The organism is Solihabitans fulvus, assembly GCF_008386585.1.
Classification (GTDB): Bacteria; Actinomycetota; Actinomycetes; order Mycobacteriales; family Pseudonocardiaceae; genus Solihabitans; species Solihabitans fulvus.
Genome location: NZ_VUOB01000053.1, coordinates 1 through 115,343 on the forward strand (window position 1 = coordinate 1; position 115,343 = coordinate 115,343).

At 71.1% G+C, this 115,343-nt stretch carries 97 protein-coding genes and 1 pseudogene (1 of these 98 running past the window's edge); 36 read left to right on the plus strand and 62 right to left on the minus strand.

Annotation, left to right across the window (positions count from 1 at the left end; translation table 11 throughout):
* Positions 1–22: 22 nt before the first annotated feature.
* The 11 genes from vanX to F0L68_RS26830 form a co-directional block, all read right to left on the minus strand.
* Positions 23–631 carry a D-Ala-D-Ala dipeptidase VanX gene (gene vanX / locus F0L68_RS26780; RefSeq protein WP_149852585.1) on the minus strand — a complete coding sequence of 203 codons (609 nt, stop codon included), beginning with the start codon at positions 629–631 and terminating at the stop codon, positions 23–25.
* Positions 628–1,668, minus strand: a complete 1,041-nt coding sequence (gene vanA / locus F0L68_RS26785) for a D-alanine--(R)-lactate ligase (RefSeq protein WP_149852586.1) — start codon at positions 1,666–1,668, stop codon at positions 628–630. The genes vanX and vanA overlap by 4 nt, the downstream gene beginning before the upstream one ends.
* Positions 1,661–2,701: a D-lactate dehydrogenase VanH gene (gene vanH / locus F0L68_RS26790; protein ID WP_149852587.1), complete on the minus strand. Its 1,041-nt coding sequence runs from the start codon at positions 2,699–2,701 to the stop codon at positions 1,661–1,663. The genes vanA and vanH overlap by 8 nt, the downstream gene beginning before the upstream one ends.
* A gap of 111 nt (positions 2,702–2,812) precedes the next feature.
* Positions 2,813–4,030, minus strand: a complete 1,218-nt coding sequence (locus F0L68_RS26795; RefSeq protein WP_149852588.1) for a cytochrome P450 — start codon at positions 4,028–4,030, stop codon at positions 2,813–2,815.
* Positions 4,027–6,021, minus strand: coding sequence for a type I polyketide synthase (locus tag F0L68_RS26800; protein ID WP_149852589.1), 1,995 nt, complete (start codon positions 6,019–6,021; stop codon positions 4,027–4,029). Before F0L68_RS26800 ends, F0L68_RS26795 begins: the two co-directional genes overlap by 4 nt.
* Complete coding sequence (locus F0L68_RS26805) at positions 6,018–9,239, minus strand: non-ribosomal peptide synthetase (protein ID WP_149852590.1); 3,222 nt, start codon at positions 9,237–9,239, stop codon at positions 6,018–6,020. Before F0L68_RS26805 ends, F0L68_RS26800 begins: the two co-directional genes overlap by 4 nt.
* A 1-nt stretch (position 9,240) precedes the next feature.
* Positions 9,241–13,026 carry a non-ribosomal peptide synthetase gene (locus F0L68_RS26810; RefSeq protein WP_188316851.1) on the minus strand — a complete coding sequence of 1,262 codons (3,786 nt, stop codon included), beginning with the start codon at positions 13,024–13,026 and terminating at the stop codon, positions 9,241–9,243.
* Between the two features lie 103 nt (positions 13,027–13,129).
* Complete coding sequence (locus tag F0L68_RS26815; RefSeq protein ID WP_149852592.1) at positions 13,130–17,716, minus strand: non-ribosomal peptide synthetase; 4,587 nt, start codon at positions 17,714–17,716, stop codon at positions 13,130–13,132.
* Positions 17,716–18,759: a MupA/Atu3671 family FMN-dependent luciferase-like monooxygenase gene (locus F0L68_RS26820; RefSeq protein ID WP_149852593.1), complete on the minus strand. Its 1,044-nt coding sequence runs from the start codon at positions 18,757–18,759 to the stop codon at positions 17,716–17,718. Before F0L68_RS26820 ends, F0L68_RS26815 begins: the two co-directional genes overlap by 1 nt.
* Positions 18,744–22,196, minus strand: coding sequence for a non-ribosomal peptide synthetase (locus F0L68_RS26825; RefSeq protein ID WP_149852594.1), 3,453 nt, complete (start codon positions 22,194–22,196; stop codon positions 18,744–18,746). Before F0L68_RS26825 ends, F0L68_RS26820 begins: the two co-directional genes overlap by 16 nt.
* On the minus strand, positions 22,193–23,560 hold the full coding sequence (locus tag F0L68_RS26830; protein ID WP_149852595.1) for an MFS transporter: 1,368 nt from the start codon (positions 23,558–23,560) through the stop codon (positions 22,193–22,195). Before F0L68_RS26830 ends, F0L68_RS26825 begins: the two co-directional genes overlap by 4 nt.
* Before the next feature lie 561 nt (positions 23,561–24,121).
* On the opposite strand from F0L68_RS26830, the gene F0L68_RS26835 reads away from it, so the two are divergent.
* Positions 24,122–24,340 carry an MbtH family protein gene (locus F0L68_RS26835; protein ID WP_149852596.1) on the plus strand — a complete coding sequence of 73 codons (219 nt, stop codon included), beginning with the start codon at positions 24,122–24,124 and terminating at the stop codon, positions 24,338–24,340.
* A 293-nt stretch (positions 24,341–24,633) separates the two neighbouring features.
* Here F0L68_RS26835 and F0L68_RS26840 read toward each other — a convergent pair whose 3' ends face one another.
* From F0L68_RS26840 to F0L68_RS26850, 3 genes are all read right to left on the minus strand, one after another.
* Positions 24,634–24,969 (minus strand): SGNH/GDSL hydrolase family protein, encoded by a 336-nt coding sequence (locus F0L68_RS26840; protein ID WP_149852597.1) that lies wholly within the window; start codon positions 24,967–24,969, stop codon positions 24,634–24,636.
* A complete protein-coding gene (locus tag F0L68_RS42680; protein WP_188316852.1) occupies positions 24,966–25,214 on the minus strand; it encodes an SGNH/GDSL hydrolase family protein in 249 nt (82 codons plus the stop codon). Before F0L68_RS42680 ends, F0L68_RS26840 begins: the two co-directional genes overlap by 4 nt.
* Before the next feature lie 267 nt (positions 25,215–25,481).
* Positions 25,482–26,258, minus strand: coding sequence for an SDR family NAD(P)-dependent oxidoreductase (locus F0L68_RS26850; RefSeq protein WP_223199161.1), 777 nt, complete (start codon positions 26,256–26,258; stop codon positions 25,482–25,484).
* A 107-nt stretch (positions 26,259–26,365) separates the two neighbouring features.
* On the opposite strand from F0L68_RS26850, the gene F0L68_RS26855 reads away from it, so the two are divergent.
* The 3 genes from F0L68_RS26855 to F0L68_RS26865 all read left to right on the plus strand — a co-directional run bounded on the left by F0L68_RS26855 (position 26,366) and on the right by F0L68_RS26865 (position 28,345).
* The gene (locus F0L68_RS26855; protein WP_188316853.1) at positions 26,366–26,986 is read left to right on the plus strand and encodes a TetR/AcrR family transcriptional regulator; all 621 of its coding nucleotides are present in this window, start codon (positions 26,366–26,368) and stop codon (positions 26,984–26,986) included.
* Between the two features lie 73 nt (positions 26,987–27,059).
* Positions 27,060–27,428 (plus strand): VOC family protein, encoded by a 369-nt coding sequence (locus F0L68_RS26860; protein ID WP_149852600.1) that lies wholly within the window; start codon positions 27,060–27,062, stop codon positions 27,426–27,428.
* Between the two features lie 56 nt (positions 27,429–27,484).
* Complete coding sequence (locus tag F0L68_RS26865; RefSeq protein WP_149852601.1) at positions 27,485–28,345, plus strand: DMT family protein; 861 nt, start codon at positions 27,485–27,487, stop codon at positions 28,343–28,345.
* 25 nt (positions 28,346–28,370) lie between these two features.
* On the opposite strand, the gene F0L68_RS26870 is transcribed toward F0L68_RS26865, so the two are convergent.
* The 3 genes from F0L68_RS26870 to F0L68_RS26880 all read right to left on the minus strand — a co-directional run bounded on the left by F0L68_RS26870 (position 28,371) and on the right by F0L68_RS26880 (position 29,569).
* On the minus strand, positions 28,371–28,847 hold the full coding sequence (locus F0L68_RS26870) for a hypothetical protein (RefSeq protein ID WP_149852602.1): 477 nt from the start codon (positions 28,845–28,847) through the stop codon (positions 28,371–28,373).
* 50 nt (positions 28,848–28,897) lie between these two features.
* Entirely contained in the window at positions 28,898–29,149 is a 252-nt protein-coding gene (locus F0L68_RS26875; protein WP_149852603.1) for a hypothetical protein, read from the minus strand.
* Between the two features lie 99 nt (positions 29,150–29,248).
* The gene (locus F0L68_RS26880) at positions 29,249–29,569 is read right to left on the minus strand and encodes an antibiotic biosynthesis monooxygenase family protein (protein WP_223199162.1); all 321 of its coding nucleotides are present in this window, start codon (positions 29,567–29,569) and stop codon (positions 29,249–29,251) included.
* A gap of 98 nt (positions 29,570–29,667) precedes the next feature.
* On the opposite strand from F0L68_RS26880, the gene F0L68_RS26885 reads away from it, so the two are divergent.
* Positions 29,668–30,252 (plus strand): TetR/AcrR family transcriptional regulator, encoded by a 585-nt coding sequence (locus tag F0L68_RS26885; RefSeq protein ID WP_149852604.1) that lies wholly within the window; start codon positions 29,668–29,670, stop codon positions 30,250–30,252.
* A 13-nt stretch (positions 30,253–30,265) separates the two neighbouring features.
* Here F0L68_RS26885 and F0L68_RS26890 read toward each other — a convergent pair whose 3' ends face one another.
* From F0L68_RS26890 to uraH, 9 genes are all read right to left on the minus strand, one after another.
* Entirely contained in the window at positions 30,266–30,640 is a 375-nt protein-coding gene (locus F0L68_RS26890) for an allophanate hydrolase-related protein (protein ID WP_149852605.1), read from the minus strand.
* Between the two features lie 33 nt (positions 30,641–30,673).
* Positions 30,674–31,807 (minus strand): XdhC family protein, encoded by a 1,134-nt coding sequence (locus F0L68_RS26895; protein ID WP_149852606.1) that lies wholly within the window; start codon positions 31,805–31,807, stop codon positions 30,674–30,676.
* Positions 31,808–31,865: 58 nt separating this feature from the next.
* Positions 31,866–33,323: an NCS2 family permease gene (locus F0L68_RS26900; RefSeq protein WP_149852607.1), complete on the minus strand. Its 1,458-nt coding sequence runs from the start codon at positions 33,321–33,323 to the stop codon at positions 31,866–31,868.
* A 173-nt stretch (positions 33,324–33,496) separates the two neighbouring features.
* Positions 33,497–33,991: a nucleoside deaminase gene (locus F0L68_RS26905; protein ID WP_149852608.1), complete on the minus strand. Its 495-nt coding sequence runs from the start codon at positions 33,989–33,991 to the stop codon at positions 33,497–33,499.
* Between the two features lie 11 nt (positions 33,992–34,002).
* A complete protein-coding gene (gene pucD, locus F0L68_RS26910) occupies positions 34,003–36,312 on the minus strand; it encodes a xanthine dehydrogenase subunit D (protein ID WP_149852609.1) in 2,310 nt (769 codons plus the stop codon).
* A gap of 79 nt (positions 36,313–36,391) precedes the next feature.
* Positions 36,392–37,765, minus strand: coding sequence for an 8-oxoguanine deaminase (locus F0L68_RS26915; RefSeq protein ID WP_149852610.1), 1,374 nt, complete (start codon positions 37,763–37,765; stop codon positions 36,392–36,394).
* Positions 37,762–38,244 (minus strand): (2Fe-2S)-binding protein, encoded by a 483-nt coding sequence (locus F0L68_RS26920; protein WP_149852611.1) that lies wholly within the window; start codon positions 38,242–38,244, stop codon positions 37,762–37,764. Before F0L68_RS26920 ends, F0L68_RS26915 begins: the two co-directional genes overlap by 4 nt.
* Positions 38,235–39,128: an FAD binding domain-containing protein gene (locus tag F0L68_RS26925; protein ID WP_149852612.1), complete on the minus strand. Its 894-nt coding sequence runs from the start codon at positions 39,126–39,128 to the stop codon at positions 38,235–38,237. Before F0L68_RS26925 ends, F0L68_RS26920 begins: the two co-directional genes overlap by 10 nt.
* 11 nt (positions 39,129–39,139) lie before the next feature.
* Positions 39,140–39,475 (minus strand): hydroxyisourate hydrolase, encoded by a 336-nt coding sequence (gene uraH, locus F0L68_RS26930; RefSeq protein WP_149852613.1) that lies wholly within the window; start codon positions 39,473–39,475, stop codon positions 39,140–39,142.
* Between the two features lie 287 nt (positions 39,476–39,762).
* Between uraH and F0L68_RS26935 the strand changes: the two genes are divergently transcribed.
* Positions 39,763–41,313, plus strand: a complete 1,551-nt coding sequence (locus tag F0L68_RS26935) for a PucR family transcriptional regulator (RefSeq protein WP_149852614.1) — start codon at positions 39,763–39,765, stop codon at positions 41,311–41,313.
* Positions 41,314–41,352: 39 nt separating this feature from the next.
* On the opposite strand, the gene F0L68_RS26940 is transcribed toward F0L68_RS26935, so the two are convergent.
* Complete coding sequence (locus tag F0L68_RS26940; protein WP_188316854.1) at positions 41,353–42,510, minus strand: low temperature requirement protein A; 1,158 nt, start codon at positions 42,508–42,510, stop codon at positions 41,353–41,355.
* A 147-nt stretch (positions 42,511–42,657) separates the two neighbouring features.
* On the opposite strand from F0L68_RS26940, the gene F0L68_RS26945 reads away from it, so the two are divergent.
* The gene (locus F0L68_RS26945; RefSeq protein ID WP_188316855.1) at positions 42,658–44,880 is read left to right on the plus strand and encodes a tetratricopeptide repeat protein; all 2,223 of its coding nucleotides are present in this window, start codon (positions 42,658–42,660) and stop codon (positions 44,878–44,880) included.
* Here the strand turns inward: F0L68_RS26945 and F0L68_RS26950 are convergent.
* Both F0L68_RS26950 and F0L68_RS26955 read right to left on the minus strand, forming a co-directional pair.
* On the minus strand, positions 44,821–45,282 hold the full coding sequence (locus F0L68_RS26950) for a hypothetical protein (protein ID WP_149852617.1): 462 nt from the start codon (positions 45,280–45,282) through the stop codon (positions 44,821–44,823). The two genes, F0L68_RS26945 and F0L68_RS26950, sit on opposite strands and share 60 nt — an antisense overlap.
* Positions 45,283–45,284: 2 nt before the next feature.
* The gene (locus F0L68_RS26955; protein ID WP_149852618.1) at positions 45,285–46,505 is read right to left on the minus strand and encodes a hypothetical protein; all 1,221 of its coding nucleotides are present in this window, start codon (positions 46,503–46,505) and stop codon (positions 45,285–45,287) included.
* Between the two features lie 303 nt (positions 46,506–46,808).
* On the opposite strand from F0L68_RS26955, the gene F0L68_RS26960 reads away from it, so the two are divergent.
* Entirely contained in the window at positions 46,809–49,913 is a 3,105-nt protein-coding gene (locus F0L68_RS26960; RefSeq protein WP_149852619.1) for an AfsR/SARP family transcriptional regulator, read from the plus strand.
* A 685-nt stretch (positions 49,914–50,598) separates the two neighbouring features.
* Here the strand turns inward: F0L68_RS26960 and F0L68_RS26965 are convergent.
* A complete protein-coding gene (locus F0L68_RS26965) occupies positions 50,599–53,718 on the minus strand; it encodes a TIM-barrel domain-containing protein (protein ID WP_149852620.1) in 3,120 nt (1,039 codons plus the stop codon).
* 318 nt (positions 53,719–54,036) lie between these two features.
* Between F0L68_RS26965 and F0L68_RS26970 the strand changes: the two genes are divergently transcribed.
* Genes F0L68_RS26970 through F0L68_RS26985 form a run of 4 tightly spaced genes read left to right on the plus strand, consistent with a single transcriptional unit; the run spans position 54,037 to position 58,061 of the window.
* Entirely contained in the window at positions 54,037–56,619 is a 2,583-nt protein-coding gene (locus tag F0L68_RS26970; RefSeq protein WP_149852621.1) for a sensor histidine kinase, read from the plus strand.
* Between the two features lie 35 nt (positions 56,620–56,654).
* On the plus strand, positions 56,655–57,080 hold the full coding sequence (locus F0L68_RS26975; RefSeq protein ID WP_149852622.1) for a roadblock/LC7 domain-containing protein: 426 nt from the start codon (positions 56,655–56,657) through the stop codon (positions 57,078–57,080).
* Positions 57,080–57,451, plus strand: a complete 372-nt coding sequence (locus F0L68_RS26980) for a DUF742 domain-containing protein (RefSeq protein ID WP_149852623.1) — start codon at positions 57,080–57,082, stop codon at positions 57,449–57,451. The genes F0L68_RS26975 and F0L68_RS26980 overlap by 1 nt, the downstream gene beginning before the upstream one ends.
* The gene (locus F0L68_RS26985; RefSeq protein ID WP_149852624.1) at positions 57,432–58,061 is read left to right on the plus strand and encodes a GTP-binding protein; all 630 of its coding nucleotides are present in this window, start codon (positions 57,432–57,434) and stop codon (positions 58,059–58,061) included. The genes F0L68_RS26980 and F0L68_RS26985 overlap by 20 nt, the downstream gene beginning before the upstream one ends.
* A gap of 57 nt (positions 58,062–58,118) precedes the next feature.
* Here the strand turns inward: F0L68_RS26985 and F0L68_RS26990 are convergent, their stop codons facing one another.
* Positions 58,119–58,979: a 3-hydroxybutyryl-CoA dehydrogenase gene (locus F0L68_RS26990; protein WP_149852625.1), complete on the minus strand. Its 861-nt coding sequence runs from the start codon at positions 58,977–58,979 to the stop codon at positions 58,119–58,121.
* A gap of 319 nt (positions 58,980–59,298) precedes the next feature.
* Here F0L68_RS26990 and F0L68_RS26995 point away from each other — a divergent pair, with 319 nt between their 5' ends.
* The 5 genes from F0L68_RS26995 (at position 59,299) to F0L68_RS27015 (ending at position 64,374) form a co-directional block, all read left to right on the plus strand.
* Complete coding sequence (locus F0L68_RS26995) at positions 59,299–60,645, plus strand: glutamine synthetase family protein (RefSeq protein ID WP_149852675.1); 1,347 nt, start codon at positions 59,299–59,301, stop codon at positions 60,643–60,645.
* A complete protein-coding gene (locus tag F0L68_RS27000) occupies positions 60,626–61,369 on the plus strand; it encodes a gamma-glutamyl-gamma-aminobutyrate hydrolase family protein (RefSeq protein ID WP_149852626.1) in 744 nt (247 codons plus the stop codon). Before F0L68_RS26995 ends, F0L68_RS27000 begins: the two co-directional genes overlap by 20 nt.
* A complete protein-coding gene (locus F0L68_RS27005; RefSeq protein WP_149852627.1) occupies positions 61,366–62,730 on the plus strand; it encodes an aldehyde dehydrogenase family protein in 1,365 nt (454 codons plus the stop codon). The genes F0L68_RS27000 and F0L68_RS27005 overlap by 4 nt, the downstream gene beginning before the upstream one ends.
* Positions 62,731–62,737: 7 nt before the next feature.
* On the plus strand, positions 62,738–63,505 hold the full coding sequence (locus F0L68_RS27010; protein WP_149852628.1) for a 3-oxoacyl-ACP reductase: 768 nt from the start codon (positions 62,738–62,740) through the stop codon (positions 63,503–63,505).
* A gap of 113 nt (positions 63,506–63,618) precedes the next feature.
* Positions 63,619–64,374 carry a FadR/GntR family transcriptional regulator gene (locus F0L68_RS27015; RefSeq protein ID WP_223199163.1) on the plus strand — a complete coding sequence of 252 codons (756 nt, stop codon included), beginning with the start codon at positions 63,619–63,621 and terminating at the stop codon, positions 64,372–64,374.
* A gap of 187 nt (positions 64,375–64,561) precedes the next feature.
* Here F0L68_RS27015 and F0L68_RS27020 read toward each other — a convergent pair whose 3' ends face one another.
* Both F0L68_RS27020 and F0L68_RS27025 read right to left on the minus strand, forming a co-directional pair.
* Positions 64,562–64,888, minus strand: a complete 327-nt coding sequence (locus F0L68_RS27020) for a hypothetical protein (protein ID WP_188316856.1) — start codon at positions 64,886–64,888, stop codon at positions 64,562–64,564.
* A 153-nt stretch (positions 64,889–65,041) separates the two neighbouring features.
* Entirely contained in the window at positions 65,042–65,953 is a 912-nt protein-coding gene (locus F0L68_RS27025) for an AraC family transcriptional regulator (RefSeq protein ID WP_149852630.1), read from the minus strand.
* 153 nt (positions 65,954–66,106) lie between these two features.
* On the opposite strand from F0L68_RS27025, the gene F0L68_RS27030 reads away from it, so the two are divergent.
* Positions 66,107–66,427 carry an EthD family reductase gene (locus F0L68_RS27030; protein ID WP_223199164.1) on the plus strand — a complete coding sequence of 107 codons (321 nt, stop codon included), beginning with the start codon at positions 66,107–66,109 and terminating at the stop codon, positions 66,425–66,427.
* A 79-nt stretch (positions 66,428–66,506) separates the two neighbouring features.
* Here F0L68_RS27030 and F0L68_RS27035 read toward each other — a convergent pair whose 3' ends face one another.
* From F0L68_RS27035 to F0L68_RS27070, 8 genes are all read right to left on the minus strand, one after another.
* Positions 66,507–67,040 carry a hypothetical protein gene (locus F0L68_RS27035; protein WP_149852632.1) on the minus strand — a complete coding sequence of 178 codons (534 nt, stop codon included), beginning with the start codon at positions 67,038–67,040 and terminating at the stop codon, positions 66,507–66,509.
* Between the two features lie 263 nt (positions 67,041–67,303).
* Complete coding sequence (locus F0L68_RS27040; protein WP_149852633.1) at positions 67,304–69,010, minus strand: dipeptide ABC transporter ATP-binding protein; 1,707 nt, start codon at positions 69,008–69,010, stop codon at positions 67,304–67,306.
* Positions 69,007–70,659, minus strand: a complete 1,653-nt coding sequence (locus F0L68_RS27045) for an ABC transporter substrate-binding protein (protein ID WP_497857278.1) — start codon at positions 70,657–70,659, stop codon at positions 69,007–69,009. The genes F0L68_RS27040 and F0L68_RS27045 overlap by 4 nt, the downstream gene beginning before the upstream one ends.
* Positions 70,660–70,765: 106 nt before the next feature.
* Positions 70,766–71,764: an ABC transporter permease gene (locus F0L68_RS27050; RefSeq protein WP_223199165.1), complete on the minus strand. Its 999-nt coding sequence runs from the start codon at positions 71,762–71,764 to the stop codon at positions 70,766–70,768.
* Positions 71,761–72,630: an ABC transporter permease gene (locus F0L68_RS27055; RefSeq protein WP_149852678.1), complete on the minus strand. Its 870-nt coding sequence runs from the start codon at positions 72,628–72,630 to the stop codon at positions 71,761–71,763. Before F0L68_RS27055 ends, F0L68_RS27050 begins: the two co-directional genes overlap by 4 nt.
* Positions 72,631–72,855: 225 nt before the next feature.
* Entirely contained in the window at positions 72,856–73,476 is a 621-nt protein-coding gene (locus tag F0L68_RS27060) for a VOC family protein (RefSeq protein ID WP_149852635.1), read from the minus strand.
* A gap of 365 nt (positions 73,477–73,841) precedes the next feature.
* A complete protein-coding gene (locus tag F0L68_RS27065) occupies positions 73,842–76,607 on the minus strand; it encodes an AfsR/SARP family transcriptional regulator (RefSeq protein WP_223199166.1) in 2,766 nt (921 codons plus the stop codon).
* A gap of 158 nt (positions 76,608–76,765) precedes the next feature.
* Positions 76,766–78,199, minus strand: a complete 1,434-nt coding sequence (locus F0L68_RS27070; RefSeq protein ID WP_149852636.1) for an alpha-amylase — start codon at positions 78,197–78,199, stop codon at positions 76,766–76,768.
* 265 nt (positions 78,200–78,464) lie between these two features.
* Between F0L68_RS27070 and thrS the strand changes: the two genes are divergently transcribed.
* The 3 genes from thrS (at position 78,465) to F0L68_RS27085 (ending at position 82,481) form a co-directional block, all read left to right on the plus strand.
* Entirely contained in the window at positions 78,465–80,525 is a 2,061-nt protein-coding gene (gene thrS / locus F0L68_RS27075) for a threonine--tRNA ligase (protein ID WP_149852637.1), read from the plus strand.
* A gap of 73 nt (positions 80,526–80,598) precedes the next feature.
* Entirely contained in the window at positions 80,599–81,156 is a 558-nt protein-coding gene (locus tag F0L68_RS27080) for an HIT family protein (RefSeq protein WP_223199167.1), read from the plus strand.
* A 26-nt stretch (positions 81,157–81,182) separates the two neighbouring features.
* Positions 81,183–82,481 carry an aspartate aminotransferase type Ic gene (locus tag F0L68_RS27085; protein ID WP_149852638.1) on the plus strand — a complete coding sequence of 433 codons (1,299 nt, stop codon included), beginning with the start codon at positions 81,183–81,185 and terminating at the stop codon, positions 82,479–82,481.
* Positions 82,482–82,550: 69 nt separating this feature from the next.
* Here the strand turns inward: F0L68_RS27085 and F0L68_RS27090 are convergent, their stop codons facing one another.
* Positions 82,551–83,015: a winged helix-turn-helix transcriptional regulator gene (locus F0L68_RS27090; RefSeq protein ID WP_149852639.1), complete on the minus strand. Its 465-nt coding sequence runs from the start codon at positions 83,013–83,015 to the stop codon at positions 82,551–82,553.
* Between the two features lie 86 nt (positions 83,016–83,101).
* Here F0L68_RS27090 and F0L68_RS27095 point away from each other — a divergent pair, with 86 nt between their 5' ends.
* Complete coding sequence (locus tag F0L68_RS27095; RefSeq protein WP_149852640.1) at positions 83,102–84,271, plus strand: thiolase family protein; 1,170 nt, start codon at positions 83,102–83,104, stop codon at positions 84,269–84,271.
* Positions 84,272–84,409: 138 nt separating this feature from the next.
* Here the strand turns inward: F0L68_RS27095 and F0L68_RS27100 are convergent, their stop codons facing one another.
* The 5 genes from F0L68_RS27100 to F0L68_RS27120 all read right to left on the minus strand — a co-directional run bounded on the left by F0L68_RS27100 (position 84,410) and on the right by F0L68_RS27120 (position 88,348).
* Positions 84,410–84,613, minus strand: a complete 204-nt coding sequence (locus F0L68_RS27100; protein ID WP_149852641.1) for a cold-shock protein — start codon at positions 84,611–84,613, stop codon at positions 84,410–84,412.
* Positions 84,614–84,748: 135 nt separating this feature from the next.
* Positions 84,749–85,387 carry a response regulator transcription factor gene (locus tag F0L68_RS27105; RefSeq protein ID WP_149852642.1) on the minus strand — a complete coding sequence of 213 codons (639 nt, stop codon included), beginning with the start codon at positions 85,385–85,387 and terminating at the stop codon, positions 84,749–84,751.
* Positions 85,388–85,422: 35 nt separating this feature from the next.
* Positions 85,423–86,625 carry a sensor histidine kinase gene (locus tag F0L68_RS27110; RefSeq protein WP_149852643.1) on the minus strand — a complete coding sequence of 401 codons (1,203 nt, stop codon included), beginning with the start codon at positions 86,623–86,625 and terminating at the stop codon, positions 85,423–85,425.
* 10 nt (positions 86,626–86,635) lie between these two features.
* Complete coding sequence (locus tag F0L68_RS27115; RefSeq protein ID WP_149852644.1) at positions 86,636–87,646, minus strand: hypothetical protein; 1,011 nt, start codon at positions 87,644–87,646, stop codon at positions 86,636–86,638.
* Positions 87,647–87,790: 144 nt separating this feature from the next.
* On the minus strand, positions 87,791–88,348 hold the full coding sequence (locus tag F0L68_RS27120; RefSeq protein WP_149852645.1) for a YceI family protein: 558 nt from the start codon (positions 88,346–88,348) through the stop codon (positions 87,791–87,793).
* A 167-nt stretch (positions 88,349–88,515) separates the two neighbouring features.
* Here F0L68_RS27120 and F0L68_RS27125 point away from each other — a divergent pair, with 167 nt between their 5' ends.
* The 5 genes from F0L68_RS27125 (at position 88,516) to F0L68_RS27145 (ending at position 93,235) form a co-directional block, all read left to right on the plus strand.
* Positions 88,516–89,355 (plus strand): helix-turn-helix domain-containing protein, encoded by an 840-nt coding sequence (locus tag F0L68_RS27125; RefSeq protein ID WP_149852646.1) that lies wholly within the window; start codon positions 88,516–88,518, stop codon positions 89,353–89,355.
* 118 nt (positions 89,356–89,473) lie between these two features.
* Positions 89,474–90,091: a phosphatidylinositol phosphate synthase gene (pgsA, locus tag F0L68_RS27130; RefSeq protein ID WP_149852647.1), complete on the plus strand. Its 618-nt coding sequence runs from the start codon at positions 89,474–89,476 to the stop codon at positions 90,089–90,091.
* Positions 90,088–91,071: a phosphatidylinositol mannoside acyltransferase gene (locus F0L68_RS27135; protein ID WP_149852648.1), complete on the plus strand. Its 984-nt coding sequence runs from the start codon at positions 90,088–90,090 to the stop codon at positions 91,069–91,071. Before pgsA ends, F0L68_RS27135 begins: the two co-directional genes overlap by 4 nt.
* Positions 91,068–92,225, plus strand: a complete 1,158-nt coding sequence (locus tag F0L68_RS27140) for a glycosyltransferase family 4 protein (RefSeq protein WP_149852649.1) — start codon at positions 91,068–91,070, stop codon at positions 92,223–92,225. Before F0L68_RS27135 ends, F0L68_RS27140 begins: the two co-directional genes overlap by 4 nt.
* Before the next feature lie 11 nt (positions 92,226–92,236).
* Positions 92,237–93,235, plus strand: coding sequence for an NUDIX hydrolase (locus tag F0L68_RS27145; protein WP_149852650.1), 999 nt, complete (start codon positions 92,237–92,239; stop codon positions 93,233–93,235).
* Between the two features lie 53 nt (positions 93,236–93,288).
* Here F0L68_RS27145 and F0L68_RS27150 read toward each other — a convergent pair whose 3' ends face one another.
* Positions 93,289–93,636, minus strand: coding sequence for a VOC family protein (locus F0L68_RS27150; protein ID WP_149852651.1), 348 nt, complete (start codon positions 93,634–93,636; stop codon positions 93,289–93,291).
* A 94-nt stretch (positions 93,637–93,730) separates the two neighbouring features.
* On the opposite strand from F0L68_RS27150, the gene F0L68_RS27155 reads away from it, so the two are divergent.
* The 3 genes from F0L68_RS27155 to F0L68_RS27165 all read left to right on the plus strand — a co-directional run bounded on the left by F0L68_RS27155 (position 93,731) and on the right by F0L68_RS27165 (position 95,783).
* Entirely contained in the window at positions 93,731–94,120 is a 390-nt protein-coding gene (locus F0L68_RS27155; RefSeq protein ID WP_149852652.1) for a GntR family transcriptional regulator, read from the plus strand.
* 50 nt (positions 94,121–94,170) lie between these two features.
* Positions 94,171–94,989, plus strand: coding sequence for an ABC transporter ATP-binding protein (locus F0L68_RS27160; RefSeq protein WP_149852653.1), 819 nt, complete (start codon positions 94,171–94,173; stop codon positions 94,987–94,989).
* Positions 94,990–95,054: 65 nt separating this feature from the next.
* Positions 95,055–95,783: an ABC-2 membrane transporter-related protein gene (locus F0L68_RS27165; RefSeq protein ID WP_149852654.1), complete on the plus strand. Its 729-nt coding sequence runs from the start codon at positions 95,055–95,057 to the stop codon at positions 95,781–95,783.
* A gap of 61 nt (positions 95,784–95,844) precedes the next feature.
* On the opposite strand, the gene F0L68_RS27170 is transcribed toward F0L68_RS27165, so the two are convergent.
* The 5 genes from F0L68_RS27170 to F0L68_RS27190 all read right to left on the minus strand — a co-directional run bounded on the left by F0L68_RS27170 (position 95,845) and on the right by F0L68_RS27190 (position 102,557).
* Complete coding sequence (locus tag F0L68_RS27170) at positions 95,845–96,843, minus strand: TIGR03842 family LLM class F420-dependent oxidoreductase (protein WP_149852655.1); 999 nt, start codon at positions 96,841–96,843, stop codon at positions 95,845–95,847.
* Positions 96,844–96,852: 9 nt separating this feature from the next.
* A complete protein-coding gene (gene hydA, locus F0L68_RS27175; protein ID WP_149852656.1) occupies positions 96,853–98,256 on the minus strand; it encodes a dihydropyrimidinase in 1,404 nt (467 codons plus the stop codon).
* A gap of 13 nt (positions 98,257–98,269) precedes the next feature.
* Positions 98,270–99,112 (minus strand): nitrilase-related carbon-nitrogen hydrolase, encoded by an 843-nt coding sequence (locus F0L68_RS27180; RefSeq protein ID WP_149852657.1) that lies wholly within the window; start codon positions 99,110–99,112, stop codon positions 98,270–98,272.
* A gap of 31 nt (positions 99,113–99,143) precedes the next feature.
* Positions 99,144–100,727, minus strand: a complete 1,584-nt coding sequence (locus F0L68_RS27185) for an NCS1 family nucleobase:cation symporter-1 (protein WP_149852658.1) — start codon at positions 100,725–100,727, stop codon at positions 99,144–99,146.
* Between the two features lie 195 nt (positions 100,728–100,922).
* The gene (locus F0L68_RS27190; protein ID WP_149852659.1) at positions 100,923–102,557 is read right to left on the minus strand and encodes a PucR family transcriptional regulator; all 1,635 of its coding nucleotides are present in this window, start codon (positions 102,555–102,557) and stop codon (positions 100,923–100,925) included.
* A gap of 129 nt (positions 102,558–102,686) precedes the next feature.
* On the opposite strand from F0L68_RS27190, the gene F0L68_RS27195 reads away from it, so the two are divergent.
* Both F0L68_RS27195 and F0L68_RS27200 read left to right on the plus strand, forming a co-directional pair.
* Positions 102,687–103,991, plus strand: coding sequence for an aspartate aminotransferase family protein (locus F0L68_RS27195; protein ID WP_149852660.1), 1,305 nt, complete (start codon positions 102,687–102,689; stop codon positions 103,989–103,991).
* Positions 103,988–105,487 (plus strand): CoA-acylating methylmalonate-semialdehyde dehydrogenase, encoded by a 1,500-nt coding sequence (locus F0L68_RS27200; protein WP_149852661.1) that lies wholly within the window; start codon positions 103,988–103,990, stop codon positions 105,485–105,487. Before F0L68_RS27195 ends, F0L68_RS27200 begins: the two co-directional genes overlap by 4 nt.
* Before the next feature lie 9 nt (positions 105,488–105,496).
* Here the strand turns inward: F0L68_RS27200 and F0L68_RS27205 are convergent, their stop codons facing one another.
* From F0L68_RS27205 to F0L68_RS45605, 3 genes and pseudogenes are all read right to left on the minus strand, one after another.
* Complete coding sequence (locus F0L68_RS27205; protein ID WP_149852662.1) at positions 105,497–106,213, minus strand: alpha/beta fold hydrolase; 717 nt, start codon at positions 106,211–106,213, stop codon at positions 105,497–105,499.
* 118 nt (positions 106,214–106,331) lie between these two features.
* Positions 106,332–107,543 carry an NsdA family TPR-like regulatory protein gene (locus F0L68_RS27210; RefSeq protein WP_497857288.1) on the minus strand — a complete coding sequence of 404 codons (1,212 nt, stop codon included), beginning with the start codon at positions 107,541–107,543 and terminating at the stop codon, positions 106,332–106,334.
* 59 nt (positions 107,544–107,602) lie between these two features.
* Positions 107,603–107,653: pseudogene (locus F0L68_RS45605) on the minus strand (hypothetical protein); the annotation flags it as partial.
* A gap of 295 nt (positions 107,654–107,948) precedes the next feature.
* On the opposite strand from F0L68_RS45605, the gene F0L68_RS42685 reads away from it, so the two are divergent.
* Positions 107,949–108,272, plus strand: coding sequence for a hypothetical protein (locus tag F0L68_RS42685; protein ID WP_188316858.1), 324 nt, complete (start codon positions 107,949–107,951; stop codon positions 108,270–108,272).
* 48 nt (positions 108,273–108,320) lie between these two features.
* Here the strand turns inward: F0L68_RS42685 and F0L68_RS27220 are convergent, their stop codons facing one another.
* The gene (locus F0L68_RS27220) at positions 108,321–110,453 is read right to left on the minus strand and encodes an elongation factor G-like protein EF-G2 (RefSeq protein ID WP_149852665.1); all 2,133 of its coding nucleotides are present in this window, start codon (positions 110,451–110,453) and stop codon (positions 108,321–108,323) included.
* Between the two features lie 364 nt (positions 110,454–110,817).
* Between F0L68_RS27220 and pdxS the strand changes: the two genes are divergently transcribed.
* Entirely contained in the window at positions 110,818–111,762 is a 945-nt protein-coding gene (gene pdxS, locus F0L68_RS27225; RefSeq protein ID WP_149852666.1) for a pyridoxal 5'-phosphate synthase lyase subunit PdxS, read from the plus strand.
* Positions 111,763–111,813: 51 nt separating this feature from the next.
* Here pdxS and F0L68_RS27230 read toward each other — a convergent pair whose 3' ends face one another.
* The 3 genes from F0L68_RS27230 to F0L68_RS27240 form a co-directional block, all read right to left on the minus strand.
* Positions 111,814–112,218 carry a type II toxin-antitoxin system VapC family toxin gene (locus F0L68_RS27230; protein ID WP_149852667.1) on the minus strand — a complete coding sequence of 135 codons (405 nt, stop codon included), beginning with the start codon at positions 112,216–112,218 and terminating at the stop codon, positions 111,814–111,816.
* Positions 112,215–112,484: an antitoxin gene (locus tag F0L68_RS27235; RefSeq protein WP_188316857.1), complete on the minus strand. Its 270-nt coding sequence runs from the start codon at positions 112,482–112,484 to the stop codon at positions 112,215–112,217. Before F0L68_RS27235 ends, F0L68_RS27230 begins: the two co-directional genes overlap by 4 nt.
* Before the next feature lie 93 nt (positions 112,485–112,577).
* Positions 112,578–113,147 (minus strand): helix-turn-helix domain-containing protein, encoded by a 570-nt coding sequence (locus F0L68_RS27240; protein ID WP_149852668.1) that lies wholly within the window; start codon positions 113,145–113,147, stop codon positions 112,578–112,580.
* An 80-nt stretch (positions 113,148–113,227) separates the two neighbouring features.
* Between F0L68_RS27240 and F0L68_RS27245 the strand changes: the two genes are divergently transcribed.
* Together F0L68_RS27245 and F0L68_RS27250 are read left to right on the plus strand one after the other, a co-directional pair.
* A complete protein-coding gene (locus tag F0L68_RS27245; RefSeq protein WP_149852669.1) occupies positions 113,228–114,016 on the plus strand; it encodes an AzlC family ABC transporter permease in 789 nt (262 codons plus the stop codon).
* Positions 114,013–114,321: an AzlD domain-containing protein gene (locus F0L68_RS27250; RefSeq protein ID WP_149852670.1), complete on the plus strand. Its 309-nt coding sequence runs from the start codon at positions 114,013–114,015 to the stop codon at positions 114,319–114,321. Before F0L68_RS27245 ends, F0L68_RS27250 begins: the two co-directional genes overlap by 4 nt.
* 2 nt (positions 114,322–114,323) lie before the next feature.
* Here the strand turns inward: F0L68_RS27250 and F0L68_RS27255 are convergent, their stop codons facing one another.
* Both F0L68_RS27255 and F0L68_RS27260 read right to left on the minus strand, forming a co-directional pair.
* On the minus strand, positions 114,324–114,950 hold the full coding sequence (locus F0L68_RS27255; RefSeq protein ID WP_149852671.1) for a DoxX family membrane protein: 627 nt from the start codon (positions 114,948–114,950) through the stop codon (positions 114,324–114,326).
* Between the two features lie 146 nt (positions 114,951–115,096).
* Positions 115,097–115,343, minus strand: partial view of an Lrp/AsnC family transcriptional regulator gene (locus F0L68_RS27260; protein ID WP_438672323.1) — the 3' portion only. The gene runs 227 nt beyond the window's last position; the window shows 247 of its 474 coding nt (coding positions 228–474); the start codon falls outside the window, past its right edge — the gene reads right to left on this strand; its stop codon occupies positions 115,097–115,099.

The following is a 115,343-nucleotide window of genomic DNA, read 5'->3' on the forward strand; positions in this document are numbered from 1 at the left end:
ATCCCAGACTGCGGTTGCCGTACTAGGCAATCGGAAAATCGAAATAGGTGTCCGGATGGGGTTCGTCTTTCAGCGTGTAGTGCCACCACTCGCAGTCGTACGAGCTGAAACCGCAGTCCTCCATGATGGATCGCAGGTGTTGACGGTTTGTCGCCGCGACTGCCGTGATTCCTGCCGCGCCGTGATGGGAGACTGGATCCATCAGATCATGGTCGCCGCCCATGGAGGCAAGTTCGTCGGTGGCCAGGTGATAGAGGGTCAGGTCGACGGTGCTGCCCCGACTGTGGCCGGACCTGGCGGCCACGTATCCCCGTTCGAACATCTCGGGCCTGTCGATGTTCGGATAGTGTCGGAGCTTCGTCTGGCCGTCCTCCGGTTGCGCTGACCAGCGCAGGAAGCAGTCCACGGCGCGTTGCGGGCGGTAACCGTCCCAGAGAAGCAGGCCGAAGCCGAGGGACGCGGCCTTGTCCTGCGCTCCTTGCAGGGCCGCGCACAAATCCCTCGTGCCGACGATTCGGTTTGCCAGGTATCCATCCACCGGTTTGCCGGTGAAGTTGTCCCAGGTGGCGTACTTGGCGTCCCAGCGCATGCCGGGCAGAAGTTCGTCCACGAAGACGAAGTCGTCGATCATCGGATTTTCCCGGTCAGTGCCAACGAGATGATCCGGTCGATCACGTCGGCGAGGGGCAATCCCGCGGCCGCCATCATCCTCGGGTAGCGGCTGTACGAGGTCATGCCGGGCAGGGTGTTGACCTCGTTGAGGACCACGGTGCCATCTTCCGTGAGGAACATGTCCACCCGCGACAGCCCCCTGCATCCCAGGGCGCGATACACGGCCTTTGCCGCCTCCTGGACGTGCGAGCGCGCCGCCGCCGAGATGTCGGCGGGAACGATGTGTGTCGAGTTTTCGGAGCCGCTTTCGGGCGCGCTCTCCTGGTGGATTCTGAAAAAACCGTGCGACAGGGAAATTTGATCGACCTCGCCGGCGATCAGCTCCAGGTCGTTCCCCAGGATCGCGCATCCGATCTCGCTGCCGACGACGGCCTCCTCGATCAACACCTTCGAGTCGTACTTTCTCGCGGTCTCCACCGCGCTGTGCAGTTCTTCTTTGTGAGATACCTTGCTGACGCCGAACGAGGACCCCGAACGGGCCGGCTTCACGAAGACGGGATAGCTGAACTGGTCGGGATCGGGGTTCTCGTTCGCCGGGACGATCCGGAAATTCGGCGTCGAGATTCCCGCGCTGCTGGCGATGGCATACGTCAGTGACTTGTCCATGCACAGGGCGGAACTCTGGATGTCGCAGCCGACGTAGGGGATGCCGGAGAGTTCCAACAGGCCCTGTATCGCGCCGTCCTCGCCGAGCGTGCCGTGCAGGACGGGCAGCACGAGGTCTAGGCCGATCACCTCGTAGTGTCCCTGTTCCAGGACGAGCAGTCCGTGGACGCTTCGGTCCGGCGACAGCATGGCCGGACGGCAAGCGTCGTCCTCCCAGCCTGGGCCGGGGCCGTCGCAGAGCTTCCAGGCGCCGTCCTTCGTGATCCCGACGTAGAACGGTTCGTACTTGTCGGTGTCGAGGTTCTGTGCGACCTCCTGCGCGGACTTGACGGAGACGGGATGTTCTTCGGAAGTGCCCCCGAATACGATTCCGACCTTCAATCTATCCATGCTGCTTCCCGCCTTCGAAGTTCAAGCAGTTGATGAGACTGTTTTCGACGGTGTCGCTCAGGGCGTGGTCCGTGTAGTAGGCGGTGTGCGGGGTGACGAGCACATTCGGCAGTCTCTGTAGTTGCAACAGCGCCGTGCTTTCGATGGATTTGTTTCGGCAGTCGGCGTAGAAGATTCCCTCTTCGCCTTCGAGGACGTCCAACGCCGCGCCGCCCAGCCTGCCGCTTTCCAGTGCCGAGACGAGGGCCTCGGTGTCGAGAAGTGGGCCGCGTCCGGTGTTGATGACGAACGCGCCGTGTTTCAGCTGCGCGATACGGTGACGATTGAGGAGATGGTGTGTGCCCGCGTTGAGCGGCGTGTGGAGCGTGACGATGTCGCTCAGCTGGAGCAGTTCGTCGAGGGGAACGTAGTCGGCGGAGTTCTGGGGGCGACTGTCGTAGCCCAGCACCTGGCAGCCGAAGCCGCGCAGCCGGTGCATGACCGCCGCGCCGATGCGTCCTGTGCCGATGACCCCGATGGTCAGGTCGCGTAGTTCTTTCCCGCGTGCGTCGTTCAGCCTGTAGTCGTGGACGTCCGCGCGCCTGATGATGGACTGTGCGTTTCGCGCCAGCATCAGCATCAGCATCACCGTGTAGTCGGCCACGCTGTCCGGCGAATAGGCGACGTTCTCAACGGAAATGCCCACGCTCTCCGCGTATGCCACGTCGACGTGGTTGTATCCGATGCTTCGCGTGGAGATGTACGCAACGCCCACCCGGCTGAGCACGAGAAGGGTGGGGTTGGTGATCTGGGTCTTGTGGTCAACGCTGACGCATCGATTTCCGCGTGCCAGGTCGACGTTGGCCTCGGATACCGCGGCCTCGGTGATGGTCGGCAGGACGCCACAGCGAGGCGCCATCTCCCGGAACAAGGCTGCCTCGTCCCGTCCGCATCCATAGATCGTGATTCCCGTTGTCGGGACGACCGAAGGGGACGAGGGCGTCAGCGACCGGGCGCGGCGGGCCGCCGTTCGTGCTGGTTCGCTGTAGGGCATGCCGCCAAGTCAAACCAGCGCGGTGTTGCCGGCACGTATCTGGTTCTCGATATGCCGACAATATGTTACCGACGGGTAACGCGCGCGCGAGAGCGCGCGTTACCCGCTGCGTCAGACCGTGCGCGTCGGCGTGAAGGACATCGGCAGCGCGGCCACTCCCCGGATGAAGTTCGACGCCAGCCTCGGCACCGGCCCGGTCACCTCGAAGGACTCCGCCTGCGCGCGAAGCTCGGACAGCAGCGCCTGGATCTCCGCCCTGGCCAACTGCGCGCCGAGACAGAAGTGCGGGCCGAAGCCGAAGGTGACATGGCGGTTGGGGTCCCGGGACAGGGCGAAACTGTCGGGCTCCTCGAACGCCTCCTGGTCGAAGTTGGCCGAGGCGCACCACAACGTCACGGCGTCGCCTGCCGCGATCGGTTGCCCGCCAAGCTCGGTGTCCACGGTCGCCCTGCGCCCGACGTGCGCGACCGGCGTCGTCCAGCGCAGGATCTCCTCGGTGGCCGGCCCGACCAGCGCGGCGTCGGCCAGCAGCCGCCGCCACTGGGCGGGGTGCTCGGCCAACGCGAGCAGGCCGCCCGCCATCGACAGCCGCGCGGTCTCGTCGCCGCCGATGATCAGGTTGTAGCAGTTGAAGAGGACCTCCTCCTCGGTCACCGGACGCCCGTCGACCGTGCCGCCCACCAGCAGGCTGATCACGTCGCTGCCCGGTGCCTCCCGCCGCCGCGCCGCGAGCCGCAGGTAGTACTGCATGATCTCGCTGCGCGCGATCCGCACCTCGATCGACGCCTCCTCGGTGTGCTCGCCGAGCATCGCGCCGTTGGTCAGCTCGAGCACCCGCGCGCGGTCGGCCGCCGGGACGCCGAGCAGCTCGCAGATCGCCCGCAGCGGGACCTGGGCGGCGACCTCGGCGACGAAGTCGCCGCCGCCGCGAGCCACGAGCTCCGCGAGCAGATCGCGCGTCGAGCGGGCGATCGAGGCGGTGACGGGACCGAGCTGGCGCGGCCCGAAACCGCTCATCAGCAGGCTCCGCAACGCGAGGTGCCTCGGCCCGTCGGTGACTACGAGCATCTTGCCCGCGCCGTCGTCGCTCCCCTTGAGCAGGGTGGCGAGCATGTTGCCGCCCTGCGAGGAGAAGGTGCGGGTGTCGCGCAGGGCGCGCTGCACGTCGGTGTGCCGGGTGACCACCCAGAATCCGGGCACGGCCGCGCCGAGCGCCGGGTCGACGGGCTGCCACCGCACCGGCTCGTCGCGGCGCAGATCCCGCCAGACCCCGCGCAGGTCCTGTTCGGCGTGCAGGCGCGGATCGAGCAGGTCGACGGGGACCGTCATGCGCCAGCCTCCGCCTCGAACTCGTCCAGCAGCGAGGCGAGCGAGTCGTCCGGGGACGCGGCGGCGACGATGCGCGCCGCCAGCTCCGCGAGCGTGAGCTGCTCAAGGAACAGCTCGATGGACACGTCGATGCCGAACTCGTCGCTCAGCCGCCCGACCAGCAGCACCGCCGTGAGCGAGTCGCCGCCCGCCGCGAAGTACGTCTGGTCGAGAGCGGCCGGGCCGTCCAGGTCGAGGGCCTCGCGCAGCAGCACGCCGACGGCCGCCTCGGTGTCGATGTCCTGTCGTGCGGCGGTTTCCTCGGGCGCTTGGGCGCGGGTGATGGACAGCGCGCCGTGGCTCGCGCCGGCGAACGGGTAGGTCGGCACGCGCACCCGGCGCGCGCCGGGAACGGCGGGCCAGTCCACGTCCTCGCCGGCCAGCCACGCCTCGCCAAGCGGGTGCGTCACCCGCCGGCCGGTCCGCAGCTGCGTGACCGCGTCCGCGCGGTCGGCGGCCACGACGTAGCCGCGCACCGGTAGGGGAGTGCGCCCGGCGTGCAGGGTGTGCGCCACCTCGGCGATGTCCGGCCCGTCCCCGGTCGACAGCGCGTCCGCCATGGCGCTGGTGAGCGCGGCGAGTTGGGCTTCGGTGCGGGCGGACAGCGGCAGGACCTCGGCGTCGGCCCGGCGGGCGGCCGCGGGCCTCGGCGGCGCCTCGGCGAGGACCAGGTGCACGTTCGTGCCCCCGATGCCCACCGAGGTCACGCCCGCCAGCCTCGGGCCGTCCGCGGGCCGAGGCCAGTCGGCGCGCTCGTCGACCAGCCGGAAGGGCGTGGACCCCGACTGCAACTCGGGGTTGGCGTTGGTGACGTTGACGGTCGGCACCAGCGTGCCGTGCTCCACCATCAGCACGGACTTGATGAGCGCGGCGATCCCGGCCGCCGCGTCCAGGTGTCCGATGTTGGACTTGACCGAGCCGAGACCGACCTCGCGCGCGTCGCGGAACGCGGCCGTCGCCGCCGCCAGCTCGATCCGGTCGCCGAGCTGGGTGCCCGTGCCGTGCGCTTCCAGGTACTGGGCCGAGGCCGGATCGAGCCCGGCGGCGCCCCACGCCTCCACGATCGCCGCGGTCTGCTGGTCGACACCGGGCGCGGTGAAGCCGACCTTGGTCGCGCCGTCGTTGGTGACGGCCGTCCCCCGGATCACCGCCCGCACCGGATCGCCGTCCGCGAGCGCGTCGGCCAACCGCCGCAACACCACCACGCCGACGCCGTTGCCCGGCACCGTGCCTGCCGCCTTCTCGTCGAACGGCCGGCAGCGGCCGTCCGGCGAGAAGATCCCGCCGTCGGTGTAGAGATATCCGTTCCTGCGCACCGAATCCACGGCCACCCCGCCGGCGAGCGCCGCGTCGCACTCGCCGAGCAACAGCGCCTGCGCCGCGAGGTGCACCGCGGTGAGCGAGGTCGAGCAGGCCGTCTGCACGGTCATGCTCGGCCCGTCGAGCCCGAGCCGGTAGGACACCCAGGGCGCCAGGAACTCCCGGTCGGTGAGGATCCGCACCTGCATCGCGCCGATCGTCGCGGCCAGCCTCGGGTCGGTCGCGGCGGCGAACATGTGCTCGGTCGGGGAGCCGCCGACGTACACGCCGGTGCGCGCGGGCCCGCGCAACGGGTCGTAGCCGGCGTCCTCCAGCGCGGACCACGCGGTTTCCAGCAGCAGCCGGTGTTGCGGGTCCAGGGCGGCGGCCTCGGTGCGGTTGAAGCCGAACAGCTCGGCCTCGAAGCGGTCCGCGTCCGCGAGGAATCCCTTGGCTGGCACGTGGTTCGCGTGCCCGATCGCCTGCTCGTCCGCGCCGTCGGCGAGCAGCTCCGCCGAGGTGAACTCGGCGATGGAGCAGACGCCGTCGCGCAGGTTCGTCCAGTACTCGGCCAGATTGCGCGCGCCGGGGAAGCGTCCGCTCATCCCCACGACCGCGATCGCGCCGTCCTGGCCATCGGTCGCCTCGGTCATCGTTCGGTGCCCTTCCGGTTGCGGAGCCGTTGCGCGGCGGCCAGCCGGGTGCGGCGGTCGCCGCCTCGCCGGTCCGCTGCCGACGCGGTGGTGTCGGCGGCGGACCGGGAGCGGTCGAGGTGCGCGGCGAGCGCGGTGACGGTGGGATGGCGGAACAGGTCGACCAGGGACACGGTGTCCTCGTCGTACCGCTCCCGCAGCGCGGCCAGCACGGCGAGCAGCCGTACCGAGTTGCCGCCGAGATCGAAGAAGTTGTCGTGCACGCCGACGCGATCGACGGTCAGCACCCGCGCCCAGACCTCCGCGACCGCCGTCTCGGTCCCGCTCACCGGCGCGGTGTAGGCCAGCGGCAACGCGGGCCGCAGGGCAGGCGGTTCGGGCAGCAGCGCGCGGTCGATCTTGCCGGACCGGTTGAGCGGCAGTTCGTCAAGGCGGACAAAGACATCCGGCACCATGTAGCCGGGCAGCCGGTCGGCAAGGTCGGCGCGCAGTTCCTCGTCCGAGGCCGTGCCGACGGTGTAGGCGACCAGCCGCTGCTCGCCGCCGGTGCCGTGCACGGCGGCTGCGGCGACGGAGACACCGGGAACGGCCGCGAGCAGCGTCTCGACCTCGCCGAGTTCGATGCGGAAGCCGCGCAGCTTGACCTGGGAGTCGGTGCGCCCCAAGTAGTGCAGCACGCCGTCCGCGTCGATCCGGCCGAGGTCGCCGGTGCGGTACATCCGCGTGCCCGGCGCGCCGTGCGGGTCCGCAGTGAACCGCTCGGAGGTCATGCCGGGCTGCCCGATGTAGCCGCGCGCCAGCGACGCGCCGGCGAGATAGATCTCGCCGGTGACACCGACCGGCACGGTGCGCAGCCGCCCGTCGAGCACGTAGGTCCTTGCGCCGGGCACCGCGTGGCCGATGGGCACCTGTTCGCCTGGCAGGAGATCGGCCGTGGTGGCGTAGACGGTGGCCTCGCTGGGGCCGTACGCGTTGACGATGCGCCGCCCCGGCGCGCTGAGCCGCTCGACCAGCTCCGGCGGGCACGCCTCGCCGCCGACCGCGAGCGTGCGCAGGTGCGGCAGCGCGCCGCCGGCGTCGGCCGGCAGCAGCATCGCCGCGGCGGGCGGCAGGAACGCGTAGGTGATCGCGGAGTCCCGCAGCCGCGCGAAGAGCGCGTCGCCGAGCCGCTCGTGCTCCTGCGCGATGTGCAGCTCCGCGCCGGCGACCCAGGGGAAGAACAGGTCGGACACGGCCACGTCGAACCCGAACGACACGAACTGGAGGACGCGATCGTCGGCGGTCACGGGAAAGGCGGGCCGCACGGCGACGGCGAGGTTGGCCAGCGCGCGATGCTCGACGGCCACGCCCTTCGGCACACCGGTGGACCCGGAGGTGTAGAGGACGTAGGCGAGGTCGCGGGGTCTGGGCGAGTGCCGAGGCGCTTCGGGCACCGCCGAGTCGCCCAGCGGCAGCGTGAGCACGGCGACCCCGAGGCCGGCCGCCTTCGTCGAGGTCTCGGCGGAGGTCAGCAGCAGCGACATGCCGGAGTCGCGCACCATGTACGCGAGGCGCGCCTCGGGATGCGCCGGGTCGAGCGGCACGTACGCGCCGCCGGCCCGCAGCACGCCCAGCGCCGCGATCCCCATGTCCGCCGAGCGCGGCAGCAGCAGGCCGACCTGGACGCCGGGGCGCACCCCGTCCGCGCGCAGCCTGGCCGCCAGCGCGTCGGCGCGAGCGAGCAGTTCGCGGTAGCTGAGCCGGACCTCGCCGCAGACCAGCGCGGTCGCGTCGGGACGCTCGATCGCCTGTGCCGCAACCAGTTCCGGTACGAGCCGGTCGACCGGGGCGGCCAGCGCGGTGCGGTCAGTCGCGGCCAGCACGCCAGCGCGGTCGTCGGCGGGCACCAGGTCGGCCGAGGACAGCAGCAGGTCGGGGTCGGCGAGCACCCCGTCGAGCAGCGTCTCGAACCCCCGCCGCCAGGCGCGCACGGTCGCCGCGTCGAACAGCTCACTGCGGTAGATGAGGTGTGCCACCAGGTCGGAGCCCCACCGCTCGGCGTGCAGGTGCAGGTCGAACTTGGCGGTCTCCAGGTCGAGTTCGGCGCGGCGCACGTCCGCGCCGGCCAGTCGCAGCGCGAGGTCGGTGTCGTCGTCGTAGGCGAACACCACCTGCACCACCGGGTCGTGGCTCGTCTCGCGGGCCGGCGCGACCGCGTCGACGACCGCCTCGAACGGCGCGTCCTGGTACGGCCCCGCCGCGCGCAACCGGTCCCGCAGGCGGCCGACCAGGTCGCCGAACGACGGGTCGCCCGAGAGGTCCACCCGCAGCGCGAGGGTGTTGGTCAGCATGCCGACCATCTCCTGGAGTTCGGCGCGATCCCGGCCGGACACCGGGAAGCCGACCACCAGGTCCTCGCGGCCGGACAGCCTGCCGAGGAACGCGGCGTACGCGGCGAACAGCGTCATGAACGGCGTTGCGCCCCTGCTGCGGGCCGCCTCCATCAGCCGCTCGCGCACCTCGGGGCCGAGCACGAAGCGTTCCGTGCCGCCGGCCGAGGACCGCACCGCGGGCCGGGGGCGGGCCAGCGGCAGCGGCACCGTCTCCGGCGCGCCGCGCAGCTGCTCGGCCCAGTGCGCGACGGCCGGCCCGTACTCGCCGCGCGCGAGCCGTTCCCGTTGCCAGGCCGCGTAGTCCGGGTACTGGAGCGGCAGCTCCGGCGGCTCGTACGGGAGCCCCCGCAGCGCCGCCTCGTAGGCCGAGGCGAGGCCGCCGAGGATCACCTGGAGGGACCAGCCGTCGCAGATCAGGTGGTGCGCGACGAGCAGCACGCGGTGCGAGGCGTCGTCGACGGCGTACACCGTGCCGCGCAACAGGGGCCCGGTGGCCGTGTCGAACGGCCGGCAGGCCTCGGCGCGCATCCGCGCGTCCACCTCGCCGACCTGGACCCCCGTCTCCAGCCGGACGTCGGCGCGCCCGCCTGCCGAGACGAGCTGGACCTGGGTCCCGTCCTGCGCGGTTCGGAAGACCGTGCGCAGCGATTCGTGCCGCAGCACCAGTGCGTCCATGGCGGACCGGAACGCGGCGAACTCGAACGGCCCGTGCACGGTGAACGCGGCCGGCACGGTGTACTGCGCCGAGCCGGGGTCCAACTCGTCCAGCACGAGCAGCCTGCTCTGCGCGTCGGAGACCGGGAACTCGTACTCCTCGTGCGTCTCGACGTCCATTCCTGTGTCCACTTCAGCTCCCCCGCACAGCGGTGTCGAGGACGGCGCCGATGAGGGCCGCCGGCCCCGGATCGAATACGTTCCTGTGCCCGCAGTCCAGCTCGTGGACGTCGACGTCGGTCGCCACGTGTCGCCAGGCCGCGACCTTCGCGTCGGTCCCCTCGGACGGGTTGGTGTCGCGCGTCGCGGAGAAGAGCGTGAGGCGTCCGTCGAACGGTGCGGGCCGCCAGGCGCGCCCCACCCTGATGTGGTTCCCGCACGCGTCCAGCAGGGTGTCCAACGCCGTGTCGTCGAACGCGGCGTAGATGCCCTGGCCGCCCCGGATCAGCGCCAGCGTCTCGGCGCGGGCGTGCTGGCCGGACGGGATCGGCGCCTCGGGGGCCGCGTGCCGCAGGAACACTGCGTGCGCCTCCCGCGCGATCTCGGCGGGATCGAGCGGCCGCTCGGTGACGTCCTGCGGTTTCGGCATGGTGTCGAGCACGCCGAGCAGCCCGATCTCCTCGCCCGCGGCGCGCAGCTGGGTGGCGATCTCGTAGGCGAGCAGGCCGCCGAAGGAGTGCCCGATGAGGAGGTACGGACCGTGCGGCCGGACCGCGCGCAGGCGCGCCACGTGCTGCGCGGCCAGCTCCGCCAGCGTGTCCGGCAGGTCGCGATGTCCCTGTGCCGCGGGCGTTTGCAGGGCGTGCACCGGCCGACCCGGCGCGAGGTGCGGCAGCAGCGCGGCGAACGACCAGCCGAGGCCAGATCCGGGATGCACACAGAACAGCGGGGTGCGGTCGCCACCCGCCCGCAGGGTGATGATCGGCGCGAGCCCGTCGCCCTGGAAACCGTTGCCGCCCAACCGTTCGGCGAGCGCGGCCGGGGTGGAGGACTCGAACAGGGCCGCGACGGGGACCCGGACGCCCAGCGCCGACTCGACGCGCGAGGCCAGCCGCAGCGCGAGCAGCGAATGGCCGCCGAGCGTGAAGAAGTCCGTGTCGGGGGCGACCGTGTCGAGGCCGAGCGTCTCGGCGAACAGCGCGCACAGCGCCGCCTCGCGCCCGAGCTGCGGCCGACGCCCTGCCGTCGACGTCTGTTCGGGTTCGGGCAGGGCGGCCCGGTCGACCTTGCCGTGCGGGGTCAGCGGCACGGTGTCGACGCGCGTCCACGTCGACGGCAGCAGGTGCCGGGGCAGGGCGCGTGCGGCCTGCGCGCGGACCGCGTCGAGTTCGGCGCCGTCGGCGAGGACCAGGTAGGCGGCGAGGGTCTTGCCGCCTGCCGGGCTCCTGCGTGCGGCGACGACGGCCCGGACGACGCCGGGGCAGCCGGCCAGCGCCGCCTCGATCTCGCCGGGCTCGATCCGGTAGCCGCGCACCTTGACCTGGTCGTCCGCCCGACCGACGAAGTCGAGGGCCCCGCTGGGGACGCGGCGGACCAGGTCTCCGGTTCGGTACATGACCGCGCCCGGCAGGCCGTGCGGATCGGCGACGAACCGCTCGGCGGTGAGGTCGGGCCGCCGCAGGTAACCGAGCGCGAGCCCGGACCCGGCGACGTACAGCTCGCCGACCGTGCCGTCCGGCACCGGCCGCAGCCAGGGGTCCAGGACGTGGGCCGCGGTGTTGTCGAGCGGCCGCCCGATGCCCTCGGTGCCGGCCGTGGCGAACACGGTGGTCTCGGTCGGGCCATATCCGTTCACCACAAGGGTTTCCGGGCAGTGCGCCCTGACCAGGGCGATAGCCTCCGGCGAGACCACGTCCCCGCCGGTCCACACCTCGCGCACCGCGCCGAGCACCTCGGGCGCGAGTTCCGCGATGGTGCGGAACAGTTCCGCGGTGAGCCAGAGGGCGGTGATGCCCTCGTCGGGCAGGACGCGCTTGAGGACGTCGGGTGTCACCGCGTCGTCCCGGGAGACCACGACGGTCCCGCCGTTGAGCAGGGGCACCCACACCTCGTAGGTGGCCGCGTCGAAGGTGTGTGGGCTGTGGAAGAGGACGCGCTGGTGCGCGCCGCCGCGAAAGGCCGAGTCGGCGGCGAGTTCGACGACGGCCCGGTGCGGCGCGACGACGCCCTTGGGTTCGCCGGTCGATCCCGAGGTGTACATGACGTAGGCGGCATCGTCGGGTCCGACCGGACCGGGGGCGGCGGCCGGCGCGTCGCCGTCGTCGGTCAGACCAAGCACGCGCACCGACTCCGGCGACCGGAGTCCCTTGTCGGCCACCGCGAACCGGGTGCCGGCGGACTCCAGCAGCCGGGCAAGCCGGTCGTCCGGCTGGGCCGGATCGAGGGGGAGATAGCAGGCGCCCGCCTTGAGCACGGCGAGCTGCGCCACCACCAGGGACAGGGAGCGCGGCAGCACCACGGCCACCGTGTCACCCCGGCGCACACCCGCCGCCGCGAGCCGAGCGGCCATGGCGTCGGACTCCGCCGCCAGTTCCGCGTAGCTCAGCTGCCCCTCGGCCGCCCGGACCGCCGGCGCATCCGGTGCGGCGGCCACCCACTCGGCGAACCGCGCCGGCACGGTGGCCGCCCCGGTCGCCTCACGCGCCGGGCCCGCGCCTGCCGCCAGCAGCGCGTCGCGCTCGGACCGGGGCAGCACGTCCAGCGTGCCGACGCGGCGGCCCGGGTCGCCGGCCAGCTCCTCGAACGCCCGTTGGGTCCGCGCCGCCAACACCTCCGGCGCGATGCCTCGGCGGCAGCTCAGCCGCAGCAGCATCCGCTCGCCGGCGACGACGGCCAGCGTCACGGGGTAGTGCGTCGCGTCGTGCGCGTCCACCAGCCGCACGCCGGTCTCGGTCGGCGCGGCGGTGCGCGGGTAGTTCTCGAACGCCAGCACGGTGTCGAACAGCTCGCCGACACCGGCCGCCCGCTGCACCTCGGCCAGCCGCACGTGATGGTGCGGGGCCAGTCGCAGCTGCTCGTCCTGTATCCGTGCCACCAGGTCGCGGACCGACTCGGTTGCCCGCAGCCGCACCCGGACGGGCAGCGTGTTGATGAACAGGCCGACCATCTGCTCCACGCCGGGAAGGTCGTGCGGCCGGCCCGAGACGACCGCCCCGAGCACCACGTCCGAGGTCCCGGTGGTCCGCGCCAGGACCAGCGCCCACGCGGCCTGCACGAGGGTGTTGAGGGTGACGCCGCACTCGGCGGCGCGTCGACCGAGCGCGGCGGTCAACCCTGCGGGCAGCTCGACGTCCAACACGGCCGGCTCGTCCGCCGGGTCGCCGGGATCGGCTGAGGTCCCGAGCAGCACCGGGGATTCCAGGCCCGCCAGGGCATCCCGCCACGCGGCCTCCGCGGGCCCGCGCTCCTGGCGGTGCAGCCAGGCGAGGTACTGGCGGTAGGGCACGGGCGGTGGCAACGGATCGCCCGCGCACAGCGCAGCGAGGTCCCGCTCCAGCACGGGAAGCGACCAGCCGTCCAGCAGGATGTGGTGGAACGTCAGGAGCAGCTCGTCCCGCTCGTCTCCGCGCACCAGCGTGCCGCGCACCAGCGGCGGCCGCGTCAGGTCGAAACGCAGCGCCCGGTCCTCGGCCAGCAGCCGCGGCACGTCGCCGCCCTCGACCTCGCGCCACGGCACCGTGACGTCGAGCGGAACCAGCTGCACCGGCTTGTCCAGCCGCTCGTGCCGGAAGCAGGCCCGCAGGTTCTGGTGCCGCGCCAGCAGCGCGGTCACTCCGTCCCGGATCGGCACCCCGTGCGCCACCAGGAACCTGGCCTGCACGAGGTATGGATCGGGCCCGTCCTCGTGCCGCAGCGCGTGGAAGAACAGGCCCTCCTGCGCGGGGGACAGCGGCAGCACGTCCGCGATGCGCGCGTTCACAGGCTGCCTTCCAGTGATGCGAGTTGGTCCTGGGACGGCTCGACGAGTGGGAAGTCCGACGCGGTGTGTCTGCCGGTGATGTGCCTGCCGGCGATGCGCGCGTTCACAGGCTGCCTTCCAGTGATGCGAGTTGGTCCTGGGACAGCTCGACGAGCGGGAAGTCCGACGCGGTGTGCCCGCCGCTGCCGTCCTGCTTCGCGTGCGCCACAAGCACGTCCAGCGCCTCCCGCCACAGTTCCGCGAGCCGCCGCACCTCGTCCTCGGCGAGCACTCCCTGCGCGTAGGACCATTCGGCGACCAACCGCAGGCCGCGAACGTCCCCGTCGACCGCCACCGCGTCGATCTCGACCGCGTGCCCGAGCGGCATCGCCTCCGCCGCCGCGCCGAGCAGCTCGCCGCCCGCCGTGTCGCCGCCGGACATCCGCCCGAGGTAGTTGAAGCGCAGATCGGGCACGGGCAGTGCGGCCAACACCGGTGCGGTGTCCGGATTCAGGTACCGCAGCAGGCCCCAGCCGAGCCCGGCGTCGGGCACCGCGCGCAGCTGTTCCTTGACCAGCTTGAGCGCCTGTCCCGGCCCGGTCCCGGTCGCGTCCCAGAAGGCGTCGCCCGCGGCCGAACCCGCGTCGAGCCGGACCGGGTACTGGGTCGTGAACCAGCCGACCGTCCCGGAGACGTCCATGTCGGCCGCGATCGCCTCGCGGCCGTGCCCCTCCAGGTTCACCAGGAGCCCGGAGCCGGCCGGCGCGGCGCGCCACCGCGCGACCGCGGCCGTCAGCGCGGTCAGCAGCACCGCGTCCGTGCCGCAGTTGAAGGCCGCTGGCACGGTCCCGAGCAGCGCCTCGGTGGTGTCCGTGGTCAGCTCGACGGCGAGCGTCGCCCGCGCGGCTCCTGCGCCGCGCCCGTCGGCGATCCTGGCGTCCCGGCCTCTCAGCGCGCGGTGCCACCAGGCGGGTTCGGCGTCCGCGCGCTCGGGCCGACGCGCCTCCGCCAGCAGCAGTTCGGCCCACCGCAGGAACGACGTCCCAGGCAAGGACGCGACGTCCTCGCCGGACAGCGCGGCGGCTAGCTCGGGGCCGAGCACCCGCCAGGACACCCCGTCCACGGCCAGGTGGTGCACGGTCAGCAGCAGTCGGCCGGCCCGCGCGGGCCCGGCGTCCAGCCAACACGCCCGCAGCACGCCGTGCACGCCGGGATCCAGCCGCGTGTCCCGCGCCAGCTCGTCGGCCAGCGCGTCCAGGTCGTCGGTGCCGTGCGAGTCGAGCCGCGTCACCTCGACCGGCGCGCCGGCCTCGGCGATCTCCAACTCCCCGTCGAGCAGCCGCATCCGCAGCGCCCCGTGCCGGTCGACCAGTCCCCGCACTGCGTGCGTCACGCGGTCCGCGTCGGTCCCGGCCGGCACGGGGAACACCATCGACTGCGTGAACGCGGTCGGGTCACCGCCGGCCGCCCGCCACCAGTGCATGATCGGCGTGAGCGGCAGCCGCCCGACCCCAGGGTCCTCGACCGAGGACAGGGGAGCGGCGCGCGCCACCAGCGCCAGCTGGGCCGGTGTGCGCGCGGTGAACACGTCCCGGGGTGTCAGCGCGAGGCCGGTTGTCGCCAGCGTCCGCCCGGAGAGCTGGATCGCCATGATGCTGTCGCCGCCGAGCCGGAAGAAGTCGTCGTCCGCGCCGACCCGTTCCACGCCAAGCACTTGCGCGAACAGCCCGCACAGCGCCTCCTCGCGATCGGAGGCCGGCGCGCGCATCGCGGACACCGGCAGCTCGGGCGCCGGCAGCGCGGCCCGGTCGAGCTTGCCGCCGGGGGTCAGCGGCAGCGCGTCGAGCACGACGACCTCCGCCGGCACCAGGTGCAGCGGCAGCCGGCCGGCCAGGAACTCGCGTAACGCCTGCGCCGCAACGGAAGCCGGCGCGACCGCATAGGCGACCAGCTGCCTGCGGCCGGGACCGTCCTCCCGCACGATCGCCACGGCCCGCGCGACCTCGGGGTGTTCGGCCAGCACGGCGGCGACCTCGCCGGGCTCGATCCGGAAGCCGCGCAGCTTCACCTGGTCGTCGGCGCGACCCAGCCAGTCGAGCGACCCGTCGTCCCGCCGCAGCACCAGGTCCGAGGTGCGGTACATCCGTGCCCCCGGCGGCCCGTACGGGTCCGCGACGAACCGCTCGGCGGTCAACCCCGGCCTGCCGAGGTAGCCGCGCGCCAGGCCGTCGCCCGACAGGTACAACTCGCCGAGCACGCCGACCGGCACCGGCCGCAGCCGCGCGTCCAGGACGTGCGCCCTGGTGCCGGCGAGGGGAGTGCCGATCGTGGGTGCCGTGCCGTCCGCGACCAGTGGCCAGGACGCGGTGGCGCTGACGGTGAACTCCGTTGGCCCGTAGGCGTTGTGAAAGCGTCGACCGTCGACCGCCCAGCGCGCCACGAGTTCCGGCGGGCACGCCTCCGCGCCCGAGATCACCGCGCGCAGCGCCGGGTACCCGCCGTCCGGGATGCTCGCCAACACCGACGGCGTCATGATGCTGGCGGTGATCGCCTCCCTGGTCAGGAGTTCGCCGAGCGCGGGCCCGGCGAGCGGACCGGCCGGGGCGACCACCAGCGTGCCGCCGGACCCGAACGCGAGGGCCGCCTCGCCGACCCAGATGTCGAAGGCGGGCGACCCCAGTTGAAGGATCCGGTCGGCCGCGTCGAGCCCGAACCGCCGCACCCAGCTGTCCGCGAGCGCGGCGATCCCGGCGTGCGTGACCGTGACGCCCTTGGGCCGTCCGGTCGAGCCGGAGGTGTGGATGACGTACGCGGCCTGCCGAGGGTCGATCGGTTGCGTGCCAAGCGGTTCGTGGTCGTACGAGCCGTCGTCGAGGACCAGCCTCGGCACGTCCGTGGGAAGCTGCGCGGCCCAGTCCGCGACGAGCAGCACGGGCGCCGCGTCCGCCAGCACGTGCCGCACGTGCTCGGCGGGGTAGTCCAGGTCGATCGGCAGGTACGCGCCGCCGGCACGCTGCACGGCGAGCGCGGCCACCACCATCGCGGGGGTTCGCCCGAGCGCCAACGCGACGGTCCGCTCGGGGCCGACGCCGAGCCCCGCGAGCCGGCCGGCCAGCCGGTCCACCCGGTCGGCCAACTCGGCGTAGGTGAGGGAGAACTCACCGCTGGACAGCGCCCCGGCGTCCGGGGTGGCGATCGCGTGCCGCGCCACCATCTCCGGCAGCGACTCCGGCGCGGGCGCCGGCGGACCGGCCGACAGTTCCAGCAGCCGGTCCAGTTCCTCGGCCGGCACCAGGTCGTGCTCGCGCATCGGGAGGTCGGGCGCCGAGGTGAAGCGGCGCAACAACTCCACGAAGCTGTCCGCCCACCGCGCCACCACGTCGGGGGAGAACAGGTCCGCGCGAACCTCAAGGCTGCCCGTCATGCCGTCGTCGCTGTCCCGCACGATGCCGACGAGGTCGTGCTCGCCGCCGGTGTGGATCCGCTCCGGCTCGGCGAACTCCCGCAACGCCCGCACACTGCGCTGCTGCGCGAGGTGCATGAACACCCACTGGAACAGCGGCGACCTGCCGGCGTTGCGCTCCGGCGAGGCCGCCGAGACGATCCGTCCGACCGGCACGTCGGCGTTCGCCATCACGGCGGGGAAGTCGGCGACGAAGCGGGCGAGCACGTCGCCGAACGAGTCAGTCGGCCCGATGCGCCACCGCGTCGGCACGGCGTTCATCACGTAGCCGATGACGCGGTCGAGCCCCTTGGCGGACCGGTTGGCGGTCGGCGTGCCGAGCACCAGGTCGTCGACGCCGGTCAGCCGGTGCGCGAGGACCGCGAACGCGGCCATCAGCACGACGTACACGGACGCGCCGCGCTCGCGGGCCAGCGCGCGCACCGCGTCGGCGGTGGCCGCATCGATGCGCAACGGGATCTGCGCGATGCCCTTGCCAGCACCGGCCGAGGCGCCCGGCACGGTCAGCGCCTGCGGCGGCTCGGCGAGGTACCGCTTCCAGAACTCCAGGCGCGCGTCGAAGACGCCGGACTCGGCCAGTTCGCCCTGCCAGGCGGCGAAGTCCGCGTACTGCACGCTCGGCCGGGTCAGCGCAGGCGCGTCACCGTCGCGCACCGCCCGGTACGCCTCGGCGAACTCGCTTTGCAGCACGTCGAAGGACCACCAGTCGGTGATGATGTGGTGCAGGCTCAACATCAGCGTGCAGCGGCGCTCGTCGACCGTGACGAACCTGGCCCGCACCAACCGATCCCGAGCCAGGTCGAAGGGCCGCCGGCGGAACGCCTCGAACGCGGCGTCGATGCCCCGGCCGGTGCCGCGCAGGTCCTCCCGTTCCAGCGCGAACGGGCCGGCCGGCGGGAAGGACAGCCACAGGTCCCCTGCCTCGCCGCTGATTCTGGCGCGCAGGATGTCGTGGTGCTCCTGCACCAGCGTCAGCGCGGCCGCGAGGTGTACCGGGTCGACCGGGCTGTCGAAGTGGTACGCGGCACAGAGGTTGAGCGCGGGAGTGCCGGGGTACAGCGAGTCGTACACCCACAGGTCCTCCTGCGCGGGGCTCATCCGCACCGGCCCGTCCTCGCCTCGCGGCGGCACGACGGCGGGGATCGTCCCGGTCTGGCCGCCCTCGACGAGCTTGCGCATCAACCGAACCCGCTGCGCCGAACTCAGCGCGCTGAACCGGTCGGCGGGCGAACCCTGCGACGGGGGCATCAGAATTCCTTTCGGAGCTCGGCCAGCCGGTGCAGCCCGGCCAGCACCTCGTCGAGGCCGAGGCCGAAGTCGATGAAGCAGGCGATCTCGTCGACGCCGAGGTCGCGCAGGTCGGCGAGCGACTTGCGGCACGTCTCGGCGGAGCCGAGCAGCGCGCCCCAGGTGAGATAGCGGCGGAACGCGAACTCGGCGAGCAGCGAGGTCTGCTCGTCGGTCAGCTCGGCGGTACGCTTGTCGGCCGACTTGTTCGCGCTGGTCTGCCGCACATAGGACTTGAGGTACGTCGTGAGCGGCGCGGCGGCCAGCCGCTGCGCCTGCTCGTCGTCGACGCCGACATAGGTGTGCGCCATCAACGTGACCCGGCCGTTCGGCCCGGTGCCATGTTGGTCGGGGGCCGTCGCGCAGGCCGTCCGGTAGATCGCGATCTTCTCGGCGAGCTCGTCGCGGCTCTGCCCGACGGTCGCGCCGAGCACACCGGTCCGCAGCCGGCCAGCGGCCTCCCACGTCGCCGGGTTGCCGGAGGTGGTCATCCACAGCGGCAGGGTTTCCTGCACGGGCCGCGGCTGCGGCAGCACCCTGGCCATCGCGCCGGTCCCGTCGGGGAACTCCTCGGACTCGCCGGCCCAGAGCCGGCGCAGCAGTGGGATGTCGCGCAGCATCCGCTCCCGGCGGTCGGCGTAGGTGTCGGGGGAGAGGACGAAGTCGGCCGAGTGCCAGCCGGTCGCCACCGACAGCCCGACCCTGCCGTGCGACAGGTTGTCCACGACCGCCCAGTCCTCGGCGACCCGCAGCGGATGGTGCAGCGGCAGCACGACGCTGCCGGCCCGGATGCCGATCCGTTCGGTGGCGACGGCGAGCGCGGCGCTGAGCACCGGCGGACTGGGGAAGACCTGCCCGACCTGCTGGAAGTGCCGCTCCGGCGTCCACACCGCGTGGAAGCCGAGCCGGTCGGCGGTGCGCGCGATGGTCAGGATGTCGTCGTAGGTCTGCGAATGCCGGGCGTCGCCGGCATCAGCACCGAAGAACATCACGCTGAGGTCCACGGCGCCTCCTCCTGTCGTGCTGCGGGCTGCTGGCGAGGCACGCGCGCCCGCCGGGGAATCGGCGTCGCCGCCGCGGTGTCGCCGCCGGCCGCCAGCGCGGCGGCCAGTTGCGCGACGGTCGGCGCGGCCAGGAACTGCGCCGCGGTCGCCGTGCCGCCGTACTCGGTGGTGAGCCTGGCGACGACGCGCACCGCGCGCAGCGAGTTGCCGCCGAGCATGAAGAAGTCGTCGTGCACGCCGACCGAGTCGACGCCGAGGACGGCGGTCCACACCTCGGCGACGCGCCGCTCCAGCTCCGTGCGCGGGGCGATGGCCGCATGCTGTTGCGGCGCCTCGATCTCGGCGGTCGGCAGGCGCGGCGGCTCGACCAGGCCCAGCCGGGACAGCGGAAGGTCGGGATCGGCGACGGCCGAGGTCAGGGCGCGCACGAGGGCGTCGGCGTGCCACTCGACGAGGTCGCGCTCCAGCGCCCCCGTCCGGTACTCCAGGGTGACCGCGAGCCCCTGCGGGTCGCCGTCCGGGCCGTAGTCGTCCAGCACGTCGACGAGCAGGTCGAACCGCGCGGCGCCGGTGCGCACCACCTCCACCCGCGACTCGACGCCGGCCAGGTCCAGCCGCGCCCAGGCATTGTTCTGCAACGCCAACACCACGTCGGTGAACGGCTGCCGCCCCGGTCGGCGCGGCGGGTTGACCGCGTCGACGACCTCCTCGAACGGCACGTCCTGGTGGTCGAAGGCGGCCAGGTCGGTGTCGCGGACCGCGGCGAGCAGCTCGCGCACGGTCGGGTCGGCGGACGTGTCGGCGCGCAGCACCAGCAGGTTGACGAAGAACCCGACCACATCGTCCACGGTCCCGTCGGTGCCGCGCCCGGCCACCGGCGCGGCGACGGCGGTGTCCGCCCCGGCCCCGGCGTGCGCGAGCACGGCGGCCAATGCCGTGTGCAGCACCATGAACAGCGTCGCGCCGTGTTCGCGGCCGAGCGCGACGAGCCCGGCGTGGGTGGCGGCGTCCAGCCGCCGCACCACGACGTCGGCGTCCGGCAGCCCGGTGTCGTCGGCGCGGCGGGCCAGCAGGGGAGCCCGCGTGCCGGCCAGAACCCTTGTCCAGTAGGCGAGTTGGCGTTCCCGCAGCGCGGCCGGTCGCTGCCGCTGCCTGGCGGCGTGCTCGGCGTACCCCACGGCCAGCGGCGGCGGCGTCTGGCCCGCGTACGCGAGCGACAGGTCGCGGAACAGCGGCGGCAGCGACCAGCCGTCGGCGGCGATGTGGTGCATCACCAGCAGCAGGGCGTGCTCGTCCGGCCGTTCCGCCACGGTGAACAGCACGCCGAGGATCAGCGGTCCGCCGCCGAGGTCGAACCGGTGCCGGGCCGCCGCGCGGATCCGGTTTTCCAGGTCATCGGCGGCCACCACGGCGTGCTCGAACCCCGGCCGCACGGTGTCGACGGCCAGCACGCGCGGCACTGGCGCGCCGTCGACCTCGTCGAAGACGGTGCGCAACGGCTCGTGCCGCGCCACGACCTCGCCGAGCGCGGCGGCCATCGCGTCGGCGTCGACGGCGCCGCGCAACCGCGCCACCATCGGCAGGTTGTAGGCGACACCCGCGTCGGTCCGGTCCAGGAACCAGAGCCTGCGCTGGGCGGGGGAGACCTCGCCCGCCGCGCCGCGATCGTCGGCCGAGGCAGGCTCGGCCGGGACCGCCATGGCCTGCGCGACCCGGACCGAAAGCGTCGCGGGTGTCGGCGCCTCGAAGAGCGCGCGGACCTCGATCTCGGCCCCGAACACCGCGTGGATCCGCCCGAGCAGCTTCGCGACCAGCAGGGAATGTCCGCCAAGGGCAAGGAAGTTGTCCTCGACGCCGACGGACTCCCTGCCGAGCACCTCGGCGAACAGCCCGCAGAGCGTCTGCTCCGTCTCGCCGGCCGCCGCTCTGCCGTCGACGCCCCGCGTCGCCTGCGGGGCCGGCAGCGCGGCGCGGTCGAGCTTTCCGTTCGCCAGCAAGGGAAGCGCGTCCAGCGTCACGAACGCGCCGGGCACCAGATAGTCGGCCAGCGCGTCCGTCGCGTATCCGCGCAGCTCCCGTTCGTCGTAGCCGTCCCGCGCGACCACGTAGGCGACGAGCCCCCGCTCACCAGCGTCGTCCTCGGCCGCGACGACGGCGACCCGCGCCACGCGCGGGTGCCGCGCCAGCACGGTCTCGACCTCGCCGGGTTCCACCCGGAAGCCCCGGATCTTGACCTGGGCGTCGGCCCGCCCGAGGAACTCCAGCACGCCGTCCGCGCGCCGCCGCACCAGGTCCCCGGTGCGGTACATCCGTTCGCCCGGCTTGCCCCAGGGATCGGCGAGGAAGCGCTCGGCGGTGAGCCCAGGCTGTCCGGCGTAACCCGTGGCGATGCCGGCCCCCGACGCGTACAGCTCGCCGGTCACGCCGTCGGCGACGGGCCGCAGCCGCTCGTCGAGGACGTGCACCCGCTTGCCCGCCAACGGTTGCCCGATCGGCACCGGCCCGCCGTCGGCGACGGTGTGCTCGTCAACGTGGTGCACGGTCAGGAAGACCGTGCCCTCCACGGGCCCGTATCCGTTGCTGAGCCGCAGGTCCGGCCACCGCAGCAACGCGCGGGCCGCGTGCACGGGGGACAGCGCCTCGCCGCCGACGAGGAGTTCCCGCACGCCGTCGATGGCGCGCGGGTACTCGTCCACGATCACGTTGAACAGGCTGCTGGACAGGTACATCGAGGTGATGCCGTGCTCGGCGACGAGCCGCCCCATCACCGTCGGGTCCGGTCGCTGGCCGGGATGCAGCACGCAGGTCCCGCCGCCGAGCAGCGGTCCCCACAGTTCGAGGGCGAACGCGTCCCAGGACACCGGCGCGCACTGCAACCACACCGCGCCGGCGCCGAAGCTGGCGAAGTCCTGTCCCGTCAAGGTCGCGGTGATCGCGTGGTGGGACGCCACGATGCCCTTGGGGCGCCCGGTCGATCCCGAGGTGAACATGACGCAGGCAGCGTCGTCCGCGCTGCCCGGGATCGCGTCAAGGCACGGCGTCGCGTCCGCGTCCGCGACGCGGATCGCGGCCCAGTCGCCTACCAGGTCCGCGCCGGGCCCGGCGACGACGACCCGAACCCGCGCGTCCTCGGCCATCCCGCGCAGCCGCGCGGCGGGCAGGTCGGGGTCGAGCATCACGTAGCCCGCGCCGGCCCTCAGCGTGCCGAGCACGGCGACGACCAGGTCGGTCGAGCGTTCGAGGTAGACGCCGACCAGGGCGCCCCGGCCGACCCCGCGACCGGCCAGCAGCCCGGCGAACCGCCCGGCCCGCGTGTCCAGTTCGCGGTAGCTCAACCGCTCGTCGCCGAACACCAGCGCGGTGTTCTCCGGCGCGCGCAGCACCTGCTCCGCGAACCGTTCGTGCACAAGGGAGAACGGGTTGGTCGGCACGGTCATCCCTCCAGATCGGGCAGCAGCGTGTCGATATCGCGCACGGAGCGCCTGGCGAGTCCCCACAGCGCGACGGCGATGCCGCACAGGCCGGCGATGAGCAACATGGCGGCCATGCCGCTGCCCGGCCGGTTGCCGAGCAACGGCCCCAGCACGACGAACACCCCGGTGCCCGCGCTGGCCTGTGGTTCGAAGACGTGGTCGGCGAGCGGCCCGGAGACCGCCGTAGCCAGCGGCACGGAGATCTGTGACAGGAACATGACCGCGCCGAACACCCGGCCCTGCCATTCCTGCGGCACCTTGGTCTGCACGATCGACTGCATCGAGCCGTTGATGACGGGCATGATCAGCGCCCCGACGAGGATCGCGGCGCACCATCCGACGACCCCGCCAGCCAGCGCCATCGCCACCTGGGCGGACAGGCACATGCCGATGATCGCGGTCATCATGCCTCGGCCCCGGTTGCGCGGCCCGCCCCAGGCGGCCATGAGGAGGCCGCCGGCGACACCGCCGATCCCGATGGCGGTGTTGACGCTGGCGAGCGCGGCGGTGTTGTTGCCGGTCCTGGTGAGCACCATCGGCTGCACGGCGGCGAACCCGAAGATCATCACTAGGTTGACGACGCAGAAGGTCAGAATCAGGTCGCGCAGGCTCGGCTGCGTGAACAGGTACCGCAGGCCGGCGACGGCCTCGGCCGCGATCTTCTTGCGTGGCCCCGCTTCGTCCTTCTTCCTGACCTCGTCGCCCTTGAACCGCACGACGCGGATGGCGACGAGGGCGAGCACGAAGCTGATCAGGTCGACGGCGAGGATGACGCCGATCCCGGACAGGGCGATCAGGACGCCGCCGAGCGCTGGCCCGCAGATGTCCGCCGTGCTCTTGGCTGAGGCCAGCAGTCCGTTGGCGCGCTGGAGCTGGTCCTTGCGCACGAGCATCGGCACGCTGGAGGCCATGGCCGGGTACTGGAACGCCGCGGCCGCGCCGAGTAGTGCGACGGCCGGGTAGACCTGCCATGACTCCAGGCCGCCGCCGGCGAACTGGAGGATGGCGAGCAGTCCCACGATGACCAGCCCGCCGGTGTCGGCGAACTGGAGCGCGGCCCGTTTGCTGACCCGGTCGATGACGGCGCCGGCCACCGGGCTGAGCAGCACCTGCGGCAGCAGCGCGCACAGCGAGAGCGTGGTGACGGCGGTGGCCCGCTCACCTGCGGACCACGCCTCGATGATGAAGGCGAACCGCAGCACGGAGTTGCCGACGAGCGACACCACGTGCCCGCCCCAGATGAGCGAGAAGCCGCCCATTCCGGCGAAGCGGCCAGGACGCGGGGCCTGTGGTTCCGTGTCGTCGGGCGTAGGTAAGGACTTGCGCATGAATACCCAGGCGTCCCTTCGATGCTGATCACCGATCGGTCCGGCGCGGCGGGCTCGAGCACGCGGCCGCGCGCGGCGCCCTCGCCGGCGATGTGCGGTTCGTGTGCCGCGCTCAGGACACGCGGGCGTGCGGAACGGCCGTTCTTCGCGTGGTCGCGCGGGCGGGCACTGGCCGGCGGCCGTGAGCGGAATCGGTATAGATCTTGACAAACCCCGGGATATTCACCTTGAGCGGGAAGTGGTCGACACCGGTTCGTCGTCGCATAAAATGCGCATACCTACTGCTCATCCCCCATGGTCGAACACCTGTAACTCATTCCTGTATCAGGTGTGATCACATCGTTGCCCCCACGGACCTGTTTATCATGAGTATTGTCCGGGTTGTGATCATGTCAACCCCGCAGAGGTGTGATGGAGATCACAGTAGCGCAATCTGGCGGTCACCTGAGATGATCAAGGAAATGTGCTTGCATGCTTGAAAAGTAACCAAGATCCGAATAGCGTTCGAATTCAACTTTGTCTCGTCGTGTTCAAGTCACGGAGCGCAGTGGGGGAGAACCGATGACCAACCCGTTCGACGACGACAGCGGCACTTTCCTGGTCCTGCGCAACGAAGAGGGACAACACTCGCTGTGGCCGTCCTTCGTCGACGTGCCCGCAGGTTGGCGCACCGTGCACGGTGCGGGCAGCAGGCAGGAGTGCCTCGACTACGTCAACGAGCACTGGACCGACATGCGGCCGGCCAGCCTTGTCGAGGCGATGGACGGCACCACCGCGTAGCGGCCGCCACGCGGCGGAAAATCGATCGTCGGCGCGTCGCGGCTCGGCGGTCCGGGCCGTCGGGCGCCTTCTTCGGAATCGATGTCAAAATATCTTTTGTTCGACGATGTTTCCGCGGTGACTCGATTCGTCGAGCCGGAGTCGTGAAACGGCCGTCCCGCTGTGTGACGTCGCCGCAGGATGTCGGGAGCCGATCACTCGTCGGGCATTGACGCACAGCGGGAACGGTCGGTTCGAATTGTCGCGGCCGCGCACCCGCTCCGTCGGCCGCGGCGCGCGTCCGGACCCGGGACTCAGGACGTCAGGAACTCGACGACCGCGCGCACGATCGCGCGGTGACCGGTCGGCGTCGGGTGCACGCCGTCCTCGCCGAGCAGGTCCGTCGTGGACGGCGTGCCGAACACGGCGGTGAGGTCGACGACCGGCTCCTGGCGGGCCAGGATGGCCGCGCGGACGGCGGCGGCGTCGTCGGCCCGCCAGCGGCGACCGGTGTTCCGGTAGTTCGGGTACGCGCGTTCGCGCTCCTCGTCCACCGGCGGCGGCGTGATCCAGACCCAGGAGGCCTGCGTGCCCTCCTCGGCCATGCGCCGCGGTTCGGCCAGGTTCGCCGCCGTCTCCGGCGCGCTCACCAGGGGCGGTCGGCGGCGGGGGATTGGCGCCGCGCGTCGTTGGTGCCGATCATGCAGAGAATCCAGTCCGGCCTCGTCTCCAGCGTCGTCCCCATCGCGCGCAGCGCCTCGGTGGTCGTCTGGCCCGCGACGGCCGCGTTGACCACCGTGATCCCGTCCCCGCCCCGGCGCAGCGCCAGCAGCTGCCGCAGAATCTCCAGCCAGGACTGGAGATCGTCGGTGGTGCTCTCGCCGATGGCGACCACGGTCGCGCCCGCGCGGAAGGGCAGCGCGTCGACCCTGGCGGCGAACGCCGGTCGGTGAGCAGGTCGCGCGCGGTCTCCTCGGTGTTCGCGGCGAAGCGGGCGAGCAGGTCGCGGTAGGTCTCGTCGTCGATGCCGTACACCGAGGCGAGGTTCGCGGGAGCCAGACCGGGCAGCCAGGGGTAGACCTTCTCCGGGTGCACGTTCTGGACCAGGCGAGCGATCATCGTGTCGTTCAGGTTCACCGGGTTCTCCATAGGGTTTGTCGGGTCAGCGGGTGACCAGGCCGCCTGCCACGTCGATCGTGACGCCGGTCAGCCAGGATGCGCTGTCGGAGGCGAGGAACAGCGCGGCCGAGGCGACGTCCAGCGACTCGCCCAGCCGCCGCAACGGATGCGCGGCCGCGATCTGCTCCTGGACGTTCGCCGGGATCCGCGCCTGGTTGCGTTCGGTGCGGATCGCGGACGGCGCGACGCAGTTGATCCGGACGCCCTGTGGGCCAAGCTCGATCGCGGCCTGTTGGGTCAGCATCACCACACCGGCCTTGGCGGCGGCGTAGGCGAGTGGGGCCTTGCCGGTCGGCTGGCGGGCCGCCGAGGAGGCCATGGTGATGACCGAGCCGCGGCCGCGCTCGATCATGCCGGGCAGAAAGGCTTGCAGGGTCAGGAATGTGGCGGTGAGATTGTCATCGATCGCCGTGCGCCACTGCTGTTCGGTGATCTGGGTGATCGGTCCCGGCGCCGAGGTCGAGCCGCCGGCGAACGCGGCGAGCACGTCGACCGGTCCGAGCTCGGCCTCCGCTCGTGCCCTGGCCCGTGCCAGGTCGGCGGGGACGGTCGTGTCGGCGGCGACGCCGATCGCCGCGCCGCCGCCCGCCACGATGCCGTCGACCACCTCGGCGATGGCCGCCTCGTCCCTGCCGAGGACCGCGACCTTCGCGCCGTTGCCGGCGAACAGGCGGGCGGTCGCCGCGCCGATGCCGCGCGAGCCGCCGGTGACGACGACCGTCCTGCCGGCCAGTTCGGGATAGTTCTGCATGCTGCTCATGGCGATCTCCACGGTTGTCAGCTGGCACGAGTCGACTGGGCGACCCCGGTGCGATATGATTTGAATGGACAGACGGTACATCCAAATTGGCGAGGGAGGCAAGGCCGGTGAGCCCACGCGCCTACCAGTCGGACAAGCGTCAGGCCGCGGCCGAGGAGACCCGCGAGCGGATCCTGGGCGCCGCGCGGCGCATCCTCGCAGGCAAGGGCGTCGTGCAGGTCACCATCGACTCCGTCGCGCGCGAGGCCGACGTGTCGCGGCAGACCGTCTACAACGCGTTCGGCTCGAAGTCCGGGCTGCTCGAGGCGTTGTGCGACGCGTTGGCGAACCGGGGCAGGCTGGACCGGTTGGCCGGCGCGATGACCCAGGGCTCGCCCGACGCGGCGCTGGCGGGGTTCGTCGAGGTGTTCTGCCGGTTCTGGGCCGCCGACCGGGTGGTGACCCGCAGGCTGCGAGGGCTGGCCGTCGCCGACCGCGACCTGGACCGGGTGCTGCGCGAGCGCGACGAGCGCCGCAGGCACGGGCTTCGCGCGCTGCTGCGCCTGTTCCCGGAACTCGTCGACGGGTCGGCCGAGCCGCAGGACGACCTGGTCGACCTGTTGTGGACACTGACCAGCTTCGAGACCTTCGACGTGCTTGCCACGAAGACCAGGGGCGTTGCGGCGGTCGCCGCGCTGCTCACCGACGCGGCCGGGGCCGTTCTCGGTCTGCCGGGGCAACGGCATTGACCTCGACCAAGCTGGAGCTTCTAGGGTGGGCGGAGCGCGATGTCCGAACACCTTGTACGAAAGGAAAAGCACCATGTCGGTGGAGCTGAACCACACGATCGTCTCGGCGCGCGACCGGGCCGCGTCCGCGGAGTTCCTGGCGAGCGTCCTCGGGCTCCCCAAGGCGGAACCCTTCGGCCCGTTTCTCGCCCTGCGGCTGGCCAACAACCTCACCCTCGACGTCATGCAGGTCGACGGCGAGGTCGCGTCCCAGCACTACGCCTTCCTGGTCGGCGACGACGAGTTCGACGAGATCTTCGGCCGAATCCGCGACCGGGGCATCCGGTACTGGGCCGACCCGATGCACACGCGGGCCGGCGAGGTGAACGACTGGAACGGCGGGCGCGGCGTCTACTTCGAGGACCCGAGCGGCCACAACCTCGAGATCCTCACCCGCGCCTGAGGGTCGGCCACGGCCGGGGCTGCGGGTGACCGGGCGGGTCCGTAGGGTCGGTGCCCATGATCCTGGGTCTGGTGGCGGCGTTCGCGGCGGCGGTCTGTTACGGCGTCGGCGCGGTGATGCAGGCGCTCGCGGCGCGGTCGACCTCGGACACCGACGGCGGCGTCGATCCCCGGCTGCTGGTTCGGCTGCTGGGCCAATGGCGCTTCCTGGTCGGGCTCGCCCTGGACGGCGTCGGGTTCGTGGCCCAGATCCTGGCGCTGCGGGTGCTGCCGCTGTTTCTCGTGCAGGCCTCGCTCGCGGCGAGCCTCGCCGTGACGGCGGTGGTCGCGACCTGGCTGGTCGGCGTCGTGCTCGGCTGGCGGGAGTGGGTCGCCGTCGCGGTGGTGTGCCTGGGGTTGACGGTGCTCGGCGTGTCCGCGAAGGGCGAGGGAGCGACCTCGGTCGGCGGCGGGTTCCACTGGGCGCTGCTCGCCGTCTCGGTCGCGCTCGGACTAGCAGGCATGGCGGCGGGTCGGCTGTCCGACCGCGCCCGCACCCCCGTGCTCGGGCTGATCGCCGGCCTGGCGTTCGGTCTGGTCGCCATCGCCAGTCGGGTGCTCAGCGACTTCGCCGTCCCGCACCTGCTGCGCGATCCGGCCGCCTACGCGGTGCCGGTCGCCGGCGTCATGGCGTTCCTCTTCTACGCCTCGGCGTTGCAGCGGGGCGGGGTCACGGCGGCGACGGCCATGATGGTGGTCGGCGAGACCGTGGTGCCGGCGCTGGTCGGCACCATGCTGTTGGGCGACGAGACCAGGCCGGGGTTCGCGCCGGTCGCGGTGGCGGGCTTCGTCATCGCGGTGGCCGGCGCGCTGGGGCTCGCGCGGTTCGGCGAGGTCGGCGCCGAACCCCGGCAGCCACAGTCACAGCCGACCGGGTAGGGCCGGCACGACCCGAACGGCCCGCCTACGAACCGCCGGTGAAGCTGACGGCGTCCTCCCGCAACTCCTGCCGGATGCGCTGCTGCAACTCGCGCATCGTGCCGCCGTAGGTGGTGCGGAACTCCTTGTACTGCCGCGAATCCAAGCCATTGCCGTCGGCCAACAGGTCCCGGCCGCCGCGCAGCTGCCGGAACGCCTCCTCGGCCGCGTCGAGCACGTCCTGGCCCGCGACGATCGCCAGGCGGTAGCGCAGCGTGTAGGCGCCGCTGGCGCGGAACGCGTCCAACACCGGGCCGCGCCGCTCCTCCGCCGTACCGTGAGCCGTGACTGCGGCCCGCATGGTCTCGTGCGCCTCGGTGAGGGCGGTCAGGTACTCGGAGTACACCTCCTGCAACATCTTCCTCTTCTGGAGGCTCTGCTCACGCCGCCACTTGATCCTGTCGTTCACCAGGGTCGAGCCCAACGCGATCACGGCCCCCATCGCGGTTCCCAGGATCGTCATCCACTGCATGGCGCCGATCTTGGTCGCTGGCAGGGGAATTGCCAAGCCGGTCAGTCCGCGCCACGGTCGTGCTGCCGGTCCAGGATGCGGACCTGCTGCCAGCCGTCGAGCACGGCGAGCAGTCCGCCTGCCAACGCCAGCGCGAGCGCCACCCTCGGCAGGCCGTCGGCGTGCACCCTGGCCAGCACGACCACGGTCGCCCAGACCTGCACGCTGGTGAACAGCGCCATCAACGCGCCGCGCCGCACCAGCCTGCGCCATCGGCGGGGGTCCCTCTGCTGGTGTAGCTGGGGAACGGTCATGCGAGCCTCCTCGTCTCGGTGCTACACCACCGGTTTAGCCCGGTCGGAGGAGTTCGTCTGCGTCAGCTGACACAGCGCCGCGATTCGCCGCGCAAGAAGCTAGGGCGCGAGCACCAGGTCCTCCGTCGGCTGGAAGGTCTCGACCGCATTGCTGGTGACGTGCTTGGCCAACCCTGGGTTGTGCGCGTGCGCCTGCCGGAAGGACGCCGACGACATCCAGGCCAGGAAGTCGGCCTCCGATTCGAACTCGTTGACCGACACGTAGGGCTGGCCCGGCTCGGTCGGCCGCAGCAGCGTGCTGCGGCGCAGGCCCGGCACGCCGGGCAGGAAGGTGCGCATGGTCCCGACGAAGTGCCGCTCGAACTCCTCGGCCTGATCCTGCGGGACGAACAGGCGGTTGGTGGCGACGAACATGGTCATCCTCCGCACCCTCGCTGACCGGCCGCCGACCGTTGCCGACGGCCTGTAGGCAACTGTTCCAACGCCACGTCGGAAACGCAAGGGGCTACTCTTCTGGTGTGCCAAGGATCAGCGCCGCGACGGTGGCCGAGCACCGCGCGAACCAGCTCCGCGCGTTGCTGGACGCGGCGGGGGAGCTGGTCGCCGAGGGCGGCGCGGAAGCGTTGACGTTGGCCGCGCTCGCCCGCAGGGTCGGGCTGTCCCGGCCGAGCCTGTACGAGTACTTCAGGTCCAAGGAGGACCTGGTCGCCGCGATCCTGTCCGACGAGCTGCCGGACTGGGCGCGCCGCCTCGACCGGGCCGTCCGCGAAGCGCCGAACCTGCCGGCCAAGGTCGAGGCCTACCTACGCACCCAGCTCCAGATCGTCGCGGACGGCCGGCACGGCGCCGCCGTGCTGCTCGCCGCGCACGCCCTGCCGGCCAGCAGCCGGGAACAGATCCGCGCAGGGCACGAGCGGCTGCTCGCGCCGCTCACCGACGCCCTGCGCGAGGCCGGTGTGTCCCAGCCGGAGTTGCGGGCCGCCCTCGTGCACGGCACGGTCGAGGCCGCGGCGCGGCGGATCTCGCCGGGGCAGCGGGACCACAACGAAACGGTCGTCGCCGCGCTGCTCGACCAGGTGCTGCACGGCCTCGGCGTCGACTGACCGTCCGCGAGCCTCAACGGGCCCGGTAGGCCCGCCAGTCGCCGATCTCGGTGATGTCGAGCAGTTCCTCCGTGCCGAGGAACGACTCCCGCAGCACGGTCGCCAGGCACGCCGTGCCGTCGGACAGCTCGACGACGCCGAGTTCGAGTTCGGGCGGCTCCGCCGGCAGCAGGTGGTCGCGCAGCACCGACAGCGGCAGGTCGTACACCTCGCCGACGACGCTGGCGCCGCCGCGCGGCACCTCGTGCATGGCGGGAAACCGGTCGCCGACGGAGAAGTACCGATATCGCGGCGCGCTCCGCGCGACCCGCACCAGCGCGGCGCCCTGCAACTGGTGGTGCAGCGGGCCACCGCGCATCCCGCCGCCGTTGAGGAACATCAGTGCCATGACTGCCTCCGAGGGTCTGTGCGCTTAGAGCTCTTAGGCGACGTGGCTGGGCGGGGACGTGTCGTGCTGTTCCCGGTGGATCGGGAAGTCCGTTGTGGACAGTGGAAGGCCGCTGCCGCCCCTCCTGGCCGCGATCAGCTCCGCCGCGATGGACACCGCGGTCTCCTCCGGGGTGCGCGCGCCGAGGTCGAGGCCGATCGGGGACCGCAGCCTGGCCAGTTCGGCGTCGCCAAGACCCACCGCCCTGAGCCTGGCGAGCCGGTCGGCGTGGGTCCGCCGCGAGCCGAGCGCGCCGACGTAGCCGAGCGGCCTGCGCAGTGCCTCGACGAGCAGCGGGACGTCGAACTTGGGATCGTGGGTCAGCACGCACACGGCGGTGCGCCGATCGGTCCGCGTGCCGGCCAGGTACCGGTGCGGCCAGTCGACCACGACCTCCTGCGCGGCGGGAAACCGTTGCGGGGTGGCGAAAACTCCCCTGGCGTCGCACACGGTGACCCGGTAGCCGAGGAACGCGCCGATCTCGGCGACCGCCGCCGCGTAGTCGATCGCGCCGAACACCAGCAGCCTCGGCTGGGCGGACCAGGACTCCACCAGCACGCGCACCTCCTGGCCGTCGCACTCGCCGCGCGGGCCGCACCGGAGTGTGCCGGTCCGGCCCGCGTCGAGCACGCCCCGCGCCTCGGTGATCACCGTCGCGTCGAGGCCGTGGTCACCAGTGCTGCCAACGTGTTCGGCCGCGAAGACGGCGACGCTCCCGCCGACCAGGTCGGCCGGTCCCTCGACGACCCTGGCGAGCGCGACCGGGCGATCCGTCGCCGCCGCCAGCTGCGCCGCGGCGACACCCGTCTCCCGCTCGGGAGTCACCGCCTGCACGAACACCTCCAGTTCGCCGCCGCAGGTCAGCCCGATGGCGAAGGCGTCGTCGGCCGAGTAGCCGAACCGCGCGAGCCTCGGGCGTCCCGAGACCAGTACCTCCTGCGCGAGCTCGTAGACCGCGCCCTCGACGCAGCCGCCCGACACGCTGCCGAGCACCGTGCCGTCGGCCAGCACGGCCAGCGCCGCGCCGGGTTGCCTCGGCGCGCTGCCGACCACCTGCACCACGCTCGCCACCGCATAGGACTCGCCGGCCGACCGCCGTTCGAGCAGCCGGGAAACCAGGTCCCGCATGGACTTCCTCCGATCGCGTTCGGTTGGGCGGCGTGGCGCACGGTTCCTAGGCGGGTTCCTAGTGGAGTGCCGCGGTGATCGCCTCCACGCCGAAGTACAGGACGAACAGGGCGGCCAGGACGCCCATCAGCCAGCCGACCTCGCGTGCGCGTCCCTTGCAGACCTTGATGAGCACGTAGGAGACCAGGCCGGCACCGATGCCGTTGGTGATCGAGTAGGTGAACGGGATCAGCGCGACGGTGAGGAACACCGGGATCGTGTAGTCGGTGTCGTGCCAGGGAATCCGGCGGCACTGGGCCATCATCATGCCGCCGATGACCACCAGCGCCGGGGCCGCCGCCTGCGCCGGCACGACCTCGGCCAGCGGCGTGAACAGCAGGGCCGCCGCGAACAGCGCGCCGGTGACCACGCTGGACAGCCCGGTGCGCGCGCCCTCCCCGACGCCGGCCGCCGACTCGAGGAACACCGTGTTGGGGGAGGAACCCGCGACACCGCCCGCGATCGCGCCTGCGCCGTCGACCAGCAGGATCCGGCCCATGCCTGGCACCTTGCCGTCCCTGGACAGGCCGGCCTCGTCGGAGACGCTGGTGATGGTGCCCATCGCGTCGAAGAAGCCCGACAGCACCAGCGTGAACAGGAACACCGTCGCCGAGATGGCCCCCGCGGAGGCGAACCCGCCGAACAGGTCGATGTGCCCGAACAGCCCGAAGTTCGGCGCGGCGACGAGACTGTCCGGCAGCTGCGGCGTGACCAGGCCCCAGCTCGTGACGTGGAAAACGCCGTTCACCACGATGGCCAGCACGGTGGCGACCGCGATGCTGATCAGCACCGCCCCTGGAACGCCGCGCGACAGCAGCACGATCATCAGCAGCAGGCCGATGCAGAAGATCGCGATCGGCCAGCCGACGAGGTGGCCGTTGAGCCCCATCCGCACCGGCACGGTGGAGTGCGCGAGGTCCGGGGTCCTGGTCACGAAGCCGGCGCTGACCAGCCCGACGAGCGCGATGTAGAGCCCGATGCCGACGGTGATCGCCGTCTTGAGTGCCATCGGGATGGCGTTCATGATCCGCTCGCGGACGCCGGAGACGGCCATCAGCACGATGCAGACGCCCTCCAGCACCACAAGGCCGAACGCCTGTGCCCAGGTCATCGTCGGGGCCATCTGGAAGGCGACGACGCCGTTGATGCCGAGGCCCGCGGCCATCGCGAGCGGCGCGTTGCCGACCAGTCCCATCAGGATGGTCATCACGGCGGCGGCGAGGGCGGTCGCGGTGGTGAGCTGCGCCGTGCTCAGCTTCGCACCCGTGATGTCGGCCGAGGCGCCCAGAATGAGCGGATTGAGCAGTACGATGTAGGACATCGCGACGAACGTGGTGATCCCGCCACGGACTTCGCGGCCGACCGTGCTTCCGCGTTCTGCGATGCGGAAGAAGTGGTTGAATGGAGATGTGCTGGTGCGGGCGGGCTGTTCTGGTTCCGGTTGGTGCGGCGGGCTGTCGCTCCGTAGCTGGGTCATGACGTCCTTCCCATGCCGGTGGGCGCGTTGAACCAAGCCCTTGTGCGGCAAGGACTTGGTTCAACGCGTTTGTGTTTCTTTGGTGCTCCGGTCAGCACCCGTGGCTTGTGGCCACTCCGGGGGATCTCAGATCAAGTTGGCCGTTCAGTGGGATCTCGGGTCAGGTCGACCGGTCAGTAGTCCACGCGGTCGGTGCTCGCGACCCACGCGTTGAACGGCGCGTTGTCCTCGCCGGTCGACACCCGCTGCACCGACACCGGCCAGGTTTCCCGTGGCCTGGCGAACAGGTCGTAGAACTCGCGGTCGTCGAACCCGGCCGCCGCGGCGTCGTCGCGGTCGGCGGCGAACACCACGCGGTCGACCCTGGCCCACAGCGCGGCGGACAGACACAGCGGGCAGGGCTCGCACGAGGAGACGAGCACGCAGCCCGTCAGCTTGAAGTCGCCGAGTTCCTGGCAGGCCGCGCGGATGGCCACCACCTCGGCGTGCGCGGTGGGGTCCAGTGTCGGCGTCACCTGGTTGGTGCCGGTCGCGATGACCTTCCCGTCCTTAATGATGACCGCGCCGAACGGTCCGCCGCCGGCCGTCACGTTTGCGGTGGCCAGCCGGATCGACTCGAGCAGCCAGTCCTGCTCGGCGGTGTCGGCGTGGGAAAGCTGTGTGGTCACGGGATTCTCCTTCAGGTGCCGGTGATGTGCTCGGGGCGGACGGGGGCGCGCGTCAGCGCGAGGCCCGTCGCCGCCCTGATCGCCGCGACGATCGCCGGCGTTGACGAGATGGTGGGTGGTTCGCCGACCCCTCGGATGCCGTACGGCGCATGGGGATCGGCCAGTTCGAGCACGTCGATGCTCATCGGGGGCATGTCGAGCACGGTGGGGATCAGGTAGTCGGTGAAGGAGGGGTTGCGGATCTTTCCGCCGCTGGTCTGGATCTCCTCCATGACCGCGAGGCCGAGCCCCTGCGCGGAACCTCCCTGGATCTGGCCGAGCACGGCCTCCGGGTTGAGCGCCTTGCCGACGTCCTGCGCGCAGTCCAGCTCGACGACCTTCACCAGCCCGAGTTCCACGTCCACGTCGACGACGGCGCGGTGCGCCGCGAAGCCGTACTGGACGTGCGCGTTGCCCTGGCCGGTGACGGGGTCGAGAGATTCGGTCGCGCGGTGCCGCCATTCGACGGTCTCGTCGACGACGTCGTCGCCGAGCACGTCGACGAGGTCGGCCAGCACGCCGTGCAGGTCGGAGACGAGCTTGCCGCCGTGCAGCGACAGCCCGACCGCGTCGACGCCGAGCTTGCGCGCGGCCAGCTCGAAAAGCCTGCCGCGCACGGTCTGGCACGCCGAGCGGACCGCGCCGCCGGTCACGTAGGTCTGCCGGGACGCCGATGTGGAGCCGCCGTTGCCGATGGTGGTGTCCATCGGCGCGATGGTGACCCGCTCGACACCAAGCTCGGTGCGCACGATCTGCTGCATGATCGTCACCAGGCCCTGGCCCACCTCGCAGGCCGCGGTGTGCGCCAACGCGGACAGCTCGCCGCCGATGACCTGCACCCGCACCCTGGCCGTGGAGAAGTCGTCGTAGCCCTCGGAGAAGCAGACGTTCTTGATGCCGACGGCGTAGCCGATGCCGCGCACCACGCCCTCGCCGTGCGTGGTGTTGGACGCGCCGCCCGGCATCTCCCTGATGTCCACCGGCTCGGTGCGGTTGACCGGCGGCAGCGGCTTGTCCTTGACCCGCCGCAACAACTCAGCGACCGGCGCGGCCGAGTCGACCACCTGACCGGTCGGCATGAGGCTGCCCTCGTGCATCGCATTGCGGATGCGCACCTCGACCGGATCCAGCCCGACCGCCGCGGCCAGCTTGTCCATCTGCGACTCGTAGGCGAACCCGGCCTGCACCGCGCCGAAGCCGCGCATCGCGCCGCACGGTGGGTTATTGGTGTAGACGCCCCAACAGTCCACGGTCGCGTTCGGCACGTCGTAGGGCCCGACGCCGAGCGTGGCGGCGTTGGCCACCACGGCCGGCGTGCTGGACGCGTAGGCGCCGCCGTCCAGGTAGATGCGGCACTTGACGTACACCAGCCGGCCGTCGCGGTCCGCGCCGTGCTCGTAGTACAGCTTGGCCGGGTGCCGGTGCACGTGGCCGTAGAAGGACTCCAGCCGGTTGTAGACCATCTTCACCGGCTTGCCGGTGTGCAGCGCGAGCAGGCTCGCGTGCACCTGCATGGACAGGTCCTCGCGGCCGCCGAACGCGCCGCCGACGCCCGACAGCGTCAGCCGCACCTTGTCCAGCGGCAGGCCGAGCGCCTGGGCGACCTGCTTCTGGTCGACGTGCAGCCACTGCGTCGCCACGTAGAGGTCGATGCCGCCGTCCTCACCGGGCACCGCGAGCCCGGACTCCGGCCCGAGGAACGCCTGGTCCTGCATGCCGACCTCGTACTCGCCGGTGACCACGACCTCGGCGGTCACCTGCTGGTCCCCGTGCCGGATCGGCACGTGCCGCACGAGATTTCCGCCAGGGTGCAACGGGGTTCCCCGGCCGTGCGCCGCGTCCTCCATGTCCACCACGGGTTCCAGCACCTCGTAGTCGACCGCGATGCGCTCCATCGCGCGCCGGGCCGTCTCCGGGTGGTCCGCGCCGACCAGCGCGACCGGCTCGCCCTGGTAGCGGACGACGTCGACGGCCAGCACCGGTTGGTCGGGATGCTCGAGGCCGTACAGGTTCTTGCCGGGCACATCCGAGTGCGTGAGCACCGCGTACACCCCCGGCACCTTCAGCGCCTCGGTGATGTCGATCGACCTGATCCGCGCGTAGGGGTGCGGGCTGCGCAGCGTGGCGCCCCAGATCATGTCCTCGTGCCACAGGTCCGAGGCGTAGGCGAACTCACCGCGTACCTTGAGGTTGCCGTCGGGACGCTGTGGGCTCGCGCCGATGCCGCCGGCCACCGACGAGGTCAGGTCGGTCGGCGTGCGTACGGGTGCGGACTTGCTCATCGACGTCCTCGCTTCGCTCCGGGCGCCGATGAGGCTCCGAGTGCGCGGTGTTGAATGACTCTCTCGCTCCGCTCGTTCATCAGAGACCAGCCTTTCCACGCGTCAGTCGGGCGCTCGCGGCGCGCAACCCCGTTGCCAGTTCGGACTCGTCCACGGTGCGCAGCTCGCCGTCGGACACCACGGTTCGCCCGCCGACCAGCAGCCGCGCGAGCGGCGGGGTCGGGCCGAGCACCAGCGCCGCGACCGGGTCGGCGATGCCGGCGTGCGCGAGGCCGTCCAGCCGCCAGACCGCGAGGTCGGCGAGCTTGCCCGGTTCGATCGAGCCGATCTCGGCCTCCCGGCCGAGGCAGCGCGCGCCGCCGACGGTGCCGAGCCACAGGGCCTGCCGCGCGGTCAACGCCTTGGGGCCGCCGCGTTGCCGAGCCTGCAACAGCGACTGGTGCAGCTCCTCGACCATGCCGCAGGACTCGTTGGACGCGGCGCCGTCCACGCCGAGCCCGACGGGCGCGCCGGCGTCCAGCAGGTCGCGCACCGGGGCGATGCCGGAGCCGAGCCGCCCGTTGGAGGTGGGGCAGTGCGCGGCGCCGGTCCTGGTGGCGCCCAACAGTTTCACGGCGTCGGGCACCAGGTGCACGGTGTGCGCGAGCCAGACGTCGTCGCCGAGCCAACCCAGCTGCTCGGCGTACTCCGTCGGCGTGCAACCGAACTCGGCGAGGCACTGCTCCTCCTCGTCGAGCGTCTCGGCGAGGTGGGTGTGCAGTCGGACGCCGGTCCGCCTGGCCAGCTCGGCCGCGCCGGTCATCAGCTCCCGGCTGACCGAGAACGGCGAGCAGGGCCCGACCGCGACGCGGATCCGCGCGTTGGGCGACGAGTCGTGGTAGCGGTGGATGGCCTGCTCGGTGGCCAGCAGCGCGGTCTCGGTGTCCTCGACCAGGTTGTCCGGCGGCAGCCCGCCTGCCGAGCGGCCCCGGTCCATGGAGCCGCGCACGGCGTGCAGCCGAAGGCCGGTCCGGTGCGCGGCCGAGACGACCGCGTCGAGCTGGTCGCCGCCGTCGGCCGGGAACACGTAGTGGTGGTCCGCCGCCGTCGTGCAGCCGGTCCTGGCCAGCCAGCCGAGGCCGGCGGCCGCGGCGGCGTGGGTGATCTCGGCGTCCAGCCTGTCCCAGACCGGATACAGCTCCACCAGCCACTCGAACAGCGTGCCGTCCTGGGCGAAACCCCTGGTGGCCCACTGGTACAGGTGATGGTGGGTGTTCACGAGTCCCGGCGTGACCAGGCAGCCCGTGCCGTCGATCCGGGTGTGCGGCCCGACGGACTCGGGCGCGGGACCCGCGCCGACGGCGGTGATCAGGTCACCGTCGACGACGACGTGCCCCGTCGCGTGCTCGGTGCCGTGCTGGTCGACGGTCGCGATCGCGGCCCCGTCGATCACCAGGCGGTTCGGTGCGGTCATCGTGCCTCCGCGCCGCTGGCCTGGCGGGTCGCGGCCAGCCGAACCGCGTCCAGGATCTTCTCGTAACCCGTGCAGCGGCACAGGTTTCCCGCCAGCGCCTCGCGGATCTCCGGGTCGCTCGGCTCGGGCACCCGACGCAGCAGGTCGTGCGCCGCGACCACCAGGCCGGGGGTGCAGAAGCCGCACTGCACCGCGCCCGCCTCCACGAACGACCGCTGCACGGGGTCAAGGTCGTCGCCGGCGGCCAGGCCCTCGACGGTGCGCACCTCGCGCCCCTGGCACTGCCCAGCGGCGACCAGGCAGGCGCACACCGGCACGTCGTCGAGGTAGACCGTGCAGGAGCCGCACTCGCCCTGCTCGCAGGCGTTCTTCGAACCGGGCAACCCGAGCCGCTCGCGCAGCATGTACAGCAGGCTCTCGCCCTCCCAGACGTCGTCGGCCTGGCGCTGGTCGCCGTTGATCGTGACGTTCACGCGCATGACTGGCTCCTCGTCTCGCCCGTTCCGCAGTAGTCCTGCCATGCCCAACCCAGCGTCCGCCTGGCCAGCACGGCCAACGCGTGCCGCCGATAGGCCGCGGTGCCCCGCACGTCGTCGATCGGGCTGGCCGCCTCGGCGGCCAACTCGCCGAACCGTCGCCTCACCGAGTCCAGCAGCGGTTTAGGCGATTCCCACAACCCGGCGTCGGACAGCTCGCCCGCCAGGAACTCCTCGGCGGCCAGCGCGCGCCGGGGCGTCGGCGCGGCCGACCCGACCGCCGCGCCGACCCTGCCCTGCTCGGGGTGCAGGGCGACGGCGAAGGAGCACACCGCGATGACCATCGCGTTGCGGGTGCCGACCTTCGAGAACTGTTGCGGCGCGGCGGCAGGCGCGAGGTGCACCGCCGCGATCAGCTCGTCGGGTTCCAGAGCGTTGCGCTTGACGCCGAGGTAGAACTCGGCGGCCGGGATCATCCTGGTGCCGCGCACCGAGGCCACCTCGACCTGCGCGTCGCAGGCGAGCAGGACCGGGTGCGTGTCGCCGGCCGGCGACGCGGCGCCGAGGTTGCCGCCGACGGTGCCGCGGTTGCGGATCTGCGGCGAGCCAACGGTTCGCGACGCCATGGCGAGGCCGGGCAGCCGGTCGCCGAGCTCGTCGATGATCCGGACGTAGGGCACGCCCGCGCCGACCCGCAGCAGGTTCTCCGATGGAGCCCATTCGGTCAGCTCGGCGATCCTGGTCAGGTCGAGCAGCGCCGTGGGCCTGCGGTGGTCGAAGTTCAGCTCCACCATCACGTCGGTGCCACCCGCGATCGGCACCACCTCGGGCCGCTCGGCCTTGATGGCCAGCGCCTCGGCGAAGGTGGAGGGGATCAGAAAGTCCATTGTGGACGCTCCTAGCTGCCGCGGTAGGTGGAGTAGGCGAACGGGGACAGCAGCAACGGGACGTGGTGGTGCTCGGCGGGGTCGGCGACCAGGAACGTCACCACGACCTCGGGGTAGAACGTCGGCGTGCCGGCGGACGCGTGGTAGGCGCCGGTGTCGAAGACCAGCCGGTGCACCCCGGCGGCGAGCTCGCCGTCCGCCACCCAGTCGCTGAGCCTGCCGTCGATCCCCGTGTGTCCGGCGGCCACCAGCCGAGGGCCGGACTCCTCGACCCGCTCCAGCCGGACGGCGAGCCCGACGGCCGGTCGGCCGAGCGCGGCGTCGAGCACGTGCGTGGAGATGCTCATGGGCTCACCACCTTCGCCGGCTGAGCGGCGCGAGGGCCGCCCGCCCGGTACACCTGGGTTCGTCGGTCACAGGCCGTTCTCCTCCATGTTGCTCCGGATTGGTTGCGCCGTCGCGGCCGCGTTGTTTCCGCCGTTGTGGTGTGAGCCAGTACACAGAGCAGGCACGGTGTGGAGCTAGGGCGCGGAAGCATGAATCAGGTCTGCCTACGGACCGTCATTTTGTGTTTTCCTACAAACCCCATCGGGTGACTTCGGGTCCCCTGGGGTGAGCGGTACGGGAGGTCGCGATGCTGCGAGTGCGGACGTTGCTGGAGATGTCGGAGCTCCGCCTGGTGCTGCGCGCCGGCGACGACCTGCTCGACCGGCCCGTGACCAGGATCTATGGCACCGAGCTGCCCAATCCGAGGCGCTACCTGTCCGGCGGCGAGCTGGTGCTCAGCGGGCTGCTGTGGCGGGACGGCCCCGAGGACACCGAGCCGTTCGTCGCCGCCCTGGCCGACGCCGGGGTCGCGGCGCTGGCGGCCAGCGAGACCGACGCCAGGACGATCCCGGAGGACCTGATCGAGGCGTGCCGGCGGCACCGGGTGCCCCTGCTGGAGGTGCCGGTCGACCTGTCCTTCGCCACGATCACCGAGCGGGTCGTGTCCGAGATGGCCGCCGAACGGATCGGCGACGCAGGCTCGGTGCTCGGCCGTCACCGCAGGTTGCTCAGCGTGGTCGCCGAGGGCGGCGGCCTCCAGGCCCTGCTCGCGGCAGGCGCCGTCGAGCTGGGCGCGCGCTGCTGGGTGCTGTCCACCACCGGACGGGTGGTGGCCGGCGTCGGCGACGATCCCCCGGTGGAGCAGCGCGCCGGCCTCGTGCGGGAGTTCCTCGTCGCCGACCGGCTGCCGCGCCAGGTGCGCAGAGCCGGCTCGACCCGGATGACGCTGCTGCCGGTCACCGAGCGCGCCGGCGGCCGGCTGACCAGCTGGTTCCTGGTGGTCGCCGACGAAGGGGAGCAGCAGGACGCCGGCCTCGACGAGGTCGCCGCCGAGCTGGCCAGCCTGATCGGGCTGGAGCGGTCGCGGGTGTCGCAGAGCCGGCAGATCGAGAACCGGGCCGCCGGGCCGCTGTTCCGGCTGGTGCTGTCCGGGGCGGGGGGCCCGGTGGAGATCTCCTCCCGGATCGCCGCCTCCGGGCTCGACGTGGACGAGCCGCTGCGGGTGCTGGCCGCCTCAGCCTCCGACCAGCGCCCCGCGTTCACCTCGGCGGTGCTGGAGGAGCTGCTCGCGCACGTGGCGCCGCAGTCGCTGGTCAGCATCGTCGGCGAGGAGGTCTACGCGTTGGTGCCCGCCGGGCGGCACTGGTCGCCGACCAGCGCCGACGACGTGCGGACGGCGCTGCGGACGCTGGAGCCGGGGCTCGGGTCGACCAGGGTGCTGCTCGGCATCAGCTCGCCGGCGCCGGCCGCCGGGCTGCGCGGGGCGGTCGAGGAGGCCAGCCACGCCAGGCGCCTCGGCGAGCGGCGGCCCGGCCGAACCTGCGTCGTTGCCGGCGAGGAGATCGCCCTGCACCAGCTCCTGCTGGCGACGCTGCCGGAGGAGCTGCGCCGGTCGCTGCGCCGCCGCCTGCTCGGGCCGGTGCTGGACTACGACGCGGAACATGGCTCGGACCTGGTCGGCACGCTGCGGGTGTTCCTGGCCTGCTCCGGCTCGTGGACGGCCGCCGCCGCCAAGCTGCACGTGCACGTCAACACCCTGCGGTACCGGGTGCGGCGGGTGGAGGAGCTGCTGGAGGTCGACCTGGCCAGCTTCCCGGAGCGCGTGGACCTCTACCTCGCGCTGGAGTCCGGCGCCTGACACTTCGTCCTGGCGGCCAACAACAGGACCCGGCGCGAGTCAGCCGGCCACGACCCGCCGCGCGGCCGCCCGACGGGCATACACCAGGTGCGCGATAGCCTCGGCGGCCAACACCGCGACCGCCGCGACCGGCGGCAGCACGCCGTGCAGCGCGATGACCGCCAGCGGCACCGCGACACCGGGCGCGGCCCACACCGCGACCTCGCGCGCCGGCCGTCGATAGCGCAACGCGATCACCGCGTGGGTGGCGTGATAGGCGGCCTGCCCGCCGGCCAGCGCCCAGACCGCGCCGAGCGGCAGGTGCCCGTGGGAGGCGTCGTCGACCGCCGTGCCGAGGCCGGCGGCGAGCACGATGATCGAGGCCACCGCGAAGAAGTGCAGAAACGCCACCACATCACGGATGAGCGCGAACGAGGATCGCCCGTGCGAGGCCGACAGGGCCCGCTCGACCGACGACGAGCCGAAGTCGAAGTAGGACCACCACAGCGCGGCGAGCAGGACGAACCCGAGCAGCGCGACCATTGCGGCGGCCGGCGACCAGGCGTGGTCCACGGCCGTGACGAGGCTGATCACCGACTCGCCGAGCACGATGATGACGAAGAGCCCGACCCGTTCCACGAGATGGGTGATGTCGAACCTGGCGAACAACAAGGTGTCACCCGCGAGGAGCACCAGCCCGATCTCCACCAGCAACGCCAGCGCCCACAGCGCGAACCGCCACGGCGACGGCACGATCGCGGACACGGCCCACAGCAGCCCACTGAGCAAGCAGTAGGTCAGTGGCCGCCACCGAGCCACCGGCGTGCCAGCCGAGCGAGTAGCCGGCCACCACAACAGAAACAGGACCACCCGAGTTCCGGCGAACCCCAGCGCGTACACGGGCGCGCGCCCGGCCAACCCCTCGGGAATCGCCACGCTGATCGCGGCAAGGGCCAACATCCCGGCGAGCATCAGCACCCTGGCCCTGACCCCGTCGTTGTCGAAGAGGTTGCTGTACACCGTGATGTTGATCCACGCCCACCAGGCGGGGAAGAACAGACACAGGAACGCGACGAAAGCACCAGGCCCCGGATCGCCGTGCAGCTGGTGCGACAGCTGGGCCGCCGCCGCGACGAAGACGAGGTCGAAGAACAGCTCCAACCAACTCGCGTGCCTACCGTCGTGCGATTCGCCCGCCAGTGCGCTGGACTCGGTCATCCCGGCATCCTGCCGCGCTCTACTCCGAGTGGCCCACTGGTGTGGCGAGGAAAGCTGAATATCACACGCATGCATGAATGAATGAGGCCTCGTTGTCTGAAAGAATCGACATGATCTCTGTGTCGAGATGCAGTGCGGCCGTACTGCGTGGCGCTGCTCGGCACTCATGGTCGAAGGCCGGAGTCGGGGGATGACGTGGGCGCGGAAGGGCGCGATGGTGAGGAGCGCCGAGGCCCTTCAAACGAGTTCACTGTGGACAATCAGATCTTCGGCGCGGCGGAAGGGTCTGTGTTCCAGGCGGGGGTGATACACGGAGATGTGTATCTGCCGAGCGCCAAGCCGCGACCGCCGGTTCCCGCGCAGTTACCACCACCGCCACGCCATTTCGCCAGCCGGAGTCGGGAACTTGCCGAACTGACCGAGCTCGTCGACGACCAGCGGCCATCGCTCGTGGTGCTCAGCGGCGCTGGCGGTGTCGGCAAGACAACCCTCGCCCTGCGCTGGCTGCACGACGTGCGCGCCAGGTTCCCGGACGGTCAGCTGTATGTCGACCTCGGTGCGTTCGCACCCACCGGGCCGGTTGAACCCGCGGAGGTCCTGGCCTGGTTCCTGGTGGCGCTCGGAGTGCCGGCTGAGCAGGTGCCGATCGGTCTGGCCCAGCGCCAGGCCCTGTTTCGCTCGCTCACGACCGAACGGTCCATCGTCATCCTGCTGGACAACGCCGTGTCGGCCGCGCAGGTTCGACCGCTGTTGCCGAACGCGTCCCGCAGTGCGGCCGTAGTGACCAGTCGCTGGCGGTTGACCGGCCTGGCCATGGACGGCGCGAGCATCGTCGAGGTGGATCCCATGGATCCCGCCGCCTCCATGGAGATGCTGCGGCAGGTCGTCGGCAATCGTCGACTGGACGCCGAACACGAGGCCGCGCAGCGACTCGCGAGCTTATGCGGTGGCCTGCCGATCGCGCTGTCCGTGGTGGGCGCGCGGTTGTCGGCAAGACCACGGCGTTTGCTGTCCACCGAGGTCGGTGATCTTTCCGGACGTGATCGGCTCGCGAACCTCGCCATCCGGGACGAGTCGTCGGTGGAAGGAATCTTCGACGTGTCGTATGCGAGACTTTCGCCGGCGCAGGCTCGGATCTATCGACTCTGCGCGCTGCATCCCGGTGCCGAGTTCGACCTCGACGTTGCGGTCGCTGTGGTGGCCGGCCCGGCCGACGACGTGGCGGGCGCGTTCGACGCGTTGGTCGAGGCGAACCTTCTGATGGAGACCGCCGACCGCCGTTTCAGGTATCACGATCTGCTGCGACTGCACGCTCGTCACCTCGCCGAGCAGATCGACGGCCCGGCCGCGTGCGCCGAGGTCGTGGTCCGAACGGTCGAGTGGTATCTGGACATGACGGCGGCCGCCGAGATGACCCTCCGCCCTTCTCGTCGGCGGGTCGGTCCACGCTTCCGTCCGGTGTCCGGCCGGCCCGTCCTGTTCGCCACCGTCGCCGACGCACTTGGTTGGCTGGAGAGCGAGCGAGACAACCTCACTGCCGCCGTGCGCGCGGCAGCAGGCCAGGACCGGCCCGATCTGGTGTGGCAGTTCTGCGAGGCGATGTGGGGGTTCTTCCTACACACCAGGCACTACACAACCTGGCTGGCCCTGCACGAGCAGGGCGTGTCTGCGGCGGTGCACGTCGGTGATCGGCTCGCCGAGGCCCAGCTTCGATTCCAGGTGGCATTCGCCCTGCGAAGCCTTGGCCAGCACGCCGAGGCCATGGAACAGAGCACCCTTTCGCTGCGGTTGGCCGAACAGGAACAGGACGGCTACGCGACGGCGGTCGCATTGCTGGAGCTCGCGAACTCGTTGCAGGAGACCGGATCTCTGACCGCCGCACTCGCCAACCTGGTGCGGGCGGAGGAGATTCACGAGGCCGCCGGTAACACCAGAGCGGTCGCGTTGTGCCGGCGCCGCGTCGGCGAGGTGCTTGCCGAACTGGGCCGTGTCCGCGACGCGATCGAACAGCTGACCTCGGCTGCCGCCGTCATGGCCGCCGTCGGTGACAGGACCGGTCAGGCCAGGGCACTTCGATCGGTCGGTGTGGTGCTCCTGCGAGCGGGGCGACCGGTCGACGCACTCGCCCCGCTCGAAGAGGCGCTGAGCCTGGCCGAGGACGTGGGCACGCCCTACTACCTGGCGGAGGTGGTCGCGGTTCTTGGTGAGGTGGCGGAACAGCGGGGCGATCTGGCCACGGCGCGCGAACAGTACGCCCGTGCCGCGAATCTCTACGCCGAAATGGATGAGCCCAAGGCGAAGGAGTTGCGATCACGGTTGGCGCGGCTCGCCCGAGCGCCATCCGACGGCGCGGACGACGTCGAGGACTGAGGACCGTGGCAGCAGTCGGAGGTCGCCGCCGTCCAGCAGCCACAGGTAGCCGGCGGTCGCGCAGTTCCGCATGGCGGCGCCGGCTCGCGGTTCGCGGATCACGCACTCGCCTTCCCTGCCCCGTACGAGGTAGCCCACGCCGCCTATTCGGACCACGACCACGTCGCACGAGATGAGTCGCCCGAGAGCCTCCTGCGCGACCGTGCCCGCGTGCACGAGGTCGACCTGACGCGGCGCGGCGATCACGTCGCCGCAGCTGTGCCAACAGGAGCGGGCGATGTCGATGCGCACCAGCAGGAAGCTGGCGAGGGAGCCGCTGTCCTCGCGCCAGGTGATCCGTTCGACGCCGCCGTCCACCCAGTGGGCGGCGAGGGAGACGATGGACTGTTCTGTCGCGGTCATCGTCAGCCTCCTGGCTGAATCGGCCGGGGAAGCGGAACAGGGGACACCGGAACGGGCCACACGGGCTCGGTCAGGTTGAGCAGTTGGTACATCGCCTTGCGCAGAATCCCGGCTGCCCGCCCAGGTCGCGCGGTGAGCAGGTCGATGATTCCCGCGTGTCGATCGGGAGATCCTGCCAGTGCCGCACCAAGTTGCGGAAGAAGCGGTGCGCTGTGGTCGACCCGTGGTGTGCTGCGCGCGAGGATGTCGGCGGGGCCGCCGTCGCGGACCTGGTCGCGCGGATGGGCCGCGAGCAGGACCGGCACTCCGACAGCGGCGGCGTACTGCGTCGTGGAGCCGTGGTCGCCGACCACCAGGTCGCTGGAGATCATCGTTGCCCGCCAGCCCTCCTCCGGAGGCAGCACCAGCAGTCCGTCCCGCATGCAGTGACTCAGCCAGGCCAACACTTGCCTGCGGCCGTGCACGGCCCAGATGTTCGGGTGCAGCACGGCGGCCACCCGATAGTCCGTCCTGGGCAGTTCGTCCAGCAGCCTGTGGTACAGGCCGAGGCACAGGCCGAACGTCGAGTCCGTCGACCAGGTCGAGCTGACCGTGACAAGTCGCTGCCCCTCGGCGAGGCCGAGCGTCGCACGGTAGCGATCACGCAGCGGCACGCTCGCCGTCATCCGGTCAAGGCAGATGTCCCCGGCCACAAGTCCGGTGTGCGCGGCCTCGGGGCAGGACGTGTTCAGCACGTCGAGCTCATCTGGGTGGGTCAACACCGTGACGGCGGGCAACACTCTTCCCCGGTGGGTAAGGGTTTCCCTGCTCAGGCCATGGTGGGCGGTTCCACCGGGTCCGGCACTGCGACTGCCTCGCTTGTTGCCGAGCTTGCTCGCGCCGTGGGCGGTCAGCAGGACAGGACCTCGCACCTGGTCGAGATCGTTGTAGGCGGCGGCGAGCACGAGGTCGAAGCGGTGCTGGGTGACCTGCTGCCATGGCGCGACCAGACCTCCCTGGGCGCGCACGAACTCGTCCGTCCCGTGCCAGCAGCCTGCGGTTCCGGTGGGGCTGAAGATCACCTGCACTCGGTGGTCGGCTTCCAGCAGCGGTACGAGATCCATCAACCGGGTGCCGGCCACCAGATGTGGCACCATCACCAGGACGGTCCGCAGGCCAGGCCTGCTCACTCTCAGGTCGGCGTCAAGGCCGAACGGTCCGCGTATCCATTGTTCCGGGTGCATGCCTGCCTCCCACCGGCCTGCCCGAGGGCCTTCCCCGTGTTCGCCGGACTAGGGCAACCGTGGCGGCCGGCATGGGACAGGTTGCTGACGGTGAGCGGGACGATCCACAGAAGGCACTGGTAGGACGCGTGTGCGGCGTCCTCGGACGGGCAACGCGGGACCTGGGAGCCGATCACCGCGGGGACGTATCGGTCGGCCCTTCCTCGGTTTCGCCGAACGATCTGTCAGAACGAGGTCAGTCCGGGGACAAACGAACGGTGCTTCCCGGTTCGGCCACGTGGACGACGGAAGGTCACGCAGGGAATGCGCACTGTGACGGATTGCTGGATTGTCCCGGGGCGGCGGAGCACACTCGACGGGTCGGGGAGTGGTGACCAGCGAGGGGTGGCGCTGGTGGAGACCAGATTCAGGATATTGGGACCGACCCAATGGAAGGTCGGCGGACGGTTCGACGATCACGGGATGCAGCCCAAGCCACGCGGCATGCTGACCGTTTTGCTGCTGAACGCGGGGAAATGGGTGCCCGTCGACGATCTGATCGACTGGATGTGGTCCGAGGACGATCCGTCGCCGAAGCAACCGCGCGGGACGCTGCACACCTATGCGAAGCGGATCCGAGGGGCGCTCCAGTTCATGGGCCGCCCCCCGATGCTGCACAGCAAGGGCGGCGCGTACCGGTTCGACGTCGACCCAGAACTGGTGGACTACCACGCGTTTCGGGCACTGCACCACGAGGCGAGGTCCGCGGCCGCGCGGCGGGATCACCGCCGCACCTGCGAACTCATGAAGGCCGCGTTCGAGCTGTGGCAGGACCGGCCGCTGGCCGACCTCGCCACCGCGCGGGCACACCGTTGGCGTCGGACGGTCGAGGAGGAGTTGTGGCTACCGGCGCACGGGCTGCTGTTCGGCGCACAACTCGCACTCGGTCAGTACGACGAGGTGCTTGAGGGCATCACCGACCTGCCGCCAGAACGGCAGGACGGCCTGCGGCTGGTCGAGTTGCGGCTGGAGGCCATGCATCGGCTGCGCCGCCACGATGACGCTGTCGAGTACTTCCTCCGTCAGCACAAGAGGTTCCGCACGGAACTGGACCAGCCGGCGGCGGATGAGCTGCGGCGCTTCCACGAAGGGTTGACCAGGGGGCGCGTCGCCGCGAGCGGGGACGACCTCCAGTGGCCGGCACCCCGCCTGCTGCCGCACGACATCGCGGATCTCACCGGTCGTGAGGTGCTGCTGAAGGAACTCGACGCGGCGGCGCTCGACGGCGATGGCCAACCCCGCGCGATGATCCTCGCGCTGGAAGGCACCGCTGGGGTCGGCAAGACCGCGCTGGCCGTGCACTGGGCGCATCGCATGGCCGACCGCTTCCCCGACGGCATGCTGTACGTCGACCTCAGCGGGTTCGCCAAAAGCCCCCTCGTGGAGCCGTCGGAGGTGGTGGACCGGTTCCTTGCCGCGCTGGAGTTTCCCGCCGAGCTGGTCGCCACCGCGGCTGGTCGTGCGAACAGACTGCGCAGGCTGCTGGACGGCCGGCGGATGCTGGTGCTCCTGGACAACGCGAAGAACTCCGAGCATGTCGAACGTCTGTTTCCCCTGTTCTCGACGTGCCTGGTCGTCGTCACCAGCCGACAGCGACTCGCGACGTTGAGCTCGCGTCACGGGGCGCGGGGATTTGCGGTGGATCGCCTGACGCACGAGCAGTCGCAGCACTGGCTGACACACCGGATCGGCAGGGGATCCACTCACGACCCGACTGCGCTGGGCGCGCTCACCCGCCTGTGCGGCGGCCTGCCGCTGGCGCTCAACCTGGTTGCCGATCGAGCGAGGTCGAAACCAGGTCTCCGCCTGACGCAACTGGTTGACAGCCTGAAAGAGCGCTCGGCGCTGCTGGACATGGGAGACGAGGGCGGTGGCCAGGACACTCGACTGCGCGCCGTGTTCGAGACCTCCTATGAGGCCCTGGGCGTTGCGGAGCAACGGCTGTTCCGGCTGTTGGGGCTGCATCCAGGACCAGACGCCAGCCTCACTGCGGTCAGCGCCCTGACCGGTAGCCCCGCCCGGCGAACCAGCTTGGCGCTGGAACGCTTGTTCGATGCACACCTGGTCGAACAGTCCGATTCGCCGGACCGATATCGGATGCACAACCTGATCGCCGACTATGCGGCGGAACTCGTCGAGGACGACGCGGAACGGTTGGTCGCCACCCGGCGGATGGTGAGCTTCTACGTGCACACCGCGCACCACGCCGACCGCGCGGTCTTCCCGCAGAACGACGGAGTGCCCGTTCCACCCGTGAGCGATGGCGTCGAACCACTGGACTTCGTCGACGACGAATCGGCTATGAGCTGGTGCATGCGTGAGAGATCCATCATCACTGCCGTAGCGCTTCTCGCCGAGGAGCTCGATCTGCACGAACACGCGGCCGCGTTGCCGCTGGCGAGTGGCCAGATTCTGAAGCGGTACGGGTGCTACGACGACGTGCTCACCGGCCTTGCCGTCGCAGTCCGGGCAACGCGTGCATCCGGGGACGTCGAGATGTCGGCCCATGTGCAGGCCAACCTCGGCTACTGCTACCTCGATCTGCACGAATACGACAAGGCTGAGGAGAACTTCCACCGCGCGTACGAGACTCTGGTCCAGATCGGCCGACGGGACCGCGCGGACGTCGTGCTCTACAACATGGCTGAGTTGCACATTCGTCGACGAGAGCACTCCACTGCGGTCACGTTGTGCCAGCAGGCTCTGGAGCTGGCGCGGAGCAACGGCGACGAGGCGATGGAGGCAAGGGTCCTGCACCGCCTCGGCGAGGCCAGGCGGCGTCAGGGGCGGCACGACGAGGCCCTGAGCTATCTCAACCAGGCGCTCATGCTCTGGGGAAAGATCGATCACTCCGCCGGAGCGGGGCTCACGCTGACCGAGCTGGGCTGCCTGTACCAGGATCGCGGCGACGCATTCGGAGCGATGGGGTACTGCCATCAGGCCGCCACTGTTCACCAGCGCAATCATGATCTCGTGCCGCAGGGCCAGACGTACATTGTGCTTGCCGCGGTGCACCGGGACACCAAGGACTTCGACGCCGCCATGTCGTACGCGGAACAGGCTGTCGAGTTGTGCCGCCGTGGCAAGGACCGGCAGCAGGAGGCGGCCGCGCTCGACGTGTTGGCACGGCTGCGCAAGGACGCGGGTGCGCCACAGGAGGCGCGCGAGCTGTGGGAGCGGGCGCTGGAGCTGTACCGCGATCTCGGCAACCCGTTGGCAGCTGGCGTTGCCGCCGATCTGAACGAGCTGGGGGAGCCGATTGTCCCCGAGGCGCGCGACAGCGCCGTCCGGCCGCTCTCCCCGGAGGAAGCCGGACTGTCGACCGGGCACTTCGGCCCTCCGCAGAGCCTTGGTGACCAGCACGACTGATCGCCCAACAGCGCTCTTGTGCCGTTGAGCGCGCTCTACTGTGCGTTGGTCGAATCACCAGATCCACTTCGGCGGTACGGCCCTACCATCAACCAGTCGATTGACTGTTGCGTCGTCCAGGTGTGCCTCGTGCTCCGTACGTGTGTCACCTGAATGGCCGTACAGCACTCGATGGTGCGCCCCGTGATGGAGGGGTCACCTGACCTGGATAGATTCCACCCGACCGAAACTTTGACGGATGGAGAACGCAGTGCGGCGAGCAGTCGCGAACTGTCTGCTGGGTGTCATGGTCCCTGGAATCATGATGCTGGGAGGCGGGGTCAGTAATGCGGATGAGTCCACCCACCTGACCTCGTCTCCCGCTACCTCCCAGCACGACGCCACTCCGGAGTCGCTTCGATGGTGCTGACCTAGACACCCGGGGTGTTCAGCGTGCCCGGCCCACTGGTATTGGGCCGGGCACGCCGCTGTCCGGGGACAGCTCACTGCTCAACCGACCTTGTAGTGCCGACGTGTTGTCATGTTCCGCTCTCTCATGCGCTGTGTGCAGCCTGCCCCCACTGGGCTGTCGAAACAAGGCGGAGCAATGGAATCAAGTATCACCACCCCAACCGGTGAATGTGACGACGGCAGCCGGACAGCCATGGCACGGCGGAGTTGTTCGGGTGAGGCACAAGGCGTCGACTCATGTCGGCAGCTGCCATTGCTGGTTCGAATTGCCGGTGCAGTCCCAGATGATCAGGCGCGTGCCGTCCGCCGAGCTGCCGCCGCTGGCGTCCAGGCACTTGCCGTACGCGCGCAGGGTGCCGTCGGGTTGCGCGCTCCACTGCTGGGCGTTGGTTCCGTTGCAGGAGTACAGCTGCACCTGCGTGCCCGAGGCGCTGGAGCCGTTGGTGACATCCATGCACTTGCCCAGCGCTCGCAGGGTTCCGTCGCCGGTGGTGGTCCACTGCTGGGCCGGTGTGCCGTTGCAGGTGTAGAGCTGGACCGCCGTGGTGTCCGCCGAGTTGCCGCCGGCGACGTCGACGCACTTGCCGCCGATGCCGGTGATGGGGCCCGTCGCGGTCGCCGAGGGGGTGTAGGCGATGGTGGTTGCCTGACGGGTTGGCAGCGCGGTGGTGCGCACGGTGAGCACTCGGGTCGCCGCGTCGTAGGTCCAGTCGGGGGTCGCGGCGCCGTTGACCGTGACGGTGGACGGGGGCGCGGCGTTGCGGAAGCGGGCGGTCCAGGTGCGGGCGGACACCGCGCCGGCATAGGTGCCGTGCATCGCGTCGATGGAGAGTTGGCGCGTGCCAGCGGATTCCGCGTAGGCGAGGCCGGTGGTGGCGGACTGCCCCGCCTGGTAGGCGTTGCCTTCGCCGGCATCCTCGTAGAGGGTCGAGCTGCCGTTGCCGCCAGCGGCCACGTCCAGCGTGACCTGGGTCAGCGGGCTCTGCGTGGTGTGGTCGACGTAGTCGGTCCTGGTCGGGACGATGCCGCCGGAACGGACGAACACCGGCATGGTGGACAGGTCCGTGGTCACCGTCTGCGTGCTCGGGCCGGTGTAGCTGCGGCCGGTGAAGTAGTCCGTCCAGGTGCCGGGCGGGAACCAGACACTGGTCTGGACGCCCGAGGTTCCCGGCGTGGTCACGGGCGCGACCAGCACGTCGTCGCCGTAGAGGTACTGCTGGGCCGCGCTGTACGCCTCGCTGTACTCGGGGTAGTTCAGGTACATCGCCCGCGCCATGGGGAGGCCGGTGTCGCGGGACTGTTTGGCCAGCGAGTACGTGTAGGGCACGAGGGATTCCCGCAGGCGCAGGAACTTCTCGGCGGACGCCTCGGCGGCCTGGCCGTAGTCCCACGGCAACCGGTCGCCGTGGTTGGAGTGCAGGCGCAGCACCGGTTGGAACGCGCCGAACTGCACCCAGCGCGCGTACAGGTCGTCGGCGGGGTGCTGGCCGTTGAAGCCGCCGATGTCGTGGCTGACGTAGGGCAGACCGATGGCGCCCTCGCCGGTGGTGAAGGACGGCTCGAACCCGAGCACGTTCCAGTTCGAGGTCGTGTCGCCGGTGAAGTGCAGGCTGTAGCGGTGTTCCGCCCACGGGCCGGACGGGAACGACGACGAGCCGCTGTAGCTTTGTAGCCCGCTGCCGATGCGGGAGAAGGCGAAGCCCCGCAGCCCGCGCGCGTCGGTCTCCTTGGTGTACTGGGAGTTGATCCACGTGTCCGGCGTGACACCCGACGCGCTGACGTGGCTGCTGTCGCAGCACCAATCCAGCCACCACTGGCGGACGCCCTGGTTCTCGAACGGCTTGTGCAGGTCGAAGTACGCCTTGAGCTGCGCGGGATCGCTCCAGTCGAAGACGTGACAGTGGTTGGTGCCGACGTCGCCGACGCAGTTGCCGGCCGCCAGCGCGCCGCCCGAGGTGGCCTGTGCCGCCGCGTACTGGGTGTCGTTCTCGGCGATGCTGGAGTGCACGTTCAGCGAGACCTGGAGTCCCTGCTGCTTGGTCCAGTTCAGGAACGCCTGCGGGTCGGGGAACAGCGCCGGGTTCCACTCCCAGCCGTCCCAGGTGTTGGGGGACTTGAAGTCCGTGTCCACCACGAGCGTGTCGAGCGGGGTCTGGTGCGAGCGGAACGCCGGCAGCAACGTGTTCTGGTAGTCCGTTGTGGTGTAAGGGAAGTAGCGCGAATACCAGACGCCGAAGGCCCATTCGGGCAGCAGGACGGCAGGGCCGGTCAGGTCGTGCAGGTCCCGGAGCCCCTGCCGGTAGTCGTGGCCGTACCCGAAGAAGTAGCCGTCCTGGTACGGGCCGCTTCGGCTCGGCCGCTGGGTGATGGTCTGGTCCGCGTTGAGGAGCGCGGTCTGGCTGTCGTCCACGAGGTGCCAGCCGTCCCTGGACAGCAGGCCGTCGGCCGTCGGCGCGGGGCCGGACTGGCCGTCAAGGGATCGCCGCCAGCCGCCGAGCGCGGCCGAGGGCGGCGCGGTCGGGGGAGTGGGGTAGCCGGCTCCGACGGCGGTCACCGCGATGCTGTCGACGTTGACGTTGCAGGAGTCGCCGGTGCCGCAGGCGATCGAGACGGGATCGGTGCCGGCGGCGAGGTGCACGGTGGTGCTGGCGACCGCCCAGGTGTCCCAGTTGGCGGTGGTCGGCAGGCTGACCCTGCTGGTGGTGCCGTTCGCCGTCAGGCTGACCGTCCTGGTGGTGTTCTGCCCGTCGCCGCCGGTGCTGTTGGCGTAGCGGAAGCTGACGGCGTAGTCGCCTGCGGCCGGGATTCCGGTGGTAGACCAGGAGATCTGCGCGCCGGCTCCGGTGAAGCCCGCGACGAACCCGGCGCCCGTGTAGTTGGCGTGGTCGGTGGCGAGCGCGGCACCACCGGTGAGTCCGAGGTTCTCGGCCTCGCAGCCGGCCCCGTAGGCGCACAGCGGCACGGTCGGCCAGGACGGGCGCGCGGTGACGGCGGTGCCGCCCGCGACGAGGTCGACGGCGAGGTTCTGCTGCGTGAACGGCCCGGAACCCTGCACGTACCGCAGGGTGAGCTTCGGGGTCCGGATCACCCGGACGCCGTTCTGCACGGTGGTGGTGTAGTCGGTGTCCTGCATGGCCCGGTCGACGGCGTTGAAGGTGGGCCGGTCCTCGAAGCGGCCGTCGGCGGCGTACTCGACGCGGACCAGGGTCGGCGAGAGGACCTCGAAGCGGGCCGATCCGTCGATCACGGCCGACGGGGTGGCGGCGTCGGCGGCGTGGCCTGGCGCGAGGACGACGACGCCGGCCAGGAGGGTGAGGGCGCTGATCCATCCGGAGGTGCGGGAGCGAAGTGTCATCTGTACTCCACGATGCGTGCTCGAACGTGCGCGATAGGCGGCCGTTTTGAGCTGTGATGCGCATCACGTGTACAGATGATGATGGGGCCTGCCGGATGTCCGGTCAAGGGGATTGTGGGAGTGGGAAACAAAGGTCGCCGTTACGCACGGTATGCGCCTTTGGGGCGAAGTTTGACCCGATGTCCGCCGGGGTATCCGCCGATTCGACTTCCCAGAGTGTCTTGTTCACCCAACCGGGGGTAGATCACTAGGGTGTCACGTTGTGTCGAGCCTCGATCATCCGTCACCGCCGTCAGTCCGGTCGACCGGCGGCGCGTCATGAGCACGCTCCGTGGCTGGTTCGGGCGCCGCAAGACGATCAAGGCACGCCTGATGACGGTCGTGCTGGTGCCGAGCGTGGCCCTGTTGCTCATGGGCGCGGTCGCCAGCGGCTTCCTGCTCTTCGGCGGCCTGCACGCCCGCTCGCTGAGCAGCGGCTCCCAGGAGTCCGCGGGCCCCGCCGCGCACATGCTCGGCTCCCTCCAGGAGGAGCGCAGGCTGAGCATGCTGCTGCTGGCGCGCCCGGCCACCGGCCACACGCAGCTCGACGGCCAGCGCAAGGAGACCGACGACGCCCTGACCATGGTCGGCAGGGTGGGCACCGACGTGGTCCAGCAGTCCTCGACCACCGTCCAGGCGCGGGCCCAGCAGTTCTCCGACCTGCTCGGCCAACTGCCCACCACGCGGCAGAAGGTCAGCTCGGGCCAGGTCCAGCGCGCCGACGTGTTCGCCTACTACAACAAGCTGCTCGACACCGGCATCGGCATCTTCGAGGAGCAGGCCCGCGGCGCCTCCGGGCTCGACGTGGCGCGCGCGCAGGAGCTGGCCGCCGAGCTGTTCACCGTGGCCGAGTGGATGTCGCGGGCGAACGCGCTCGCGGCCAGCTCGCTTGCCGCCGGCGGCCTCACCGCCGACCAGTACCAGCAGTACCTGCATCTCGTCGGCGCCTACCACGTCCAGCTCGACACGATCTCGCAGGAGATCACCCCGGACGCGCAGACCAAGCTGAAGGCGATCCTCGACAGCGACGCCTGGAAGCGGGTGACCACCGTCGAGCGGGCGCTGACCGACCGGGGCGCCGCCAGCTCGGCCCCCCTGCCGGTCGCCGAGCCGGACTGGCAGTCCGCGGCCGACCAGATCGCGGTGAAGCTGTTCGACCTGGCCGGCGGGCAGGCGAACTACGCCGCGTCGCTCGGCGTGCAGGGCGGCGAACGGGTGTTGCTGCGGACCGGCATCGGCGCCGGTGTCGTGCTGCTGGTGACCGTGCTGGCGTTCCTGATCGCGACCCGGTTCTCCCGCGAGCTGGTCAGCCGCCTCGTCCGGCTCCGCAAGGAGACCCTGGAACTGGCGGACGAGCGCCTGCCGAAGATCGTGCACCGGCTGCGCGACGGCGCCGAGGTCGACCTCGACGTCGAGCTGCCGCCGCTGGACCACGGCGCCGACGAGATCGGCCAGGTGGCGCACGCTTTCAACCGGGCGCAGTACACGGCCGTCGCCGCCGCCGTCGAGGAGGCGCAGACCCGCGAGGGCGTGAACACGGTCTTCCTCGGCATCGCCCACCGCAGCCAGGTCATCGTGCACCGGCAGCTCAAGATCCTGGACAAGGCGGAGCGCGAGCAGGAGGACCCGGACCAGCTCGAACTGCTCTTCCAGCTCGACCACCTGGCGACCAGGTCCCGCCGCAACGCCGAGAACCTGATCATCCTCGGCGGCGAGAAGCCGGGCAGGCAGTGGCGCAACCCCGTGCGCCTGGTGGAGATCTCCCGCAGCGCCGTCGCCGAGACCGAGCACTACACGCGGGTGCGGACCGCGCAGATCCCGGCCGTGTCGCTGATCGGCTCGGTGGTCGCCGACGTCATCCACCTGCTCGCCGAGCTGGTGGACAACGCGACGACCTTCTCCTCGCCGCGCTCGCAGGTCGAGCTGAGCGGCGCGACCGTGGCCAAGGGCGTCGTGGTCGAGATCGAGGACCACGGCCTCGGCATGAGCGAGGAGGACCGCGAGCGGTTCAACGGGATGCTGACCAACCCGCCGGACTTCGGCGTGATGGCGCTGACCAGCGACTCCCGCCTCGGTCTTTTCGTGGTGGCGCGGCTCGCCGCGCGGCACGGGATCAATGTCGAGCTGCGCGAGTCGGCCTACGGCGGCACGCGCGCCATCGTGCTCATCCCCGGCGAGCTGATCGTCGCGGACGTCAGCCCGACCGACTCGGAGGCCACCTCGCAGCTGCCGAGGCTGCGGCGCGCGCAGGGGGACAGGCTCGAGCGCCCCAAGCCCCCGACGCAGGGCTTCTCGCTGGGCATGCCGAGCGAGCTCGGCGATTTCTGGACCGACCGGGCCAAGTCGCTCACCGACGACGAGACGCCGCAGCGCCGGCAGGACCCGCCACGGCCGCTGCCACAGCGGGTGCGCGGCGCGAACGCGCCGGACGTGCCGCCCGGCAACGGAACGCCGGCGGAGCGGCCTCCCTCGGTCCGGAGCGCGACCCCGGACCAGCCGGCCCAGGCTGGCGAGGGCGCCGCGGCCGCCACGCGGCCCGCGCTGACCCAGCGGACGCCGCTGGCCCAGCGGCTGGACCGGTCCGCGCCGCCGGATCGACGCGACCAGGACGACCAGGTCGCCCTGCGCGGCGACCTCGCGACCAGCGGCCGCACCACCAGGGACACGCGCCCGCCGCTGCCGCAGCGCAAGCGTCAGGCCAACATCGCGCCGCAACTTCTTGAGGACACCTCGCCGTCGATTGGTGACCCGAGCTCCGGCGAGACGACCTGGCGTTCCCCCGAGGACATCCGCAGCATGATGTCGGCCTTCCAACGGGGTTCCCGCCAGGGTCGTGACGCCGACGAGAACACCGACCTGTGACGACCGAAACCACAAGTGACCGAACTGAGGACGTAATGGTGAAGCCCAACACGGCGACTAATCTGAACTGGTTGCTCGATGACCTGGTTGAGCGTGTGGTTGGAGCTAATCACGCGGTGGTCCTGTCCGCCGACGGACTGCTCATCGGCGGGTCGCGGGAACTGTCCAAGGACGACGCCGAGCACCTTTCCGCGATGGCGTCGGCCTTCCAGAGCCTGGCGCGCGGCACCGGGCGGCACTTCGGCGGCGGCCGCGTCCGGCAGACCGTCGTCGAGATGGAGCACGCGTTCCTGTTCGTCACCGCGGCGGGACACGGCGCGTGCCTTGCCGTCCTCGCCGGTGAGGACGCCGACGTCGGCATGGTCGCCTACGAGATGAACCTGCTGATCAAGCGGGTCGGCAGCTACCTCAGCTCCGCGCCTAGAGTCGGTGTTGCGGGGCCGGCAGATGCGCGGCCGTGATGAGCAGCGACGACGAGTCGTGGTACGACGAGGCGGCCGGCCCGCTGGTGCGGCCGTACGCGGTCACCAGGGGACGCACCCGCCCGGCCGCGAGCCAGCTCAACATGATCACGTTGGTCGTGACGGTTCGCGCCGAGATCGACACGAGCGAGCTTGACGCGGAGTGCGTCGCGATTCTGCGGCTGTGTCAACGTCCCCTGTCCGTCGCCGAGGTCGCCGCGCAGCTCGATCTGCCGCTGGTGGTGGTCAAGGTGTTGCTGAGTGACCTGATCGAGAGCGGCTCCATCATTTTCCGGCCGCCGGTCCAGGCAACGAGAGTTCCCGACAAGAATCTACTCCAGGCGGTGCTCGATGGTGTCCGTAGAATCTGAGTCGCAGTCGGGCTCGGCTTTGCTGGCCTCGGCGGTGAAGATTCTGATCGCCGGCGGTTTCGGTGTCGGCAAGACCACCATGGTCGGCTCGGTCAGCGAGATCACTCCGCTGAGCACCGAGGAGATGCTGACCGAGGTGAGCGTCGGCGTCGACGACCTGGTCGGCATCGAGGACAAGACGACGACGACCGTCGCCCTCGACTTCGGCCGCATCACGATCAACCCCGAGCTGATCCTCTACCTGTTCGGCACGCCGGGGCAGGGCCGCTTCTGGTTCATGTGGGACGAGCTGGCTTTCGGCGCGCTCGGCGCGGTGGTCCTCGCCGACACCAGGCGGCTGGACAGCTGCTTCCCGTCGATCGACTTCTTCGAACGCCGCGAGGTCCCGTTCATCGTCGCGGTCAACTGCTTCGAGGACGCCGAGTTCTACCGGGTCGACGAGGTGCGCCAGGCGTTGGCGATCAGCCAGGACGTGCCGATCGTGCTGTGCGACGTGCGCCAGCGCGAGTCGAGCAAGCGGGTGCTGCTCTCGTTGCTGGAGTACATCATCGCGCTGGCCGCGGCGGAGGCGCAGGCGCCTGCGCCCGCCGAGGAGCCGGCGACGACCTGACCAGTCCGGCGAACGTGGCGTCGGATCGGCCTCGACGCCACGTTCGCCGCGAGTGGGTCAGGCGTAGTTGTGGAAGCCCCTGCCGCTCTTCTTGCCGAGCAGGCCGGCGTCCACCATGCGCAGCAGCAGCGGCGGCGGCGAGTACAGCGGCTCCTTGAACTCGTCGTACATCGACTCGGCGATCGCCTTGGTGGTGTCGAGGCCGATCAGGTCGGTCAGCCGCAGCGGCCCCATCGGGTGGGCGCAGCCGAGCACCATGCCGTTGTCGATGTCCTCCGGCGAGGCGAACCCGGACTCCAGCATCCGGATGGCCGACAGCAGGTAGGGCACCAGCAGCGCGTTGACGACGAAGCCAGCGCGGTCCTGCGAGCGGATGACCTGCTTGCCGAGCTTCTCCGTGACGAAGGCCTCGGCGCGGGTCTGGGTCTGCTCGCCGGTCAGCAGCGACGGCACCAGCTCGACGAGCTTGAGCACCGGCACCGGGTTGAAGAAGTGCACCCCGACGACCTGCTCGGGCCTGCTGGTCGCCATGCCCAGCTTCATGATCGGGATGGACGAGGTGTTCGACGCGAAGATGGCCTGCTGGTCGGTGACGACCTTGTCGACGGCCTTGAACACCTCGGTCTTGATCTGCTCGTTCTCGGCGACGGCCTCCACGACCAGGTTGCGGTCGTGGAAGTCGCCGAGGTCGGTGGTGAACCGCAGGCGCTCGAGCGCGCCGTCGCGGTCCTCGGCGGTCAACTTGCCACTGCGCACGCCGCGGCCGAGCGACGCGGCGATGCGGCCCTTGGCGGCCTCGGTCGCGTCCCGGTTGACCTCGGCGACCAGCACGTCCAGCCCTGCGCGGGCACACACCTCGGCGATGCCGGACCCCATCAGGCCGGAGCCGACTACCCCTACACGTTGAATCTCGGTCACCCCTCGATCCTGCCAGGTGGACGCGCGTGCGACGACCAGTGCGGTCGACGGCGAGGGACACCGTGCCCCGGATCGCGCCGCCGCGTGGGTCCAATGGGCAAGTCTGCGATCCTTTGGGCCGGGGCGGCTCACTCGAAGGGTGCGTCCCGCGTGTCGCTCGGTGGGTTGTCGGCGGCCGGAAAGCCCTTGTGCGGCATGGTGTGAGCCGTTGACACGCCGGTAGGGCTCGTGTAGCAATAGTGCCCAATGGTTCGGAGATAGACCTTTAGGTAGTCCTTCCGGAGGCGACAGAAGGGGTCCGAACATGCGGCACGAGGGCATGCTCACCGTCGAGGAACTGCGGGTGCTGGTCGACGACGGCTCGATCGACACCGTCCTGGTAGCGATGGTGGACATGCAGGGTCGACTCCAGGGCAAGCGGTGCGCCGCCCCCTACTTCCTGGCCGAGGTGCTCCCGCACGCCGCCGAGGCGTGCAACTACCTGCTCGCCGTCGACGTGGAGATGAACACGGTCGGCGGCTACGAGATGTCCTCCTGGGATCGCGGCTACGGCGACTTCGTGCTCCGGCCCGACCTGCGCACGCTGCGCCGCGTGCCGTGGCACGAGGGCACCGCGCTGGTGCTGTGCGACGTGGTCTGGGCGGACGGCGACCCGGTGCCGGTGTCGCCGCGCCAGGTGCTGCGCCGCCAGCTGGATCGGCTGGCCGAGCGCGGACTTCGCGCCTTCGTCGGCACCGAACTGGAGTTCATCGTCTTCGGCGACAGCTACGAGCGGGCCTGGCGCAACGGCTACCGGGAGCTGACGCCGGTCAACCAGTACAACGTCGACTACTCGATGCTCGGCACCGCGCGGATCGAGCCGCTGCTTCGCCGGATCCGCAACGCGATGACCGGCGCGGGCCTGGTCGTGGAGTCAGCCAAGGGCGAGTGCAACCCCGGCCAGCAGGAGATCGCGTTCCGCTACGCCGAGGCGCTGACCACCTGCGACAACCACAGCGTCTACAAGACCGGCGCCAAGGAGATCGCCGCGCAGCAGGACACCAGCCTCACCTTCATGGCCAAGTACGACGCGCGCGAGGGCAACTCCTGCCATATCCACCTGAGCCTGCGCACCGAGGACGACCGGCCAGCGTTCGCCGGCGAAGGGCCTGGCGGGTTCTCCCCGCTGTTCGGGCACTTCCTCGCCGGCCAGCTGGCCTGTCTGCGCGAGCTGACCTACTTCCTCGCGCCGAACATCAACTCCTACAAGCGTTTCGTGCCGGGCAGCTTCGCGCCGACCGCCGTGGCCTGGGGGAGCGACAACCGCACCTGCGCCCTGCGCGTGGTCGGGCACGGCGAGTCGCTGCGGTTCGAGAACCGGGTGCCCGGCGGCGACGTCAACCCCTACCTCGCGGTGGCCGCGCTGATCGCCGCCGGCCTGCACGGCGTCGACAACGAGCTGCCGCTGGAGGAACCTTTCGCCGGCAACGCCTACGCCTCGGACCGGCCGACCGTGCCGACGACGCTGCGCGAGGCGGCCGACCTGCTCGCCGGCAGCGCCGTGGCCAGGGACGCTTTCGGCCAGGACGTCGTCGACCACTACCTCAACGCCGCGCGCGTCGAGCTGACCGCGTTCGATGCGGCCGTCACCGACTGGGAGCGTTTCCGTGGCTTCGAACGGCTCTGACCGCCGGCCGGTGATCGGCGTCTCCACCTATCTCGAACCGGCCAGGTACGGCGTGTGGGACGTCGAGGCGGCCCTGCTGCACCGCAACTACGTCGACCTGGTCGCGCTGGCCGGCGGCAACCCGATTCTGCTGCCGCCGGTCGGCGACTGGCAGGACCAGAGCGTCGCGCTGCTGGACGGCCTGGTGCTGGCCGGCGGGGCCGATCTCGACCCGGCCTCCTACGGCCGGCCGGCGCACCCACGGGCCGGCGCCGCGCAGGCACACCGGGACCGGTCCGAGTTCGCGCTGCTGAGCGCCGCGCTCGCGGCCGACCTGCCGCTGCTCGGCGTCTGCCGGGGCATGCAGATCCTCAACGTGGCGCTCGGCGGCACGCTGCACCAGCACCTGCCCGACCGGCTCGACCACAGGGACCACCAGCCCGCCCCCGGCGTGTTCGGCGAGACCGGGGTGGTCCTGGACGCGGACAGCAGGCTCGGCGGGCTGCTTGGCGAGCGCGCCGCCGTGCGCTGCCACCACCACCAGGCGATCGACGCGGTGGCGCCAAGGCTGCGGGTGGTCGGCAGGGCCGCCGACGGCACCGTCGAGGCCGTCGAGCTGCCCGACGCGGACTTCGCGATCGGCGTGCAGTGGCACCCCGAACAGGACCTGACCGACGTTCGTCTGCTCACCGCCCTGGTCCGGGCGGCACACCAGCACAGCCGCGCGAAAAGGAGCGTCGTGTGACAACGTTCGAGGTGATCAACCCGGCCACCGAGGAGGTGGTGCGGACGGTCCCGCTGGCCTCGCTGGCGGAGGCCGACGCGGCGATCGCCCGCGCGCAGGCCGCGTTCCCCGCCTGGCGCGCGGTGGCCCCGGCCGACCGGGCCCGCCTGCTGCGCCGGTTCGCCGACGCCGTGGACGACCACCTCGACGAGCTGGCCGCCATCGAGGTGGTCAACTCGGGCCACACCATCGGCAACGCGCGGTGGGAGGCCGGCAACGCGCGGGACGTGCTGCACTACTACGCCGCGGCGCCGGAACGGCTGTTCGGCCGGCAGATCCCGGTGCCCGGCGGCGTGAACATCACCTTCGCCGAGCCGCTCGGCGTCGTCGGGGTGATCGTGCCGTGGAACTTCCCGATGCCGATCGCCGCGTGGGGCTTCGCGCCCGCCCTGGCCGCCGGCAACACGGTCGTGCTCAAGCCCGCGGAGCTGACCCCGCTCACCGCCCTGCGGCTGGCCGAGCTGGCGCGCGAGGCCGGCATCCCCGAGGACGTCTTCCAGGTGCTGCCAGGCAAGGGGACCGTGGTCGGCCAGCGGTTCGTCACGCATCCCGCGGTGCGCAAGGTCGTGTTCACCGGGTCCACGACCGTGGGCAAGCAGATCATGGCCGGCTGCGCCGAGCAGGTGAAGCGGCTGACGTTGGAACTGGGCGGCAAGAGCGCGAACCTCGTGTTCGCCGATGCCGATCTCGAACGCGCCGCCGCGACCGCGCCCTACGGCGTGTTCGACAACGCGGGCCAGGACTGTTGCGCCCGTTCGAGAATCCTCGTGCAGGCCTCGGTCTACGACCGGTTCATGGAGCTGCTCGAACCCGCCGTCAAGGGCGTCCGGGTGCAGGATCCATCCACTGTGGACAGTGAGATGGGGCCGCTGATCTCCTCGGCGCACCTGGCGAAGGTCACCTCCTACGTGCCGGACGACGCGCCGGTCGCGTTCCGGGGCAGCGCGCCGGACGGGCCGGGTTTCTGGTTCCCGCCAACGGTGCTCGCCCCGGTGTCGCCGACCGACCGGGCCGCCGTCGAGGAGATCTTCGGGCCGGTGGTCGTGGTGCTGCCGTTCACGGACGAGGCCGACGCCGGGCGGCTGGCCAACGACAGCGAGTACGGCCTGTCCGGCTCGATCTGGACCCGCGACGTCGGCAGGGCGCTGCGGGTGTCCCGCGCCGTGGAGGCCGGCAACCTGTCGGTGAACTCGCACTCGTCCGTGCGGTACTGGACGCCGTTCGGCGGCTTCAAGCAGTCCGGGCTCGGCCGCGAGCTTGGCCCCGACGCGCTCAACAGTTTCACCGAAACCAAGAACGTCTTCATCAGCTCGGAGGAGTGAGGTCACCATGTCGCAGCGTTTGGAAGGCCGCGTGGCCGTCGTGACCGGCGGCGGCAGCGGAATCGGGCTGGCCTCGGTCCGGCGGCTGGCCGCCGAGGGCGCGCGCGTCGTCGTCGCCGACATCGACGAGGCCAGCGGCAAGGCGGCGGCCGACGAGGTCGACGGCCTGTACGTCCGCGTCGACGTCACCGACGAGTCGGCGGTGACCGCGCTGTTCCAGACCACCGTGGACACCTACGGCTCGGTGGACATCGCGTTCAACAACGCCGGCATCTCGCCGCCGGACGACGACTCGATCCTGACCACCGGAATCGAGGCGTGGCAACGGGTTCAGCAGGTCAACCTGACCTCGGTGTACCTGTGCTGCAAGGCGGTGCTGCCGCACATGCAGCGGCAGGGCAAGGGTTCCATCATCAACACGGCGTCGTTCGTCGCGGTGCTCGGCGCGGCCACCTCGCAGATCTCCTACACCGCGTCCAAGGGCGGCGTGCTGGCGATGAGCCGCGAGCTTGGCGTGCAGTTCGCCAGGGAAGGCATCAGGGTCAACGCGCTGTGCCCCGGACCGGTGAACACCCCGCTGCTCAAGGAGCTGTTCGCCAAGGACCAGGAGCGGGCCGCGCGGCGGCTGGTGCACGTGCCGATGGGGCGGTTCGCCGAACCGGAGGAGATCGCGGCCGCGGTCGCGTTCCTGGCCAGCGACGACTCGTCCTTCATGACCGCGTCGAGCTTCCTCGTCGACGGCGGCATCTCGGGCGCCTACGTCACGCCCCAGTAAGCGCCCAGGTAAGCACGCCAGCGCAACGCCGCCGGGGAACGCCGTTGTCGCGGCCGACACACGCGCCGGGCTCGTGGTCGACCTACACTCGGTTCGTGACTAGGGAGGCTGTTGTGGCAGCTCAGCCGTGGGTCGAGGCCGATCTGGCTGCGCCGGCCACCGCCGACGAGGCGTTGTTCCGCCCGGTCCGGGCGGGCAACGCCTTCGAGGAGACCGTGGAGCGGCTGCTCCAGGCCGTGCGGCTGGGTGTCGTGGCGCCGGGCGAGCGGCTGCCGGCCGAACGGGAGCTTGCCGCGCGGCTCAGCGTCAGCCGGGTGACCCTGCGGGAGGCGATCCGCGCGCTGCAACAGGCCGGCTACGTCGAGTCCCGGCGGGGACGCTACGGCGGCACCTTCGTCAACCAGACGTTGCCGAGCGGCGCGGGCGCGGCGATGCGGCAGCCGCCCGCCGACCCGGTCGGCGACCTCGGCGACGCGCTGACCCTGCGGCACGTGTTGGAGACGGGCGCCGCGGCGACCGCCGCCGCCCGGCCGCTCGGACCGGGGGAGCGGCGGCACCTGCGCAGCAGGCTGGCCGAGACGGCCGCGGCCGGGCTCGCGGAGTACCGCCGCAAGGACTCGCGGCTGCACCTGGCCATCGCGGAGGTGACGGCCTCGGCGTCGCTGACCGCCGCCGTCGCCGACGCGCGGATGCGGGTCAACGAGCTGCTCGACGCGATCCCGTTGCTCGAACCGAATCTGGTGCACTCCAACGAACAGCACGAGTTGATCGTGGCGAGCATTCTGGACGGCGACCCGGCCGCCGCCCGCCAGGCCATGGCCGAACACCTCGACGGCACCGCGTCGCTGCTGCGCGGCTTCCTCTCGTGAGCGGACCGTGCCGGTCCGCAGGCTCGAACGCACGTCACCTCATGCGCTCAAAGCTTCCCGGGTACTCCAGGGACTGGCCCAGGTGGACGTTCGTCGGTGCGGAGTCCCGATGGCAGGACTCGGGCCGGTCAGAACGCTGCGGGAGGCAAACCACCGAACGCGGGCGATGTTCTGACCGGCCCAGTGGTCAGGGGCGTGGCTCGATGGTCTCGACCAACGGTCCTGCGGTTGCGGCGTCGGTGCAGTCGGAGGACTTGGGACCGACAGGAGGAGTTGCGCCGAACACGGCGGCGCTCACGTCGCACACGTTGGCGTTGACGTGCTGGGCCGCGTTCTCGGCAGCGCCCTGACCCGCGCCCTCACCGAGGCGGTTCGCCTCGATCGGAATCATGATCGGGCCGGTGAGTGAGGCGGCGCCCTGGCCGGCGCCGTTGCCGGTGTCGCTGAGCGGAGTGCCTTGGGCGGCGGGCGAGGCCAACAGCGCTGCGGCAACCGACGCACCAAGCATGGTCAAGGTGGACAGAACACGCATGAGGTGAAGAACTTCCTTCGCACAGAGGGGATGCGACCGGTACTCCGGCCCCGACCATCATCTGCGTCCTCGACCGGCCGTGTCGACCCTCGGTGGTGTGAAAGATGATCTCGAAAGTATGGGACTGGGCCGCGCTCACGAGTGTGTTGCTGCCGCGTCTCGTCGCCAGCGAGCCGGTGGCTTGCCGTAGCGATGCTTGAACGCACGGTTGAATGCGGCCTCCGACGTGTATCCGACGTTCTCCCCGATGACCGTGATCGGCAGGGAGGTGTCGCGGAGCAGGTCGGCGGCGGCGTCGAGGCGTACGTGCGCGAGGTAGGTGGCTGGTGGCTTGCCGACCCGCGCGACGAACCTGGCGGCGAACGCCGACCGGGACATACGGCACGCTCGAGCCAGCTCCTCGACCGTCCAGTCGTGGCCGGGGTCTCGATGAACCGCACTCAGGGCCGGACCGATCTCCGGGTCGAGCGCGCCGGCGAGCCAGTTCGGCTCGGCGGCGTCGTCGGCGGCCCAGGCGCGCAGAATCTGAATGAAGAGCAGATCGAGGATCCGGGCGATCATCACCGCCGACCCCTGGGAGGGCGACTGCATCTCGGCGAGGAGCATCCTGCGCGCCACCTCGAGCCCCTCAAGCGCCGGGCCACCGGCGCCGCGCAGGGTGATCACGGGCGGGAGGCTCGCGAGCAGGTGGCTCGCCTGCGGGTCGCCGATCGTGAAGGTTCCACTGAGCCAGCGCGCCGGCTGGGGTGCGGGCGCGCCGACTCGCTCGCCCACGTCGCTGATGTGGTGCGGATCGCCGCGCGGCAACAGGATGACATCGCCGCGAGTCGCGCGCTCGACCTGCGGGACGCCGTCCATCCGAAGCTCGACCTCGCCCTCGTCGACGATGTGCAGGGCGCCGGCACCGGAGAAGCCGACCGAGAATGTCCACAGTGGACCGTATGTGGCGATCCGTTCGCCTCTCAGTCGGACGCTCCGCAGCAGCTCCGAGAGCAGGTCGACTGGCGACGCTGGACGATCGGCAAAATCTTCCGGCGGAACGATCATGGTGGCCTCCCGTTCCTCCGCCTATGGTCGATCACGGCGAATGAATCGTAGGGGCTCTGACCCCCGCTGGACGCGCGGTGTGCCATGTCTTGTGCTGAGGTGGCCGCGTCCGTTCATTTGCCTCAGCGACGAACGACAACCAGGAGATCATCCGTGACTGAGCAGGGCCAGCCAACCAAGATCACTTTCGTCTACTCCAACCCCACTGACCCGGACGCCTTCGAGGCGGCCTACCCCGACCAACTCGCGCTGGCGCGGAAGCTCCCCGGTCTGACTCGGCTCCAGACGGCGAAGGTCTGGCCAAAGGAGGACGGCAGCCCGACACCGGCATACCGACTGCTGGACCTGTACTTCGCCGACTACGCGGCGGCCAGCGCCGCCGCCGCGGAGGCGGGTCCCCTTGTCGGCGCCACGATCGAACACGCCACCGGAGGCGTGGCGATCGCGTTCGCCGAGGTCCTCGAAGACGTCTGATTCCGAGGATCTCACCGACAGACAAGCGCCGACCTGCGGAAGCCGCAGGTCGGCGCACTGTCCACTCGGGATGGTCGGCTCAGCCGTGCTGCGGGCCGTTGTCCCAGCCGCGCTGCTGGCCGGGCTGGCCGGGCATCGGGCCGTTCTGGCCCGGCGGCAGCTGACCGCGGTGGTTGCCGCGCATCTGGTAGTGGAAGCCGGGCCGGCCCTCGTTGTCGTGGTGCGCCACCACACCGATCACCCCGCCGCCGATGATGGCGCCGACCAGCGCGGCTCCGACGAGGTGGGTCGTCCTGTGCCGGAAGAAGCGCCGCGTGCGTCCCGGCGGCGGGGCCGGGACGTAACCGGCCGGCACGTAGCCGGGCGGCACAGCACCGGGTGGGGTCGGTTGCGGTGGCGGGGCTGCGGCCGCGTGCGCCGTCTCGGTGACGGGCTCGCCGATCGGCTGCGCGGCCGCGGGCTGCGCGGCCGGTTCGGCGACGGGTTCCGTTGCGGGAACTGTGCTTGGCTCCCCGGCCGGCACAGTCGGCTGGGCGGCGGGCGCCGTTGGCTGGGCGGCCGCCTGCTCCGGCTGGCTCTGCCCGGCGGGTCCGGTGTTCTCTTGGTCGGGCATCGGGTACTCCTGGATCGTGTCGCTGGACCGGAGAGCTGCCGGTCGCTACTTCAGCGTGCGCTTCTAAGCTGTGTGGAGCCTGTGCGCACGCTGGGAAGTGCGTCGGGCGATGGTAACGGTGGTTCTCAGGATGCGCGACAACGAGGCTGCCTTTCTCTTTGCCAGCGGGCTTGGTGCGGGTGATGACTCCCGTGGTTCTCAGGATGCGCGCGACAACGAGGCCGCCCCCCGGTCGGGAGACGGCCTCGGTCGGTTCGGCGGCGTCAGGCGCGGCGGCGGCGCTGCTCCACCGGGTCGGCGACGGGCGCGGCGAACAGCAGCCTGCGCGTGTACGGGTGCAGCGGCCGCGCGAGCACCTCGGCCGTCAGGCCCTGTTCGACGACGTGACCCCGGTGCATCACCGCGACGCGGTCGGCCAGCTGCTCGATCACCGCGAGGTCGTGGCTGATGAACAGGCAGGCGAACCGCAGTTCCGTCTGAAGCGTCCGGAACAGGTCAAGGACGCGGGCCTGCACCGAGACGTCCAGCGCGCTGGTCGGCTCGTCGGCGATGAGCAGCGCCGGGTCGAGCGCGAGCGCCCGTGCCATGCCGACCCGCTGCCGCTGGCCGCCGGACAGCTCGTGCGGATACCGGTCGCGCAGGCTCGCGGACAGCTGCACCGCCTCGAGCAGCTCGTCCACCCGCCGGTCGAGTTCGGCGCCGCGCAGCGTGCTGTGCAACCGGAACGGCTCGGCGACGCTGCCCGCGATCGTGGCGCGCGGATTCAGCGAGGACGCCGGATCCTGGAACACCACGCCGATCCGGCCGAGCGCGCTCCGGCGTTTCCTGCCGCGCAACGTGGTCAGGTCGACGCCCTGCACGGTCAGCCCGCCGCCGGAGGTCGGCACCAGGCCGGTGATCGCCGAGGCGATGGTGCTCTTGCCGGAGCCGGACTCGCCGACCAGCCCGAGCACCTCGCCGGGCTCGATGTGCAGGCTCACGCCGTCGACCGCCCGCACCGAGTGCGACCGGAACCGTCCCCGGTAGGTCACCGACAGGTCGGTCAGCCGAAGCGTCGGCTCGGCGCCCGCGCTGTCCGGCACGGACCGGGTCGCCGGGTGCGCGGTGACCGCGACCTGGTCGCCCCTGGTGACGACCTCGTCCTCGATCTCCTGTGCGGCAAGGGATTCGCCGACCAGCGGGGCGCTGAGCGAGATGACCGAGCCGAGCAGTTGCTTGGTGTACTCCTCGCGCGGCGCGGCGAAGATGCTCAGCACGTCGCCGTGTTCGACGACCCTGCCGTCGTGCATGACCACGACGCGGTCGGCGATGTCCGCGACCACGCCCATGTCGTGCGTGATCAACAGGATCGCCGCGTTCAGCCTGCTCCGCAGGTCCCGCAGCAGTTCGAGGATCTCGGCCTGCACGGTGACGTCCAGCGCGGTGGTCGGCTCGTCCGCGATCAGCAGCGCGGGCTCGTTGGCCACCGCCATGGCGATCACCACGCGCTGAAGCTGGCCGCCGGACAGCTCGTGCGGGTAGGACCGCAACAGCCGCTCCGGTTCGGGAAGCCGGACCAGGCCGAGCAGCTCGATCGCGCGCCGCCGTGCCTGCGCCGCCGCGCGAGGGCGGTGCGCCTGCACGGCCTCGACGAGCTGGTCGCCGATGGAGAACACGGGGTTCAGCGCGCTCATCGGCTCCTGGAAGACCATGCCGACGTCGTTGCCGCGCACCCCGCGCAGCTGCTGGGAGGACAGACTCAGCAGGTCGGTGCCGTCCAGCACGGCCCGGCCGGACACCGTCGCGTTGCCGGGCAGCAGGCCGAGCAGCGACATCGCGGTGACGGTCTTGCCAGAGCCGGACTCGCCGACCACGGCAAGCACCTCCCCGGCCGTCAGGGAGTAGCTGACCTCCCTGACGGCCGGTCGCCGGACGCCCTCGGTGCGGAACTCGACCGAGACGTTCTCGACGGACAGGAGTGGCTGACTCACTTGTTGACGCCGAGAACCAGGTAGTTCGGGTAGGACGGGAAGTCGGCGATGGAGAAGCCCGTCACCTTGGACCCGTGCAGGAACGAGTTGCGGGTGTAGATCAGCGGCACGACGGGGGAGTCCTGCATGATCTTCTTGTCCGCCTGCGCCCAGATCTTGCCGGCCTCGGTCGGGTCCACGGTGCTCTCGGCCTTCTCGATCAGGCTGTCGACGTCCGGGTTGCTGTAGCGGGAGATGTTGTACCCGCCGTTGCCGATCTCCGTGGTCCCGAACAGCGGCTGGATGTTGCCGTTGGCGCTGGGAAAGTCGGGCTGCCACGAGCCGAGCACCAGGTCGTACTTGGCGTCGTTGCCGGTGACCTCGGAGTCGTAGGTGTCGCTGTCCAGCGTGCGGATGTTCACCTTGATGCCGGCCTTGGCCAGCGACGCCTGGAGGGCCTGCGCTTTGTCCGGCCCGCTGTTGGTCTTGCCGACGACGAAGTCGAGGTTGTCGATGCCGTTGGGGAAGCCCGCGTCGGCGAGCAGCTGCTTGGCCTTGTCCGGGTCGCCGGTCGGCTTGGTCTGGTACTGGTCGTACTGCTCTCGGCCCGTGATGCCGGGCGTGATCAGGGTCGTCGCGACCTCACCGGCGAGCTGGGCGCTGCCGGCACTGGCGACCTGGAACGCGCTCTTGTCCACGGCGTACTGGAAGGCCTGGCGCACCTTGACGTTCGCCAGCGGGCCCTTCTTGGTGTTCAGCGCGAGGTAGGCGAGCGCGCCGGACTTCGACGTCACCAGCCGCTGCTTGGCCGATGAGTCGCTCTGTAGCTGCGCGAGCTGGGCCGGGGACACGAACGAGGCGCCGAACGCGGACTGGTCGGCGCCGGAGTCGGCGACCAGGCGCTGCGAGACCGTGGTGGTGTCCTGGCTGAGCTGGAAGTCGACCTCGTCGGGCAGTCCCTTTCGGACCTCGTCGGTCTTCTTGTCCCAGTTGGGGTTGCGGGTCAGCCTGACCTTGACGCCCTTCTGGTACTCGGCGACCTGGTAGGGGCCGGACGCGACGGGGTGCTCGCCGTAGGTCGGCTCGGCGCCCTTGCCCTTGGGCACCGGGGCGAACGCGGGGGTGCTGGCCAGCCACGTCCAGTCGCCGTAGGAGCGCACCAGGTGGAAGACGATGGTCTTGGTGTCCGGTGTCTCGATGGAGTCGAGTTCCTTGCCGTCGAACGGCCCCTTGTAGTCGGCGCCGCCGACCAGCAGCGGCTTGTGGTAGCTCAACCCGCTGGAGAACGCCGCCGCGTAGGAGCGCTCGACGCCCCACTTGATGTCGGCGGTGACGATCGGCGTGCCGTCGCTGTACTTCAGGCCGTCCTTGAGCGTGAAGGTCCACGTCTTGCCGTCGTCGGTGGCCTTGCCCGTGTCGGTCGCGAGGTCGGGTACCACCTTGGCTGCCTGGCCCTCGGCGATATGCCACGACGTCAGCCTGCGATGCACCAGCGCGAGCGAGGTGATGGCCAGCCCGGAGCTCTTGGCCGGGTCGAACGGGTTCGACGCGCTGTCGGTGAGGATGTTCAGCGTGCCGCCGGGCGCGGCGTCGGACTGCGACGCGCCGCTCGGCGTCTGCTCGTTCGCGCCGCACGCGCTCAGCGCGGCCACCCCCACGACCGCGGTCACGGCGGTGGCGATTCTGCGGACATGCCGGCTGCTGGGACGGGCACCCGCCAGGGGACCGGAGGAAACGGCGCGCATTGGTTCTCTCTTTCGGTTTCGAACGTGCGGATCAGGTGAGCCGGGCTCGCGGGTCGAGCACGCCGTAGCAGAGGTCGACAACGGCGTTGGCCAGGACGATGAGGAACGCGGCGAACAGCGTGGTGCCCAACAACAACGGCAGGTCGTGCTGGCCGACCGCGTCGATGATCAACCGCCCGATGCCGGGCATGCCGAACACGCGCTCGGTGATCACGATGCCGCCGAGCAGCGAGCCGAGGTCCATGCCGAAGATGGTGGCCACCGGCAGCAGCACGTTGCGGAGCGCGTGCTTGCCGATCACCTTCCGCTCGGTCAGGCCCTTGGCGCGGGCGGTGCGGATGTAGTCCTCGTTGAGGACGTCGAGCATCTGGCTCCTGGTGAGCCTGATGTAGACGGCGGCGTGCAGGAAGGCCAGCACCAGCCACGGCAGGACCAGGTGCCACGCCCAGCCGACCGGGCTCTGCGTGAGCGGCACGTACCCGCCGACCGGCACCATGTCGAGGGTGAAGCCGAACACGAGGATGCCGAGCAGGCCGATGAGGTAGGCGGGCGCGGACACGCCGAACACCGAGCCGATCATCATGAACCGGTCGAAGAACGTGCCGCGCCGCAACGCGGTCAGCACGCCGCCGGAGATGCCGACGACAAGCCAGATCACCGCGGCGCCGATCGCGATCGAGAAGGTGACCGGCAGCCGTTGGCCGATCAGGTCGACGACGGTCGCGTTCTGCTGGAAGGAGTAGCCGAAACACGGTGCGGGACAGTGGATCGCGGTCGGCCCAGAGCCCCAGGTGCGTCCCGTGACGATGCCGGTGAGGAAGTGCAGGAACTGCCGCCACCACGGCTCGTCGAAGCCCATGAACTGCCGCGCGGCCGTCAGGTTCTCCGGGGTGCACGGGCGCCCGCAGGAAAGCTGGGCTGGGTCCGACGGCACGAGGTAGAACACCACGTACGTGCAGAACGCGACGATGAGCAGCACCACCAGCATGCCGGCGAGCCGGATGCCGACGAACCGAAGCGCGCGCGTCACCTGCGCACCTCCGTTCGCGGGTCCAGCGCGTCGCGCAGTCCGTCGCCGAACACGTTGAACCCCCAGGTGGCCAGGAACAGCGCGAGACCGGGGAAGATCAGCAGCATCGGGTCGGTTCGCACCCAGTCGATCGCTCCGCTGATGGACCTGCCCCAGCTCGGGGTCGGCGGGGGCATGCCGACGCCGAGGAAGGACAGCGCGGCCTCCAGCCCGATCTTGCCGGGAATCGACAGGGTCGCCACGATGATGATCGGCGCCCACAGGTTCGGCAGCAGCTCCACTCGGAACACGTGCCACGGCCCTGCGCCGAGCGCCCGCGCGGCCGAGACGAAGTTGCGCTTCTTCAACGTCAACGTCTGCGAGCGCACGATGCGCGCGATCGACGGCCAGCCGAAGAAGCCGATGACCACGACGAGCAGCAGCGGACGCGGCACGCTCGCCGGGACCACCGCGCCGAGCGCGATCATGAAGACCAGGTAGGGAAAGCCGAGGAAGACGTCGGCGGTCCACACCACCGCGCGGTCGTACCAGCCGCCGAGGTAACCGGCGCTCGCGCCGAGCAGCACGCCGAGCACCACCGACACGAGCGTCGCCGCGAGTCCGATCAGGAACGAGGTCCGCGCGCCGAACGCGACGATGGCGAACACGTCCCGTCCGGTCAGCGGTTCCACCCCGAACCAGTGCGCGCCGCTGACGCCGCCGAGCGTGCCGGCCGGGCGGCCGGTCGCGTGGTCGAGCGCCTCGTTGTGGTAGGTGAAGGGGTCCTGCCCCTCGATGGCGGTCAACAGGTTCGCTGCTGCGGCAACGACACCGAGCAGGACGATTGCGACAACCCCGCCGAGCGCCCACCGGTCGGTGCGCAGCATGCGCAGGATGGCCGAGGGAACCGAGCGCGCCGGTGACACGGTGGGACTCAGGGCCTGTGCTGGTGGATCGGACACGGTCACCTAACTGGGAACGGGGCTCGCTGGTGCGCGCACCCTGGGAGCATTGTTGCTTCGCCGATCACTATCCCGAACCAGCTCTCAGTATGTGAACATCCACTGTTGACGCAGTGGTTCGGGCGTCCGGTCGGGCGGTTGATTGGTTGGTCAGCTCAACACGACACGGCCGTGTCGGCCGTTCAGCACTGCGGTGAGGCCTGATCGGTTGCCTGTCAACAGGTCCATCCGCACGCCGAGCGCGGCCAACTTGGCGCGCACGGGTTCCGGCTCGGGATGCGTCGCGGCGAGCGACACCAGCGGCACCAACGGGAGATCCCGGCTGGCGGGATGGGTCGTGCCGCCCCAGTCGATGAGGAACGGGACGATCCCGGCGTCCTCGTGCGGGGTCAGCCGCCACTCCAGCAGCTCGCCGTTCGGTGTCCTGCGCGACAACGGTTTCGCGTCGCCGGGGTCGTAGCCGTCGGCCCGCGCGGCCGCGATCCGGTCGTCCAGGTCGGCGGCGCGCACGGCCCAGGTGACCAGCCTCGGCGCGGACAGCCCGTCGATGCCGAACGGGCGCGGGAGGTCCTGGCGCGCGGCGGATTCCGGGTCGGGACCGATCAGTTCGAGGTAGGCGTTCTCGCCGAGCTTGACGAGGTGGTTCGCCGTACCCCGGCCGACGTGTCGGCCGCCGGGTGTCGGCGCGACGCCGGTCAGCCGTTCGAACTCGGCGACGAGCGCGGCGAGGTCGGGGCCGGCGAACACGAGATGGTCGAGGTCCTGCGTCACGGGTGCTCCTGGTCCATACCGCGCCGACGGGGTGCGCCGACGGCGGTGCGCGCGCGGGAGTCCCCTGTGGACGGAGGAACTTCCCTGGCGGCTGGTGCGATGTGCGGGGGGACGGTGGTGAACGCGTCAGCCCGGACAGCTACAGGTGGTGACCCTGAGGAGATCGATGTGCCGACGGGAGCACAGGAACGTGTCCCGGTCGCACGGCGACGGGTGGTGTCGAAGCCGTCGGGCCATGTCCGGAACACCTCCTCGCACGCGGTTGGTTAGCAGCGCAAACGGCATCATTCCAACCTTTGCCGAGCCGTGTTGTCAATGCCGCGCGCGTCACGAACGCGCTGCTCCGGGCCGGTCACCGAGGGTGGTCAGTCGGGCAGTTCGTCCAGCTGCCGTTGGATCCGGTCGGCGACCCCGCCTCGGCGCTGCGCCCGCACCAGGTCCCGCGCGCGTTCCCAGACAGCCCGCGCCCGAGCCAGGTCGCCGACGGCGGTGTGCGTGCGGCCGAGCCGGTCCAGGGTGTCCGCCTCCTCATAGCTGTTGCCGAGGTCCCGGTACAGCTCCAGCGCCGCCTGGTAGTGCTCGACGGCCTCGGCGTGCCGGCCGGAGTGATGCTCGACATAGCCGAGGCTGTCCAGCGTGGCGGCCTCGCCGATGCGGAAACCGTGCCGGCGGTAGAGGTTCAGGGCGGCCTCGCAGGAGGCGCGGGCGGGCTCGTACCGGCCCAGCCGCGCGGAGAACCAGCCGACCGCGTTGAGCGCGTCGGCCTCCCACACGGGATTGCCGAGCGCCCGGAACAGCAGCAGCGCCCTGCTGGCGTGGTCCAGCGCCCGCTCGTCGTCGCCCATCCGCTCCCACGACCACGCCAGGATCTGGTGGGCGTGCGCCTGACCGGGTTGGTCCCCGGCGCGCTCGGCCAGCGTCAGGGCGAGCTGGAGGTGGTCGAGCGCCTCGGCGTGCCGGCCGACCCGCGCGTTGGCGTCGCCGAGCCGCCGGTGCGCCAGGATCTGGCAGGCCGGATCGTCCAGGTGGCCCGCCGCGGCGAGGCCGGCGCGCCAGGACGCCAGGTCGTCCTGGCCGTTGCCGCGCCAGGCGTGCGCGGTGTTCATCGCCCACGCCAGCTGCCACACCGCGCGATGCCAACCCCGCTCGGCGGCCAGCTGCTGGACGGAACGCAGGCCCGCGTGCTCGGCGTCGAACCACGCCATCGCGCTCGTCTCGTCCGCGAGCGGCCGAGGCAGGCTGCCGGGGGAGGGCGGGTCCAGCTCGATGGGTTGGCGCGGCGGGAACAACAGCCGGTCGCCGGCGAAGGCCGTGTGCAGGCAGCAGTCCACCAACCGGCGCAGCGCTTCCCGTTGCCGCGCCTCGGACTCCACGGTCCGCGCGACGCCGAGGGCGTGCTGCCGCAGCAGATCGTGGAAGCGGTACCGGCCAAGGACCGACTGGTCGAGCAGGTGGACGTCGACCAGGTGCTCCAGCTGTCGCTCCGCGTCGTCGAGGCCGATGCCGGCGAGCGAGGCCGCCGCGTGGAGATCGAAGTCCGCGCCGGGATGCAGGCCAAGCAGCCGGAACAACCGCTGCTGGTCCTCGTCGAGATGGTGGTAGGACAGGGCGAACGCGGCCGCCACGCTGCGGTCTCCCGTGGCGAGTTCGGTGAGCCGCTGGTAGTCCTGGGCCAGCCGGCCGGCCAGGTGCGCCACCGTCCACGCGGGCCGGGTGCGCAGGCGGGCCGCCGCGATGCGGATGGCCAGCGGCAGCCGGCCGCACAGCTCGACGACCTCGCCGACGGCCTCGGGTTCGGCCTCGGCGGGGCCACGCCCGACGATCCGGCCGAACAGCTCGGCGGACTCGGCCGCCGAGAGCACGTCGAGGGACAGGGTCCCTGCCGTGTCGAGATCGGCCAGCCTGCGGCGGCTGGTCACCAGCACCAGGCAGCCCGACGCGCCGGGCAGCAGCGGCCGAACCTGCGCCGCGCTGGCCGCGTTGTCCAGCACCACCAACACCTTCCGCTCGGCCAGCTCGGCCCGCCACAGCGCGGCCCGCTCGTCCAGCCTCGGCGGAATCTGCTCACCCGGCACGTCCAGCGCGCGCAGCAGCGCGTCCAGCGCGGCGGCCGGGTCGGTCGCCTCGTGCTCGCTGGTGTGCCCGTGCAGGTCGGTGAACAGCTGCCCGTCGGGATAGCGGTCGCACAGCCGGTGCGCCGCGTGCACGGCGAGGGTGGTCTTGCCGATGCCCGCCATGCCGTCGATGGCCTCGATCACCACCGCCGAACCGCCGCCGGCCGGCAGCGCGTCGAGCAGCCGCCGCATCTCCTCCTCGCGGCCGGTGAAGTCGGCGATGTCGCCGGGCAGGTCGTTGCGGGCGCCCGGCCTGCCGCGGTCCGCCTCGACGGGCGGCGCGTCCTCATCGCGCAGCAGCCGGTCGCGCAGCTCGGTCAGCTCGGGGCCCGGATCGACGCCGAGCTCGTCGACCAGCGTGCCGCGCAGGTCCTCGTACGCCGCCAGCGCCTCGGCCCTCCCGCCCGACCGGTACAGGGCCAGCATGAGATGCCGACGCAACCGTTCGCGCAGCGGGTGCGTCGCGACCAGGCCGCGCAGCTCCTCGACCAGTCCCGCGTCCTGGCCGCGCGCGAGGTCGGCCGCGAACCGCTCCTCCAACGCCGTGAGCCGCTCCTCCGCCAGGCGGGCGGCCTGCGCGGCGAAGTAGCGCCCGGACACGGCGGTGAGGGCGGCGCCGCGCCACAGCGCCAGCGCCGACCGAAGCTCGGCCGCGGCCTCCTCGGGACGGTCCTCGGCCGCGCCGGCCCGCCGCACGTGTTCACGGAACTCCGCGAGGTCCAGCTCGCCGGGCTCGACCCGCAGCCGATAGCCGGAGGTGAAGGTCAGCCGCTGGTTGCCATCGGGCTCGATCGAGGAGAGGGCGCGGCGCAGCCGGAACACGTAGGTCTGGAGGGCCGCGGCGGCGTTGCCTGGCGGCCGGTCGCCCCACACCGCCTCGACCAGTTCGTCGACCGGCACCACCCGGTCGGCGTGCAGCAACAGGGCGGCGAGCAGGGCCAGCTGCCGGGAGCCCGGCAGCCGCGCGCGACCACCCGCTCCCGACGCCTCGATCGGCCCCAGAACGCGAAAATGCACGACCGTTCCCCCCGGAACCACGCCGCCGGCCAAGGATCCCTACGGTAGCGGCTCGCCGCCCTCGGTGCGCGGATCCGCTTGGGCGGCAACGGGTTCCGCGGCAGCGCGGCACCTGCCCCGACGCGCGGGCGACGGGCCGGACATATCGGGCGGAGGGTCTAAACGTGGAGGGCGACGGCGTCGTGCGCGCCGACGGTCGCGGTGAACCAGCCGTCCGCGTTGACCGAGTAGCTCGGGCCGGAGCACCCGCCGCCGCTCGGCGCGCCGTGCACCACATCGCAGTACACGCCCGCCGGCAGGCTCGTGTGGTAGCTGCGGCTGGCCGGCGCGTTCTCGTTGTTCACCACCACGAATCCCCGCGCGCCCCGGCCGAACACGATCAGGTTGTCGCCGTCGTCCCACCAGCCCGTGACGGCGGTGCCGCGCACCGCGTTGTGGAAGCCGACCATGCCGGAGATCGGCTGCCACCGCTGCTCGCAGTGCCAGCCGTTGGCGTAGCACGTGGGGTTCGCGATGCGGCCGGAACCGTCCGTCGGCGCGCCCTGGTCGTTGTTGCCGAAGTCGAAGCCCGACATGACGGTCGGCGACCCGTAGGGCCACGCCAGCATGAAGACGTATCCGAGCGTGTAGGTCGCGCCGTCGCGGAAGCTCAGCGTGCTGCCGTTGCGCTCGGTGTCGTGGTTCGCGACGAACGGGACGGCCCGGTCGCCGGCGAAGTAGCCCCAGGCCTCGCCGAAGTTGTTCAGGTACTTGATCTTGTCGGTCTGGAACATGCGCTTGAGGTCCCAGGCGTACTGGAACTCGTGCACGTCCCCGTTGCCGGTGTACTCGGTCGGCTGGATCGGCTGACCGGGACCGGGGATGACCTCCTGCACGATGTAGGGCGGCCGGCTCAGCTTCGCCTCGATGGCGGCGATGTCGGCGGCGGCGATGTGCTTGGCCGCGTCGATCCGGAACCCGTCCACCCCGAGCGAGAGCAGGTCGTTGAGGTAGCCGGCGATCCGGTCGCGCACGTGGTCGCTGCCGGTGTCCAGGTCGGCGAGGTGCACGAGCTGGCAGTTCTGCACCTCGTAGCGGTCGTCGTAGTTGACGATGTCGTCGTTGCCGTTGCGCCCGCAGTGGTGGAAGTCCTGGTACTGGTAGATGCCCGGGTAGTCGAAGTGCCCGTAGGAGCTGCCGGCCCAGCCGGTGCCCGGGGCGTCCGAGCCCTCCATGTGGTTGACCACCGCGTCCGCGATGACCTTGACCCCGGCGTCGTGGCAGGCCGTCACCATGCCGGCGAACTCGGCCCTGGTGCCCTTGCGTGACTCGATCCGGTAGCTGACCGGCTGGTACTCGGTCCACCACTGGGTGCCCTGCACGGGCTCCTGCGGCGGAGACACCTGGACGTAGCCGTACCCGCTTGGGCCGAGGTGGTCGTGGCACTCCGCGCCGACCGACGGCCAGTTCCACTCGAACAGCTGCGCGATGACGTCCCGATCGCCCGAGGGGGTCGCGCCGGCCTTGGGGGCGAGCAGCGGCGCGCTGCCGCACGCCGCCAGGTAGCCGGCCGCGAGCAGCGCGGCGGCGGGGATCAGTCGGCGGAACCCCATGGGCCCTCCTCGCTGCGTCGGTGCAGGTGGACGTGCGCTCGCGTGCGGGTTGCCGGGCAAGCTAGGCCCGAGCGCGGCAGCCGTCTAGGCCCGATCGTTGGACGATCCGGGAAAACTTTTGCGGCCGTCGATCGGGTCGGTGTCGGGCGCGGATCCGCGCCGACGGGACGCCGGGGGGAAACCCGCAGGCAGGGCGGTGGGGTGGCTCGATAACATCTGGGGCGCGCACGGTCCGTGCGCGCCGACCGTCACCCGAGGAGTCATCGTGTCCCAACCGCGTCCCGCAGCCGCCGCACCCGCGCCACGCGTGGTGGTCACGGCCGGCACTACCGCGGGAGCGGCGGTGCGCGAGGCCGAGCTGCCGGGCAAGGGCCCCGACGCCATCCTCGTGGTCCGCGACCCCGACGGCCGGCTGCGCGACCTGGCCTGGACGCCGGACGCCGACGTCGAGGTGGAGGCCGTCGCGGCGGACACTGAGGACGGCCGCAGCGTGCTGCGGCACTCCTGCGCGCACGTGCTCGCGCAGGCCGTGCAGCAGCTGTTCCCGCAGGCCAAGCTGGGCATCGGCCCGCCGGTTCGGGACGGCTTCTACTACGACTTTGCGGTGACCACGCCCTTCACGCCGGAGGACCTTCAGGCGTTGGAGAAGCGGATGAAGCAGATCATCAAGGGCTCGCAGCGGTTCTCCCGCCGCGTGGTGGAGTCGCTGGACGCGGCCAAGGACGAGTTGTCCGCGGAGCCGTTCAAGCTGGAGCTGGTCGACATCAAGGGCGGCGTGGACACCGCCGAGGTGATGGAGGTCGGCGGCGGCGAGCTGACCATCTACGACAACCTCGACCCGCGCAGCGGCGACCGCGTGTGGGGTGACCTGTGCCGCGGCCCGCACGTGCCGACCACCAAGCACATCCCGGCGTTCAAGCTGACCAGGGTCGCGGCGGCCTACTGGCGCGGCAACGAGAACAACCCCCAGCTCCAGCGCATCTACGGCACGGCGTGGGAGTCCCAGGAGGCCCTGGACACCTACCTCGAGCGGCTGGCCGAGGCGGAGCGCCGCGACCACCGCAAGCTCGGCACGGAGCTCGACCTGTTCAGCTTCCCGGACGAGATCGGCTCCGGTCTGCCCGTGTTCCACCCCAAGGGCGGCATCATTCGCCGGGCCATGGAGGACTACTCGCGCCGCCGGCACGAGGAAGAGGACTACGAGTTCGTCTACTCGCCGCACATCACCAAAAGCACGCTGTTCGAGACCTCCGGTCACCTCGACTGGTACAAGGAGGGCATGTACCCGGCGATGCACCTTGACGCCGAGTACAACGAGGACGGCACGGTCCGCAAGCCGGGGCAGGACTACTACCTCAAGCCGATGAACTGCCCGTTCCACGACCTGATCTTCAAGTCGCGCGGCCGGTCCTACCGCGAGCTGCCGCTGCGGATGTTCGAGTTCGGGTCCGTCTACCGGTACGAGAAGTCCGGCGTGATCCACGGCCTGACCCGCGTGCGCGGCATGACGCAGGACGACGCACACATCTTCTGCACCAGGGAACAGGTGCAGGAGGAGCTGAAGTCGCTGCTGACCTTCGTGCTGAACCTGCTGCGCGACTACGGTCTTGACGACTTCTACCTTGAGCTGTCCACGCGCAACGACGAGAAGTACGTCGGCCCGGACGAGGTGTGGGAGGAGGCCACCGAGACGCTGCGGAAGGTGGCCGAGGACTCCGGGCTCGACCTGGTGCCCGACCCCGGCGGCGCGGCGTTCTACGGGCCGAAGATCTCCGTGCAGGCCAGGGACGCGCTCGGCCGCACCTGGCAGATGTCCACGATCCAGCTGGACTTCATGCTGCCGGAGAAGTTCGAGCTGGAGTACACCGCGAGCGACGGCAGCCGGCAGCGTCCGGTGATGATCCACCGCGCGCTGTTCGGTTCGATCGAGCGCTTCTTCGGGGTGCTCACCGAGCACTACGCCGGCGCGTTCCCCGCCTGGCTGGCTCCGGTGCAGGTGGTCGGCATCCCGATCGCCGACGAGCACGTCGAGCACCTCAGTCAGGTGGCGAAGGCGTTGCGCGCCAAGGGGATCCGGGTCGAGGTGGACGGCTCCGGCGACCGCATGCAGAAGAAGATCCGCACGCACACCACGCAGAAGGTGCCGTTCCTGCTGCTGGCAGGCGCGCAGGACGTCGAGTCGGGCGCGGTGTCCTTCCGGTTCCGCGACGGCACGCAGATCAACGGCGTGCCGGTGGACCAGGCCGTCGCCACGGTGGCCGAGTGGGTCGAGCGGCGGGAGAACGCCTCGCCGAGCGCCGAGGTCGTGCAGAAGGCCTTCGCGTGACCGAGCTCGCGAGGTCACCGTTCGACCCGGCACGTCTCGTCGCGGTGTCGTCGAGCGTGGGCGGGGCGGCGTCGTGACGGCGGACGGCCCCGAGCTTGTCGAGCAGGACGGGATCGGGGTCCACGACGCGTTGCAGCGGCTGTGGACCCCGCACCGGATGGCCTACATCCGGGGCGAGAACAAGCCGGTGGACGAGCAGCCGCACGGCTGCCCGTTCTGCGAGCTGGTGCGGCTGCCCGACGCCGACGCGCTGATCCTGGCGCGCGGCGAGCAGGTGTACGCCGTGCTGAACCTGTACCCGTACAACCCTGGCCACCTGATGGTGGTGCCCTACCGGCACGTCGCCGACTACACCGAGCTGACGGCGGCCGAGACGGTCGAACTGGCGGAGTTCACCCAGCGGGCCATGCGGGTCGTGCGCCGCGCCGCCGCGCCGCACGGCTTCAACCTCGGCATGAACCAGGGCGCGGTGGCCGGCGCCGGCATCGCTGCGCACCTGCACCAGCACCTGGTGCCGCGCTGGGGTGGCGACTCGAACTTCATGCCGGTGATCGGACAGACCAAGGTCCTGCCGCAGCTGCTCGCCGAGACGCGCGAGCTGATCGCGGCGGCGTGGGCCGAGACCGACTGAGCGAGCACACAAACCGGGAGCAGCACATGACATCGCCAGCTCTGGACGAGTCGGCACCGGACACCTCGACCCTGGTCGAGCAGCGCGACCGGGCGGCGGCCGACTACGCGACCCTGGTCGGGCGCGGGCTGAAGCTCGATCTGACCAGGGGCAAGCCGTCCTCGGCCCAGCTGGACCTGTCCAACGACCTGCTGGCGCTGCCCGGCGCCGGGCACGCCGTGGTGGACGGCACGGACACGCGCAACTACGGCGGACTGCTCGGCCTCACCGGACTGCGCGAGCTGTTCAGCGCGGCGCTCCAGGTGCCGACCGCCCAGCTGCTCGCGGCCGACAACGCCAGCCTCGCGGTGATGCACGACTGCCTCGTGCACGCGCAGCTCAGCGTGCTGCCCGGCGCGCAGCGCCGGTGGGCGGACGAGCCGAAGGTCAAGTTCCTCTGCCCGGTTCCCGGCTATGACAGGCACTTCGCGCTGTGCGAGCGGTTCGGCATCGAGATGATCCAGGTGCCGATGACCGAGGACGGCCCCGACATGGACGTGGTCGAGCGCCTGGTGGCGGCCGACCCTGCGGTCAAGGGCATCTGGTGCGTGCCGAAGTACAGCAACCCGGACGGGGTGGTGTACAGCGACGAGACCGCGCGGCGGCTGGCGGCGATGCCGACGGCGGCGCCGGACTTCCGGATCTTCTGGGACAACGCCTACGCGGTGCACCACCTCACCGACGAGGAGGTGCGGATCGCCGACCTGCTTGCCCTGTGTGCCGAGCACGGGAACCCCGACCGTGCCTTCGTGTTCGGCTCGACGTCGAAGATCACCTTCGCCGGGTCGGGCGTGTCGTTCTTCGGGTCCTCCGAGGCGAACGTGGCGTGGTACCTGAAGAACACGGCCATGCGGACGATCGGTCCCGACAAGGTCAACCAGTTGCGCCACCTGATGTTCCTGCGCGACGAGGACGGGCTGCGCGAGCACATGCGGCGGCACCGCGAGCTGCTCCGGCCGAAGTTCGACGCGGTGGACCGGATCCTCACCGAGCAGCTGGACGGCACCGGCCTCGCGTCGTGGTCCAAGCCGCGCGGCGGGTACTTCGTCAGCCTCGACGTGCCGGCGGGCTGCGCCAAGGAGGTCGTCCGCCGCGCGGCGGAGGCGGGCATCGCCCTCACGCCGGCCGGGGCGACGCACCCGCACGGCCAGGACCCCGAGGACCGGACGATCCGCATCGGTCCGACGTTCCCGGACCTGGCCGACGTGGAGCTGGCCATGGCCGGCCTGGCCACCTGCGTGCGGCTCGTCGGCTACGAGAGGCTGCTTGGCGAGGGCGCGCGGTAGGCGCCGTCCGCGGCGCACCGGGGCGTGTTGGTCGCGCCCCGGTCCGCCGCCGGCCTCGGCCGTGCAACGTCAGGAACCCGCGACGTCCAGGTGCCCGGCCGCGGTCCACTCCGGGGACGCGAACCTGGGCGTGAGCTGTCCCGGCCCGATCTCCTCGCCGCAGTCCCGGCAGCTCACCACGGGCTCAAGGTCGGTGCCGCAGTGGTGCTCCCAGACCACGGGCGGGCGGTCGACCAGGTGCCGGTCGCCCCACTGGGTCAGCAGGAGCAGCACGGGACGCAGCTCCTGGCCGGCGTCGGTGAGGTGGTACTCGAAGCGGGGCGGCCGCTCGTGGTACTGCACCTTCGTGATCACCTCGGCGTCGACGAGATGGCGCAGCCGGGCGGTCAGCACGTCCCTCGGCGCTCCCGTGTTGCGAGCGATGCCGTCGAACCGGCGCACGCCGAAGAAGATCTCGCGGAGCACCAGCAGGGAGTACTTCTCGCCGACCACGCTCAGCGCCTCGGCCGCCGCGCAGGGTCGTGGTGTGGTCATCAGCACAGCATAGAGGGGTTGGTTGGTTTTTCCAACTGACCGGATTACGGTGAATCCAGTTTTCCAACTAACTGGAGGTCGTCATCATGCGCGACGCCGTGATCGTCGAGGCCGTTCGCTCACCGGTCGGCAAGGGCAAGTCGTCCGGCACGCTGGCCGGGGTCCACCCCGTCGAACTGCTCGCCCACAGCCTGCGCGCCCTGGTCGACCGGAGCGGCATCGATCCCGCGCTGGTCGAGGACGTCATCGGCGGCTGCGTCGACCAGGTCGGCGAGCAGGCCATGAACACCACCCGTTACGCCTGGCTGTCCGCGGGCTTCCCCGAGTCCGTGCCGGCCACGACGATCGACCGGCAGTGCGGCTCCTCTCAGCAGGCCGTGCACTTCGCCGCGCAGGCCGTGCTCTCCGGCGCGGCCGACCTCGTGGTCGCCTGCGGGGTCGAGTCGATGAGCCGGGTGCCCATGTGGTCCAACGTCGGCGAGGGCAACGACCCGTTCGGTCCGGGCATCGCCGCCCGCTACCCGGACGGGTTGGTGCCGCAGGGGATCAGCGCCGAGCTGATCGCCGCCAAGTGGGGGCTCGGCCGCGCCGAGCTGGACGACTTCGCGCTGCACAGCCACCGCAAGGCCGCCTCGGCCGCTTCGGCTGGCGTGTTCGCCAAGGAGGTGGCGCCGCTCAACGGGGTCACCGGCGACGAGAGCATTCGGCCGGAGACGAGCGCGCAGGCGCTGAGCGGGCTGCGGCCCGCCTACTACAGCGCGGAGATGGCCGAGCGGTTCCCGGAGATCGGCTGGCACGTGACGGCGGGCAACAGCAGCCCGCTCAACGACGGCTCCGCCGCGCTGCTCGTCACCACCAGCGAGAACGCCGCGCGCCTCGGCCTGCGTCCGCGCGCAAGGCTGCATAGCTTCGCGGTGGTCGGCGACGACCCCATCTACATGCTCACCGGCGTGATCCCGGCCACCGAGAAGGTGCTCGCGCGCGCCGGGCTCGGCATCGAGGACATCGACCTGTTCGAGGTCAACGAGGCGTTCGCGTCGGTGGTGCTCGCCTGGCAGCGGGAGACGGGTGCGCGGGAGGACCGGGTCAACGTCAACGGCGGGGCGATCGCCCTCGGCCATCCGCTCGGCGCCAGCGGCGCGCGGATCATGACCACGCTCGTGCACGCCCTGGAACAGCGTGACGCGCGTTACGGGCTCCAGCTGATGTGCGAGGCTGGCGGAATGGCCAACGCCACGATCCTGGAACGCCTCTGACCCGGACGGAAGTAGGGCGAAAAGGCGACCGCCCCCGACATGAGCGAGCTCATGTCGGGGGCGGTGAACTATCCCGGAACCGAGCAGCAGGCCCCCGGTGAAAGCGGAACCAGCCTGCGCGACGAGGGGATCAGGGGATCAGATAGCCCGAACGCCCTGGGCCTGCGGGCCCTTCTGGCCCTGGCCGATCTCGAACTCCACGCGCTGGTTCTCCTCCAGGGACTTGAAGCCCGTGCCCTGGATCTCCGAGTAGTGCACGAATACGTCCGGGCCGCCGCCGTCCTGCGCGATGAACCCGAAGCCCTTTTCGCCGTTAAACCACTTGACAGTGCCTTGCGCCATGCTGCTGGCTCCCTGCAATAAACCACAATGAGGCCCCCACAGCGGGGACCCGTGGACCACCGTAGAGCAGCGGCACCACCTTTGTCCGCACCGGCACACCCCTAACGCGCCAAATGGCACCGAGTGACACGAAAGTCACCTCGGCACGAACCCCGACTCGTAGGCCGCGATGACCGCCTGTGTGCGGTCGCGCGCACCGAGTTTCCCCAGGATATTGCCCACATGCGTCTTGATCGTCTCCAGGCTCACGTACAGCTCGGCGGCGATCTCGCCGTTGGACAGCCCGGTCGCCATCAGTCGCAAAACTTCTGCCTCGCGCGCGGTGAGCTCGGCGGCCAGCCCACCCCCCGAGCGCCCGTAGGTCGCCGCCAGCTCCCGGATCGAGGCGGGGAACAACAGCGAGTCGCCGTGCGCGACCAACCGGATCGCCTGCACCATCGCGTCCGGCCTGGTCCGCTTGAGCAGGAACCCGCTCGCGCCGGCGCGCAGGGCGTCGTAGACGTACTCGTCGTTCTCGAAGGTCGTCACCACGATCACCCTCGGTGGCTCCGGCACGGACTCCAGCAAGTGCCTGGTCGCCTGGATGCCGTCGATCTTGGGCATCCGCACGTCCATCAGCACCACGTCCGGCCGCAGCGCCCTGACCAGCGGCGTGACCTCGGCGCCGCTGGCGGCCTCGCCCACCACGGTCAGGTCGGGCTCGGCGTCCACGATGACCCGCAGCCCCGTCCTGACCAGGTCCTCGTCGTCGACGACGAGCACTCGCACGGTCATGGGGTTCCCTTCGGCAGGAGTCACGTCGGCAGGAGTCACGAGGTGGTCTTCAGCGGGAGGCGGGCCGTCAGCCGCCAGATCGGGCCGTCCGCGCCCGATGTCATGCCGCCGCGCAGTACGGCGACCCGCTCGGCCACGCCGCGCAGCCCGCGCCCGCCGCCGTCCCGGCCGGGCCTGCCGGTGCCGAGCGGGTTGGTCAGCTCCAGTTCGAGCGCGTCCTCGTGCAGCGTGAGCCGCAGTCGCGCCGGCACCTGGCCGGCGTGCCGCAGCACGTTGGTGAGGCCCTCCTGCACGATCCGGTACGCCTCCCTGGACACCGCGGCCGGCACCCGGCCGAGCGACCCGGTCAGCTCCTCGGCCACCTCGACGCCGGCCAGCCTGGTCTGCGCCAGCAGCCTGCCGAGGTCGCCGAGGTCGGGCTGCGGCGCGGTGCCGGGCGCGTCCTCCCGCAGCAGCCCGAGCACGTGGTCCAGCTCATCGAGCGCTCCGCGCGCCGACTCACCGATCGCGGCCAGCGCGGTGGCGGCGAACGCGGGGTCGGTGGTCAGCACCCGCTCGGCGGCGGCGGCCTGGATGGTGACCACGCTCAGCGCGTGGCCGACCGAGTCGTGCAGCTCGCGTGCGAGCCGGTTGCGGTGGGCCAGCGCCGCCGCCCGCCGCTCCAGCTCGGCCACCCGGTCGGCGGGGGACGGGCCGAGCAGCGCAGGCGCGAGCCCGACGAAGACCAGGCCACCCGCCCAGGCGGCGCAGACCAGACCGACCGCCAGGACCACCGCCAGCGCGGGCGACCACCAGCCGACGTTCAGCACGAACTGGGTCATCGGCGAGCCCGCCGGCGCGAACGGCGTGATCAACAGCACCACCACGGCGGGCGGGATGGCCAGCGTCATGCCGCTGACCACGCCGCCGACCACGACGTGCGCGAGGAACCAGGCCGCGCCGCGCACCCTGGCCCCGCCCGCCTCGACGGCCGGCACACCAAGCAGGGCGCGCACCGCGGCGCCCTCCAGCACCCGCACGATGGGGAACAGCCCGGTCACCGCCACCAGCGGCAGCGCGGCCAGGAGCGCGACCAGCTCCTGGACCAGCAGCGGCAGGTCCCGCGCGACGAAGGGCACCAGCAGGGAGTTGGTGAGCAGGAAGAACGGCATCATCAGCGCGCCGCCCAGGATCAGGTACGCCCAGCGCAGCCGGGCACGCCGCCCGAGGAGCGCGGCGAGAACCCTCCTGGCGGCCATTCGCTGATCCTCACACGCCACGGCTGGCGTGCGGGGCGGCTGCGCGCTCGGCGAGCAAGATCACGCCAATCCCGGCGCCGAGCGCCCCGGCGAGCACCCTGACCAGTCCGAGCACGCCGATCAGGCCCCAGTTGCCGACGGTCGTGCCGGTCAGCGCGCTGCCGGCCAGCACGGGCAGCAGCGACCACACGCCCCACCCGAACAGTCCGCCGGAGCCCACCCAGGTCAGTGCGATCGGCACCCAGTACGGCAGCCGGCCGAGCGGCCGGTACACCAGCAGCACCAGGCCGAGCCCGCAGGCCAGCGCGGTGAGCCCGTACGCGCCGTCGAGCACGTGGGTGGCGAAGCCCTGGTCGACCCCGACCTCCTCGGGCTGGCCGACCGGCAGGCCGCACGCCCACAGCAGGTGCACGACGAAGGCGATGCCGGCCAGCGCCGCCGCGACGGCCGTGAGCACGCGCTGCGCGGCGTGGGTGGTGCCCGGCGGCAGTTCGTCGACCCTGGCGCGCAGCAGCGTCCCCCAGCGGTGCCGGGCGTACAGCACGAAGGCGACCAGCAGGGTGAGCGTCTCGGCGGTGAAGCCGGTGTAGACGAGCCCGTAGACCCAGGGCCGCACGAGGTTGTCGGCGGTGACCAGCTGGACGCCGGTCGCGGCCGCGTGGACGGCGGCGATCGGCATGGCGAGCGCGATCGGCGTGAGGAGGCCGGCGCCGACCCACATCGGGAAGCCGACCAGCCAGACCGAGGCGCGTCGGCCCCAGCGGTAGGTGAGGGTCAGCGCCAGCAGCGCGGCGACCACGTCCATGGCGGCGGTGGCCGCGTTGCCGCCGATCAGCACGGGGTTGTCGACCAGCGAGCGGTCCACGAACCCGATCGGGTCGCCGAACAGCCAGGCCGTCTTGAGCACGAGGTAGGGGATCGTGCTGGCGATGGTCGCGTAGCAGGCCACCAGCCGGAGCGCGCCGGGCCGGACCCGGTCCGGCCGGGCGGTCGCGGAGGAGGGTGGTGCGGAGACTGTCATGCCGGCGACTCTTCCGCCGGCACGACCACCGGGCCTCCCGCCAGGAGACGAACCGGCTCCCTCCCCTGGGGGAGGCGGCGGGAACGCCGAGGACCCCGCGCGTGCTGCGCGGGGTCCTCGGCGTCAGAGCTGGAGCGGGCCGGGTCAGGCCTGCCTGAGCACGGCCTCGATCTCGAGGGCGATCTGCACCTTGTCGCTCACCACGGCGCCACCGGTCTCCAACGCGGCGTTGAAGTTCACGCCGTAGTCGGTGCGGAGGATCTCGGTGCTGGCGGTGAAGCCCGCGCGGGTGCCGCCGTAGGCGTCCGGGCCGATGCCGCCGAGCTCGAGGGCGAGGCTGACGGGCCTGGTCACGCCGCGCAGCGTGAGCTCGCCGTCGAGCACGAAGTCACCGTCCTCCTGGCGGACGCCGGTGGACCGGAACGACAGGGTGGGGTACTCCTCGACGTTGAGGAAGTCGTTGGTGCGCAGGTGGCCGTCCCGCTGCTCGTTGTGCGTGTTGATCGAGGCGGTGTTCACGGTCGCGGTGACCGTGGAGTCGAGCGGGTTCTCGGCGGTGACGATCTGCCCCTCGACGTGGTCGAACCTGCCGCGGACCTTGGTGACCACGAAGTGGCGCGCGACGAACGCGATGTCCGAGTGCACGGGGTCGATGTCCCAGGTGCCGACGACGTATCCCGGGATCTGGACGGCAGCGCTCATGGTGTGCTCCTTGGTTGAGGATGGTGACTCGTCCGAGCCAACACGATTGAAACTTAAACTATTCCCCCTCGTCGCGCTGCCCTTCTCCGACAAAAACTCGCCAGGGGGTCCAGCGCCCCGCCTATGGCCGATCGTCTACACGCCGCATCCTGGTTATGGTGCGAAGAATGACCGCACCCGAGCGCTCGCGCCTGGCGAGGGATCGGCTGTCTCGAGAACTGCGGCGGCTGCGCACCGAGGCGAAGATGACGGGGACCGCCGCTGCGAAGGCCGCTGGCATGAGCCAGTCGAAGCTTTCCAAGATCGAGAACGGCATGCTGCTGCCGTCGGTGCGGGACGTCGAGCGCCTCGCCGGTGCCCTGATCGCCACCGAGGACACCGCCTTCGAGCTGGTCGAACTGGCCAAACTGCTGCACGCCGAGGTCGAGACGCGCCGGGTCGTGCTGCACCGGGGCGCCCACCGCCACCAGCAGACCGTCGGCCGGATCGAGGCCGAGGCGACCACCAGCAGGTTCTTCCAGCTCAACATGGTGCCGGCGCTGTTACAGAGCGACGGCTACCTCAGGGTCGTGTTCGCCCCGCTGCCCCAGGACGAACGCGAGGCCGCGGTCAGCGCCCTGCGCGGCCGCAGGGGCGTGTTCAACGATCCAGAGAAGCAGTTCGTGTTCCTGCTGACCGAGGGCGCGCTGCGCTGGCGGATGGGGTCGTCCGAGGTGATGCGGAGCCAGCTCGACCGGCTCGTCGAGGTGTCGAGGCGGCCCAACGTCCGGCTCGGCCTCGTGCCGTGGGCGGCCAACGCCGACGTCGTCGCCCTGCACGGGTTCCAGGTCTACGACGAACGGGTGGTCACGGTCAGCGTGCTCACCGGGAACGCCACCATCACCGACCCCGCCGACGTGCACGAGTACCTGGAGCTGTTCGGCAGGCTGGAGCGGCTGGCGATCTACGACGACGACCTGCGCGGCCTGCTGACCAGGATCGCCGAGGACTATCGCGTGCTCCGGTGACCTCGGGCGGGACAACGCGTCGGTCACCCTCGCGGGTGTCGGCGCGTCAACGGCTGAGCTGGGCCGTTAGGCTTCCCGGGCCAGATCATCCTCACCGGTAGGTGCATTCGACAGCCTTATGCTCAACATCTTCGCCCGCGCCTCTGTCTCGCGCGTCACCGATCCGATCGGGGCGTGGCTGGTCCGACGTGGGCTCACCCCCAACGCGATGACCCTGTTCGGCACGGCCGGCACGGTTGTCGCAGCGCTGTGGCTGTTTCCGGCGAACCAGCTGTTCATCGGCACCGTGGTGGTCACGGTCTTCGTGCTGTTCGACCTGTTCGACGGCGCGATGGCCAGGGCGCTCGGCGGCGGCACGAGCTTCGGCGCCGTCCTGGACGCCAGCTGCGACCGGATCGCCGACGGCGCGCTGTTCGCCGCCATCGCCTGGTGGGCGTTCACCACGGCGGACAACCGGCCGCTCGCGGCCGCGGCGCTGGTCTGCCTGGTCGCCGGGCAGGTCATCTCCTACGTCAAGGCGCGCGCCGAGGCGTCCGGGCTGTCCGCCGACGTCGGGCTGGTCGAGCGCGCCGAACGCCTGATCATCGCGCTCGTCGGCACCGGGCTGTACGGCCTGCACGTGCCCTACGCCGTGCATGTGGCGATCTGGCTGCTCGCCGTGTTGTCGGTGGTGACCGTGGTGCAGCGGCTGGTCGCCGTGTACCGCGAGGCCAGGGAGGCAGAGGCAAAGGCATGAACACGAGTTGGCGGGCCACGCTCGGCGAGCGACTGACGGTGGCGGGCTACACGGCAGGCTGGCGGCTGGTGCGCGCGCTGCCGGAGGGGGTCGCCGGCGCGCTCTTCCGCAAGGGCGCCGACCTGGCGGCCCGACGCGGCGGCGAGGGCACCGCGCAGCTGCGCCGCAACTTGGCCAGGGTGGTGCCCAAGGCAGGCGACGACGAGCTGGACGAGCTGGTCCAGCAGTCCCTGCGCTCCTACGCGCGGTACTGGCGCGAGGCGTTCCGGCTGCCATCGATGCAGGTGGACGCCGTGTTCCGGCTGGTCGACGAGGCGCTGACCGGGAGGGAGAACCTGGACGCCGCGCTGGCCGAGGGCAACGGCGCGATCTGCGTGCTGCCGCACTCGGGCAACTGGGACGTCGCCGGTGTGTGGGGCGTTCGGCACGTCGGCACCTTCACCACGGTGGCCGAGCGGCTCAAGCCGGAGGAGCTGTACCAGCGGTTCTTCACCTACCGCGAGTCGCTCGGCTTCGAGATCCTGCCGACCAAGGGCGGCCCGCGACCGGCGTCGGCGGTGCTGGCCGACCGGCTGCGGGCCAACGGGCTGGTCTGCCTGGTCGCCGACCGCGACCTCACCTCGGCCGGCGTGCCGGTCAGCTTCTTCGGCGAGGAGGCCAGGATGCCCGCCGGGCCAGCGCACCTCGCGGCCACCACCGGCGCGGCGCTGCTGCCGGTAGGATCCTGGTTCACCGAACAGGGTTGGGGCCTGCGCATCCACCCGCCGATCAAGGTCGCCGGGCAGGGCGGGGTGGCCGCGGCCACCCAGGCGATGGCCGACGTGTTCGCCGCCGACATCGCGGCGCACCCGGCCGATTGGCACATGTTGCAGAAGGTGTGGGTGGCCGACCTGCCGCCTGGTCGGCAGGCCGTGCTGGCGAGGGTCGCCCGCCGCAACAGGGAGCGGGCCGAGGCAGCCGGTCTGGAGGAGCCAAGGTGAGGGTCGGCATCGTCTGCCCCTACTCGTTCGAGGTGCCCGGTGGCGTGCAGGCCCACGTGGTCGACCTCGCCAAGGCGCTGCGCTCCCTCGGCCACGAGGTCAACGTGCTGGCCCCGGCGGACGAGGACACCGAGCTGCCCGAGTTCGTCACCGCGGCGGGCCGGGCCGTCGGCATCCCCTACAACGGGTCCGTCGCCAGGCTGTCGTTCGGTCCGTTGTCCTTCGCCAGGGTCCGGCGGTGGCTGCGCGAGCACGAGTTCGACGTGCTGCACCTGCACGAGCCGACCGCGCCGAGCCTGTCCATGCTCGCGCTGATGGTCGCCGACGGCCCGATCGTGGCCACCTTCCACACCTCGACGCCCAGGTCCAAGATGCTGGCCGCCTTCCAGGGCGTGCTCCAGCCGTTCCTGGAGAAGATCACCGCGCGGATCGCGGTGTCCGCGCTGGCCAGGCGCGTGCAGGTGGAGCACCTCGGCGGCGACGCGGTGGAGATCCCCAATGGCGTCGACGTTGACTTCTTCGCCGACGCGGAGCCGCTGGACGGCTTTCCCCGCGAGGGCGGCACGATCGGCTTCGTCGGGCGGTTCACCGAGCCGCGCAAGGGCATGCCGGTGCTGCTCGACGCGCTGCGGCTGCTCGCGCCGGACCTGCCGGAGCTGCGGCTGCTGGTGGTCGGCCGGGGTGACCCCGACGACCTGCGCCGCGCCGCCGGTCCCGAGCTGGCAGACCGCCTGGTGCTGCTCGGTCAGGCCGACGACGAGACCAAGGCGCGGGCGATGCGCAGCGTCGACGTGTACTGCGCGCCCAACACCGGCGGCGAGAGCTTCGGCATGATCCTCACTGAGGCGATGGCTGCGGGCGCGGCGGTCGCGGCGAGCGACCTCGACGCGTTCCGGCGGGTGCTCGACGACGGCAGGGCCGGCGTGCTGACCCCGGTCGGGGACGCGCGGGCGCTGGCCGAGGCGCTGCGCGGGCTGCTGGCCGACCCGGCGCGCCGGGCCGAGTACGTGGACGCCGCCAACCAGCGCGTGCTGACCTTCGACTGGTCGGTCGTCGCCGGGCAGGTGCTGCGCGTCTACGAGACCGCGATGGCCGCCAACCCGAGGCGGGTGCGGGCGGCCGAGGAGGGCGTGCACTCGGGCGGCACGACGTGACCAGTGCGTCGATGGCGACGACTCTGCTCGTGCTACTCGCGGTCGCGTTGCTGCTCGGTCCGTGGATCCTGCGCACCGCGAGCCGGCTCGACCGGCTGCACGTGCGCACCGACGCGGCGTGGGCCGCGGTCGACGCGACGCTCGCCCGCCGCGCCGTGGTGACCAGGGCCGTCACGGCGACCGGACGGTTCGACGACGCGACGGTCGCGCGCCTGCGGTCGGCGGCCGACCGTGCCGAGCACGCCGCTCGGCCGGAGCGGGAGGCCGCCGAGAACGAGCTGAGCAGGCTGCTCGGCGAGCTGGACCGGGATCGGCTGCCGCATGCGTTGGTGGCCGAGCTGGCCGACGCGGAGCAGCGGGTGATGCTGGCCAGGCGCGTGCACAACGACGCCGTGCGGGACACGCTGGCGCTGCGGCGCCGTCGCCCGGTGCGGTGGCTGAAGCTGGCCGGCACGGCAGGGCGGCCCGAGTACTTCGAGATCGCCGAGCCGGCGTCGAACCTCGCCGAGCCGGTCGTGCGGACCGCGCGGGCCGCGGCCAGGGTGCTGCTGCTCGACGGGGCCGGGCGGGTGCTGCTGTTCGAGGGCATCGACCCGGCGCGGCCGAGCGAGACGTTCTGGTTCACCGTCGGCGGCGGGATCGAGCCGGGGGAGGCGTTGCGCGCTGCGGCCGTCCGGGAGGCGTTCGAGGAGACCGGCCTCCGGCTGCCGGCTGAGGACCTGGTCGGCCCGGTATGGCGGCGGCGGGTGTCGTTCAGCTTCGACGGCGAGGCCTTCGACGCCGAGGAGTGGTTCTTCGTCGCCAACTCGGCCGTGCACAACGGTGACGAGCACGTGCTGGATGTGTCCGGGTTCACCGAGCTGGAGGAGCGCACCGTGCGGCGGCACCGCTGGTGGAGCGCCGAGGAGCTGCGGTCCACCGAGGACACGGTCTATCCCATGCAGCTGGGCGAGCTGTTGCCCGGTCTCGTGCGCAACAGCTGGGACGGCCAGACCCGCGTGGTGCGCTGACCGCTACCGCCGCATGTCTTGATGGGTCCCTTCATGACAGGGCACGGGCCGCTTCACAGGTCGTGTGCGGTGGTGTGGCGTGGCTGGTAGAGGTGCAGTGGACCGCCTCCGGGCAGCGTGATCGTGGTCCGCACGCCCCACCCGGCCTCGGTGACCGGGCCGGCCGGCACGCCCTTGGCGGCGAGTTCGGCGAGCGTGGCGTCGAGGTCGTCGCACATCAGGAACAGCTCCTGGGCCGGCTCGCCGCCGGTCGGGTGCACGGCGACCTCGGCGGGCGGCAGCGCGAAGATCAGCCAGCCGTTCCCGGCGTCCACGTGCCGGTAGCCGAGAACATCGCGGAAGAACGCGCGGTCGGCCTCGGCGTCCCGACTGTGGATGACGATGTGCGCACCCGTAATCACCTGGCGACCGTAACCCTGGGCACGCTCAACGGCACCCCCGGGCTTGACAGAGTTCGCTAGTGTCTTAGCTAAGTAACACAATCTGGGAGGCGGGTTGCAGTTCCGAGTCGACCGGACCGGCGGGATCCCCGCCTACGTCCAGCTCGCGGGCCAGGTCCGCGAGGCGCTGCGACTTGGCTGGCTGAAGCCGGGCGACCGGTTGCCGACCGTGCGTGACGCGGTGGCCGCGAGCGGCGTCAACCCGAACACCGTGCTCAAGGCGTACCGGCAGTTGGAGTTCGAAGGCCTGGTCGAGGCGCGTCAGGGGGCGGGGACATTCGTGAAGGCGTCGCTGCGGTCGGTCGACCCGGAGGTCATGACGGACCTGCGCGACCACCTCGCGCACTGGGTGCTCCGGGCGAGGGAAGCGGGGATGAACGACGAGGGCGCCCGCGCGCTGCTGGGCGCGGTCCTCGACGACAAGGACACTGAGGGGGAGCGGTGAACCGGGACACAGTCATACGAGCGCGGCGTCTTGGCAAGAGGTACTACCCGATGACCAGTCCGCGCACGTGGGCGTTGCGGGACTGCACGTTCGAGGTGCCCGCAGGCCGGGTGGTCGCGCTGGTCGGCGCGAACGGCGCGGGCAAGTCCACCCTGCTCGGCATCCTCGGCGGTGTGCTGGCCGCCAGCGATGGCGCGGCCGAGGTCACGGGCAGAACCGCCATCGTGACTCAGGAACGCCCGCTGTACCGGCACTTCAGCGTCGCCGACACACTGCGACTCGGGGCGAGCCTCAACCGCGAGTGGGACCAGGAGCGCGCGCTGCGCTGGCTGAACCGGTTCGAGGTGCCGTTGCGCCGCGCGTGCGGCCGGCTGTCCGGGGGCCAGCGGGCCCAGGTGGCCATCGCGGTAGCGCTCGGCTCTCGACCCTCGGTGCTGCTGCTGGACGAGCCGCTGACCAACCTCGACCCGCTCGCTCGGCGCGACGCGGTCCGGCAACTGCTCACCGATGTCGCCGACACCGGGCTGACCGTCGTGCTGTCGACCCATCTGGTGGCCGAGTTGAGCGGCGTCGCCGACCACCTGGTGCTGCTCAGCCGCGGTCGGCTGGTGGTCGACGGCGACGTCGACGACCTGCTCGCGGCGCACGTGGAGTGGATCGGTCCGCGCGCCGACGCCCCGCCGGCACCGGGCGAGGTCGTGCACGCGCAGCACACCGACGTCCAGTCGACGTTCCTCGTGCGCTCGCTGGCCGACGCGGCACCGCCTCCGCCGGGTTGGCTCTGCCGGCAGGTGCCCCTGGAGGACTTCGTCCTGGCGCACCTGGCGTCGGGCAGGAACGCGGTGGCGGACAAGGAGAAGGCGGCATGAGCGTCCCGGTCGACACACAGCGGGGCCGCGTTCGGGCCGGGGCCGGACCTCGTGGACTGTTATGGGTGACCTGGCGGCAGCACCGCTGGCTGATCGTCGGAACCACGGTCGCTGTCGCGGTGACGACCGGGCAGTTCTTGCGGGGCATCTCGGGGCTTCGCGCTCTGGCCGCGAGAATGGCGGGGCGAGTCTGCGCCGGCGCCTGCTCGTCGGGCGACTCCTGGTCGGAGGATCGTTCCGTCCTGCTGAACACCGTCGGGCAATTGCACCTGTTCGTCCAGGTTTTTCCAGTGCTGGTCGCGCTGACCTGGGGCGGCTCGCTGGTATCCCGCGAGTATGAGGGACGCACCCACGTGCTGGCCTGGTCTCAGGACGTCAGTCCCACCCGCTGGCTGCTGGCGAAGGTGGGCTACCTCGGCGGTGTGCTCGTGGTCTTGGGGATCGTGCTGGTAGCGGCCGACGATGCGGCGTATCGCCAGGCGCTGGCCGTGTCGACCAGCGGGGACGACATCAACAGGTTCCCCAGGGAGATCTTCGACGCGTTGTCGGCCCCGGTGTTCTTCGGACAGCTCGTGTTCGGGTTCGCGCTCGGGGTCGCGGTTGGCGCGCTGGTGCGGCAGGTCGGCCTCACCATTCCGTGCACGCTCTTCTCGTACCTCGCTGTGATGCTCCTGTGCCAGGTGGCCGAGCAACAACTGCCGCTCTTTCGCTCAATCGAGTGTGAGATTCTCGTTGGTGTGGCAGCACTTCTGATCTTCCTGGCGGAGCGTCGCGTGCGGGTGCGGCGCATGTGATGAAGGGTCCCCTCAGGACATCCAGCGTCCTGAAGGGACCCTTCATGACATGCGGCCAGCGCTACTGGCTGAGTTCGCCGATGATGTCGCTGCCGTAGGCGGCCATCGTCTTCTCCTTCTGGTCGTGCATCAGGTACAGCGCGAACTGGTCCACGCCGATTTCGGCCAGTTCCTGCAAGCGTTCTAGGTGCGCGGACTCCGGCCCGAGCAGGCAGAAGCGGTCCACGATGCCGTCCGGCACGAAGTCCGCCGACGGGTTGTCGGCCCGCCCGTGGTGGGCGTAGTCGTAGCCCTCCCGGCCGGCGATGTAGTCCGTCAACGCCCTGGGCACCGCGCCGGACTGGCCGTACCGCTCGACCAGCTCCGCGACGTGGTTGCCGACCATGCCACCGAACCAGCGCAGCTGGTCGCGCTGGTGCGCGAGGTCCGTGCCGACGTAGGCGGGGGCCGCGACGCACATGGTGATCTCGCCGGGATCCCGGCCGACCGCCCGAGCCGCGTCGCGCACCGCGCCGATCGTCCACCGCGCGATGTCCGGGTCGGCGGTCTGGAGGATGAACCCGTCGGCCTGCTCGCCGACCATCCGCAGCGCCTTCGGGCCGTACGCGGCCATCCAGATCTCGAGTTTTCCGTTGCGCACCCAGGGAATCCGCACCGCGGCCCCGTGGTGCTCCACCTCGCGGCCCTCGGCCAGCTCCTTGATCACGTGCATGGCCTTGCCGAGGGTGGCCAGCGTGGCGGGCGGCTGGCCGATCACCCGCCGCGCCGAGTCGCCCCGGCCGATGCCGCAGACCGTGCGGTTGCCGAACATGTCGTTGAGGGTGGCGAACAACGACGCGGTGACCGACCAGTCCCTGGTGCTCGGGTTCGTCACCATCGGGCCGACGACAAGGCTGGAGGTCGCAGCGAGCACCTGCGAGTAGATGACGAACGGCTCCTGCCACAGCACGCAGGAGTCGAACGTCCAGCCGTAGTGGAAGCCGCAGCCCTCCGCGACCCGCATGCTGGTCACGACATCGCGGGCCGGCGGGTCGGTCTGTAGCACTACACCGAATTCCACGTCGTCTCCTCAGATCAGGTACTGGGACAGCTCGCGTTCGAGGAACTGGCCGTGGCCGGCGTTGCCGTGGAAGCCGTCCGCGTCCACCACCACCCGTCCCCGCGACAGCACGGTGTCGACCTTGCCGACCAGCTCCATGCCCTCGTAGGCGGAGTAGTCGACGTTCATGTGGTGCGTCGCGGCGGACAGCGTCTGCCGCGCGGCCGGGTCGTAGACGACGATGTCCGCGTCGGAGCCTGGCTGCACCGCGCCCTTGCGCGGATACAGCCCGAACATCCGCGCCGGCGCGGTCGAGGAGATCTCCACCCAGCGCTGCAACGAGATCTCGCCCCGCACGACACCCTGGTGCAGCAGGTCGATGCGGTGCTCGACCCCCGGCATCCCGTTGGGAATCTTGGAGAAGTCGCCGCGCCCCAGTTCCTTCTGCTCGACGAAGCAGAACGGGCAGTGGTCCGTGGACACCAGCGACAGGTCGTTGGTGCGCAGCCCGCGCCACAGTTCGGCCTGGTGCTCCCTGGGGCGCAACGGCGGCGAGGCCACGTACTTGGCGCCCTCGAAGTCGGGTTTGGCCATGTCGTCGATGGACAGGAACAGGTACTGCGGGCAGGTCTCGGCGAACACGTTCTGCCCGGTGTCCCGCGCCGCCGTGACCGCGTCGAGCGCCTGAGCCGAGGACAGGTGCACGATGTAGAGCGGCGCTCCGGTCACCTTCGCCAGGGTGATCGCCCGCGAGGTCGCCTCGCCCTCAAGCTCCGGCGGCCTGGTCAGCCCGTGCTGCACCGGGTCGGTCCTGCCCTGCGCCAACGCCTGCGCCACCAGCTGGTCGATGGCGATGCCGTTCTCCGCGTGCATCATGACCATCGAGCCGGTCTCGCGCGCCTTCTGCATCGCCCGCAGGATCTCCCCGTCGGTCGCGTAGAACACTCCGGGGTAGGCCATGAACATCTTGAAGGTGTTCACGCCGGAGTCGATGCAGGTCTCCATTTCCTTGAGCGTGCCGTCGTTGACGTCCGACACGATCATGTGGAATCCGTAGTCGATGGCGCACTGCCCATCGGCCTTCGAGTGCCATTTGTCCAAAGTGGACAGCAGTGAGGTTCCCTTCGCCTGCACGGCGAAGTCGATGATCGTGGTGGTGCCGCCCCACGCCGCCGCGGCCGTGCCGGTGGCGAAGGTGTCGGAGGAGGACGTGCCGCCGAAGGGCATCTCCATGTGGGTGTGCCCGTCGATGCCGCCGGGCAGCACGTACTTGCCCTCGGCGTCGATGACCCGGTCGGCGTCGGCCGCCCAGCCGTCGGCCAGGCCGGACTCCGGCGCGGCCAGCGCCGCGATCCGCTCGCCGTCCACCAGCACGTCGGCCTTGCTTGCCCCGGTGGTGTTGACCACCGTTCCGTTGCGAATGACGATGCGCATGCTCGTCCTCCCGTCAGGGTCGGGTCAGGGAGTCGTAGCTGTCGGGCCTGCGGTCGCGATAGAACGCCCACAGGTCGCGGACCTCGGCGAGCAGGTCCATGTCGAGGTCGCGCACGACGATCTCCTCCTCGGTGTCGGAGGCCGCGTCGCCGACGAGCTGGCCGCGCGGGTCGGCGAAGTAGGACTGACCGTAGAAGTCGTTGTCCCCCAACGGCTCCACGCCGACACGGTTGATCGTGCCGACGTAGTACTCGTTGGCGACGGCCGCGGCGGGCTGCTCGAGCCGCCACAGGTACTCCGACAGGCCTCGGCTGGTCGCCGACGGGTTGAACACGATCCGCGCGCCCGCCAGACCAAGCGCGCGCCAGCCCTCCGGGAAGTGCCTCTCGTAGCAGATGTAGACGCCGATCCGGCCGACCGCGGTGTCGAACACCGGGTAGCCGAGGTTTCCTGGCTTGAAGTAGAATTTCTCCCAGAACCCCTTCACCTGCGGGATGTGGTTCTTGCGGTGCTTGCCGAGATAGGTGCCGTCGGCGTCGATGACGGCGGCGGTGTTGTAGTAGACGCCGGGGTGCTCGACCTCGTACATGGGCACGATCAGCACCACGCCGTGCTGCCTGGCCACCTCGCACATCAGCTGGGTGGTCGGCCCATCCGGGATCGCCTCGGTGTAGGAGTAGTAGTCGGTGTCCTGCACCTGGCAGAAGTACGGGCCGTAGAACAGCTCCTGGAGGCACACCACCTGCGCGCCCTGCGAGGCCGCGCTGCCGATGGCCGTCACGGCGTTGCGGATCATCGACTCCTTGTCGCCGGTCCACCGCTGTTGGACGAGCCCCGCACGGATGATCTCTGGCACCGATCTCTCCTCTGGTCGTCGATTTCGAGTTCTAGTACTCGGCGGAGGCCGCCGCGACCGCTGGACCCGGTCGGGTGGTGCGGGCGGCGCCCGGCCAGGACAGCGCCAGGTAGCTGAGCAGCCCGCCGGCCAGCCCGGCCACCCAGCCGTAGTCGTAGAGCGGCTTGAACAACGGGATCAGCCCGTCGGCGGGGAACGGCCCGCCCTGGCCCGGCGCCGAGTAGGCCCCGCCGACCGCGAGCACGCCGCCGACCAGCGTGGCCGCCACCGCGCGCCAGTTCCACCCGCCGGTGAACCAGTACCGCCCGCCGGGCAGATACAGGTCGGCAAGGTCAAGTCGGGTCCGGTTGGTCAGCCAGTATCCGGCGACCAGCACGCCGGCCACCGCGGCCAGCACGCCGCCGTAGAAGCCGAGCCAGGTGAAGATGTAGATGTTCGGGTCGGAGATCAGTCGCCACGGCTGGATGGCGACGCCGATGATCCCGGTGAGCAGCCCGCCGACGGCGAAGGTGACGCGGCGGGGGAAGGCGTTGGAGAAGTCGTAGGACGGGCTCACCACGTTGGCGGCGAGGTTCGCCGAGACCGTGGCGAGGACGAGCGCGATCAGCGCAACCACCACGAGCGCCGGGTTGGTGAAGCGGCTGGCCAGCAGCGCTGGGTCCCAGATCGCCTCGCCATAGAGCGACTGCGCGCCCGAGGTGGTCAGGATCGCCACGATCGCGATGAAGGACATCGTGGTCGGCAGCCCGAGCAACTGGCCGACCAGCTGCTTTCGTTGGCTGCCACCGAACCTGGTGAAGTCGGGCATGTTCAGCGACAGCGTCGACCAGAACGCGATCATGGCCATCAGCGACGGCGCGAACACCTTCCAGAAACCGCCGCCCCAGCCCAGCTTGGACGGCTCGTGCAGGATCGGGCCGAACCCGCCCGCCTTGATCACCACGTACGCCAACAGGATCAGGAAACCGATCGAGACCAGCGGGGCGGTCCAGTTCTCGAACCGCCGGATCGCGTCCATGCCGCGCCAGATGATCAGCATCTGCACGACCCAGAACACGCCGAAGGACAGCCACAGCGTCCAGTGCTGTCCGAGCACCACGGCCGAGTTCGTCCAGCCGCGGCCGGCCAGCTTCCCGACGATCACGTACAGCGCCTCGCCGCCGACCCAGGTCTGGATGCCGAACCAGCCGCAGGCGATGAACGCCCGCAGCAGCGCGGCGAGGTTCGCGCCGCGCACCCCGTAGAAGGCGCGCGCGAACACCGGGAACGGGATGCCGTACTTGGTGCCGGCGTGGCTGTTGAGCAACATCGGCACGAGCACGATCAGGTTGCCGAGCGTGATGGTGAGCAGCGCCTGCACCCAGTTCATGCCGAGCGCGATCAGCGAGGCCGCGAGGGTGTAGCTGGGGATGTTGTGCGCCATCCCCATCCACAGCGCGAAGAAGTTGTAGGTGCTCCAGGTGCGCCGCTCGATCGGCACCGGGGCCAGCTCGTTGTTGAAGTACCGGCTGTCCGCGATGGGAGCGAGGTCACGCAGCTCGACGCGGCCGTCCGGATGGGTGATCTGCGCCGCCGTCGGGGCGGCGACCAACGAGTCTGCGGGCTGCTCGGTCATCGGTCACCCTCCTGTTACGCTCCCGCAACAGCGGCGGAACCAGCGGCTCGCCTGTTGCGGGGTGGGGAGGTTCGGCTCGGTTTCCATCCCGGAATCCTGGGTTGCGGCCGCCGTCGGTGGCAGTGCCACAGTGTCCACGGTTGATCGCTTCGGTGCACACTCTGTACTGCCGGTGACGTACTGCCGGGGACGGCGTCATTTTCCCGACACGTCCATGGCGAGCAGCGCGACGTACAGCGACAGCATCGACTCGGGATCCTCGAGCGACACCTTCAGCACCTGCTCGACGCGGCCGAGCTGCTGGTAGTACGCCGTCCGCGACAGGTGCGCAGCCGCGGCCGCCGCCGACTTGTTGCCGCCCTGCTCGCAGTAGTGCCGCAGCAGCTCGACCAGCCTGCTGCCGTGCGCCGCGTCCCTGGCCAGCAGTGGCCCCAGCTCGCGGTCGGCGAACGCCCGGATCCGCTCGTCCTCGCGCAGCAGGTGCAGCAGCCCGCGCAGCCGCACGTCGTCCAGCCGGTGGTAGAGCCGCGCGGTCGGCGACCGCAGCGCGGCGCCGGCCACGTGCGCGGCCTCGGCGAGCGTGCGGCCGGCGTCGGCGACCGAGGTGACCGTCGTGCCGGCGGCGACGACCACCGGCAGCGCGTGCGCGGTGCCCGCCGCAGCGTGGTGCGCCTCCTGGGCCAGCCGCCGCAGCACCGCGTCCACCGAGGGCTGCGGCGGCAGCACCAGCAGCGCGCGCACGCTGGTGTCATCCACGACGCCGACCAGCGCGCACACGCTGGCCCGGCGCGCGGCCAGCGCGGTGGCCTCGGCGAGGTCGCGCAGCACCTCCTGGGTGGCCAGCGCGGGCGCGGGCGGCCCGGTCACCTCCGAGGTCGCCGTCCTCGGCCGCACCGCGATGCCGACCAGCCTGCGTCGCTCCAGCGGCACCCCGAGCGCGGCGGCGCGGGTGGCGAGGTCGGCGGGCGGCGTGCTGTGCCCGAGTAGCTCGGTGAGCAGCGTGCGGTGGGTCTGCCGTTCCAGACTCTCCCGGTCCCTGGCCACCAGCCGGTGCACGGCCAGCGCGGACGCGGCCCGCTCGGCGACCACCACGTGCCGGTGCGGCGGCGGCTCGGGGGAGACCAGCACCAACCTGCCCCAGTCCGCGCCCCGCGCGCCGACCACGGTGACCAGCCAGCCCGCCTCCTCGTGGTAGCTGGTGCGCTCGGCGACCGACACCGCGCGGGACCGCTCCACCCAGTCGACCAGCAGATCGGTCGGGTCCTGCCCGGCCGCGTCGTAGGCCAGCACGTCGTGGGTCAGCGTCTCGAGCACCACCGGCAGCCCGGAGGTCCGCGCCACCTCGCGCAGCACCTCGGCCGGCTCGGCGCCGGCCACGGTGAGCGCGGTGAACGTCTCGTGCACCTGCTCGGCGGCCCGCAGCTCGGCGAGCTGGGCGTCCACGATGAGGGCGACCACCGCCTCGGTGACCGACACGAACCTGGTCTCCTGGGCGAGCGTCACCAACGGCAGCCGGTGCCGCTGTGCGGCCTCCACCAGCGCGTCCGGCAGCTCGGTCCGCCACCGCCTGCCCAGCTCGATGACCAGGCCGGCCGCGCCGACACCGGCCAGGTCGTCGACGTAGCGGGTCAGCGCGGCCGGGTCCGAGTGCAGCGCGATGCCGGTGGTCAGCACCAGCTCGCCGCCCCGCAGCAGGTGGGCGATGTCGGCGACCTCCGCCACATGGACCCAGCGGACGCGGTTGCGCAGCCCGTCGGATCCGGCGACCACCTTCGGTCGACCCTGGCGAATCACGGGCAGGGCAAGGGCTTCGGCGACTGTCGGGTACATCGGCCTCCGTTCGGTGGAGTACGCACAACGTAATGGTCCTACCGCCTTTCCGATACAGGTTGTCCATTGGCGGGCCCGGCCGGTCGCCGCCACACTCGCTGGCAGGACGCTGCTGCCTGGGAGGACGACATGTCGGACGCTGAACTGCTCGCCAGGCACCGCGCGGTGCTGCCGAACTGGATGGCGCTGTACTACGAGGAGCCGATCCAGATCGCCAGCGCGTCGGGGCGTCGGGTCACCGACGGCAGCGGCCGCAGCTATCTCGACTTCTTCGCCGGCATCCTGACCAACGCCGTCGGCTACGACATCGCGGAGATCAGCGACGCCGTCCGCGCCCAGCTCGACACCGGCGTGCTGCACAGCTCGACGCTGTATCTCATCCGCAGCCAGATCGAGCTGGCCGAGCGGATCGCCGGGCTGTCCGGCATCCCCGACGCCAAGGTGTTCTTCACCAACTCCGGTACCGAGGCCAACGAGACCGTGCTGATGCTGGCCACCCAGTACCGGCGCAGCGACCAGGTGTTGGCGCTGCGCAACTCCTACCACGGCAGGGCCTTCGCCACCGTCGCCATCACCGGCAACCGGGGCTGGTCGGCGTCCTCGCTCAGCCCGGTGAAGGTCAGCTACGTGCAGGGCGGATACCAATACCGCAGCCCGTTCCGCGACCTGTCCGACGCGGACTACATCGCCGCGTGCGCGCGGGACCTGCGCGAGGTCATCGAGACGACCACGGCCGGCGACGTGGCGTGCATGATCGCCGAGCCCATCCAGGGCGTCGGCGGGTTCAGCTCGCCGCCGGACGGGTACTTCGCCGCGATCAAGGAAGTCCTGGACGAGTACGGAATCCTGTTCGTCTCCGACGAGGTGCAGACCGGCTGGGGCCGCATCGGCGAGCACTTCTGGGGCATCCAGGCGCACGGCGTCACGCCGGACGCGATGACCTTCGCCAAGGGGCTCGGCAACGGCCTGGCGATCGGCGGCGTGGTCGCGCGGCCGGACCTGATGGACTGCCTCACCGCGAACTCGCTGTCCACCTTCGGCGGCAACCCGGTGTCCACCGCGGGCGCGCTGGCCACCCTGGAGTACCTGCTGGACCACGACCTCCAGGCCAACGCAGCCAAGCTCGGCGAGCGACTGATCGACGGGCTGCGGACGCTCGCCCCGGCCCACCCGATCGTCGGCGACGTGCGCGGCAAGGGCCTGATGATCGGCGTGGAGCTGGTCGAGCCCGGCGGGACGGAGCCGAGCCCCAGGGCCGCCGTCGCGCTGCTCGAGGCGACCAGGTCGCGCGGCCTGCTGGTCGGCAAGGGAGGCCTGTACGGCAACGTCATCCGGCTCGCGCCGCCGATGTCGCTCACCGAGGACGAGGCGGAGGAGGCGCTCGGCATCCTCGCGGAGTCGATCGCCGCCGTGGACGCGGAGGTGCGCGCGTGACCCCGAAGCGGATCACCCACCGGATCAACGGCAAGCCGTGGGACGGAATCCCGGAACGGGCAGGCGAGGTCTTCGACCCGGCGACCGGCGAGGTGGCCGGGCTGGTCGACTTCGCCGGCGTCGCCGAGGTGGACGCGGCCGTCGCCGCGGCAAGCACGGCGTTCCAGAGCTGGCGGCACGCCTCGCTCACGCAGCGCGCCACCGTCATGTTCGCCTTCCGCGAGCTGATGAACAGCCGCAAGCGGGAACTCACCGAGATCGTCACGGCCGAGCACGGCAAGGTGCTGTCGGACGCGGCGGGGGAGGTGCAGCGGGCGCTGGAGGCGGTGGAGTTCGCCTGCGGGATCCCGCAGCTGCTCAAGGGCGGCTTCAGCGAGAACGCCTCCAACCGCGTCGACGTCTACTCGATCCAGCAGCCGCTCGGTGTGGTCGGGGTGATCTCGCCGTTCAACTTCCCGGCCATGGTGCCGTTGTGGTTCGTGCCCAACGCCATCGCGTGCGGCAACACCGTGGTGCTCAAGCCGAGCGAGAAGGATCCGTCGGCCGCGAACTTCCTCGCCGAGCTGTTCGCCGAGGCTGGCCTGCCAGATGGCGTGCTCAACGTGGTGCACGGCGACAAGGTCGCGGTGGACCGGATCCTCGAACACCCCGACGTGCGGGCGGTGTCCTTCGTCGGCTCGACGCCCATCGCCCGCTATGTGTACGAGACCGGGACCAGGCACGGCAAGCGCGTGCAGGCGTTGGGCGGGGCCAAGAACCACATGGTGGTGCTGCCCGACGCCGACCTCGACCTCGCCGCCGACGCGGCCGTGTCCGCCGGGTTCGGCTCGGCCGGCGAGCGCTGCATGGCGATCTCCGTGGTCGTCGCCGTGGAACCCGTCGGCACGGAACTCGTTGCCAGGATCCAGGATCGGATCGCGAACCTGCGCGTCGGCGACGGGCGCAGGCCGGCGTGCGAGATGGGCCCGCTGGTGACCGGCGCGCACCGGGACCGCGTGGTGTCCTATGTGGACGCTGGCGTCGCGGCCGGCGCGTCGCTCGTCGTCGACGGCCGCGACCACCCGATCGACGCCTCGGGGTCCGGTTTCTGGCTTGGCCCGACGCTGTTCGACCACGTCACTCCCGAGATGTCCGTCTACACGGACGAGATCTTCGGGCCGATCCTCGCCGTCGTCAGGGTGGACGGCTACGACGCGGCCGTGGAGTTGGTCAACGCCAACCCCTACGGCAACGGCACGGCGATCTTCACCAACGACGGCGGCGCGGCCCGCCGGTACCAGAACGAGATCGAGGTGGGCATGGTCGGCGTGAACGTGCCGATCCCCGTCCCGGTGTCCTACTACTCCTTCGGTGGCTGGAAAGACTCGCTGTTCGGCGACTCGCACGCGTACGGGCCGCACGGAGTGCACTTCTTCACCAGGACCAAGGTGGTGACCAGCCGCTGGCTCGACCCGTCGCACGGCGGAGTGAACCTGGGCTTCCCCACTCTCTCCTAGCCCCGCCCGCTAGGCACCTTCTAACTGACCACTCGCTTGGCCGCCAAGGAGGATCTTCGCGACGAGCTCGGGCTGGGAGACGTGCGGGCAGTGGTCGCCGCCGATCTCGACGATCTCGGCGTCGAGCCGGTCCCGCGCGGCGGCGCGCATCCACGCCGGCGTGAGCGTGCGGTCCCCGGTGGGCAGCACGTAGGTCGACGGCGCGTGCAGCGGGCCGACCGTCGGGGCCTCGGCGATCACCGCTTTCGGGTTGAAGCGCCGCAGCGTGGTCAGCGCCCACCGGAGGCTGTCGACATCGCAGTCGTGGAACAGGAAGTACGCGGAGATCGCCGGCGTCTCCGCGATCGGCTCCGTCCAGGTGTGCCATTCCGCGCCGAAGATCTCATGGCTGGCGGCCGCGATCTCCTCGGCGAAACTCCGGCCGTCGAGGAGATCGGGCACCACCGCGCCGAGCCACACCAGCCGGCTCGCGCCCAGCTCCGCGGCGATCGCCGGCACCAGCAGCCCACCGGCCGAGTGCGCCACGATCACCGGATCCACGAGTGGTGCGCCGGCCAGCTCGACCTGCTCGGCCGCGATGCGCGCGTAGTCGGCGGCGAGCAGTTCGGGCCGGTCGACGGGAAAGTCCGCCGCGCGCACCCGATGACCGTGCCGTTCCAGCAGTTCCGTCAGCCGCTGCCAGGACGCGGGCGACTGCGTCGTGCCGTGCACCAAGAGGAAGTCCATGCGCCCCAGCATCTCCCAGCCGTTCCGGCCGAGGCACGATGTTCACCAGCGGCTGATCCTCGGCCGGTGCTGGATCGAGCAGGCGGGGTCAGGCGGTCCATGACCTCGGGTGAGGTCCCTAGGCCAGTTCGCGCAGGAACACGCCGATCCGCTCGTCGATGGCGGCCAGCCGTCGGTCCCGGCCGCTGCGCCGCGCCCGGTGTTGCAGCGCCCGTACTCGCTCGACCGTGCGCGTGGACGCCAACCCGGCGATGGCGGTGAGCGCCTGCCCGGTGACCGCCTCGGCCTGCTCGAAGTCCCGCAGTGCCAGGTATCCGGCGGCGAGGTGCACCTGCGTCTTGGCCCGCGCGGTGACCCGATCCGACGGCAGCGCGCGGTACGCCTGTTCCAGGAGCGCCACGCCCTGCTGCGGCCGGCCGGTGTCGCGCAGGCACTGGCCGACATCGGCCAGCAGGTCGGGTTCGCCGTAGTGGCCGAGCCAGTCGGGTTCGGCGCCGCCGGCGCGCTCGAACGCGCGCTGCGCGTCGGCGACGGCCCGGTTGGTGGCTGTGGCGTCCCCGAGCAGCGCGAACCCGCGCGCCTCGATCGAGTGGAGGTAGCTGGTGACGACAGGTGTCGCGCGCTGGTCAGCCACCTGAACGGCCGCGCGACCAAGGGCCGCCGCGTGTTGCGCGGTGCGGACGCGGTCGGTGTCGTTGTCCGTGCCGTTGGCGAGGTCGATTGCCTCGCGACTCATGTCCGCGAGCACGTTGGCCGCATACGGGCGATCGCCCGCATGCAGGGAGAGGTTGAGCGCCTGCGTGTAGTAGCGCTGCGCAAGAGCGTGCCGGCCGGCGTCCGCTGAGGTGAGTGCCGCCAACCACGTCGCTTGCGCCACGCCGGCGAACAGTTCGCGACCGACCTGTTCGGTGTACTGCCCGTCGAGCGCGACCTTGGCCTGTGTGTTGAGGAACTGGACGACCTGCTCGCGTGTCCGTCCACCGCCGTACTTCCTGCCGAGACGTTCGAAGTGGCGCACGGTAGACCGGATCACCTCGACGTCGGCCCTGCTGATGCGCTGGGTGCTGGCTCTCGCAGCGATTGCTGGTGTGGGCACGGTGATCGCCAGCAGCACAGGGGCGGAGTACGCCGCCGCCGTGAACGTCGACCCGAGTAGGAAATTTCGTCGGTTGAGGTCGCGCCCGGACAGTTCCGCCACGGTGTGGATCGTGCCATCAACGGAGGGTGACCATGCGAGTCCATCGAGCGTGTCGTCAGAAAACGGAGCGCGATCCTCGAATCCCGCGATCCTTGAATCCACAGTCCTCCAGGGTGATCGAGCAGGCCGCACGGTTGACTGCCATGAAGCATGCGAGCGACCGAGGTTGTGATGGTGCCGAGGCGAATCCCCTCGGCGGCCCCGGTAGCAACCACCGCTCGCGCCAAGGCGGCATGACTCATGCCGGCCTCGTCGAGCCGTGCCCGTAGCGCCTCACTCCCGCCGGCCCGGTCTCTCGGCTGAGCTTGGCGCAGCGTCCCGCCGGGATACCTGACCACGGACGCGACATGCTCGACCTGCTGAGGCGCGCGTCGGCCGACTACGGGCGGCTGTACGGGTGGTGCACCGAGGTCACCAACAACCTCGTGCTGTTGCCGATGACCAACGGTGGCGCTGGCATTCGTGCCGACGGGAACTCCCTGGCGGTACGGTCGCTAGGCGAGAGGCGCGCACGGATTGCGAAGGTGTGGGTGGCTGGTGAGCGCACCGGATCCCGACGACGACTTCGACGACGACGACCCCGTCGACGACCCCGATGCCGAGTACTGCGACGAGGAGCACTTCGGCGACGAGGAGAACTTCGAGGACGAGGACTTCGACGACGAGGAGGAGGACGACGGCAACGGGTTCGAGGTGACCAGGGAACCCAGAACCGTCTGCCACCTCTGCGGCGGCGCGGGTTTCATCGCCGACCCCAAGCTCGCCGTCATCGCCGGCATGCCGCGCACCATCGACAACGGTCGGGAGTGCCCGCACTGCAACGGCGCGCAGAGCTTTTCCGGGATGGTCCCGCCGATGTAGCACGCAAGCCGCCGTGGCACCCGCGACGGCGCCACGGCGGCCGTTGGCTCAGCGCGCCTGCGCGGCGAGCGTGGCCGGGAGCGGGTCGTAGCGGGAGAACCAGCGGGTGAAGGTCCCCGTGCCTGACGTCAGCGACCGCAGCTCGATGGCGTACCTGAGCAGCTCGGTGGCCGGTACCTCGGCGCGCACCACCGTCCAGCCCGGCGACTCGGCCTCGGTGCCGAGCACCCGGCCCCGCCGGCCGGACAGGTCGCCGAGCACCGTGCCGAGGTGGTCGTCGGGCAGCCTGATCGCCAGCTCGTCCAACGGCTCCAACAGCGTGGTCCTGCCGTTCGCCGCCGCGTCCTTCAACGCGAGCGAACCGGCCGTCTGGAACGCGGCGTCCGAGGAGTCCACCGAGTGCGCCTTGCCGTCCACCAGCGTCACCCGCACGTCCACCACCGGGTGGTCGCCGGACAGCCCCCTCGCCAGCTGCGCGCGCACCCCCTTCTCCACGCTCGGGATGAACTGGTGCGGCACCGAGCCACCGACGACCTTGTCGACGAACTCGAACCCCGAACCCGTCGGCAGCGGCTCCACCTCGATGTCGCACACCGCGTACTGCCCGTGCCCGCCGGACTGCTTCACGTGCCGCCCGTGCCCCCTGGCCGGACCGGCGAACGTCTCGCGCAGCGCCACCTTCACCGGCTCGGTGTCCACCTCGGCGCCGCCCGCGCGCAGCCTGGCGAGCACGACGTCCGCGTGCGCCTCGCCCATGCACCACAACACCAGTTGGTGCGTCTCGGAGTTGCGGTCCAGCCGCAGCGTCGGGTCGCCGGCAACCAGCCGGCTCAGGTTGCGCGACAGGCTGTCCTCGTCGCTGCGGCTGCGCGGCACCACCGCGACCGGCAGCAGCGGCTCGGGCATCAGCCACGGCGACATCAGCATCGGCTGGTCCGGCGCGGACACGGTGTCCCCGGTCTCCGCGGTGCCGAGCTTGGTCAGCGCGCAGAGGTCGCCCGCGACGCAGTACGGGATCTCCCGCAGGTTCGCGCCGAGCGGCGAGTACACGTGCGCCACCCGCTCGTCCACGTCGTGGTCCTCGTGGCCGCGCTCCGCCATGCCGTGCCCGGACACGTGCACCTGGTGCTCCGGCCGCAACGTCCCGGAGAACACCCTGACCAGCGACACGCGCCCGACGTAGGAGTCGACCGCGGTGCGCACCACCTCGGCGACCAGCGGGCCGTTCGGGTCGGCGGCCAGCCTCGGGCGGGGGATGCCGTCGACGTCGGTGACCTCGGGCAGCGGGTGCTCCAGCGGCGAGGGGAACGCCCTGGCGATGCCGTCGAGCAGCTCGGCGAGCCCGACGCCGGTCTCCGCGCACACCGGCAGCACCGGGTGGAACGCGCCCTTGGCCACTGCCGTCTCCAGGTCGGCGATGAGCGTGGACTCGTCCATCTCCTCGCCGCCGAGGTAGCGGTCCATCAGGGTCTCGTCCTCGCTCTCGGCGATGATCCCCTCGATGAGCTCGTTGCGGGCGTCGGAGAGCCGGTCGAGGTCGGCGGGATCGGGCTCGCCGACGGTGGGCGGGTTGCCGTCCGAGTAGTCGTAGAACCGGCCGGTGAGCACGCCGATCAGCCCGGTGCGGCCGTCGACCGCAGGCACTGTCGGCAGGTACAGCGGCAGCACGCCGGCGCCGAACGCGTCCTGGCAGGCCGCGATGGCGGCAGGCAGGTCCGCCCGCACGTGGTCGAGTCGGCTGATCACCACCGCCCTCGGCATGCCGACCGCGGCGCACTCCTCCCACAGCGCGGCCGTGCTGGTGTCGACCCGCTCGTTGGCGCCGACCACGAACAGCGCGGCGTCCGCGGCCCGCAGGCCGGCGCGCAGCTCGCCGACGAAGTCGGCGTACCCGGGGGTGTCGATCAGGTTGATCTTGATGTCGCCGTGCGTCACCGGGGCGACGGCGAGGCCGACCGAGCGCTGCTGGCGGACCGCGGCTGGGTCGTGATCGCACACCGTCGTGCCGTCGGTGACCGACCCCGGCCTGGTCAGCACCCCGGTGGCGGTGAGCAGTGCCTCGGTGAGGGTGGTCTTGCCGGAGCCGGACGGCCCCACCAGCACCACGTTGCGCACCTTGGCCGGGTCGTCTACAGCGACCGCGCCTGCCGAATGGCCGTTCTCAGTGTGTTTTCCGCTCATCGGGACTGCCTCCTCGTGTGCACGAAGGATCTGTCGGTGTCCCCAGTTAGTGTCCGATCTCACACCCGTTGACGTGCTCGGACAAGGCCGCGCGCCAGAGCCAACCCGGCAGGAGGAACGGATGGCCGCGGGCTGCGCCGGACGGAGGGCGTCGAGTTCGCGGCGGGCAACTCCTCGGCGGCGCTCGCCGGCGTGGTGAGCGAGCTCTCTGCGGCGACCCGACGGACGCCGTCACCAGGTGCGGAGACGGAAGTGGCCTGGTGATTAAGGGTCGGATTGGCCTGCGTTGAGTGGCCACGTCGCACGTACGATGGGGTTGTCCGGCCCCGGTCCACCGGCCGCCGGATCCTCCAATCGAACCAGCATGTCGAAAGGCCTGACCGTGACCTCTCCCGGGACCACTTCCACCACTGCTGACGGCGTCACGCCCGTGACGGGCACCGCGCAGGTCAAGCGCGGTATGGCGGAGATGCTCAAGGGCGGCGTGATCATGGACGTCGTCAACGCGGAGCAGGCGAAGATCGCCGAGGACGCGGGCGCGGTGGCCGTGATGGCACTGGAGCGCGTGCCCGCCGACATCCGCGCGCAGGGCGGCGTGTCCAGGATGAGCGACCCGGACATGATCGACGGGATCATCGAGGCCGTGTCCATCCCGGTGATGGCCAAGGCCAGGATCGGCCACTTCGTCGAGGCCCAGGTGCTCCAGTCGCTCGGTGTGGACTACATCGACGAGTCCGAGGTGCTGACCCCGGCCGACTACGCGAACCACATCGACAAGTGGCAGTTCACCGTGCCGTTCGTGTGCGGCGCGACCAACCTCGGCGAGGCGCTGCGCCGGATCACCGAGGGCGCGGCGATGATCCGCTCCAAGGGCGAGGCCGGCACCGGTGACGTGTCGAACGCGACCACCCACATGCGCAAGATCCGCGCCGAGCTGCGCAGGCTCCAGACGATGAGCCCGGACGAGCTGTACGTGGCCGCCAAGGAGCTCCAGGCCCCCTACGAGCTGGTCCGCGAGGTCGCCGAGGCCGGCAAGCTCCCCGTGGTGCTGTTCACCGCGGGCGGCATCGCCACTCCGGCCGACGCCGCGATGATGATGCAGCTCGGCGCCGAGGGCGTGTTCGTCGGCTCCGGCATCTTCAAGTCGGGCGACCCGGCCAAGCGCGCCGAGGCCATCGTGAAGGCCACCACCTTCCACGACGACCCGGACGTGATCGCGAAGGTCTCGCGCGGCCTCGGCGAGGCGATGGTCGGCATCAACGTCGACGAGATCCCCGAGCCGCACCGCCTGGCCGAGCGCGGCTGGTAGATAACTTCTCGACGTGTGTGCCGGGGTCCGTTGTGGACCCCGGCACACACCTCATGCCGTTGGATAGTGCTCGATCGTGGCTTTGTGGCCGTTACTGCCGGCCAGCTTCGCGTCGCAGGTGACTAGCGGCACGTCAAGCCGCTCGGCCAGCGCGACATACAGCGAGTCGTGGCCGGACACCGCATGCCGCATCCGCCATGCGGCGTCGAGCAGCCAGATGTGTGGCAGCCGCTTTATCGGGGACTGGATGACCCGGGTGAGCGCGCTGGTGGCCTCCTCGTCGGTCAACCTGCCCTTGAGTGCCATTCGGCGCAGCACGCGCAGTGCCTCCGCGTCGATGACCTCGGGCGCGGCAGCGACAGACGTCATCAATCGCCGTAGCAGTCCGGGATCTGGTGGTTCGCTCACGACGATCTCGATGAGTGCTGAGTTGTCCACGACAACGTCGAAGTTCATTCGGCGTCCTCGTCTCGAATCTCCTGGATCGTGCGGGCCACAGTCTCTCGATCGACTCCCCAGTCCCGGTCGGTGGCCAGCTTGATCCACTCCGCCATACTCGGCTGGCTGGCTAGCTCGATGAGCTGATTTCGGAGGTAGGCCGTCAGTGACATGCCTTCGGCAGCGGCCCGCCCTTGCAACTCGTTGACCACGCGCACCGGCACGTCCCGAATCTGCACGGCCTTGACCGGGGCTTCCGGGGTGTCGCTCGGGTGGGCGTCCATGGAATCCACGATAAGCGCTGCGCCTGCAGATTGCATGCAATAATTGTCGGTCGAACACCAGTGCGACTGGATGCCTCGTTCGAGTGATCTGCGTCAGACGTGCTCCATCACCATGACGGCCGACGAGCCCGGTTCCAGCGCGCGGCATGTGTGCGGCAGATCCCCCGGGTACACCAGGTAGTCGCCCGGCCCCACCTCGATCGGCGCCTCGGTCGGCCCGGCCAGCACGCGGCCGGTGCTGACGATCATGTGCTCCACGGTCCCCGGCATGTGCGGCTGGGACTCCCTCGCCGGGCCGGGTTCGAGGTTCAGCACGTAGATGTCGCGCCGCGCGCCCGGCGGGCTGGAGGCGAGCAGCGTCGCCGTGTAGTGCGCGCGCTCCGAGTAGATCGCCGGTCCCTCGCCCGCCCTGATCACCTGGACCCTCGGCACCGGCGGGTCGACCAGCCGGCTGAACGGCACGCCGAGCGCGACGCCGAGCGCCCACAGGGTCTCCACGCTGGGGTTGGCGCTGCCGGACTCGAGCTGGGAGAGCGTGGACTTGGCGATCTTCGCGCGCTTGGCCAGCTCGGTGAGCGTCAGGCCGACCCGCTCGCGCTCGCGCCGCAGCGCGGCCGCGATGAGGTCGAGCGGCGCGGCGGCCCGCTCCCGGTGTTCTTCCATGCGCTCACCCCGCGTGTTCGGTCTGTCAGTCGGGCCGTTCGCCTTGACGAACGCCGACTTCGTGTTCACGATACGAGACTATGCGTTCGATATGGCGAACATTGGATCGCGAGTTACTCCGGAACGTCGGCGCGGTGGCCGCGGCCGCCGGCCTGGTCGGCGCGTCCTTCGGCGCGATCGCGGTGGCCGCTGGCCTGGCCTGGTGGCTGCCGCTGGTCATGTCCGTCCTGGTCTTCGCGGGCGGCTCGCAGTTCATGGCCGTCGGGGTGGTCGCCTCGGGCGGCAGCCCGGTGGCCGCCGTGATCGCGGGACTGGTCCTCAACCTCCGTCACCTGCCCTTCGGCATGGCCATCGGCGACGTCCTCGGCAGCGGCTGGCGGCGGCTGGTCGGCAGCCACCTGATCATCGACGAGTCGGTCGCCTTCGCCATGGGTCAGCGCGACCCCGAGCGCAGCAGGGCGGCCTTCTGGGCGTGCGGCATCTCGCTCTTCTTCTTCTGGAACCTCGGCGTGGTGGCCGGGTCCGTCGCCGGGCAGGCCATCGGCAACACCGACGCGCTCGGCCTGGACGCCGCGTTCCCCGCCGCCCTGTTCGCCCTGGTGCTGCCCTCGCTGCGGGACCGCGCCACCCGCCGCGTCGCGCTGATCGGCGCCGCCGTCGCGGTCGCGACCACCCCGCTGCTGCCGGCGGGGATCCCGGTGCTGCTCGCGCTGGTCGGCCTGCTCGCCGCCGGCCGCGCGCCGAAGCCGGCCACCGAACCCACGACCGAACCCACGACCGACCCCACGACCGAACCCACGACCGATCCCGCCGCCGACCCCGCTGCTGACAGCACAACCGCCCCCGCCACCTCGGAGGAGTCCCGATGACCATGGTCGCCGTGCTGGCGCTCGCCGCGGGAACCTACGGCTTCCGGCTGGCCGGACCCCTGCTGCGCAAACGCCTGGAGATCCCCGAGCGGGTCCGCAGGCTCCTGTCGATGGCGGCGTGCGTGCTGCTGGTCGCGTTGGTCGCGACCGCGACCTTCACCCAGGGGCACGGGTTCGCAGGCTGGTCCCGGCCGGCCGGGGTGCTCGTCGGCGCGGTGGTCGCGTGGCGCAGGCTGCCGTTCGTGGTCGTGGTGGTCGCCGCGGCCGGCACCACCGCCTGCCTTCGCCTGCTCGGGGTGTCCTGACCTCAGACCAGGGCGGCCCGCGCGGCCAGCGCGTCGACGCCGAACGGGACGCGATCGAGGGTCGCCAGCACCAGCATTCCCCCGCACAGCACGAAAACGACGTAGTGGAACTGTTCGGCGGCCGGCAGCGAGATCGTCATCGAGACGCCGTAGACGGCCAGCAGCCCGGCGGCGGCCTGCGCGGCGAGCCGGGTGCGCAGGCCGAGCAGGAGCGCGAGGCCGAGGCCGAGTTCGGCGACGGTCGCCGCCACCGCGAGCGGCCAGGCCAGGCCGCCGGGCAGGAACGTCGTCATCGATCGCGTGTAGTCCACGAAGTGGGCGAAGTCGCCCCAGGACACGCCTGCCGCGCCCGGCGCGCCGAAGACGCCGAACCGGTCGCACACGGCCAGCAGGAACTCGGCCGCCATGAGCAGCCTGACCAGGACCGACAGCCACGACCACCGGTCGCGCAGCGCGGCGAACACGGCGAAGAGCACGGTGACGGCGACGCCGAACGCGTCGAGGCCGGGGGCGCGGTGCAGCACGAGTCCGTTCAGCGCGAACCACAGCGACTGCGCGGCGAGCGCGAACCACAGCGCGCGGACGGTGTTGCGGCGCGTGCGCGGACCGCTGAGCACGATTGGTGACACGATTTCCTCCAGCGTCGACGTGGTGCTTTCGTCGACGAGGAGGAGCCGGGGGACCGCGACGTTCCCCTCGGTTCGCGGGTGCGTCGGTGAGGTGGTTCACGGAGACCGGCGGGAACCTCGTGCCGCGCGGACGCCTCCGCGCGAGGTCAGCCGCCGAGCGCGGCGGCGGTCGGCGGCACCGTGCTCTTGCGCACGTGCTCGAACACCAGGTTCGTGTGCAGCTGGGCCACCTCCCTGCGGCTGGTGAAGCTGTCCAGCACGAGCCGTTGCAGGTGCGTGGTGTCCGCGACCGCGACGTGCACCAGGAAGTCCTCCGGTCCGGCCACGTGCGACACCGAGATCGTCTCCGGCAGCGACAGCACGTAGTCCATGAACGGCCCGACCACGGCCCTG

Coding starts and splice junctions, on each gene's coding strand:
- vanX (WP_149852585.1), bottom strand. CDS start 631: ATGATCGACGACTTCGTCTTCGTGGACGAACTTCTGCCCGGCATGCGC.
- vanA (WP_149852586.1), bottom strand. CDS start 1,668: ATGGATAGATTGAAGGTCGGAATCGTATTCGGGGGCACTTCCGAAGAA.
- vanH (WP_149852587.1), bottom strand. CDS start 2,701: ATGCCCTACAGCGAACCAGCACGAACGGCGGCCCGCCGCGCCCGGTCG.
- F0L68_RS26795 (WP_149852588.1), bottom strand. CDS start 4,030: ATGACGGTCCCCGTCGACCTGCTCGATCCGCGCCTGCACGCCGAACAG.
- F0L68_RS26800 (WP_149852589.1), bottom strand. CDS start 6,021: ATGACCGAGGCGACCGATGGCCAGGACGGCGCGATCGCGGTCGTGGGG.
- F0L68_RS26815 (WP_149852592.1), bottom strand. CDS start 17,716: ATGCCCCCGTCGCAGGGTTCGCCCGCCGACCGGTTCAGCGCGCTGAGT.
- F0L68_RS26825 (WP_149852594.1), bottom strand. CDS start 22,196: ATGACCGTGCCGACCAACCCGTTCTCCCTTGTGCACGAACGGTTCGCG.
- F0L68_RS26830 (WP_149852595.1), bottom strand. CDS start 23,560: ATGCGCAAGTCCTTACCTACGCCCGACGACACGGAACCACAGGCCCCG.
- F0L68_RS26835 (WP_149852596.1), top strand. CDS start 24,122: ATGACCAACCCGTTCGACGACGACAGCGGCACTTTCCTGGTCCTGCGC.
- F0L68_RS26850 (WP_223199161.1), bottom strand. CDS start 26,258: ATGAGCAGCATGCAGAACTATCCCGAACTGGCCGGCAGGACGGTCGTC.
- F0L68_RS26860 (WP_149852600.1), top strand. CDS start 27,060: ATGTCGGTGGAGCTGAACCACACGATCGTCTCGGCGCGCGACCGGGCC.
- F0L68_RS26865 (WP_149852601.1), top strand. CDS start 27,485: ATGATCCTGGGTCTGGTGGCGGCGTTCGCGGCGGCGGTCTGTTACGGC.
- F0L68_RS26870 (WP_149852602.1), bottom strand. CDS start 28,847: ATGACGATCCTGGGAACCGCGATGGGGGCCGTGATCGCGTTGGGCTCG.
- F0L68_RS26875 (WP_149852603.1), bottom strand. CDS start 29,149: ATGACCGTTCCCCAGCTACACCAGCAGAGGGACCCCCGCCGATGGCGC.
- F0L68_RS26880 (WP_223199162.1), bottom strand. CDS start 29,569: ATGACCATGTTCGTCGCCACCAACCGCCTGTTCGTCCCGCAGGATCAG.
- F0L68_RS26890 (WP_149852605.1), bottom strand. CDS start 30,640: ATGGCACTGATGTTCCTCAACGGCGGCGGGATGCGCGGTGGCCCGCTG.
- F0L68_RS26895 (WP_149852606.1), bottom strand. CDS start 31,807: ATGCGGGACCTGGTTTCCCGGCTGCTCGAACGGCGGTCGGCCGGCGAG.
- F0L68_RS26900 (WP_149852607.1), bottom strand. CDS start 33,323: ATGACCCAGCTACGGAGCGACAGCCCGCCGCACCAACCGGAACCAGAA.
- pucD (WP_149852609.1), bottom strand. CDS start 36,312: ATGAGCAAGTCCGCACCCGTACGCACGCCGACCGACCTGACCTCGTCG.
- F0L68_RS26915 (WP_149852610.1), bottom strand. CDS start 37,765: ATGACCGCACCGAACCGCCTGGTGATCGACGGGGCCGCGATCGCGACC.
- F0L68_RS26920 (WP_149852611.1), bottom strand. CDS start 38,244: ATGCGCGTGAACGTCACGATCAACGGCGACCAGCGCCAGGCCGACGAC.
- F0L68_RS26925 (WP_149852612.1), bottom strand. CDS start 39,128: ATGGACTTTCTGATCCCCTCCACCTTCGCCGAGGCGCTGGCCATCAAG.
- uraH (WP_149852613.1), bottom strand. CDS start 39,475: ATGAGCATCTCCACGCACGTGCTCGACGCCGCGCTCGGCCGACCGGCC.
- F0L68_RS26935 (WP_149852614.1), top strand. CDS start 39,763: ATGCTGCGAGTGCGGACGTTGCTGGAGATGTCGGAGCTCCGCCTGGTG.
- F0L68_RS26940 (WP_188316854.1), bottom strand. CDS start 42,510: ATGACCGAGTCCAGCGCACTGGCGGGCGAATCGCACGACGGTAGGCAC.
- F0L68_RS26950 (WP_149852617.1), bottom strand. CDS start 45,282: ATGACCGCGACAGAACAGTCCATCGTCTCCCTCGCCGCCCACTGGGTG.
- F0L68_RS26955 (WP_149852618.1), bottom strand. CDS start 46,505: ATGCACCCGGAACAATGGATACGCGGACCGTTCGGCCTTGACGCCGAC.
- F0L68_RS26960 (WP_149852619.1), top strand. CDS start 46,809: ATGCGCACTGTGACGGATTGCTGGATTGTCCCGGGGCGGCGGAGCACA.
- F0L68_RS26965 (WP_149852620.1), bottom strand. CDS start 53,718: ATGACACTTCGCTCCCGCACCTCCGGATGGATCAGCGCCCTCACCCTC.
- F0L68_RS26970 (WP_149852621.1), top strand. CDS start 54,037: ATGAGCACGCTCCGTGGCTGGTTCGGGCGCCGCAAGACGATCAAGGCA.
- F0L68_RS26975 (WP_149852622.1), top strand. CDS start 56,655: ATGGTGAAGCCCAACACGGCGACTAATCTGAACTGGTTGCTCGATGAC.
- F0L68_RS26980 (WP_149852623.1), top strand. CDS start 57,080: ATGAGCAGCGACGACGAGTCGTGGTACGACGAGGCGGCCGGCCCGCTG.
- F0L68_RS26985 (WP_149852624.1), top strand. CDS start 57,432: ATGGTGTCCGTAGAATCTGAGTCGCAGTCGGGCTCGGCTTTGCTGGCC.
- F0L68_RS26995 (WP_149852675.1), top strand. CDS start 59,299: ATGCTCACCGTCGAGGAACTGCGGGTGCTGGTCGACGACGGCTCGATC.
- F0L68_RS27010 (WP_149852628.1), top strand. CDS start 62,738: ATGTCGCAGCGTTTGGAAGGCCGCGTGGCCGTCGTGACCGGCGGCGGC.
- F0L68_RS27025 (WP_149852630.1), bottom strand. CDS start 65,953: ATGATCGTTCCGCCGGAAGATTTTGCCGATCGTCCAGCGTCGCCAGTC.
- F0L68_RS27035 (WP_149852632.1), bottom strand. CDS start 67,040: ATGCCCGACCAAGAGAACACCGGACCCGCCGGGCAGAGCCAGCCGGAG.
- F0L68_RS27055 (WP_149852678.1), bottom strand. CDS start 72,630: ATGCTGCGCACCGACCGGTGGGCGCTCGGCGGGGTTGTCGCAATCGTC.
- F0L68_RS27070 (WP_149852636.1), bottom strand. CDS start 78,199: ATGGGGTTCCGCCGACTGATCCCCGCCGCCGCGCTGCTCGCGGCCGGC.
- F0L68_RS27085 (WP_149852638.1), top strand. CDS start 81,183: ATGACATCGCCAGCTCTGGACGAGTCGGCACCGGACACCTCGACCCTG.
- F0L68_RS27090 (WP_149852639.1), bottom strand. CDS start 83,015: ATGACCACACCACGACCCTGCGCGGCGGCCGAGGCGCTGAGCGTGGTC.
- F0L68_RS27095 (WP_149852640.1), top strand. CDS start 83,102: ATGCGCGACGCCGTGATCGTCGAGGCCGTTCGCTCACCGGTCGGCAAG.
- F0L68_RS27100 (WP_149852641.1), bottom strand. CDS start 84,613: ATGGCGCAAGGCACTGTCAAGTGGTTTAACGGCGAAAAGGGCTTCGGG.
- F0L68_RS27105 (WP_149852642.1), bottom strand. CDS start 85,387: ATGACCGTGCGAGTGCTCGTCGTCGACGACGAGGACCTGGTCAGGACG.
- F0L68_RS27110 (WP_149852643.1), bottom strand. CDS start 86,625: ATGGCCGCCAGGAGGGTTCTCGCCGCGCTCCTCGGGCGGCGTGCCCGG.
- F0L68_RS27115 (WP_149852644.1), bottom strand. CDS start 87,646: ATGACAGTCTCCGCACCACCCTCCTCCGCGACCGCCCGGCCGGACCGG.
- F0L68_RS27120 (WP_149852645.1), bottom strand. CDS start 88,348: ATGAGCGCTGCCGTCCAGATCCCGGGATACGTCGTCGGCACCTGGGAC.
- F0L68_RS27125 (WP_149852646.1), top strand. CDS start 88,516: ATGACCGCACCCGAGCGCTCGCGCCTGGCGAGGGATCGGCTGTCTCGA.
- pgsA (WP_149852647.1), top strand. CDS start 89,474: ATGCTCAACATCTTCGCCCGCGCCTCTGTCTCGCGCGTCACCGATCCG.
- F0L68_RS27135 (WP_149852648.1), top strand. CDS start 90,088: ATGAACACGAGTTGGCGGGCCACGCTCGGCGAGCGACTGACGGTGGCG.
- F0L68_RS27145 (WP_149852650.1), top strand. CDS start 92,237: ATGGCGACGACTCTGCTCGTGCTACTCGCGGTCGCGTTGCTGCTCGGT.
- F0L68_RS27160 (WP_149852653.1), top strand. CDS start 94,171: ATGACCAGTCCGCGCACGTGGGCGTTGCGGGACTGCACGTTCGAGGTG.
- hydA (WP_149852656.1), bottom strand. CDS start 98,256: ATGCGCATCGTCATTCGCAACGGAACGGTGGTCAACACCACCGGGGCA.
- F0L68_RS27185 (WP_149852658.1), bottom strand. CDS start 100,727: ATGACCGAGCAGCCCGCAGACTCGTTGGTCGCCGCCCCGACGGCGGCG.
- F0L68_RS27190 (WP_149852659.1), bottom strand. CDS start 102,557: ATGTACCCGACAGTCGCCGAAGCCCTTGCCCTGCCCGTGATTCGCCAG.
- F0L68_RS27195 (WP_149852660.1), top strand. CDS start 102,687: ATGTCGGACGCTGAACTGCTCGCCAGGCACCGCGCGGTGCTGCCGAAC.
- F0L68_RS27205 (WP_149852662.1), bottom strand. CDS start 106,213: ATGGACTTCCTCTTGGTGCACGGCACGACGCAGTCGCCCGCGTCCTGG.
- F0L68_RS27220 (WP_149852665.1), bottom strand. CDS start 110,453: ATGAGCGGAAAACACACTGAGAACGGCCATTCGGCAGGCGCGGTCGCT.
- pdxS (WP_149852666.1), top strand. CDS start 110,818: ATGTCGAAAGGCCTGACCGTGACCTCTCCCGGGACCACTTCCACCACT.
- F0L68_RS27230 (WP_149852667.1), bottom strand. CDS start 112,218: ATGAACTTCGACGTTGTCGTGGACAACTCAGCACTCATCGAGATCGTC.
- F0L68_RS27235 (WP_188316857.1), bottom strand. CDS start 112,484: ATGGACGCCCACCCGAGCGACACCCCGGAAGCCCCGGTCAAGGCCGTG.
- F0L68_RS27240 (WP_149852668.1), bottom strand. CDS start 113,147: ATGGAAGAACACCGGGAGCGGGCCGCCGCGCCGCTCGACCTCATCGCG.
- F0L68_RS27245 (WP_149852669.1), top strand. CDS start 113,228: ATGCGTTCGATATGGCGAACATTGGATCGCGAGTTACTCCGGAACGTC.
- F0L68_RS27250 (WP_149852670.1), top strand. CDS start 114,013: ATGACCATGGTCGCCGTGCTGGCGCTCGCCGCGGGAACCTACGGCTTC.